This is a genomic window from Streptomyces sp. NPDC002640 (genome assembly GCF_053592575.1).
Genome location: NZ_JBSFVZ010000029.1, coordinates 1 through 97,661, shown reverse-complemented (window position 1 = coordinate 97,661; position 97,661 = coordinate 1). Strand labels below are relative to the sequence as shown.

The 97,661-nt window shown below is 73.7% G+C and carries 90 protein-coding genes and 1 tRNA gene; 37 read left to right on the top strand and 54 right to left on the bottom strand.

The window, feature by feature from the left end; translation table 11 throughout:
- Window positions 1–248 (bottom strand): homocysteine S-methyltransferase family protein (locus ACWD3O_RS29875; protein ID WP_451418055.1); only part of this gene is annotated, 248 nt, incomplete at its 3' end.
- A 218-nt stretch (window positions 249–466) separates the two neighbouring features.
- On the opposite strand from ACWD3O_RS29875, the gene ACWD3O_RS29870 reads away from it, so the two are divergent.
- The 3 genes from ACWD3O_RS29870 to ACWD3O_RS29860 all read left to right on the top strand — a co-directional run bounded on the left by ACWD3O_RS29870 (window position 467) and on the right by ACWD3O_RS29860 (window position 3,956).
- Window positions 467–1,273, top strand: a complete 807-nt coding sequence (locus ACWD3O_RS29870; protein ID WP_451413990.1) for an MIP/aquaporin family protein — start codon at window positions 467–469, stop codon at window positions 1,271–1,273.
- A 71-nt stretch (window positions 1,274–1,344) separates the two neighbouring features.
- Window positions 1,345–2,895, top strand: a complete 1,551-nt coding sequence (gene glpK, locus ACWD3O_RS29865) for a glycerol kinase GlpK (protein WP_451413991.1) — start codon at window positions 1,345–1,347, stop codon at window positions 2,893–2,895.
- Between the two features lie 155 nt (window positions 2,896–3,050).
- On the top strand, window positions 3,051–3,956 hold the full coding sequence (locus tag ACWD3O_RS29860) for a PAC2 family protein (RefSeq protein ID WP_451418054.1): 906 nt from the start codon (window positions 3,051–3,053) through the stop codon (window positions 3,954–3,956).
- A 30-nt stretch (window positions 3,957–3,986) separates the two neighbouring features.
- On the opposite strand, the gene ACWD3O_RS29855 is transcribed toward ACWD3O_RS29860, so the two are convergent.
- From ACWD3O_RS29855 to ACWD3O_RS29835, 5 genes are all read right to left on the bottom strand, one after another.
- A complete protein-coding gene (locus tag ACWD3O_RS29855; protein WP_451418053.1) occupies window positions 3,987–4,961 on the bottom strand; it encodes an SMP-30/gluconolactonase/LRE family protein in 975 nt (324 codons plus the stop codon).
- Window positions 4,962–5,103: 142 nt separating this feature from the next.
- Complete coding sequence (gene mshC, locus ACWD3O_RS29850; protein ID WP_451418052.1) at window positions 5,104–6,333, bottom strand: cysteine--1-D-myo-inosityl 2-amino-2-deoxy-alpha-D-glucopyranoside ligase; 1,230 nt, start codon at window positions 6,331–6,333, stop codon at window positions 5,104–5,106.
- A gap of 383 nt (window positions 6,334–6,716) precedes the next feature.
- On the bottom strand, window positions 6,717–7,562 hold the full coding sequence (locus tag ACWD3O_RS29845; protein ID WP_451418051.1) for an SCO1664 family protein: 846 nt from the start codon (window positions 7,560–7,562) through the stop codon (window positions 6,717–6,719).
- On the bottom strand, window positions 7,532–8,116 hold the full coding sequence (locus tag ACWD3O_RS29840; RefSeq protein WP_451413996.1) for a DUF3090 domain-containing protein: 585 nt from the start codon (window positions 8,114–8,116) through the stop codon (window positions 7,532–7,534). Before ACWD3O_RS29840 ends, ACWD3O_RS29845 begins: the two co-directional genes overlap by 31 nt.
- A gap of 64 nt (window positions 8,117–8,180) precedes the next feature.
- A complete protein-coding gene (locus ACWD3O_RS29835; protein WP_451413997.1) occupies window positions 8,181–8,879 on the bottom strand; it encodes a histidine phosphatase family protein in 699 nt (232 codons plus the stop codon).
- Window positions 8,880–8,989: 110 nt separating this feature from the next.
- Here ACWD3O_RS29835 and corA point away from each other — a divergent pair, with 110 nt between their 5' ends.
- Complete coding sequence (gene corA, locus ACWD3O_RS29830) at window positions 8,990–9,991, top strand: magnesium/cobalt transporter CorA (protein WP_451418058.1); 1,002 nt, start codon at window positions 8,990–8,992, stop codon at window positions 9,989–9,991.
- 97 nt (window positions 9,992–10,088) lie between these two features.
- Here corA and ACWD3O_RS29825 read toward each other — a convergent pair.
- Window positions 10,089–10,176 (bottom strand) — tRNA-Leu (locus ACWD3O_RS29825).
- Window positions 10,177–10,347: 171 nt separating this feature from the next.
- Between ACWD3O_RS29825 and ACWD3O_RS29820 the strand changes: the two genes are divergently transcribed.
- The 3 genes from ACWD3O_RS29820 (at window position 10,348) to ACWD3O_RS29810 (ending at window position 12,914) form a co-directional block, all read left to right on the top strand.
- Window positions 10,348–11,658, top strand: a complete 1,311-nt coding sequence (locus ACWD3O_RS29820; RefSeq protein WP_356138669.1) for a M20/M25/M40 family metallo-hydrolase — start codon at window positions 10,348–10,350, stop codon at window positions 11,656–11,658.
- 136 nt (window positions 11,659–11,794) lie between these two features.
- Window positions 11,795–12,028 carry a chaplin gene (locus ACWD3O_RS29815; RefSeq protein ID WP_356138671.1) on the top strand — a complete coding sequence of 78 codons (234 nt, stop codon included), beginning with the start codon at window positions 11,795–11,797 and terminating at the stop codon, window positions 12,026–12,028.
- 115 nt (window positions 12,029–12,143) lie between these two features.
- Complete coding sequence (locus ACWD3O_RS29810; protein ID WP_451418050.1) at window positions 12,144–12,914, top strand: chaplin family protein; 771 nt, start codon at window positions 12,144–12,146, stop codon at window positions 12,912–12,914.
- Between the two features lie 64 nt (window positions 12,915–12,978).
- On the opposite strand, the gene ACWD3O_RS29805 is transcribed toward ACWD3O_RS29810, so the two are convergent.
- On the bottom strand, window positions 12,979–13,167 hold the full coding sequence (locus ACWD3O_RS29805) for a DUF5703 family protein (RefSeq protein WP_356138675.1): 189 nt from the start codon (window positions 13,165–13,167) through the stop codon (window positions 12,979–12,981).
- 47 nt (window positions 13,168–13,214) lie between these two features.
- On the opposite strand from ACWD3O_RS29805, the gene ACWD3O_RS29800 reads away from it, so the two are divergent.
- On the top strand, window positions 13,215–13,847 hold the full coding sequence (locus ACWD3O_RS29800) for a hypothetical protein (protein ID WP_451414000.1): 633 nt from the start codon (window positions 13,215–13,217) through the stop codon (window positions 13,845–13,847).
- Between the two features lie 188 nt (window positions 13,848–14,035).
- On the opposite strand, the gene ACWD3O_RS29795 is transcribed toward ACWD3O_RS29800, so the two are convergent.
- Both ACWD3O_RS29795 and ACWD3O_RS29790 read right to left on the bottom strand, forming a co-directional pair.
- Entirely contained in the window at window positions 14,036–16,420 is a 2,385-nt protein-coding gene (locus ACWD3O_RS29795; protein WP_451418049.1) for a helix-hairpin-helix domain-containing protein, read from the bottom strand.
- Window positions 16,417–17,400 (bottom strand): aldo/keto reductase, encoded by a 984-nt coding sequence (locus tag ACWD3O_RS29790; protein WP_451418048.1) that lies wholly within the window; start codon window positions 17,398–17,400, stop codon window positions 16,417–16,419. Before ACWD3O_RS29790 ends, ACWD3O_RS29795 begins: the two co-directional genes overlap by 4 nt.
- 183 nt (window positions 17,401–17,583) lie before the next feature.
- Between ACWD3O_RS29790 and ACWD3O_RS29785 the strand changes: the two genes are divergently transcribed.
- The 3 genes from ACWD3O_RS29785 (at window position 17,584) to ACWD3O_RS29775 (ending at window position 20,205) form a co-directional block, all read left to right on the top strand.
- A complete protein-coding gene (locus ACWD3O_RS29785; protein WP_451418047.1) occupies window positions 17,584–18,639 on the top strand; it encodes an LLM class F420-dependent oxidoreductase in 1,056 nt (351 codons plus the stop codon).
- 293 nt (window positions 18,640–18,932) lie between these two features.
- Window positions 18,933–19,727 (top strand): ferritin-like domain-containing protein, encoded by a 795-nt coding sequence (locus tag ACWD3O_RS29780; protein ID WP_451418046.1) that lies wholly within the window; start codon window positions 18,933–18,935, stop codon window positions 19,725–19,727.
- A 94-nt stretch (window positions 19,728–19,821) separates the two neighbouring features.
- Window positions 19,822–20,205 carry a YchJ family protein gene (locus ACWD3O_RS29775; RefSeq protein WP_451414005.1) on the top strand — a complete coding sequence of 128 codons (384 nt, stop codon included), beginning with the start codon at window positions 19,822–19,824 and terminating at the stop codon, window positions 20,203–20,205.
- Between the two features lie 43 nt (window positions 20,206–20,248).
- Here ACWD3O_RS29775 and ACWD3O_RS29770 read toward each other — a convergent pair whose 3' ends face one another.
- From ACWD3O_RS29770 to ACWD3O_RS29760, 3 genes are all read right to left on the bottom strand, one after another.
- On the bottom strand, window positions 20,249–20,800 hold the full coding sequence (locus ACWD3O_RS29770; RefSeq protein ID WP_451414006.1) for an NUDIX hydrolase: 552 nt from the start codon (window positions 20,798–20,800) through the stop codon (window positions 20,249–20,251).
- A gap of 118 nt (window positions 20,801–20,918) precedes the next feature.
- On the bottom strand, window positions 20,919–22,319 hold the full coding sequence (locus ACWD3O_RS29765) for a GntP family permease (RefSeq protein WP_451418045.1): 1,401 nt from the start codon (window positions 22,317–22,319) through the stop codon (window positions 20,919–20,921).
- A gap of 103 nt (window positions 22,320–22,422) precedes the next feature.
- Window positions 22,423–22,947, bottom strand: coding sequence for a gluconokinase (locus tag ACWD3O_RS29760; RefSeq protein ID WP_451418044.1), 525 nt, complete (start codon window positions 22,945–22,947; stop codon window positions 22,423–22,425).
- Between the two features lie 130 nt (window positions 22,948–23,077).
- On the opposite strand from ACWD3O_RS29760, the gene ACWD3O_RS29755 reads away from it, so the two are divergent.
- From ACWD3O_RS29755 to ACWD3O_RS29745, 3 genes are all read left to right on the top strand, one after another.
- Window positions 23,078–23,779, top strand: coding sequence for a FadR/GntR family transcriptional regulator (locus ACWD3O_RS29755; protein WP_451414009.1), 702 nt, complete (start codon window positions 23,078–23,080; stop codon window positions 23,777–23,779).
- A 121-nt stretch (window positions 23,780–23,900) separates the two neighbouring features.
- Window positions 23,901–24,926, top strand: a complete 1,026-nt coding sequence (locus ACWD3O_RS29750; RefSeq protein ID WP_451414010.1) for a phosphotransferase family protein — start codon at window positions 23,901–23,903, stop codon at window positions 24,924–24,926.
- A 2-nt stretch (window positions 24,927–24,928) separates the two neighbouring features.
- Entirely contained in the window at window positions 24,929–26,143 is a 1,215-nt protein-coding gene (locus tag ACWD3O_RS29745; RefSeq protein WP_451418043.1) for an acyl-CoA dehydrogenase family protein, read from the top strand.
- 61 nt (window positions 26,144–26,204) lie between these two features.
- Here the strand turns inward: ACWD3O_RS29745 and ACWD3O_RS29740 are convergent, their stop codons facing one another.
- The 3 genes from ACWD3O_RS29740 to ACWD3O_RS29730 are packed head-to-tail and all read right to left on the bottom strand — an operon-like array spanning window position 26,205 to window position 29,271.
- Complete coding sequence (locus tag ACWD3O_RS29740; RefSeq protein WP_451414012.1) at window positions 26,205–26,798, bottom strand: TetR/AcrR family transcriptional regulator; 594 nt, start codon at window positions 26,796–26,798, stop codon at window positions 26,205–26,207.
- Between the two features lie 50 nt (window positions 26,799–26,848).
- On the bottom strand, window positions 26,849–28,507 hold the full coding sequence (locus tag ACWD3O_RS29735) for an AMP-binding protein (protein WP_451418042.1): 1,659 nt from the start codon (window positions 28,505–28,507) through the stop codon (window positions 26,849–26,851).
- Window positions 28,504–29,271: an SDR family oxidoreductase gene (locus ACWD3O_RS29730; protein WP_451418041.1), complete on the bottom strand. Its 768-nt coding sequence runs from the start codon at window positions 29,269–29,271 to the stop codon at window positions 28,504–28,506. The genes ACWD3O_RS29735 and ACWD3O_RS29730 overlap by 4 nt, the downstream gene beginning before the upstream one ends.
- Before the next feature lie 249 nt (window positions 29,272–29,520).
- Here ACWD3O_RS29730 and ACWD3O_RS29725 point away from each other — a divergent pair, with 249 nt between their 5' ends.
- On the top strand, window positions 29,521–30,795 hold the full coding sequence (locus ACWD3O_RS29725; protein WP_451418040.1) for an exo-beta-N-acetylmuramidase NamZ family protein: 1,275 nt from the start codon (window positions 29,521–29,523) through the stop codon (window positions 30,793–30,795).
- Between the two features lie 410 nt (window positions 30,796–31,205).
- A complete protein-coding gene (locus ACWD3O_RS29720) occupies window positions 31,206–31,811 on the top strand; it encodes a hypothetical protein (protein WP_451418039.1) in 606 nt (201 codons plus the stop codon).
- Between the two features lie 455 nt (window positions 31,812–32,266).
- On the opposite strand, the gene soxR is transcribed toward ACWD3O_RS29720, so the two are convergent.
- A complete protein-coding gene (gene soxR, locus ACWD3O_RS29715) occupies window positions 32,267–32,728 on the bottom strand; it encodes a redox-sensitive transcriptional activator SoxR (RefSeq protein ID WP_451413193.1) in 462 nt (153 codons plus the stop codon).
- 121 nt (window positions 32,729–32,849) lie between these two features.
- On the opposite strand from soxR, the gene ACWD3O_RS29710 reads away from it, so the two are divergent.
- On the top strand, window positions 32,850–33,311 hold the full coding sequence (locus ACWD3O_RS29710; RefSeq protein ID WP_451413194.1) for a MaoC family dehydratase: 462 nt from the start codon (window positions 32,850–32,852) through the stop codon (window positions 33,309–33,311).
- An 18-nt stretch (window positions 33,312–33,329) separates the two neighbouring features.
- Here the strand turns inward: ACWD3O_RS29710 and ACWD3O_RS29705 are convergent, their stop codons facing one another.
- From ACWD3O_RS29705 to ACWD3O_RS29695, 3 genes are all read right to left on the bottom strand, one after another.
- Window positions 33,330–33,959, bottom strand: coding sequence for a TetR/AcrR family transcriptional regulator (locus ACWD3O_RS29705; RefSeq protein WP_451413195.1), 630 nt, complete (start codon window positions 33,957–33,959; stop codon window positions 33,330–33,332).
- Window positions 33,960–34,084: 125 nt separating this feature from the next.
- Window positions 34,085–34,372 carry a YiaA/YiaB family inner membrane protein gene (locus ACWD3O_RS29700; protein ID WP_451413196.1) on the bottom strand — a complete coding sequence of 96 codons (288 nt, stop codon included), beginning with the start codon at window positions 34,370–34,372 and terminating at the stop codon, window positions 34,085–34,087.
- Between the two features lie 111 nt (window positions 34,373–34,483).
- Window positions 34,484–35,635, bottom strand: a complete 1,152-nt coding sequence (locus ACWD3O_RS29695; RefSeq protein WP_451418038.1) for an acyl-CoA dehydrogenase family protein — start codon at window positions 35,633–35,635, stop codon at window positions 34,484–34,486.
- Between the two features lie 106 nt (window positions 35,636–35,741).
- Here ACWD3O_RS29695 and ACWD3O_RS29690 point away from each other — a divergent pair, with 106 nt between their 5' ends.
- Together ACWD3O_RS29690 and ACWD3O_RS29685 are read left to right on the top strand one after the other, a co-directional pair.
- The gene (locus ACWD3O_RS29690; protein ID WP_451418037.1) at window positions 35,742–36,386 is read left to right on the top strand and encodes a TetR/AcrR family transcriptional regulator; all 645 of its coding nucleotides are present in this window, start codon (window positions 35,742–35,744) and stop codon (window positions 36,384–36,386) included.
- Between the two features lie 81 nt (window positions 36,387–36,467).
- Window positions 36,468–37,367, top strand: coding sequence for a DMT family transporter (locus ACWD3O_RS29685; protein ID WP_451418036.1), 900 nt, complete (start codon window positions 36,468–36,470; stop codon window positions 37,365–37,367).
- A 244-nt stretch (window positions 37,368–37,611) separates the two neighbouring features.
- Here ACWD3O_RS29685 and ACWD3O_RS29680 read toward each other — a convergent pair whose 3' ends face one another.
- The 3 genes from ACWD3O_RS29680 to ACWD3O_RS29670 all read right to left on the bottom strand — a co-directional run bounded on the left by ACWD3O_RS29680 (window position 37,612) and on the right by ACWD3O_RS29670 (window position 40,650).
- On the bottom strand, window positions 37,612–38,694 hold the full coding sequence (locus ACWD3O_RS29680) for a zinc-binding dehydrogenase (RefSeq protein ID WP_451413200.1): 1,083 nt from the start codon (window positions 38,692–38,694) through the stop codon (window positions 37,612–37,614).
- Window positions 38,695–38,707: 13 nt separating this feature from the next.
- Window positions 38,708–40,102 carry an aldehyde dehydrogenase family protein gene (locus ACWD3O_RS29675; RefSeq protein ID WP_451418035.1) on the bottom strand — a complete coding sequence of 465 codons (1,395 nt, stop codon included), beginning with the start codon at window positions 40,100–40,102 and terminating at the stop codon, window positions 38,708–38,710.
- Window positions 40,103–40,383: 281 nt separating this feature from the next.
- On the bottom strand, window positions 40,384–40,650 hold the full coding sequence (locus ACWD3O_RS29670) for a hypothetical protein (RefSeq protein ID WP_451413202.1): 267 nt from the start codon (window positions 40,648–40,650) through the stop codon (window positions 40,384–40,386).
- Between the two features lie 363 nt (window positions 40,651–41,013).
- On the opposite strand from ACWD3O_RS29670, the gene ACWD3O_RS29665 reads away from it, so the two are divergent.
- A complete protein-coding gene (locus ACWD3O_RS29665) occupies window positions 41,014–42,633 on the top strand; it encodes a serine/threonine-protein kinase (RefSeq protein ID WP_451418034.1) in 1,620 nt (539 codons plus the stop codon).
- 125 nt (window positions 42,634–42,758) lie between these two features.
- Here the strand turns inward: ACWD3O_RS29665 and ACWD3O_RS29660 are convergent, their stop codons facing one another.
- Both ACWD3O_RS29660 and ACWD3O_RS29655 read right to left on the bottom strand, forming a co-directional pair.
- Window positions 42,759–43,562 (bottom strand): SGNH/GDSL hydrolase family protein, encoded by an 804-nt coding sequence (locus ACWD3O_RS29660; protein ID WP_451418033.1) that lies wholly within the window; start codon window positions 43,560–43,562, stop codon window positions 42,759–42,761.
- Between the two features lie 212 nt (window positions 43,563–43,774).
- Entirely contained in the window at window positions 43,775–44,578 is an 804-nt protein-coding gene (locus ACWD3O_RS29655; protein ID WP_451418032.1) for an SGNH/GDSL hydrolase family protein, read from the bottom strand.
- A 605-nt stretch (window positions 44,579–45,183) separates the two neighbouring features.
- Between ACWD3O_RS29655 and ACWD3O_RS29650 the strand changes: the two genes are divergently transcribed.
- From ACWD3O_RS29650 to ACWD3O_RS29625, 6 genes are read left to right on the top strand one after another with little or no spacing between them, the layout of a single operon-like run.
- Entirely contained in the window at window positions 45,184–46,008 is an 825-nt protein-coding gene (locus ACWD3O_RS29650; protein WP_451418031.1) for a glycosyltransferase family 2 protein, read from the top strand.
- Complete coding sequence (locus ACWD3O_RS29645; RefSeq protein ID WP_451418030.1) at window positions 46,005–47,078, top strand: glycosyltransferase; 1,074 nt, start codon at window positions 46,005–46,007, stop codon at window positions 47,076–47,078. Before ACWD3O_RS29650 ends, ACWD3O_RS29645 begins: the two co-directional genes overlap by 4 nt.
- Entirely contained in the window at window positions 47,071–47,880 is an 810-nt protein-coding gene (locus ACWD3O_RS29640) for a polysaccharide deacetylase family protein (RefSeq protein ID WP_451418029.1), read from the top strand. The genes ACWD3O_RS29645 and ACWD3O_RS29640 overlap by 8 nt, the downstream gene beginning before the upstream one ends.
- Window positions 47,881–47,937: 57 nt before the next feature.
- Window positions 47,938–49,047 carry a DUF5925 domain-containing protein gene (locus ACWD3O_RS29635; protein ID WP_451413209.1) on the top strand — a complete coding sequence of 370 codons (1,110 nt, stop codon included), beginning with the start codon at window positions 47,938–47,940 and terminating at the stop codon, window positions 49,045–49,047.
- Between the two features lie 15 nt (window positions 49,048–49,062).
- Entirely contained in the window at window positions 49,063–49,824 is a 762-nt protein-coding gene (locus tag ACWD3O_RS29630) for a DUF72 domain-containing protein (RefSeq protein WP_451413210.1), read from the top strand.
- 53 nt (window positions 49,825–49,877) lie between these two features.
- Complete coding sequence (locus tag ACWD3O_RS29625) at window positions 49,878–50,258, top strand: antibiotic biosynthesis monooxygenase family protein (RefSeq protein WP_451418028.1); 381 nt, start codon at window positions 49,878–49,880, stop codon at window positions 50,256–50,258.
- Between the two features lie 54 nt (window positions 50,259–50,312).
- On the opposite strand, the gene ACWD3O_RS29620 is transcribed toward ACWD3O_RS29625, so the two are convergent.
- Window positions 50,313–50,702, bottom strand: a complete 390-nt coding sequence (locus ACWD3O_RS29620) for a GntR family transcriptional regulator (protein WP_451418027.1) — start codon at window positions 50,700–50,702, stop codon at window positions 50,313–50,315.
- A gap of 76 nt (window positions 50,703–50,778) precedes the next feature.
- On the opposite strand from ACWD3O_RS29620, the gene ACWD3O_RS29615 reads away from it, so the two are divergent.
- Both ACWD3O_RS29615 and ACWD3O_RS29610 read left to right on the top strand, forming a co-directional pair.
- A complete protein-coding gene (locus tag ACWD3O_RS29615; RefSeq protein ID WP_451418026.1) occupies window positions 50,779–51,714 on the top strand; it encodes a GNAT family N-acetyltransferase in 936 nt (311 codons plus the stop codon).
- Window positions 51,695–52,192 carry a DUF402 domain-containing protein gene (locus tag ACWD3O_RS29610; RefSeq protein ID WP_451418025.1) on the top strand — a complete coding sequence of 166 codons (498 nt, stop codon included), beginning with the start codon at window positions 51,695–51,697 and terminating at the stop codon, window positions 52,190–52,192. Before ACWD3O_RS29615 ends, ACWD3O_RS29610 begins: the two co-directional genes overlap by 20 nt.
- Window positions 52,193–52,229: 37 nt before the next feature.
- On the opposite strand, the gene ACWD3O_RS29605 is transcribed toward ACWD3O_RS29610, so the two are convergent.
- Window positions 52,230–52,862 (bottom strand): Tat pathway signal sequence domain protein, encoded by a 633-nt coding sequence (locus tag ACWD3O_RS29605; RefSeq protein ID WP_451418024.1) that lies wholly within the window; start codon window positions 52,860–52,862, stop codon window positions 52,230–52,232.
- Between the two features lie 130 nt (window positions 52,863–52,992).
- Complete coding sequence (locus tag ACWD3O_RS29600; RefSeq protein WP_451413216.1) at window positions 52,993–53,907, bottom strand: hypothetical protein; 915 nt, start codon at window positions 53,905–53,907, stop codon at window positions 52,993–52,995.
- A gap of 492 nt (window positions 53,908–54,399) precedes the next feature.
- Here ACWD3O_RS29600 and ACWD3O_RS29595 point away from each other — a divergent pair, with 492 nt between their 5' ends.
- Together ACWD3O_RS29595 and ACWD3O_RS29590 are read left to right on the top strand one after the other, a co-directional pair.
- Window positions 54,400–55,023 (top strand): DUF6230 family protein, encoded by a 624-nt coding sequence (locus tag ACWD3O_RS29595; RefSeq protein ID WP_356137956.1) that lies wholly within the window; start codon window positions 54,400–54,402, stop codon window positions 55,021–55,023.
- 106 nt (window positions 55,024–55,129) lie between these two features.
- Window positions 55,130–55,636 carry a DUF6114 domain-containing protein gene (locus ACWD3O_RS29590; RefSeq protein WP_451418023.1) on the top strand — a complete coding sequence of 169 codons (507 nt, stop codon included), beginning with the start codon at window positions 55,130–55,132 and terminating at the stop codon, window positions 55,634–55,636.
- A gap of 142 nt (window positions 55,637–55,778) precedes the next feature.
- On the opposite strand, the gene ACWD3O_RS29585 is transcribed toward ACWD3O_RS29590, so the two are convergent.
- The 8 genes from ACWD3O_RS29585 to ACWD3O_RS29550 all read right to left on the bottom strand — a co-directional run bounded on the left by ACWD3O_RS29585 (window position 55,779) and on the right by ACWD3O_RS29550 (window position 67,705).
- Window positions 55,779–59,249: a DNA polymerase III subunit alpha gene (locus tag ACWD3O_RS29585; RefSeq protein ID WP_451418022.1), complete on the bottom strand. Its 3,471-nt coding sequence runs from the start codon at window positions 59,247–59,249 to the stop codon at window positions 55,779–55,781.
- Between the two features lie 213 nt (window positions 59,250–59,462).
- Window positions 59,463–60,542 carry a S1 family peptidase gene (locus tag ACWD3O_RS29580; RefSeq protein ID WP_451418021.1) on the bottom strand — a complete coding sequence of 360 codons (1,080 nt, stop codon included), beginning with the start codon at window positions 60,540–60,542 and terminating at the stop codon, window positions 59,463–59,465.
- A 415-nt stretch (window positions 60,543–60,957) separates the two neighbouring features.
- A complete protein-coding gene (locus ACWD3O_RS29575) occupies window positions 60,958–61,863 on the bottom strand; it encodes a S1 family peptidase (RefSeq protein ID WP_451413219.1) in 906 nt (301 codons plus the stop codon).
- Window positions 61,864–62,411: 548 nt separating this feature from the next.
- The gene (locus ACWD3O_RS29570; RefSeq protein WP_451418020.1) at window positions 62,412–63,008 is read right to left on the bottom strand and encodes a GTP-binding protein; all 597 of its coding nucleotides are present in this window, start codon (window positions 63,006–63,008) and stop codon (window positions 62,412–62,414) included.
- Complete coding sequence (locus ACWD3O_RS29565) at window positions 62,992–63,318, bottom strand: DUF742 domain-containing protein (protein WP_451413220.1); 327 nt, start codon at window positions 63,316–63,318, stop codon at window positions 62,992–62,994. Before ACWD3O_RS29565 ends, ACWD3O_RS29570 begins: the two co-directional genes overlap by 17 nt.
- 14 nt (window positions 63,319–63,332) lie before the next feature.
- Complete coding sequence (locus ACWD3O_RS29560; RefSeq protein ID WP_356137969.1) at window positions 63,333–63,779, bottom strand: roadblock/LC7 domain-containing protein; 447 nt, start codon at window positions 63,777–63,779, stop codon at window positions 63,333–63,335.
- The gene (locus ACWD3O_RS29555) at window positions 63,776–66,247 is read right to left on the bottom strand and encodes a sensor histidine kinase (protein ID WP_451413221.1); all 2,472 of its coding nucleotides are present in this window, start codon (window positions 66,245–66,247) and stop codon (window positions 63,776–63,778) included. The genes ACWD3O_RS29560 and ACWD3O_RS29555 overlap by 4 nt, the downstream gene beginning before the upstream one ends.
- Before the next feature lie 213 nt (window positions 66,248–66,460).
- Window positions 66,461–67,705 carry a DUF5685 family protein gene (locus tag ACWD3O_RS29550; RefSeq protein ID WP_451413222.1) on the bottom strand — a complete coding sequence of 415 codons (1,245 nt, stop codon included), beginning with the start codon at window positions 67,703–67,705 and terminating at the stop codon, window positions 66,461–66,463.
- A gap of 329 nt (window positions 67,706–68,034) precedes the next feature.
- On the opposite strand from ACWD3O_RS29550, the gene ACWD3O_RS29545 reads away from it, so the two are divergent.
- Window positions 68,035–68,475: a cell division protein SepF gene (locus ACWD3O_RS29545; protein WP_356137974.1), complete on the top strand. Its 441-nt coding sequence runs from the start codon at window positions 68,035–68,037 to the stop codon at window positions 68,473–68,475.
- Window positions 68,476–68,625: 150 nt separating this feature from the next.
- On the opposite strand, the gene ACWD3O_RS29540 is transcribed toward ACWD3O_RS29545, so the two are convergent.
- Window positions 68,626–70,443: an MFS transporter gene (locus ACWD3O_RS29540; protein WP_451413223.1), complete on the bottom strand. Its 1,818-nt coding sequence runs from the start codon at window positions 70,441–70,443 to the stop codon at window positions 68,626–68,628.
- 221 nt (window positions 70,444–70,664) lie between these two features.
- Between ACWD3O_RS29540 and ACWD3O_RS29535 the strand changes: the two genes are divergently transcribed.
- Both ACWD3O_RS29535 and ACWD3O_RS29530 read left to right on the top strand, forming a co-directional pair.
- Window positions 70,665–71,921 carry a hypothetical protein gene (locus ACWD3O_RS29535; RefSeq protein WP_451418019.1) on the top strand — a complete coding sequence of 419 codons (1,257 nt, stop codon included), beginning with the start codon at window positions 70,665–70,667 and terminating at the stop codon, window positions 71,919–71,921.
- Between the two features lie 235 nt (window positions 71,922–72,156).
- Window positions 72,157–73,176, top strand: a complete 1,020-nt coding sequence (locus ACWD3O_RS29530) for a phosphatase PAP2 family protein (protein WP_451413225.1) — start codon at window positions 72,157–72,159, stop codon at window positions 73,174–73,176.
- Between the two features lie 61 nt (window positions 73,177–73,237).
- Here ACWD3O_RS29530 and ACWD3O_RS29525 read toward each other — a convergent pair whose 3' ends face one another.
- Together ACWD3O_RS29525 and ACWD3O_RS29520 are read right to left on the bottom strand one after the other, a co-directional pair.
- Window positions 73,238–73,453 carry an I78 family peptidase inhibitor gene (locus tag ACWD3O_RS29525; protein ID WP_451413226.1) on the bottom strand — a complete coding sequence of 72 codons (216 nt, stop codon included), beginning with the start codon at window positions 73,451–73,453 and terminating at the stop codon, window positions 73,238–73,240.
- A 290-nt stretch (window positions 73,454–73,743) separates the two neighbouring features.
- On the bottom strand, window positions 73,744–74,364 hold the full coding sequence (locus tag ACWD3O_RS29520) for a LysM peptidoglycan-binding domain-containing protein (protein ID WP_451418018.1): 621 nt from the start codon (window positions 74,362–74,364) through the stop codon (window positions 73,744–73,746).
- 281 nt (window positions 74,365–74,645) lie between these two features.
- Between ACWD3O_RS29520 and ACWD3O_RS29515 the strand changes: the two genes are divergently transcribed.
- The gene (locus ACWD3O_RS29515; RefSeq protein WP_451418017.1) at window positions 74,646–75,455 is read left to right on the top strand and encodes a hypothetical protein; all 810 of its coding nucleotides are present in this window, start codon (window positions 74,646–74,648) and stop codon (window positions 75,453–75,455) included.
- Between the two features lie 166 nt (window positions 75,456–75,621).
- Entirely contained in the window at window positions 75,622–76,107 is a 486-nt protein-coding gene (locus ACWD3O_RS29510) for a hypothetical protein (protein ID WP_451418016.1), read from the top strand.
- Between the two features lie 121 nt (window positions 76,108–76,228).
- Here ACWD3O_RS29510 and der read toward each other — a convergent pair whose 3' ends face one another.
- The 14 genes from der to ACWD3O_RS29440 all read right to left on the bottom strand — a co-directional run bounded on the left by der (window position 76,229) and on the right by ACWD3O_RS29440 (window position 92,652).
- A complete protein-coding gene (gene der / locus ACWD3O_RS29505; protein WP_451418015.1) occupies window positions 76,229–77,701 on the bottom strand; it encodes a ribosome biogenesis GTPase Der in 1,473 nt (490 codons plus the stop codon).
- A 62-nt stretch (window positions 77,702–77,763) separates the two neighbouring features.
- Entirely contained in the window at window positions 77,764–78,492 is a 729-nt protein-coding gene (locus tag ACWD3O_RS29500; protein WP_451418014.1) for a lysophospholipid acyltransferase family protein, read from the bottom strand.
- The gene (cmk, locus tag ACWD3O_RS29495) at window positions 78,450–79,154 is read right to left on the bottom strand and encodes a (d)CMP kinase (protein ID WP_451413232.1); all 705 of its coding nucleotides are present in this window, start codon (window positions 79,152–79,154) and stop codon (window positions 78,450–78,452) included. Before cmk ends, ACWD3O_RS29500 begins: the two co-directional genes overlap by 43 nt.
- A 117-nt stretch (window positions 79,155–79,271) precedes the next feature.
- Complete coding sequence (locus tag ACWD3O_RS29490) at window positions 79,272–80,369, bottom strand: prephenate dehydrogenase (protein WP_451418013.1); 1,098 nt, start codon at window positions 80,367–80,369, stop codon at window positions 79,272–79,274.
- Window positions 80,370–80,488: 119 nt separating this feature from the next.
- Complete coding sequence (locus ACWD3O_RS29485) at window positions 80,489–81,526, bottom strand: ADP-ribosylglycohydrolase family protein (RefSeq protein ID WP_451418012.1); 1,038 nt, start codon at window positions 81,524–81,526, stop codon at window positions 80,489–80,491.
- A 62-nt stretch (window positions 81,527–81,588) separates the two neighbouring features.
- Window positions 81,589–82,653, bottom strand: coding sequence for a pseudouridine synthase (locus ACWD3O_RS29480; RefSeq protein WP_451413234.1), 1,065 nt, complete (start codon window positions 82,651–82,653; stop codon window positions 81,589–81,591).
- Window positions 82,653–83,327 carry an SMC-Scp complex subunit ScpB gene (gene scpB / locus ACWD3O_RS29475; protein WP_451413235.1) on the bottom strand — a complete coding sequence of 225 codons (675 nt, stop codon included), beginning with the start codon at window positions 83,325–83,327 and terminating at the stop codon, window positions 82,653–82,655. Before scpB ends, ACWD3O_RS29480 begins: the two co-directional genes overlap by 1 nt.
- The gene (locus ACWD3O_RS29470; RefSeq protein WP_451418011.1) at window positions 83,324–84,361 is read right to left on the bottom strand and encodes a segregation and condensation protein A; all 1,038 of its coding nucleotides are present in this window, start codon (window positions 84,359–84,361) and stop codon (window positions 83,324–83,326) included. The genes scpB and ACWD3O_RS29470 overlap by 4 nt, the downstream gene beginning before the upstream one ends.
- Before the next feature lie 18 nt (window positions 84,362–84,379).
- On the bottom strand, window positions 84,380–84,940 hold the full coding sequence (locus ACWD3O_RS29465; RefSeq protein ID WP_451418010.1) for a hypothetical protein: 561 nt from the start codon (window positions 84,938–84,940) through the stop codon (window positions 84,380–84,382).
- The gene (locus ACWD3O_RS29460) at window positions 84,925–86,097 is read right to left on the bottom strand and encodes a ParA family protein (protein ID WP_451413238.1); all 1,173 of its coding nucleotides are present in this window, start codon (window positions 86,095–86,097) and stop codon (window positions 84,925–84,927) included. The genes ACWD3O_RS29465 and ACWD3O_RS29460 overlap by 16 nt, the downstream gene beginning before the upstream one ends.
- Window positions 86,098–86,485: 388 nt before the next feature.
- The gene (ald, locus tag ACWD3O_RS29455; protein ID WP_451418057.1) at window positions 86,486–87,598 is read right to left on the bottom strand and encodes an alanine dehydrogenase; all 1,113 of its coding nucleotides are present in this window, start codon (window positions 87,596–87,598) and stop codon (window positions 86,486–86,488) included.
- A gap of 300 nt (window positions 87,599–87,898) precedes the next feature.
- Window positions 87,899–89,947, bottom strand: a complete 2,049-nt coding sequence (locus ACWD3O_RS29450) for a tetratricopeptide repeat protein (RefSeq protein WP_451418009.1) — start codon at window positions 89,945–89,947, stop codon at window positions 87,899–87,901.
- Between the two features lie 265 nt (window positions 89,948–90,212).
- The gene (locus tag ACWD3O_RS29445) at window positions 90,213–90,848 is read right to left on the bottom strand and encodes an NUDIX domain-containing protein (RefSeq protein WP_451418008.1); all 636 of its coding nucleotides are present in this window, start codon (window positions 90,846–90,848) and stop codon (window positions 90,213–90,215) included.
- Between the two features lie 124 nt (window positions 90,849–90,972).
- Window positions 90,973–92,652: a CTP synthase gene (locus tag ACWD3O_RS29440; protein WP_451413241.1), complete on the bottom strand. Its 1,680-nt coding sequence runs from the start codon at window positions 92,650–92,652 to the stop codon at window positions 90,973–90,975.
- A 489-nt stretch (window positions 92,653–93,141) separates the two neighbouring features.
- Between ACWD3O_RS29440 and ACWD3O_RS29435 the strand changes: the two genes are divergently transcribed.
- Both ACWD3O_RS29435 and ACWD3O_RS29430 read left to right on the top strand, forming a co-directional pair.
- Window positions 93,142–94,965, top strand: a complete 1,824-nt coding sequence (locus ACWD3O_RS29435) for a glycoside hydrolase family 15 protein (RefSeq protein ID WP_451418007.1) — start codon at window positions 93,142–93,144, stop codon at window positions 94,963–94,965.
- Between the two features lie 213 nt (window positions 94,966–95,178).
- Complete coding sequence (locus tag ACWD3O_RS29430; RefSeq protein WP_451418056.1) at window positions 95,179–96,303, top strand: MFS transporter; 1,125 nt, start codon at window positions 95,179–95,181, stop codon at window positions 96,301–96,303.
- 32 nt (window positions 96,304–96,335) lie between these two features.
- Here ACWD3O_RS29430 and ACWD3O_RS29425 read toward each other — a convergent pair whose 3' ends face one another.
- Window positions 96,336–97,484, bottom strand: coding sequence for a glycosyltransferase family 4 protein (locus tag ACWD3O_RS29425; RefSeq protein WP_451418006.1), 1,149 nt, complete (start codon window positions 97,482–97,484; stop codon window positions 96,336–96,338).
- Window positions 97,485–97,661: the final 177 nt, after the last annotated feature.

The following is a 97,661-nucleotide window of genomic DNA, read 5'->3' as shown; positions in this document are numbered from 1 at the left end:
GTCTCCACACAGTCGACGCCCACCTCGAGATACGCCTCGTGCACCGAACGGACGATGTCCGGACGCGTCACGTTCAAGATCTCGTTGCAGCCCTCGAGGTCCTGGAAATCCTCCAGCGAGGGGTCCTGGGCCTGGAGCATCGTGCCCATCGCCCCATCGGCGACCACCACACGGGAAGCCAGGGCCTCCCGGAGGGCGGACACGCGGGCGCGGGCGTCGGCTGCGGACGGGGACGGCGACGAGGCCATGGAGAGACTCCCTGGGATGCGACGGCTGTCGGCTTTGCGCGGATCGCGGACCGGTTCCGCGGGGTGCGCACCGGATCAGCCTAACCGGGCTGTCCACACCGTGGCGGCCGGGTCCACTGTGCGGACGCCGAACGGCGCACAGGGCGGCTCGATCTTGGCGTAATCACGCCATCACACTCCGGTATCGCCCTGATGATCCGCTCGTTACCATCCGGAGGATGACGAGCTCCCAGATCCTCATCGGCGAGACAGTAGGGACGGCTCTTCTCATCCTCCTCGGCGGGGGCGTGTGCGCCGCCGTCACGCTCAAGGCGTCCAAGGCCCGCAACGCCGGATGGCTCTCCATCGCCTTCGGCTGGGGCCTGGCCGTGATGGTCGCGGTCTACGCCACCGGCCCCGTGTCCGGGGCCCACCTCAACCCGGCGGTCACCCTGGCCCTCGCCCTGGACGGCGGGACGTCCTGGGCGGACCTGCCCCTGTACTGGGCCGGGCAGATGGTCGGCGCGATGATCGGCGCGGCTCTGGTCTGGGTCGCCTACCACGGCCAGTTCCACGCCCACCTGACCGACCACGAGATCGTCGGCGGCCCCGGCGCGCAGAAGACGCCGACCGCGGAGGGCAAGGCGGTGGAGGCCCGGGAACCGGCCGCCGGACCGGTGCTGGGCATCTTCTCCACGGGCCCCGAGATCCGCAAACCGCTGCTGAACCTGCTCACGGAGATCATCGGCACCGTGGTCCTGCTGCTGGGCGTGCTCACCCAGGGCCTGAACGCCGACGGCGACGGCCTCGGCCCGCTCGGTGGCCTGATCACCGGCCTGCTGGTGGTTTCGATCGGCCTGTCGCTGGGCGGTCCCACCGGCTACGCCATCAACCCGGCGCGTGACCTGGGCCCGCGCGTCGTGCACGCCCTGCTGCCGCTGCCGAACAAGGGCGGCTCCGACTGGGGGTACGCCTGGGTGCCGGTGGCCGGTCCGCTGATCGGAGCCGTGATCGCGGCGGGTCTCTACCGGGCGCTCTTCGCCTGAGGGACCATGCGCCCGGCGCCATCCGCTCCGCCACCCGCACGTACCGTCCGCAGAACCTCGGGGAGTGACCAGTGACCGACCAGCAGCAGACGACCGGCCGGCAGGGCTCCGGCCCGTACATCGCCGCCATCGACCAGGGCACCACGTCCAGCCGCTGCATCGTCTTCGACCGCGACGGCCGGATCGTCGCGGTCGACCAGAAGGAGCACGAACAGATCCTCCCGAAACCGGGCTGGGTCGAGCACGACGCCCTGGAGATCTGGGCGAACGTCCAGGAGGTGGTCGCCGGGGCGCTCCGCGCCGCGGGCGTCACCCGCGACGACATCGTGGCCATCGGCATCACCAACCAGCGCGAGACCACCGTGCTGTGGGACCGGCACACCGGGCAGCCGGTGCACAACGCGATCGTCTGGCAGGACACCCGCACCGACGCCCTCTGCCGCGAGCTGGGGCGCAACGTCGGCCAGGACCGGTTCCGCCGGGAGACCGGTCTGCCGCTCGCCTCCTACTTCGCCGGCCCCAAGACGCGCTGGCTGCTGGACCGGGTGGACGGCCTGCGGGAGCGGGCCGAGGCCGGGGACGTCCTCTTCGGCACGATGGACAGCTGGGTGATCTGGAACCTCACCGGCGGGGTGGACGGCGGCCGGCACGTCACCGACGTCACCAACGCCTCCCGGACCCTGCTGATGAACCTGCGCACGCTGGACTGGGACGAGCGGATCTGCGAGTCCATCGGCGTGCCGACGGCGATGCTCCCGGAGATCCGCTCCTCCGCCGAGGTCTACGGGGAGATCAGGGGCGGGGACCTCGGCGACCTCCTGGGCGGCATCCCGGTGGCGTCGGCGCTGGGCGACCAGCAGGCGGCGCTGTTCGGGCAGACCTGCTTCGCCGAGGGCGAGGGCAAGTCGACCTACGGCACCGGAACGTTTCTGCTGATGAACACCGGCGAGAAGATCATCAACTCCTACAGCGGCCTGATCACCACGGTGGGCTACCGGATCGGCGAGCAGAAGCCGGTCTACGCGCTGGAGGGGTCCATCGCTGTCACCGGTTCGCTGGTGCAGTGGATGCGCGACCAGATGGGGCTGATCTCCAGCGCCGCCGAGATCGAGCCGCTGGCGGCCTCGGTGGAGGACAACGGCGGCGCGTACTTCGTGCCCGCGTTCTCCGGGCTGTTCGCGCCGTACTGGCGGTCCGACGCCCGCGGGGTGATCGCCGGGCTGACCCGCTACGTCACCAAGGGGCACCTGGCCCGGGCGGTGCTGGAGGCGACGGCCTGGCAGACCCGGGAGATCACCGACGCCATGGCCAAGGACTCCGGCGTCCAGCTCGCCACCCTCAGGGTGGACGGCGGCATGACCGGCAACGACCTGCTGATGCGGATCCTCTCCGACTGCCTGGACGTGCCGGTGGTGCGCCCGGAGGTGTCCGAGACGACCTGCCTCGGCGCGGCCTACGCGGCCGGTCTGGCGGTCGGCTTCTGGAAGAGCGTCGACGAACTGCGCGCCAACTGGCGGCAGGACGCCGAGTGGACGCCGCGGATGGACGCGGAGGAGCGCGACCGCGAGTACCGGAACTGGCTCAAGGCGGTGCAGCGGACCATGGACTGGGTCGAGGACTGACGAATCCCCCGCCCCGGTGGGTGCGTGCGGCGGGTGTGCGCCCGCCGCACGCGGGGCAGTGATCGCTCACCGGCCGTGCGAGGGGGCTGCGGACAGCCCCCTCGCACGCCGTAAGGTTGGGGCGTACGTGAGTGCTCGTCGGAAGGAGGCGCTGGGTGATCGAGCTCGAGGGGGTTCCCGAGCTGATCGACCCGGTCATGGTGGCCGCGTTCGAGGGCTGGAACGATGCCGGCGACGCCGCCTCCGCCGCGGTCGCGCATCTCGAGAAGGAGTGGAAGGGCGAGGTGTTCGCGGCGCTGGACGCCGAGGACTACTACGACTTCCAGGTCAACCGGCCCACGGTGTGGCTGGACAACGGGGTGCGGAAGATCACCTGGCCCACGACCCGGCTCTCGGTGGTGCGGGTCGGCGGCGACAAGCCGCGCGACCTGGTGCTGGTCCGGGGCATCGAGCCCTCCATGCGCTGGCGCACCTTCTGCAACGAGCTGCTCGGCTTCGCCCACGAGCTGGGCGTGGAGCTGGTGGTGATCCTCGGCGCGCTCCTCGGCGACACCCCGCACACCCGGCCGGTTCCCATCAGCGGCACCACCTCCGACGCCGACCTGGCACGGCGGATGGACCTGGAGGAGACCAAGTACGAGGGGCCCACCGGCATCGTGGGCGTCCTCCAGGAGGCGTGCACGCACGCCGGGGTGCCGGCGGTGAGCCTGTGGGCCGCGGTGCCCCACTACGTGTCGCAGCCGCCGAACCCGAAGGCCACGCTGGCGCTGCTGAACCGGCTGGAGGACCTGATCGACATCCGCGTCCCGCTGGGCGAGCTCCCGGAGGACGCGCGGGCCTGGCAGGTCGGGGTCGACCAGTTGGCCGCCGAGGACAGCGAGGTCGCCGAGTACGTGCAGACGCTGGAGGAGGCCCGGGACACCGCTGACCTCCCCGAGGCGTCCGGTGAGGCGATCGCCCGCGAGTTCGAGCGCTTCCTGCGCCGCCGCGACAACCCGGGCGGCGGGCGCACCCGGCCCCCCAGGCCGCCGCGGGAGGACGAACCCCCCTCCGACGACTGAGGGGCCGCGCGGGCCACCGGACCGCGGGCGTCAGGCCGGCACGGCCACCAGCGTGTAGGGCGTGGTGGGCGTCGGTGTCGTGGTGAAGCGCGCGTTGGGCAGGTACAGCCGGCCCCGGAACGCCGCCACCGTGGTCGGCACGTCGAAGGCCGGGTCGGTGATCCGCCGGCGCCGGACGCCGGAGGAACCGTCGGCCGACAGTTCGAGCACGTCCACCGCGTTCTGCCGGTTCTGCACCACGTACAGCGTGCGGCCCCGCAGGAGCAGGCCGTCGCCGTTGGTGAGCGGCGGCGCGTCGCCGAGGTCGACCCGCCGGGTGACGCCGGTCCGCGGGTCCACCCGGTGCAGCACGCCGGCCCCCGACTGGACGACCAGCAGGGCCTTGCCGTCCGGGGTGCGGGTGATGCCGTTGGCGTTGACCACCTCGCCGGGCGCCTGGTTCCAGTCGCCGCCGAGCGGGAGCCGCACCACCGCGTCGGCGGCGGGCAGCGCGCCGCCGCGCCCGAGCGGGAGGGCGTACAGGACGGGCTGGTAGGAGTCGGTGAACCAGGCGGCCCGCGGCGTCAGGTACACGTCGTTGACGAAGGTGGGGGTGGCGGTGGCCGGGCGGTAGGCGGCGAGGACGCGTCCGCTCCCGGCGTCCACCACGCGGATGCCCTCACCGCGTCCGGCGACGAACAGCCGCCCTCGGCCGTCCAGCTTCAGGCCGACCGACGGGGTGCCCGGGCCCTCGGAGACGATGCGTCCCGTGCCCGTCCGCAGGTCGGCCCGGTAGACGGAGCCGTCCCCCAGCGAGCCGAGGTAGGCGTAGGGGCCGCCGCCGATGGTGATGCCCTCCGGCCGGAAGCCGTCGGGCAGCCGGATCACGGTGGGCCAGGCGGCGGCGGGCGCGGCGTGGGCCGGGCCGCCGACGCCGAGCAGCGCGGCGCCTGCGGCTGCCGCCCCTCCGGCGAGGAGGGCGCGGCGGCCGACGGCAGGTGCGGGAGAGCCGTGCGTGGGAGTCACTGGGGTGGTCGTCCTTCCGCTCGGGGGACCGGCCGGGACCGGCCCCGTGTGGGGGCAACGGGCCCACCCCACCACACGCCGCCCGCCCCGCGCAGCCCCCTCGGGGAACCGGCGGGCCGGGCGGGACGGCTGCGGCCGGCGGCTAGAGCGCGACGCCGAGGAGGGCGTCGACGGCGCGGGAGACCACGCCGGGAGCGCCGATGTCCTGACCGCCGGTGCTCTCCTGGACGGCGACCCAGCGGTCCACCGCGGCCAGCGCGGCGGGGGCGTCGAGGTCGTCGGCGAGGGCGTCGCGGATCTCCTCGACCAGCGCCTCGGCGGGCGGGCCGTCGGGGCGGGAGACGGCGGCGCGCCAGCGGCCGAGGCGGTCGACGGCGTCCTGGAGGACCTGGTCGGTCCACTCCCAGTCGCTGCGGTAGTGGCGGGAGTGGAGCGCCAGCCGGATGGCGGCCGGGTCGACGCCGTCCTGGCGCAGCTTGGAGACGAAGACCAGGTTGCCCTTGGACTTCGACATCTTCTCGCCGTCCAGGCCGACCATGCCGGCGTGCACGTAGGCCCGGGCCATCGGGAACTCGCCGGTCAGCACCTGGGCGTGCGAGGCGCCCATCTCGTGGTGCGGGAAGGCGAGGTCCGAGCCGCCGCCCTGGACGTCGAAGCCCATGCCCAGGTGGTCCAGGGCGATCGCCACGCACTCGATGTGCCAGCCCGGGCGGCCGCGGCCGAGGCTGCCGCCGTCCCAGCTCGGCTCACCCTCGCGGGCGGCCATCCACAGCATCGGGTCGAGTGGGTTCTTCTTGCCCGCACGGTCCGGGTCACCGCCGCGCTCGGCGGACAGGACGCGCATCGCGGCGGCGTCGAGACGGGAGACCTTGCCGAAGTTCGGGTCGGCCTCGACGGAGAAGTAGACGTCGCCCTCGAGCTCGTAGGCCGCGCCGGCCGCGAGCAGGCGCTCCACCAGCGGGACGATGCCGGGGATGGCCTCCACGGCGCCGACGTAGTGCTTCGGCGGCAGCATCCGCAGGGCGGTCATGTCCTCGCGGAAGAGGGCGGTCTCCCGCTCGGCGAGGGCCACCCAGTCGACGTCGTCGCGCTGCGCGCGCTCGAGCAGCGGGTCGTCGACGTCGGTGACGTTCTGGACGTAGTGGACCTGGCGCTTGGTGTCCAGCCAGACGCGCTGGACGAGGTCGAACGCGTTGTAGGTCGCCGCGTGACCCATATGGGTGGCGTCGTACGGCGTGATGCCGCAGACGTAGATGCGGGCGACGGGGCCGGGAGTGAGGGTGACGCGGCCGTCGGTGGCGGTGTCGTGGATCCTCAGGTCGCGGCCCTGACCGGGCAGGGCGGGGACGTCGGAAGCGGGCCAGGCATGCATGTCATGAGCGTAACCGGACAGGTGTTCCGGCCACGAACCGGTCCGCGCCACCGGCCCCACACTGGCCGAACGGACGCCCTTGCGCGGGACCGCGGTCCTGTGCGCCGGGCCGCCGCGGCGGTCGGCCCCCCCGTCCGGTGGTCCGGCGGCGGTCCGACGCTCCGGCGGCGACCCGGCGGTAGCCCGACGGCCCGGCGGCGGCCTGGCGGCGGTCTGGCGGCTGTCCGACGCTCCGGCGGTGGTCCGGCGGTAGCCCGGCGGCCCGGCGGCGGCCTGGCGGCGGTCTGGCGGCTGTCCGACCCTCCGGCGGCGGCCCGGCAGCGGCCCGGCGGCTCGGCGTCAGCCCGGCGGCGTTCCGGCGCCCCGGCGGCGGGCCGGGAGGGTCAGACGGGTGGCCAGGGCAGGGCGGGCCAGGTTTCGCCCGGGCGGGGGTGGGTGCCCGTGGCGAGGAGGGCGGCGACCCGGGCGCGGGTGGCGTCCAGTTCGGCGGCGGTGATCAGGGGGCGGAGGCGGGCGGCCAGGGCGCCGTCCTCGGCCAGGGCCTCGGCGAGGCGGCCGAGCACCTCCACCGCCTCGTCGGGGAGCGGTTCGCCCGCCCATCCCCACAGCAGGGTCCGCAGCTTGTCCTCGGTGTGGAAGGTGACCCCGTGGTCGATGCCGTACAGCCGCCCCTCGGCCCCGGGCAGCAGGTGGCCGCCCTTGCGGTCGGCGTTGTTGATCACCGCGTCCAGCACGGCGAGCCTCCGCAGCCGCGGGTCGTCGGCGTGGACCAGCAGGGCCGTCCGGCCCTCCCCCACCTCGGCGAGCCCGATCTCCTTCCATCCCGGGCCGGGGTCCTCGGGGTCGACCAGGGCGAGCAGTTCACCGCCCTCCGCGCCGTCACCGGTGACCGGCTCGATCCACAGCTGGCACATCCCCTCGCCGTGGGGCCCGTCCCGCAGCACGGTGGGCGGCACCAGCCCCCACCCGGTGGCCCGGGACACCTCGTAGGCGGCGACCTCGCGCCGCGCCAGGTTGCCGTCGGGGAAGTCCCACAGCGGGCGCTCCCCCGCCACCGGCTTGTAGACGCACGCCGCCTCCCGCCCGTCCAGTTCGACCGTGCAGTAGAGCACGGCGTTGGACGCCTGCGGGATCCGTCCGCGCACGGTGATCCCGCCGCGGGCGAGGAGTTCCTCGTCGGGTCCGTCGGCGGGCAGGCTCAGCGCCGGTATCCGTTCTGGCGCGGACATACGTGTCCCTCCGGGTCGAGCGGCAGGCTGCACAGTGGGCACGGCGGGCGCCCGGCGTCGACGACCTCCATGGCGCGCTTGGCGAAGGATCTCGCCTGCGCACCGGTCAGCCGGACCCGCAGCACGGGCGGGCCGTTCTCCTCGTCCTGGAGCAGCTGTTCCTCCGCCGCGGCCAGGTCCTCCTCGGTCTCCGCCTCCAGCTCGACCAGGGCCTGCGCCTCGACGATCATCCGCTGGTCGGACCCGTCCCAGGCCAGGGCCATGGTGCCGACCCGGAACTCCTCGTCGACCGGCGTCTGCAGCGGCGCCGTGTCCACGACGTCGGCGGGGGCGACCGCGGGGACGGAGGCGCTGCCGCCGCTGCGGCGCACCACCTCGTCCAGCAGCTCGTCCATCCGCTCGGCGAGCGCGGCGACCTGGGTCTTCTCCAGCGCGACACTGGTCACCCGGGTCCCGGCGCTGGCCTGGAGGTAGAACGTCCGTCGCCCGGGCAGTCCGACCGTGCCGGCCACGAAGCGGTCCGGCGGGTCGTAGAGGAACACCTGACGTGACACGTCCTGTCTCCTGGGTGTCGACTTCGGGTACGGGCTGACGCGGTTCACCCTACTGCGGCGACGATCACGGTGCTCCGGCGCCGCCCCCGACCGTGGCATCGCCCCCGGACCCCTCGGGTTCCCGGTCCGGGCGGGGGATCAGCGAGGCGAAGTCGCCGGTGTCGCCGAGGCGCACGAGGAAGGGCCGGGTCCGCGTGTAGCGGACCACGGTGACCGAGCAGGGCTCCACGGAGATCCGCTGGAACTGGTCGAGGTGCAGCCCCAGGGCGTCGGCGGCCAGCGACTTGATGATGTCGCCGTGCGAGCACATCAGGTAGACCGCGTCGGCCCCGTGCTCCCGCTCGATCCGCGCGTTCCACTCGCGGACCGCCTCGGCCGCGCGGTGCTGCATGGCCCGCATCGACTCGCCGCCGGGGAAGGCCGCGGCGGTGGGGTGGGCCTGCACGATCTCCATCAGCGGCTCGCCGGCCAGCTCGTCGAGCTTGCGGCCGGTCCAGTCGCCGTAGTCGCACTCGTTGATCCCGTCCTCGGTGTGGGCGCGCAGCCCGGGCCGGGCCTCGAGGAGCGGCTGGACGGTCTCCCGGCACCGCTGGAGCGGGCTGGTGACGACCTCGGCCAGCGGCACCCCCTCCAGCCGGGCCGGGAGGGCGGCGGCCTGCGCGGCGCCGCGCTCGTCGAGCGTGACACCGGGCATGCGTCCGGCGAGCAGTCCCGCGGTGTTGGCGGTGGAGCGTCCGTGCCGGACCAGGATGAGCGTGGGCATGCCGCCCAGAGTAGGGGTATGAGGGGTGGCGGGGCCCGGCACCGGGCCCGCTCATCCGGCCGCCGCCCAGGCGGTGGGGACGACCGACCGTGAGGAGAGTGCGCACCACCGTGATCGTCGACTGCGCCGTGTACCGGGACGGCCACAGGACCGCGGGTCCGGACGACTACTCCGACGCCCTGGCGGAGGCACGCGCCGCCGGGGACCGGGCATTCGTCTGGATAGGGCTGCATCGCCCGACCGAGGAGGAGTTCGATCTGGTCACGGAGGAGTTCGGGCTCCATCCGCTGGCGGTGGAGGACGCGCTCAAGGCCCACCAGCGGCCGAAGCTGGAGGTGTACGACGACTCGCTGTTCATGGTCCTCAAGCCCGTCCTCTACGAGCCGCACAGCGACACCGTGTCCACCGGCGAGATCATGGTCTTCCTGGGTGACTCCTTCATCGTGACCGTGCGGCACGGCACCGCCTCGCCGCTGGCCTCCGTGCGGGACAGGCTGGAGAGCACGCCGGAGACGCTGGCCACCGGCCCGACCGCCGTCCTCTACGCGGTGGCGGACGCGACGGTCGACCACTACTTGGACGTGGCCGGCGAGCTCCAGACGGACCTGGAGGAGCTGGAGGCGGAGGTCTTCTCCCCCACCTCGGAGGGCTCGCAGAACACCGCCTCCCGCATCTACAACTTCAAGCGGCAGATCCTGGAGTTCCGGCGGGCGACGGGGCCGCTGGTCGGCCCCATGACCCGGCTGGCGGAAACCGGCTCCGGGTTCACCCGGGTGCCGTTCGTCGACGACGAGGCGCGCCCGTTCTTCCGCGACGTCGGCGACCACCTGACCCGGGTCAACGAATCCGTGGAGGCCCTGGACCGGCTGGTGTCGGACATCCTCTCGGCGCACCTCGCCCAGATGAGCGTGCGGCAGAACGACGACATGCGGAAGATCTCGGCGTGGGCCGCGATGGCGGCCGTGCCGACCATGATCGCGGGCGTCTACGGCATGAACTTCGAGCACATGCCGGAGCTGACCTGGACCTGGTCGTACCCGGCGGTGATCGCGGTGATGGCGGTGCTGGAGGTGCTGCTGTACCGGATGTTCAAGCGACGCGACTGGTTGTAACGCAGCCGTGGGGGCGGGCCGGGGACGGTGCCGCCGGGCCGCGGGGGGGGGCGCGGCAACGCCGAAGGGCCGCGGTCGTCGACCGCGGCCCTTCGTGTGGTGTCCGAGGGGGGACTTGAACCCCCACGCCCGATAAAGGGCACTAGCACCTCAAGCTAGCGCGTCTGCCATTCCGCCACCCGGACAAGGTGTCTGTCGCTGCTGAGGGGTTTCTCTGTTCCCCTCGCGGCGACAGGAGAAACATTACCAGGCTTTCCGGGGTGCCCGATCACGCCCCCTCTCGTCCGGCTGCTCCGGGAGGGGGAGGATGGGGGCCGAGAGTACGACGGCAACCGGACGACAGCGGGAGGAAGCGCGTGAGCGAGAAGGTCACCGGGGAGGACGAGGTCGTCGACCTCTGCCGGGAGCTGATCCGTTTCGACACCAGCAACTACGGCGATCACTCCGGCCCCGGCGAGCGGAAGGCCGCCGAGTACGTGGCGGAGAAGCTCGCCGAGGTGGGGCTCGAGCCGAAGATCATCGAGTCGCACCCGGGGCGCGCCTCCACCGTGGCGCGGATCGAGGGCGAGGACCCGTCCCGGCCCGCGCTGCTCATCCACGGCCACACCGACGTCGTCCCGGCCGACGCGGACGACTGGACCCACCACCCCTTCGCGGGCGAGATCGCCGACGGCTGCGTCTGGGGCCGTGGCGCGGTCGACATGCAGGACATGAACGCGATGACGCTGGCCGTGGTCCGCGACCGCCTGCGCAGCGGCCGCAAGCCGCCGCGCGACGTCGTGCTGGCGTTCCTGGCCGACGAGGAGGCCGGCGGCACGTACGGCGCGCGGCACCTGGTCGACCACCACCGGGACCTCTTCGAGGGCGTCACCGAGGCGATCGGCGAGGTCGGCGGCTTCTCCTTCACCGTCAACGAGAAGCTGCGGCTCTATCTCGTCGAGACGGCCCAGAAGGGCATGCACTGGATGCGGCTCACCGTGGAGGGCACGGCCGGCCACGGCTCGATGACCAACCACGACAACGCGGTCACCGAGCTCTGCGAGGCGGTCGGGCGCCTGGGCCGGCACACCTGGCCGGTGCGGGTGACCAAGACGGTCCGGTCCTTCCTGGACGAGCTCTCCGACGCCCTCGGCACCGAGCTGGACCCGGAGAACATGGAGGAGACGCTGGCCAAGCTGGGCGGCATCGCCAAGATGGTCGGCGCCACGCTGCGCAACTCGGCCGCGCCCACCATGCTCGGCGCGGGCTACAAGGTGAACGTCATCCCCGGCCAGGCCACCGCGCACGTCGACGGCCGCTTCCTGCCCGGGTACGAGGAGGAGTTCCTCGCCGACCTGGACCGGATCCTGGGCCCGCGGGTGCGCCGTGAGGACGTGCACGCGGACAAGGCGCTGGAGACGGACTTCGACGGCCGGCTGGTCGACGCCATGCAGAGCTCGCTGGTGGCCGAGGACCCGATCGCGCGGGCCGTGCCGTACATGCTCTCCGGCGGCACCGACGCCAAGTCCTTCGACGACCTCGGGATCCGCTGCTTCGGCTTCGCCCCGCTGAAGCTGCCGCCGGAGCTGGACTTCGCCGGCATGTTCCACGGCGTGGACGAGCGGGTGCCGGTGGACGGACTCAAGTTCGGGGTGCGGGTTCTGGACCGCTTCCTCGACGCCTGCTGAGCGGGATATTCGCTCAGGCGTCCAGCAGCCTCCCGGGACGGGTGAATGCGCTCATAGGCTCGTAGCCCTATTAGCCCTTCCTCGTTACAGGTGATGCGACCGCACTTGGGTCGCATTGCCATTCCAGGGAGGAATCATGATCAAGAAGATCGTCGCCGCCACCGCCGCCACCGGTGGTCTGCTGCTGGCCGGTGCGGGCATGGCCGCGGCCGACTCGGAGGCCACGGGTGCCGCGGTGGGCTCCCCCGGCGTCGTTTCCGGCAACGTCATCCAGGTCCCCGTGCACGTGCCGGTGAACGTCTGCGGCAACAGCATCAACGTCATCGGCCTGCTGAACCCGGCCTTCGGCAACGTCTGCGTCAACGGCTGACACGCGCCCCATCCCACGCGGCGCTGAGACGGCCGGTCCCGGGAACCGCCCGGGGCCGGCCGGTCCGCCGTCCCTCTCAGGTTCCACAGACAAGGTCGAAGGCAGGAATTCCAGAATGCGACACGTCACCCGCAAGGGCCTGATGACCGTGGCGGCGGCGACCGGTGTCATCGCCGCGGCCGGCGGTCAGGCACACGCCGACGCGAACGCGGGCGGCTCCGCGGCCAACTCCCCCGGCGTGCTGTCCGGGAACACCGTCCAGGTCCCGGTCAACATCGCCGTCAACGTCTGCGGCAACACCGTGGACGTGATCGGGCTGCTCAACCCGGCGGCCGGCAACCGCTGCGTGATCGACGGCGGCAAGGACGACCGCGGCCGGGGCGGACACGGCTCCGGCAAGCAGACATCGGGGAAGCAGGGCGGGGGGAAGCACCGCGCCGGTGACGGCGGCGGAGCGCAGGCCGACGGCCGGACCTCCGGATCGCCCGGCGTCATCTCCGGCAACACCGTCCAGGTGCCGGTGGACGTCCCGGTCAACCTGTGCGGCAACAGCGTGAACGTGGTCGGCCTCGGCAACGCCGCCGTGGGCAACGACTGCGTCAACGAGGGCACCGGACGCCACCGCAAGCCCCCGGCCCAGCCGGAGCGGCCCGAGCAGCCGGGGAAGCCCGGCAAGCCGGAGCGGCCGGACGTCCCCGACACCCCGGACACCCCCGGCACGCCCGAGACCCCGAGCACGCCCGAGGGCCCGGCTCCGCACGGCGGGACCCCGCCGCAGCTCGCCGAGACCGGAGCGGGCGTCCCCGTGGGCGCCGCCCTGCCGATCGGCGCGGGCGCCCTGCTGGCGGGCGCGCTGCTCTTCCGCCGCGCGCGGGCGGCGGCGTGAGATAGATCTCCTCGCGACGAGCGACGACAGCGGGCTCCGCCGAGGCGGAGCCCGCTGTCGTCGTTCACCATGTGGCGCGCACCTGGCGGATGATCCGCCTGCGCAACCGCACTCTGCGGCTGCCGTCGCGCATGAGCGTGAGGCGGCACAACTCCCAGTGTCCGTACTCGGCGTGGTCCGTCAGCAGGCGTGTCGCGTCCTTGCGGGAGACCCCGCGGGGTACGTACACGTCGACAAATTCGTATTCGGCCATCGCATCCATTGTGCGGGCACCGGCCCGGTACGGATAGCGTCTGCACCATGTCTGATGCTGCGCAGCCCACCGCTGCCGAGGTCCGCACCGCCGTCGAGGCGGTCAAGGTCGCGCTCGACCGTCACCTTGCGGCGGTCGAACAGCGGTCGGGGGAGGACGACCCCGCCGTCCACGAGGCGTTCAACCAGTTGGCCGCGGCGGCCGAGGTGTACGACGAGCTGCTGTACACGGTGCACGACGAGGTCACGCCCTTCGAGATTCCCGGGATCGAGGAGTCGCTTCCGCCGTACGAGGGGCCGGCCGATCCGCACGCGGTGAGCGTGCTGATCCGGCGCGACTACACGGTGACGGAGCCGCAGCGGCTGCTGGCCGCGGCGCGGCGGATCGAGGAGGCCGACGAGGACGAGGCGGAGGACCTCGGCGAGGACGCGTTCTCCCGTACCTCGCACGGGGCGCTGGGGCTGTTGTTCGGCGAGTACGAGCCGGACGAGATCGCCTCCCGGCACCGGGAGTTCGGGCTGGAGGAGGGGGACTCCACGGTGTGGGTGACGGCGGTGGAGGAGGCGGCGGAGCCGGGTGAGTGGCTCGCGGCTCCGTTCGAGGGGGCGGATCCCGGGCGGGTCGTGTGCCGCTTCGACGTCTCCGCCGTCTTCGACGACCCCGACGACGACCTCACCTGACCCCCACCCCCGCGGCCCCCGCCCTCCGGCGGGGGCCGCGGGGCCACCACCCCTCCGCCGCCCTGCGCGGCTGCCCCTCACGGTTTGCCGCGCGGGCGTTGCCCGGCCTCCTGCGGACGGCTCGTCACGCCTCCCTTCACCCCTGCGGGCGGCTGGGGAGGCGGGACCGGTCCGGCGCGGGGGGCTGGTTAGGCCTGGGGGGTGTTGAGGAGGGTGGGGAGGCGTGTGGTGCGAGGGGATTGGGGGGTGGAGGCCACGGACCGGGTGAGGGTGGGGCCTACGCCCTGGACCACGGAGAGGTGACGGTCCGCGCGGCTGAACGCCGTGTAGACCCACGCCCGGTTGAGCGCCGCCTCCGCGTCCCCGGGGAGCACCACCACGACCGCCGGCCACCGCTGCCCCACCGCCTGGTGGGCCGTCACCGCCCACCCGTGCCGCAGCGTCCGCTCGACGCCCTCCGGCGCGACGACCACCCTCGCCCCGCCGAGGTCGAGGTGGAGCCCCTCCGCGTCCCCCTGGAGGACGCGCCCCAGCACCGTGCGCCCGGGCTCGGGCGAGTAGGCCACCCGGTCCCCGGGGTCGAAGCCGGCGAACCGCCCCGGCCCGGGGTTGAACCGCTCCTTGAGCGCCGCGTTCAGCACCCGCGTGCCGACCGCCCCGCCGTGCCCCGGCGTGACGACCTGGGTCTGCTCCGGCGGCACGCCGAAGGCCCGCGGTACCGAGTCCGCGACCAGCTGCACCGTGCGGTGCACCGCCTCCCGCGCGTCCCCGACGGGCACGATCGCGACCTCGTGGCCGGGCGCGTCGACGGCGATCAGTTCCCCGACGCCGACACCGGAGACGAGTTCACCGACCGGTCCGGGGTCGGGCGTCCGGGAGACGACCCGCGGGCAGACCTCGGCGGCGAGCAGGTCGGCGAAGACCCGCCCGGGACCGGCCGACCACAGCACGGACGGATCGCCGGCGAGCACCAGCCGCGCCCCGTCCGGCAGCGACTCGACGACCATCGCGGCCTGCTCGACGCCGAGCTGGGGCGCGTCCAGCACCACCAGCAGGTCGACGGCGAGCGCCCCGTCGGCGTCCCGGCCGGGCCCCTGCGCGCCGGACAGCAGTCCGGCCGCGGTGACCACGGCCCGTTCGTCGACCGGGCCTCCGGCGAGCGCGGCACGCAGGCGTCGCCGCCCGTCCGCGGTGTGGGTGACGGCGCAGACCCGCAGCCCCAGCGAGGCCGCCGCGGCGAGCAGGGCGGCCGGTTCGGCGCGGGCGGCCTCCCCGCCGGTGTGCAGCACCAGGGCGTGGCGGGCGACGGCGCGGACCAGCTCCGCGGCGGAGCCGCCGAGGCGGGCGGCCGCGGCTTCCCAGTCGGCCTCGGTACCGCCGGGCGTGGTGTTGGCGAGGCGGGCCAGGCCGTCGGCCAGGCTCTCCTCGGCCAGTGCCAGGCGCTCCAGTCCGACCAGCACCCGCACCGGGCGCTCGGACCCGCCGCCGTCCTCGGCGTCCTCGGCGTCCTCCCCGGGGGCGGGCGCGGGAGCGGGCGCGGGGGCGTCGTCCAGGGCGTCCTGGAAGACCAGGACGTCGCCCTCGGCGACCGCGCTCTGCACGGCGGCGTCGGGGTCGGGCACGCCCTGGGCGCCGAGGGCGGCGGCGAGGGCCGGCGCCTCGAGCGCGGTGTGGCCGGAGAGGGCGGCGCGCTCCAGTACGCGCACCGTCAGGGCACGACCGCGTCGTTCGTCGTCGGGGCGCACGTCGGGGCCCAGCAGGGCGCGGGCGAAGGCGTCGGCGTGCTCCGGCCGGACGCCCTCCACGCGCAGCAGCTGCCAGGGGTCCTCGCGGAGCAGCGCGTCGGCGCCCTCGCCGAGGACGGTCGCGGCGGCGGGGGCGAGGGCCTCCGGGGCGCCGCCGGCGGCCAGCACCGCGCGGACGGACTCGACGGACGCCGGGTCCGGGGCCGCGGGGGCCGTGGCGGCGGGCGGCGGGGGCGCCACCGGACGCCGCGCGGGCTCCGGCACGGCGGCGCGGCGCGGGGCCGGCGGCTCGCTGAAGACGCCGGAGACGGGCTTCTCGCCCTTCTCCACGGCGCGCACGGCGGCGAGCAGCTCGGCGGCGGTGCCGGACAGCTTGGTGCCGGCCTCCACGGGCCCCTGCTTGGCCGCCTTGCGGCGCTCGATCCGCTCCCGCTCCAGCTTCTGGGCGAGCAGCTCGGCCTCCGCCTCGGACAGCTCCCGCGTCTCCGCGGTGGCGGTGTCCGCGGTCTCCCCGGTCTCCGCCGTCCCCGTGGCCTCGCCCTCGCCCTCGCCCTCTGCGTCGTCACCGTCACCGTCACCGTCGGGACGGTCACCGTCGGGACCGTCCGCATCCTCGGCCCCGTTCTCGGCACCGTCGCCGTCCGGGGCAGCGTCCGGGGCGGCGTCCCCGCTCTCGGCACCGTCCCCGTCCGGGGCGGCGTCCGGTGCGGCGTCCGCGCCCGCGCCGTCGCGGCCCGTGGCGTCGCCGCCCGGGTCCTCCGCCCCCGCGGTGGTCTCCTCCCGCGGCCCCGGCTCGGGTTGCTCCGTGGTCTCGGGGTCCGTCGTCACAGCGTGCTCCAGTCGTGATCGGGATAGCGGTGCACGGGCGCCGACACGTCGTCGAGGGCCCTGCAGATCTCGTCCGGTAGCGTAAGCGTCTCCACCGACAGAGCCGCCTCCAGCTGCTGCGACGTGCGCGCCCCGACGATCGGCGCGGTCACTCCGGGCCGGTCCCGGATCCACGCCAGGGAGACCTGGAGCGGCGTCACGGCGAGGCCGTCGGCGGCGGTGGCCACGGCGTCCACGATGCGCGCGGCGTCGTCGTCCAGGTAGGGCGCGACGAAGGGCGCGAGGTGTTCCGAGGCGCCGCGCGAGTCGGCGGGGGTGCCGGTGCGGTACTTGCCGGTCAGCACGCCCCGGCCGAGCGGCGAGGAGGGCAGCAGGCCGATGCCCAGCTCCCGGGCTGCGGGCAGCACCTCGCGCTCGATGCCGCGCTGGAGCAGCGAGTACTCCATCTGGGTGCCCGCCAGCGCCGTCCGCGCGCCGGGCGCGGCGAGCTGCCAGGTGGCGGCCCGGGCGAGCTGCCAGCCGCAGAAGGTGGACACGCCGACGTAGCGGGCCCGCCCGCTGGTGACCGCGATGTCCAGGGCCTGGAGGGTCTCCTCGAGCGGCGTGCAGTCGTCGTACGCGTGGACCTGCCAGAGGTCGACGTGGTCGGTGCCGAGGCGGGCCAGGGAGGCGTCCAGGGCGGCGAGCAGGTGACCGCGGGAGCCGTCGACCCGGCGGTCCGGGTCGGGCACGCTGCCCGCCTTGGTCGAGACGACCAGGTCCTCCCGCGGCACCAGGTCGGCCATCAGCCGCCCCAGCAGGTACTCGGCCTCCCCGCCGCCGTATATGTCGGCGGTGTCGACGAGGGTGCCGCCGGCCTCCCAGAAGGTCTTCAACAGCTCGGCGGCGTCGTGCTCGTCGGTGTCCCGGCCCCAGGTGAGGGTGCCGAGTCCGATGCGGGACACGCGCAGGCCGGTGCGGCCGAGATGCCTCTGCTTCATGAACGCGCACATTACTGGCCGGATTCGCGTGCCGGGGAACCCTGTGGACAACTGATCCGCGGGCGGCCACGCAGGTCACCCGTGGACGTGACCCGTGTCGCTCCCTCCCCCGCTCCTCACCGGGCGTTCCGCGCGCTAGGGTCCTGCTGGACAGGGACGTTACTGATCAGTAAGGGGAGCGGCATGCGGCTCGGGATCAACCTCGGCTACTGGGGTGCCGGAATGGACTCGGACAACCTGGAGGTGGCCAAGGAGGCCGACCGCCTGGGCTACTCCGTCTGCTGGGCCGCGGAGGCCTACGGCTCCGACGCCGCGACGGTGCTCAGCTGGGTGGCGGCCCAGACCGAGCGGATCGACGTGGGTTCGGCGATCTTCCAGATCCCGGCCCGCCAGCCGGCGATGACGGCGATGACCGCCGCCACCCTGGACTCGCTCTCCGGTGGCCGGTTCCGGCTGGGTCTGGGCGTCTCCGGGCCGCAGGTCTCCGAGGGCTGGTACGGCGTCAAGTTCGACAAGCCGCTCGCCCGCACGCGGGAGTACGTGGAGATCGTCCGCAAGGCGATGACCCGCGAGAGGCTGTCGTACGAGGGTCAGCACTGGACGCTGCCGCTGCCGGGCGGCCCGGGCAAGCCGCTCAAGCTGACCGTGCACCCGGAGCGGGAGCACATCCCGGTCTACATCGCGGCGATCGGCCCGAAGAACCTGGAGCAGACCGGCGAGATCGCCGACGGCGCCCTGCTGATCTTCCCGTCGGCCGACCACCTCGAGGAGACGGCGGTCCGGCACATCCGCGCCGGCCGCGAGAAGGCGGGCAAGACCCTCGACGGCTTCGACATCGTCCCGACCGTGCCGCTGGCCGTCGGCGAGGACAAGGACGTCTCCACGCTGGCCGACGCCTTCCGCCCCTACACGGCGCTGTACGTGGGCGGCATGGGCAGCCGGAAGCAGAACTTCTACAACCAGCTGGCCCAGCGCATGGGCTACGAGCAGGCCGCCGCCGAGATCCAGGACAAGTACCTGGCCGGCGACAAGGACGGGGCCGCCGCGGCGGTGCCGCAGGACCTGATCGACAGCACGACGCTGCTGGGGTCCGTGGACCGGATCGCGGACCGGATGCAGGCGTACGCGGCGGCGGGCGTGACCACGCTGACGCTCTCTCCCGCCGGGTTCACCCTGGAGGAGCGGATCACCGCGCTGCGGGCCGGCATGGAGGCGCTGGAGCGGGCCGACCTGGCCTGAGCGGGAGCGCGGGGCGGCCGGCGCCGCCCCGCACCTGCCGTGGGGGACCGGCCGCGGAAGGGGCCGGGCCCACCGGAAGCTCTGCGGCCGTGGTGGGGGCTCGGGGGTCCTCCCCGCCACGGCCGTCACGGGGAACAACGCGCCCGCCGGCCGCGGGTTACGTGCGGCGCCGGTCCGGTCCGGTCGTCCGTCGATCGGCCCAGCGGCCGGCCTGAGCTGTTGCGGGGCCCTCCGCACGGCCGTTGACTCGTCTCCGGGGGGCCGCGTCCGTGTCCCCGAAGGGGTGGTGCCCGATGCTGACGGCCGGCAGGCTGTTCCAGGAGATCTTCGACAACGACGAGGCGTTCCGGCTGTTCTGCTCCGTCGCCGCGGGCGGCGAGGCGCAGGGCGGCTGGGAGAACGCCAGGATCGCGGCGCTGGTACCGGACGAGGAACGGGCCATGGCGCCGCGGATCGCCCGGCACGGCGCGGACGAGGACAAGCACGGGCGGATCTTCGACGCCCTGATGCGCAAGCGCGGCCTGGAACCGGTGGAGGTCCCGCCGGAGATCGACTACACGATGCTCCTGGAGCGCAACGGCATCGGCCTGCCGCACGACAGGCTGCGCCGCGAGGAGCGTCTGACGGTGCGGGACGTCGTGACCTACCTCGCCCACAGCCGGGTCACCGAGCAGCGGGCATCGGAGCAGATGCGGATGCTGTGCTCGTACTTCGGGGACCACCCGGACATCGGGCGGGCGGTGCGGATGATCTCCGCGGACGAGGACAACCACCTGGCCTACTGCCACGAGGAGCTGCTGCGGCTGGCGGCGGCCGGGTACGGGCCGCTGATCCGGCGGACGCTGCGCGAATGCGCCCTCGCCGAGATCGCCGTCCACCGGGACGTGAGCGTGGCGGTGATGGCGCGCATGGGCCGGATCCTCGGCTGGTCCCGCGCCCGGTCGGCGGCGCTGACCGCCGGGATCCGGGCCGTGTACGCCGTCGAGCGGGCCGGAGGCTGGCGGCGCATGGTCAGCCTGCGGATGCCCGAGCCGGAGATGCGCGACGCCCTGGGCGGCCCGGCGGCGCCCACGCCCGAGTTCGCCTGACGACGGACGGGGCGGGGGCGGTGGACGGGGCGCGGGCCTGGGCGCGGCCGGGGCGGGGGACGGCGGCCACCCGGCGGCGGGGCACAATGGCCGCATGGTCACCGCGCGTTCCTGCCCCTGCGGGCTGCCCCAGCCGTACGACGCCTGCTGCGGGCGGTTCCACTCGGGTTCCTCCCGCGCCGCCACGGCGGAGCAGCTGATGCGCTCCCGGTACAGCGCCTTCGTGAAGCTGGACGCCGGGTACCTGCTGCGGACCTGGCATCCGCGGACCCGCCCCGCGGAGCTCGACCTGGACCCCCGGACCCGCTGGACGGGGTTGGAGGTGCTGGCCACGGAGGGCGGCTCGGCCTTCCACACCACCGGCACGGTGACCTTCCGCGCCTCCTACCGGGGCGGCGCCATGACGGAGCGGAGCCGCTTCGAGCGCGAGCCCGGCTCGGGGGCGTGGCTGTACGTCGACGGCGACGTCTCGGACTGAGCGCCCCCGCGACCACCCGCCCGGCCGCGGCCACCTACGTGCCTCAGCGACGCTCCCCAAGGCGGCGGTGCTCGCGCAGGCGGTGCAGGGCGGCCAGACCGTCCGGCACCCACTCCCAGCTGTCCAGCCGGGCGTCGATCTCCTCGTCCGTGAGGAACCCGTGCCAGGCGACCTCCTCCGGCTGGGGCCGCACCGGCGGCTCGCAGCGCACCTGGTAGACGGCCGACCACCAGCTGCGGCCCGCGCCGTCGTCGTAGAGGAACGTGAACAGGAACTCGGGACGCGGCAGCCCGGTCACGCCCAGCTCCTCCTCCGCCTCGCGGAGGGCCGCCGCGTCGTAGGACTCCCCCGCGCCGACCACGCCGCCGACGAAGGTGTCGTACAGGGAGGGGAAGACCAGCTTGGTCGCGGTCCTGCGGTGGACGAAGACCCGGCCGGAGGCGTCCCGCGCCTCCACGAAAACGCACCGGTGCCGCAGGCCCCGCCGGTAGACCTCCCCGCGCGGGAGCTGCCCGACGACCCGGTCGTGCTCGTCGACGATGTCCAGGATCTCCTCGGCGGAGCGCGCGGCGTGCGAGGACTCGGATGCGGTCATGCGTCCATCCAACCGCAGCCGGGCACGCGGAAGCCCGCGGCCCCGGGGCGTTGAGTACCCGGGACCGCGGGCGGTCGGGAGGAGCGCCGCGTCACCGCGCCGCAGCGTCACCGCGTCGCTAGACGAACAACGACAGCAGCAGGACGGTGGCGCCGCCGACCACGGAGATCAACGTCTCCATCACCGACCAGGTCTTGATGGTCTGGCCGACGGAGAGACCGAAGTACTCCTTGACCAGCCAGAATCCGGCGTCGTTGACGTGGCTGAAGAAGACCGAGCCCGCGCCGATCGCCAGCACCAGCAGGGCCGTCTCCGCCGGGGACATGCCGGCCGCCAGCGGGGCGACCAGGCCGGCCGCGGAGATGGTGGCGACCGTCGCCGAGCCGGTGGCCAGACGGATCACCACGGCGATGAGCCAGGCCAGCAGCAGCGCCGGGATCGACCAGTTCTCGGAGATCTCGAGGATCATCTGGCCGACGCCGGAGTCGATCAGCGTCTGCTTGAAGCCGCCGCCGGCGCCGACGATCAGCAGGATGCCGGCGATCGGGGCGAGGGACTTCTCCACCGTGGCGGACAGGCGCTCCTTGGTGAACCCGGCCGCGCGGCCCAGCGTGAACAGGCCGACGATGACGGCGGCCAGGAGGGCGATCATCGGCGAGCCGATGACGTCGGAGACCCGCTGGACGGAGTTCTCCGGGTCGTCGATCACGATGTCGACCAGCGCCTTGGCGAGCATCAGCACGACCGGCAGCAGCATGGTGGCCAGCGTCGGGACGAAGCCCGGGCGCTTCGCCGGGTCCTGGTCCTCGTCCACGGCGGGGATCATCCGCTCGGGGGCGGGGACGTCCACCCAGCGGGCGGCGTAGCGGGCGAAGAGCGGGCCGGCGACGATCACCGTGGGGATCGCGACGACGAGGCCGAGGGCCAGGGTGAGGCCGAGGTCGGCGTCGACGGCGTCGATGGCGGCCAGCGGGCCGGGGTGCGGCGGGATCAGGCCGTGCATCACGGAGAGACCGGCGAGGGCGGGGATGCCGATCCGCATCAGCGAGTAGTTGCCGCGGCGGGCCACCATCAGCACCACCGGGATCAGCAGCACGACGCCGACCTCGAAGAACAGCGGCAGACCGATCACCGAGGCGATCAGCACCATCGCCCAGGGCATGGCGCGGCCCTTGGCCTTGGCCAGGATGGTGTCCACGATGCGGTCGGCGCCGCCGGAGTCGGCGAGCAGCTTGCCGAGGATGGCGCCCAGCGCGATCAGCACGCCGACGCCGGAGACGGTGGAGCCCAGACCCGTGGTGAAGCTGGCGATGGTCTTGTCCAGCGGCGCGCCCGCGAAGGCGCCGAGGGCCAGCGAGCCGACGGTCAGCGCCAGGAAGGCGTGCAGCTTGAACTTGGTGATGAGCACGACGATGACGGCGATGCCCGCGAGCACGGCGAGGCCCAGGTGGGCATGGCCGGCCGAGGTGATCGGCGCGACGGTGTCCGCCGCCAGGGTCTCGACGCTGAGTCTGGTCACGGTGGTTCCTTGCGGGGGTGCGTGGGGGTTCGGGGAGGGGCGGAGGTGGGGGGTGAGGGGTGGGGGTGGGTGGAAGTGGGGGGAATCCAGGGGCAGGGGTGGGTCAGAGGCGTTCGCGCAGCGCGGTCTCGGCCGTCGCCGCGATCTCGTCCGGGGTCCCGGAGAGGTCGACGACGACACCGGTCTCGTCCGCCGCGAGCGGCTCGAGGGTGGCGAACTGCGAGTCCAGCAGCGAGCGGGGCATGAAGTGGCCCTGGCGGGCGGTCATGCGTCGCTCGATCAGGTCACGCTCGCCGCTGAGGTGGACGAAGAACAGCCCGGGCGCGGCCGCCCGCAGGCGGTCGCGGTAGACGCGCTTGAGCGCCGAGCAGCTGACCACGCCGCCGGTCTCCCGGCGCTCGTGCGCCCAGGCGCCGATGAGGTCGAGCCAGGGGGCGCGGTCCTCGTCGTCCAGGGGCGTGCCGGCCGACATCTTGGCGATGTTGGCGGGCGGGTGGAACTCGTCGCCCTCGGCGTAGGTGACCTCGAGACGCTCGGCGAGGAGGCGGCCGACCGTGGTCTTGCCGGTCCCCGCGACCCCCATGACCACCACGACCGGTGGGGCGGACTGGATGGGTGTGGGGGCCATGGCGTTCTCGCAGTCTTCGTCGACTTCTGGTTGTCGGGGGACACTGAAACCCAAGTGATGTGACAAATTCAAGCCCTGGACCATAAAAAGTCTGACTTTTGACATGTGTGGCATCCCATACCCTGATCTCATGACCGACCAGGCCCGAGGGCTGCACGCACAGGTCCTCCTCCGCCTGGGGCCTGCCATCACCGCCGGCGAATACCCGCCCGGCAGCGTTCTGCGCACCGACGAGCTCGCCCAGGGCTTCGGTGTCTCCCGGTCGGTGATGCGCGAGGCGGTGCGGGTTCTGGAGTCCATGCGGCTGGTCGCCTCCCGCCGCCGGGTCGGCGTCACGGTGCTGCCGATCGAGGAGTGGAACGTCTACGACCCGCAGGTCATCCGCTGGCGGCTGGCCGGCGCCGACCGTGCGCGCCAGCTGCGCTCTCTCACGGTGCTGCGGTCGGCGGTGGAGCCGGTCGCGGCCGGGCTGGCCGCGACCCACGCCTCGCCGGAGGCGTGCGCGGAGCTGACCCGGTGCGCGCTCGGCATGGTGGCCACCTCGCGCGGCCGCCGGCTGGAGGAGTACCTGGTGCACGACGTGGCCTTCCACCGGGTGATCCTGACCGCCTCGGGCAACGAGATGTTCGCCCGGCTCGGGGACGTGGTGGCCGAGGTGCTGGCCGGCCGGACCCGTCACGAGGTGATGTTCGAGGACCCCGACCCGGCCGCCGTGACCCTGCACGTGAAGGTGGCGGAGGCGGTCCGCGAGGGCGACCCCGCGGAGGCGGAGCGGCTCACCCGCGAGATCACCGAGGGCGCCCTCCGCGAGCTGGACGTGCTCGCGCCCTAGCCGTGGGGCGTGCGGAGGGCCAAGGTTGTTCCCGTCACGTTGGGTTCTGGCTCTGGACTGCATACCGACCGGTCGGCATCATGATCTGGTGTCTTCGTCGTCACCCGAAGGAGCTGGAGAAATGAGCCGCCCCGACCATCCGCCAGGCCTCGACCTGGACCGGCTGCGTGAACTGCTGGAGCGTGAGCGGCCCGGCCTGCTGCGGGGCGAGCTGTCCGCGCGCCTGATCGAGGGCGGCCGGTCCAACCTCACCTACCAGGTCACCGACGGCACCGGCCGCTGGGTGGTCCGCCGCCCGCCGCTGGGCCACGTGCTGGCCACCGCGCACGACATGCGCCGCGAGCACCGGGTGATCAGCGCCCTGCACCCGACGCCGGTGCCGGTGCCCACGCCGGTGCTGCTCTGCGAGGACGAGGAGGTGCTGGGCGCGCCGTTCTACGTGATGGAGTTCGTGGCCGGCACGCCCTACCGGACCGCCGGGCAGCTCGCGCCGCTCGGCCCGGAGCGGACCCGCGAGGCGGTACTGGGGCTGGTCGACACCCTCGTGGAACTGCACTCCCTGGAGCCCGCGGCGATCGGCCTGGACGACTTCGGCCGCCCCGAGGGCTTCCTGGAGCGCCAGCTGCGCCGCTGGTCCAAGCAGCTGGCGGCCTCCCGCAGCCGCGACCTGGCCGGCATCGACGAGCTGCACGCCGGTCTCGGCCGCAAGCTGCCGGACTCCCCCGCGCCCGCGGTCGTGCACGGCGACTACCGCCTGGACAACGTGCTCATCGGCGACGACGACCGGATCAAGGCCGTCCTGGACTGGGAGATGTCCACCCTCGGCGACCCGCTCACCGACCTCGGCCTGCTGGTCATGTACAGCACCCCGCACGGCCTGCCGGGCTCCCCCGTCTCCACCACCGCCGAGGCCGTGGGCCACCCCGCGCCGGCCGAGCTGATCGAGCGGTACGCCGCCCGCTCCGGCCGTGACGTCTCGGCCGTCTCCTGGTACACCGCCTTCGCCTGGTTCAAGCTCGCGGTGATCCTCGAGGGCATCCACTACCGGTACACGCTCGGCCAGACCGTCGGCGGGGGTTTCGACCGCATCGGTGACCTGGTCCCGGTCTTCATCGAGCACGGCCTCACCACTCTGCAGGAAGGCTGATCATGGATTTCGCGTTCGACGCGCGCACCGAGGAACTGCGCGCCAACCTCCTCGAGTTCATGGAGGAGTTCGTGTACCCGGCGGAGCCGGTGGCCCGTGAGCAGCGCGCCGCGCTGGCCGACCCGTGGGAGCACGTGCCGGTGCTCCACGACCTGCAGGCCGAGGCGCGCCGCCGCGGCCTGTGGAACGTGTTCCTGCCGGACGCCGAGTACGGCGCCGGTCTGACCAACCTCCAGTACGCGCCGCTGGCCGAGATCACCGGCCGCTCCCCGCAGATCGCCCCGGACGCGCTGAACTGCGCCGCGCCCGACACCGGCAACATGGAGCTGCTGACCCAGTTCGCCACCGAGGAGCAGAAGAAGCAGTGGCTGGAGCCGCTGCTGACCGGTGAGATCCGGTCCGCCTTCGCGATGACCGAGCCGGAGGTGGCCTCCTCCGACGCCACCAACATCACCACCCGGATCGAGCGGGTCGGCGACGAGTACGTGATCAACGGCCGCAAGTGGTACATCTCCGGGGCGATGAACCCGGCCTGCCAGATCTTCATCGTGATGGGCAAGACCGACCCGGACGGCGCCGACATCCGCCGCCAGCAGTCGATGGTGCTGGTCCCGCGGGACACCCCGGGGCTGCGGGTCGAGCGGGCCATGACGGTGTTCGGCTACGGCGACGAGTACCACGGCGGCCACGCCGAGGTCGCCTTCGAGGACGTCCGGGTGCCGGTGGCGAACCTGGTCGGCGAGGAGGGCGGCGGTTTCGCCATCGCCCAGGCGCGGCTGGGTCCGGGCCGGATCCACCACTGCATGCGGCTGATCGGCATGGCCGAGCGGGCCATCGAGCTGATGTGCCGCCGCGCGGTGGAGCGGACCGCCTTCGGCAAGCCGCTGGCGCAGCAGGGCGTGGTGCAGAACTGGATCGCCGACGCCCGGGTGGCGGTGGAGCAGCTGCGGCTGCTGGTCCTGAAGACGGCCTGGATGATGGACACGGTGGGCAACAAGGGGGCCCACACCGAGATCCAGGCCATCAAGATCGCCACCCCGCGGACGGTGTGCGGCATCCTCGACCAGGCCATCCAGCTGTACGGCGCGGGCGGCGTCTCGCAGGACTTCCCGCTGGCCGAGCTGTACGCCGGGGCGCGCACGCTCCGGCTGGCCGACGGCCCGGACGAGGTCCACCAGCGGTCGCTGGCGCGGCGTGAGCTGAAGAAGTACCTGTAGCTGCACGACGGCGGGGCGGGACGAGCCTGGCTCGTCCCGCCCCGCCGTCGTGGGGTGTCCGTCAGGGCCGCAGGGCCCGCAGCAGCAGGTCGGCCAGGTGGTCGGCGACCTGGCGGGGGCTGAGCGGGCCGTTGGGGCGGTACCAGGTCGACAGGTGGTGGATCGAGCCGAAGTGGTAGTCGACCACCAGGCTGGCCGGCGTGGCGCTCGAGAAGACGCCCGACTCCTGGCCCTCCTCGATGAGCCCCTTGAACTGCTCGTGGTAGCGGCGCCGCTCGGCCCGCACCTGCTTGTTCTTCTCGGGGCTGAGGTGGTGGATCGACTGGAAGAAGATCGACGCGTCGTCGAGGTTCTCGATGGTGGTGACCACCACGTCCGCGGCCGCGCCCCGCAGCCGCTCGTCCACCGGCGCGTCGAGCCGGGCGAAGTGGTCGAGCCGCTCCTGCTGGAGTCTCAGCACCCGGGCGTAGACCTCGTGGAGGAGGTCCTCCTTGGAGCCGAAGTAGTGGTACAGCGCGCCCTTGGTGACCCCGGCGGCCTCCACGATCTCCTGCACGGAGGTGCGGTCGTAGCCGCGCTCCGCGAAGAGACGGGTGGCGGCGGCCAGCAGCCGCTGGGGAACGGGCGTGCCCTCTCCGTCCGTCGTCCTGGCCATCGTGCCGCCACCTGTCCTTCCGGTTCTTCCTGTCATTCCGATGCCGGGAACTACTTGGTCGCGCGCAGTTCCCTGCGGAGGATCTTGCCAGTCGCCGTCTTGGGCAGGTCGGGCAGGATCTCCACCAGCCGCGGATACTTGTACGCGGCCAGCCGCTCCTTGCAGTATGCGGCGAGTTCCTCGCCGGTGGCCTCCGCGCCCGGGCGCAGCGAGATGTAGGCCTTGACCGTCTCGCCCCGGTAGCCGTCGGGCACGCCGACCACGGCGGCCTCGCGGACCGCGGGGTGGGTGTAGAGGACGTCCTCGACCTCGCGCGGCCACACCTTGAAGCCGGAGGCGTTGATCATGTCCTTCTTGCGGTCGACGACGTAGAGCCAGCCCTGCTCGTCCATGAAGCCGATGTCGCCGGTGCGCAGTTCCCCGTCGGGGAAGGTCTCGGCGGTGGCCTCGGGGCGGCGCCAGTAGCCGGGGACCACCTGGGGGCCCTTGACCACGATCTCGCCGAGCTCGCCGAAGGGCACCTCCTCGCCCTTGTCGTCGAGGATGCGCACGACGGTGTCGGGGCCGGGGATGCCGACCGCGAGGGTGCCGGAGGCCTCGTCGACGGGGGCGCGCAGGTCGCCGATGACCGAGGCGCAGGGGGCGCTGCACTCGGTGAGGCCGTAGCCGTTCTGGATGTAGATCCCGAAGGCGGCCTCGATCTTGTCCACCAGGGCGGGCGGCAGCGGGGCGCCGCCGGAGGATATCTGCGCGAAGGAGGAGAAGTGGTCGCGGCCGACGGCCGGGTGGGCGGCCAGCGCCATGTAGGCGGTGGACGGGCCGACGGTGTAGGCCGGGCGGTGCTCGGCGAAGGCGTCCAGGACCACGCCGGCGTCGAAGCGGTAGGCGAGGACCAGGCTGCCGGCGCTGTTCAGGGAGGCGAGGAACTGGCAGACCATGCCGGTGATGTGGAACAGCGGGGCCAGGGCGAAGTAGGCCGCGTTGTCCGGGAGGCCCAGGCCGGTGGCCTGGCGCTCGGCGTTGAACATCAGGTTGCCGTGCGTGTTGGTGGCGCCCTTGGGCGCGCCGCTGGTGCCCGAGGTGTAGCTGATGAGGGCGATGTCCTCGGGGGCGAGCTCGCGGTCCTCGGGGGCGGCGTGGCCGGCCCGGGCGGCCTCGGTGAGGTCCTCGGCGTCGTCGGCGACGGGGAGGCGCTCGAAGTTCAGCACGCGCTCGTCGCCGCGGCTCTGGAAGTCCAGCTCGCAGGCGGTGAGGGCGAAGGCGACGGGCGTGCCGTCGGCGGCGTCCCGCAGGTAGGTCTCCCAGGCCCGGTCGGAGCAGATCAGCGCCTTGACCTCGCCGTCGGTGAGGACGTGCTTGACCTCGCCGGTCTTGTACATCGGGTTCACCGGCAGCACGATCGCGCCGGCCTTCCAGGCGCCGAGCACGGCGAGCACGAAGGCCGGGGAGTTCTGCAGCATCACGGCGATCCGGTCGCCCTTGGCGACGCCGCGGGCGGCCAGGCGGCCTGCCACCGAGTCGCTGAGGGCGTCGACCTCGCGGTAGGTGAGCCGGCCGTCGAAGTACGCCAGGTAGGTCTCGTCCGCGCGGGAGGCCAGGGCCCGGTCCAGGGCGTGCACGGCGCTGGCCGGAGGCGTGATGGGCGCCTTCTGCGCGTCGGTCAGCAGGGCCAGCCAGGGCTTGGCGGCGTACCGGGATTCGGTGCTCATCGGGTGCTCTCCCACTTCTGGTGCAGACGGTTCATGTGCGTCAGCCAGCGCTCCGGGTCGGCCGCCCTGGCCGCGTAGTACCCGGCGACCTCGGGGTGCGGGAGGATCAGGAAGCGGTCCTCCGCGATGCCCTTGAAGAGGGCGTCGGCGACGTCCTCGGGCTCGATCGCGGTGGGGGCGAGGACCAGGTCGCCCGCGCTGCCGGAGCCGGCCAGCATGTCGGTGCGCACGCCCTGGGGGCAGATCGCGTGCACCTTGACCCCGTGGTGGCGGTAGGTGAGCGAGAGCCATTCCGCGTGGGCGTAGGCGGCGTGCTTGGTGGCGCTGTAGGGCGCGGCGCCGATCATGGTGAGCAGCCCGGCCGCGGAGACGGTGGCCACGAAGCGGCCCTCGCCGCGTTCCAGCCACTCCGGGACCAGGGCGCGGGCGGCGCGTACGTGCGCCATCACGTTGACGTCCCAGGCGCGTTCCCAGGCGTGGTCGTCGGGGGTGAGGCTGCCGTCGCTGCCCGCGATGCCGGCGTTGGCGCAGAAGACGTCGATGCGCCCGCCGAGGGCCTCGCGCGCCGGGTCGACGACCGCCGAGGCGTCCCCGGGAACGGCGGTGGCGCCGATCTCCCGGGCCACGGCCTCGGCCTTCCCGGCGTCCAGGTCGTTGACCACGACCTGCGCCCCCTCGGCGACGAAACGCCTGGCCATCGCGGCTCCGATGCCGCCTCCCGCCCCGGTCACGACGACACGGGCACCTTGTACGGCTTCCACCATCGGTCTCCTTCGACACGACGTGACACGGATCTGTCACCGCTGACTGCGGCGCCAGACTAACCGGTCGGTATGTCGCACGGAAGGGGTGTGCACGGAGCCGTTCGGGGATCACCCGGGGACCCCGGGGGTGGATCGCCTCTCGCGTGGGCATGACACACGGCACCGGCCGCCCCACAGGGACACCGGAGCACCACCCGAAGCGAGGGAAACCCGCCAGGCACCACCCCCGACCACCGGAGGTCACGCACCATGAGACTGTCCAGACGAGGCCTGCTCACCGCCGCCACCGGCGCCCTCTCCGCCACCGCGGCCGGCGCCGCGCAGGCGGCCGAGCCGTCGGGCCCGCCGGTTCCCGCCACCCCGCCGTCGGGCGGGCGTCCGCTGCGGACCGGTTTCGAGCGCCTCGCCGCGGACGGTTACGCGCTGCTGGACGGCGAGAAGGTCGGCGTGGTCACCAACCCGACCGGTATCACCCGCGACGCCCGGCACATCGTCGACGTGATGCACGCCGACGACCGGGTCGACCTGACGGCGGTCTTCGGCCCCGAGCACGGCTTCCGGGGCACCGCGCAGGCGGGCGGCTCGGAGGGCTTCTACGAGGACCCCGCCACCGGGCTGCCCGTCTACGACACGTACCTGAAGAGCGGGCAGCCGCTGGCGGACATCTTCACCGCCTCGGGCGTGGACACCGTCGTCTTCGACATCCAGGACGCGGGCGCCCGCTTCTACACCTATATCTGGACGCTGTACGACTGCATGGAGGCCGCCCGGCTGGCCGGCAAGCGGTTCGTGGTGCTGGACCGCCCCAACCCCGTCTCCGGGCGCTCGGCCGAAGGCCCGGTGATGCACCCGCAGTTCGCGACCTTCGTGGGCCGCAAGCCGATCTCCCAGCAGCACGGCATGACCGTGGCGGAGCTGGCGCTGCTCTTCAACGGGGAGTTCCTCGCCTCCCCGGTGGAGCTGGAGACCGTGCGGATGACCGGCTGGCGGCGGGACGAGTTCTACGACGCCTCCGGCCTGCCCTGGGTGCCGCCGAGCCCCAACATGCCGACGCCCGAGACCGCCCTGGTCTATCCCGGCACCTGTCTCTTCGAGGGCACCAACCTCTCCGAGGGCCGGGGCACCACCCGCCCCTTCGAACTCCTGGGCGCGCCCGGCGTCGACAGGCGCTGGGCCGAGGCCGCCAACGAACTCGGCCTGCCCGGCGTGCGGTTCAGGGAGGCCTACTTCACCCCCACCTTCAGCAAGTTCTCCGGACAGACGGCGGGCGGCGTCCAGGTGCACGTCCACGACCGCGAGTCCTTCGACCCGGTGCGCACCGGCATCGGCCTGCTGATCACCGCCCGGGCGGCCTGGAGCGGTTTCGCCTGGCGCTCGGACAACTGGATCGACAAGCTCACCGGCTCCACCGGGGTGCGCACCCGCATCGACGCGGACGCCCCGCTGGACGAGGTGGTCGGCGGCTGGGAGGAGGAACTCGCCGCCTTCCGGGCCACGCGCGCGCAGTACCTGCTGTACCGCTGACCTGAGTTGGGACGCCCGGGCGGGGGGGGGGGGGGGGGGGGGCGCCCCCGCTGGTTGCCGGTTGGCGCGGAGTAGCCCCCGCCACAGGAAGCCCCCACTTGGGGGGCGGGGGGGGGGTGGCGCCCCCCGCCGCCGCCGGCGCCCGGCGGGCGCTGCCCGGGCTGCCCGGCGCCGTGGTGGGGGCCGGGGGGGGGGGGGGCCGCCGCGCCCCCCCCCGCCCGTTCTGTTCCCCTTGTCGCGCATAGTCCCGCCGTCAACAGGAACCCGCATAGGTGTGTCGTCCGGCTTATGGCAGACCTCGGCCGATCCGATGGAGCCGGTTGGGCGGACGGCACGTCTATTCGGCGACGTCCTTACGACGACGCCGAGTTGGTCAGGGTTCAGGTGCACGTGCGACGGAGGTACGGTCGATGGCGGGATTCCGGAGTCTGGCGAGACAAGTACGGGACCAGCGGTGCGACCTGGCGCTGCGGCGGTACTCGCTGCGGAAGTGCCTGGAGCGGTTCGCGCCCTACGGGCACCGGGCGACCTGGGACCACCTCTGCGTCACCTGGGGGTTCGGACCCGAGGACCGCTCCCCCGACCCGCGCCGACTGGTGGGCGCGGTGGCCGAGTTGGAGCGGGCCCGGGAGGTGTGGCTGGCCTACGAGGTGGCGTTCGCGGAGCGCCGGCGGCGGGAGAAGCACGACGGGCTGCGCCGGCCGGGATCCGTGGACGACTGGCACCGGATGACCTGGGGCGGGTTCGGCATCGCCTGGTGCGACGACCCGCGGGTCCACCCCTCGGACCCGCTGCCCGAGGTGCTGCGCCGGCTGATCGGAGCCCTGGAACGGGAGCCGGGGAGGAGCTGCCCGGTCTGCGGCGACGAGGAGCTGGCCTGGCGGCACGGGATGAACCACGAACCGTCCTCCGGCCCGGTGTGCGTGGGGTGCGGGATCCTCGTCCCGCTGCCGGTGCTCACCCAGGAGGCGGTGGAGGCGGCACGGCGGGGCAGGCGGCAGCTGGTCCCGGCGTGAGGCGCGGACCGCCTCCGGCCGGCCCGGCCGGAGGCGGTCCGGCCCTGAGCGGCCCGGCCCGGTAGCGGTCCGGCCCTGAGCGGTCCAGCCCGGTAGCGGCCCAGCCCTGGGCGGTCCAGCCCGGTAGCGGTCCGGCCCTGGACGGTCCGGCCTTGGGCGGTCCGGCCCGAGAGCGGCCCGGCCCGGTAGCGGTCCGGCCCTGAGCGGTCCAGCCCGGGAGCAGCCCAGTCCTGGACGGCCCGGCCGGAGGCGGTCCAGCCCTGAGCGGCCCGGCCCGGTAGCGGTCCGGCCCTGAGCGGTCCAGCCCGGTAGCGGCCCAGCCCTGGGCGGTCCAGCCCGGTAGCGGTCCAGCCCGGTAGCGGTCCGGCCCTGGACGGTCCGGCCGGGAGCGGTTCACCCCTGGGCGGCCCGACCCGGCCCGGGGGGCGGGAGGCAGCCCCGGCGGCGGGGCACCGTCAGGCGCGCGGCTCCGGAGCCAGCCGGGAGCCGGTGAGGCTCGCTCCGACGGTGTCGTCGGGGTTGGACAGCCCGCACGTGGTCATGGACAGGCAGCCGCACCCGATGCAGTCGGTGAGGTGGTCCCGCAGCCGCTCCAGGCGGCGGATGCGCTCGTCGAGTTCGGCACGCCACTTCTCGGACAGCCGCGCCCAGTCCTCCCGCGTCGGCGTCCGCCCGTCCGGCAGTTCCGCCAGCGCGTCCCGGATCGCGGCCAGCGGCATGCCCACCCGTTGCGAGGCGCGGACGAACGCCACCCTCCGCAGGGTGTCCCGGCTGTAGCGACGCTGGTTGCCCGGGGTGCGCCGGCTGCTGATGAGCCCCTTGGACTCGTAGAAGTGCAGCGCGGAGACGGCCACCCCGCTGCGCGCCGCGAGCTGGCCGACGGTGAGTTCCTGGACCTTCACGGGAATCTGGGGCACGTCCGGACCCTAACCGGAGGCCCCCCGCCCCGGCACGCGCATTGACACCTTCCCCGGCCACGACCATGCTAAGCAGTTGCTTAGAGAAAGCGACCGACAGCGAGAGGCCAGGGACAGCGACATGGCAGAGCCGAGGATCTTCACCTCCCCCGACGAGCTGAAGGCCGCCGTGGGCGAGCAGCTCGGGTACACCGACTGGGTCGAGGTCGACCAGAAGCGCATCGACCTGTTCGCCGAGGCCACCGGCGACCACCAGTGGATCCACGTCGACCCGGAGAAGGCCGCGCGGGGCCCGTTCGGCACCACGATCGCGCACGGCTACCTGACCCTGTCGCTGCTGCCCCTGTTCGGCCCGCAGCTGGTCTCGGTCGAGGGCGTGACGATGGGCGTGAACTACGGCACCAACAAGGTCCGCTTCCCCTCCCCCGTGCCGGTGGGCTCGCGGCTGCGCGCCACCGGGAGGATCACCGGCGTCGAGGACGTGCAGGGCGGTGTGCAGGTGACACTGGCGTTCACCGTGGAGCGCGAGGGCGGCGACAAGCCGGTCTGCGTCGCCGAGTCCGTCTCCCGGTACTACCTCTGAGCCCCGCGGGCGCCCGCCCTACCGCTTGGCGCCCACCATGCTGAGCACGAGGTCGGCGTAGAGCGCGCCGACCTCGTCGGGCGTCCAGCGGCCGTCCACCCGGAACCACCGGGCCACGTCGATGCAGAGCGACATGATCGCCAGCGTGGCACCCTGGGCGTCCGGCACCTCGAACTCGCCGGAGGCCACGCCCTCCTGAACGATCCGGCGGACCTGGCCGTCGACCTGCTTGCGCAGGGCCACGATCTCGGCGCGCGAGTCCTCGCCGAGCGCCTCGAGCTCGTACTGCACCACGCGCGCGGTGGTGTGCTGGGCGGCGTGCCAGCGCACGAAGGAGCCGACCGCCTCGGCGAGCCGCTCGGCCGCGGTCCCCTCGCCGTCCGCGGCGTCGCGCAGGATGGCGAGGGCCTTCTCGTGGCCGATCCGGCTGATCCGGGCGAGCAGCTCCTCCTTGGTCTTGTAGTGGATGTAGAGCGCGGCCGGGCTCATGCCCGCGCGGCCCGCGATGTCGCGGGTCGTGGTGGCGTGGTAGCCCCGCTCGGCGAACGCGTCCACCGCGGCCACCAGCAGGCGCCGGGCGGCCTCGGGTGTGACCTCGGCCCAGGGCTGCTCGCCGCTCCCGGACGTCGTCTCCTCCGCCGTACTCATCGCTCGCCTCGCCTCTCTCGCTCTCCGCCCCTACCCACCCTGGACGGAGACCCTCCGGACCGCACGCCGTACGTGCGGGGCACCACCATACCGCCGGAGTCTGAGCGACCGCTTAGAGCGGCGGATCACAGTTTCTGGAAGGGGTCGTGCTCGGCGAGGATCTTCTCCAGCCGGGCCTGGTCGACCCGGCTGACGATGGTGCCGGCCTCCTGGCGGTCCCGGATCACCTTGGCCAGCGTGAAGCTGGAGGTCACGAGGTAGAGGACGGCGACGGCGAAGAAGCCGCGCACCCAGGCGCTCGCCTCCATCCGCACGATGCCGGCACAGGTCGCCCCCAGGGCGACCACGAAGGACGCCACCGCCTGGCCGTAGAAGGCCGCGGTGCTCTGCTGCTTGACAGGCGTTTCGCTCATGGCAGCAGCATCGGGCGGACCCGGCGCGCGCCGCATCCGCCCGGATACTCAGTCCCCGCGGGTGCGGCGTACTCACCGCCGCGCCGCCGCGCCCGCGCGGGGGCCGAGGGCTCAGAACGCCGAGACCCCCGTGAGGGCACGGCCGATGAGCAGCTTCTGGATCTGGCTGGTGCCCTCGTAGAGGGTCATCACGCGGGCGTCGCGGAGCAGCTTGCCGGCCGGGTACTCGTCGATGAACCCGTAGCCGCCGAAGACCTGGAGCGCGTTGTTGGCGCAGCGCACGGCCGCCTCGGAGGCGAACAGCTTGGCCTTGGACGCCTCCACGGCGAACGGCTGCCCGCGGTCGATGAGGTCGGCCACCCGCCAGACCAGCAGCCGGGCGGCGTCCACGTCCAGCGCAATGTCGGCGAGGAGTTCCTGCACGAGCTGGTGGTGGGCGATGGTCTTCCCGAACTGCTCGCGCTGGCCCGCGTACTCGACCGCGCAGTCCAGGGCGGCCTGGGCGATGCCCACGCAGCCGGCGGCGACCGACATCCGGCCCTTCGCCAGGGTCGACATGGCGATGGTGAAGCCCTTGCCCTCGGGGCCCAGCAGGGCGGAGGCGGGCACCCGCACGTCCTCCAGCACCAGTTCGGCGGTGGCCTGGCCGCGCAGGCCCAGCTTGCCGTGGACGGTGTTGCGGGTCAGCCCGGGGGTGTCGGTGGGCACCAGGAAGGCCGAGACGCCCTTGTGGCCCGGGGCGTCGGTGGAGCGGGCGAAGACGATCGCGACGTCGGCCCAGGTGCCGTTGGTGATGAACATCTTGGTGCCGTTGATGACGTAGTCGTCGCCGTCGCGCACCGCGCGGGTGACGAGGTTCCCGGCGTCCGACCCGGTGCCGGGCTCGGTGAGGCCGAAGCAGCCGAGCGCCTCGCCGGAGGTCAGCCGGGGCAGCCACGCACGCTTCTGCTCCTCGGTGCCCCAGCTCTGCACGGTCTTGGTGACCAGACCCAGCGAGACCGAGACGATGCCGCGCACCGAGGAGTCGCCGCGGCCCAGCTCCTCGGTGACCAGGCAGTACGCCAGGTGGTCGCCGCCGGAGCCGCCGTACTCCTCGTCGATGGTCAGGCCGAGGAAGCCGACCTCGCCGAGCTTCTTCACGAGGGAGCGGTCCACCTGCTCGGCGCGGTCCCAGGCGACCACGTTCGGCGTGATCTCGCGTGCCACGAAGTCCCGGGCGAGCTCCTGTACGGCCGCCTGCTCCTCGCTGAGCCCCAGATTCACGGTGCGCCACCCCACGGTCGGTCGATGTCTGCGTCGTTGCCTGTGTCGTCGTCGGGGTTAAATTAGCACTGCTAGTTTAATTGGTCGAGGCTCTACCATGTGGGCCATGCCACGCCCGCGCACGCCCCTGCTCTCCACCGGACGGATCGTCGAGGCGGCCCTGTCCCTGATCGACGCCGAGGGCCTGGCCGCGCTCTCCACCCGGCGGCTCGCCGCGGAGCTGGGCGTCAGCGGGCCGTCCCTGTACAACCACTTCCGCAGCCGGGACCAGCTCCTCGAGGCGGTCGCCGACTCGGTGAGCGCGCAGGTCGACCTGTCGATGTTCGAGGACGGCACCCCCTGGCGGACGGCGCTGCACGACTGGGCCCTCTCCTACCGCGCCGCGCTGCGCCGGCACCCGAACATCGTCCCGGTGCTGGCCCACGGGCCCGGTCGCCGTCCGGCGGCGCTGCGGCTGGCCGACGCGGTGTACGGGGCGATGGTCGCGGCGGGCTGGCCGCCGGCCCAGGCGACCTCGATCGGCGCGCTGATGCGGTACTTCGTCATGGGCTCGGCGCTGGGTTCCTTCGCCGGCGGCTTCGTGGGCGACGAGACCGCCTACGACCCGGCGGACTACCCGCATCTCGGCCAGGCCCACCTGCTGGCCGGGCGGCAGGAACGCATCGACGAGCGGGCCTTCGAAACGGGACTGCGGGCCCTGCTGGACGGGCTGGAGCGGCAGTTCACGGAGCTGCCCGCCGCCGGGTCCTGACTCCGCGCGCCGGGTGCGAGGGCGGCGTGCCGGGACATGATGCCGGGCGGCGGCCCGCGACCGCCGCCTAGGCTCGCGCGCATGACAACTGTTTCCGTGCCCGCCCGGCGCACCGAGCTCCTGGCCGCCGGAGCGGCCGCGGTGACCGTGGTGCTGTGGGCCTCCGCCTTCGTCTCCATCCGCGCCGCCGGCGAGGAGTACTCCCCCGGCGCGCTGGCGCTGGGACGGCTCCTGTCCGGGGCCCTGACGCTGGGCGTGATCCTGCTGATACGCCGGGAGGGCCTGCCGCCGCGGGAGGCGTGGCGCGGCATCGTCGTCTCGGGGCTGCTGTGGTTCGGCTTCTACATGGTCGTCCTCAACTGGGGCGAGCAGCTGGTGGACGCGGGCACGGCGGCGCTGGTCGTCAACACGGGACCGCTGCTGATCGCGCTGCTGGGCGTGCGGCTGCTGGGTGACGCGATGCCGCCGCGGCTGCTGGCGGGCATGGCGGTGTCGTTCGCGGGCGCGGTGACGGTGGGGCTGTCCATGTCCGACGGCGGCGGGGCGTCGGTGCTGGGAGTGGTGCTGTGCCTGCTCGCCGCGGTGGCGTACGCGGGCGGGGTGATCGCGCAGAAGCCGGCGCTGGCGCACGGGAGCGCGCTGCAGGTGACGACGTTCGGGTGCGCGATCGGGGCGGTGGCGTGCCTGCCCTTCGCGGGGCAGCTGGTGTCCCAGGCGGCGTCCGCGCCGGTGCCGGCGACGCTGAACATGGTGTACCTGGGGGTCTTCCCGACGGCGCTCGCCTTCACGACGTGGGCGTACGCGTTGGCGCGGACGACGGCGAGCCGGATGGGGGCGACGACGTACGCGGTCCCCGCCCTGGTGGTGGCGATGTCCTGGGTGTTCCTCGGCGAGGTACCGGGGGCCCTCACGCTGGTGGGCGGCGCGCTGTGCCTCGCCGGCGTGGCCGTCTCCCGCCGCAGCGGGCGCCGCCGCGCCTGACCCCTTCGGCAGGGGGCTCGGCCCCTGCGGGCGCACCGCGGCGCGCGTACGTGCCGCTCGGCCCCTGTGGAGCGAGCGGCGGCGTGCCTACTCACCGGCCCGCGCCCACCCTCCCCGGACGTCATCCGGGGTACCCCCAGCCGCGCAGCGGCACGGGGTACCCGCAAGGGGTACGGCTGCTCCGGGCCGCCCGCAGGGCGGGGCCCGGGGCGCCGAGTGGTGCGGGCGCCCCGGGCGGGGTGGGTCAGAAGACGACCAGCGCGCGGCCGCCCTTGCCGGCGGTCATGTTGTCGAACGCGGTGGGGATGTCCGCGAGACCGATGCGGTCGGTGACGAGCATGCCGAGGTCGAGGCGGCCCTCGCGGACGTGCGACGCCAGCACCGGCAGGTCCCGCGCCGGGTCGGAGTTCCCGTACACGCACCCGGACAGCGTCCGCCCCCAGTGGAAGATCTCCAGCGCGTTGAAGGAGACCTGCTGGTCCTTCCCTCCGATGCCGACCACCGTCGTGCGACCGCCCCGCCGCGTGGACTCCCACGCCGTGCGGATGGTGACCGCGCGCCCCACGCACTCGACGGCGACGTCGACCCCCTGCTTGCCGGTGAGGCCGCGGATCTCGCGCGCGGTCTGCTCGGAGGCGACCACGTAGTCCGTCGCGCCCGCCGCCCGCGCCAGTTCCTCCTTGGCCGGGGAGACGTCCACGGCGACGATCTTCGACGCCCCGGCGATCCGCGCCGCCTGGACCGTGGCGAGGCCGACCCCGCCCACGCCGTAGACCGCGACCGTCTCGCCCTCCCGGACCCGTGCCGCGTGGTGCACGGCGCCGTACCCGGTGAGCACCGCGCAGCCCAGCAGGGCCGCGTCGGTCAGCGGGATGCCCTCGGGCAGCGGCAGCACCGTGTTGGCGGCCACCACCGCCTCCTCGGCGAACGCGGCCACGTTCAGGCCGGGGTACAGCTCCAGCCCGTCGGACGCCCGCCGTGCGTACGGGGCGGACGCGCCGTCCAGCGAGCGGGCGCAGAGCCAGACCTCGCCCAGCTCGCAGGACGGGCAGCCGCCGCAGGACGGCGACCAGTTGAGCACCACCTGGTCGCCGACCGCGACGTGGGTGACGCCCTCCCCCACCTCCGTGACGGTGCCCGCGCCCTCGTGCCCGAGGACGGCCGGCAGGGGCACCCGCATGGTGCCGTTGGCGATGGACAGGTCGGAGTGGCACACTCCGGCGGCGGCGAGCCGGATCCGGACCCGGCCGGGGCCGGTCGCGGGCAGCTCGATCTCGGTGACTTCCAGCGGCGCGCCGATCGCGGGCGCCACGGCTGCGAGGACCATGGGACGAACGCTCCTAGAACTGGAGGGACTTGGTCTGGAGGAACTCGGTCAGCCCGTGCGCGCCGAGCTCGCGGCCCACGCCGGAGTGCTTGTAGCCGCCGAAGGGGGCCAGCGGGTTGAACCGGCCGCCGTTGATGTCGACCTGCCCGGTGTCCAGGCGGCGGGCGAAGGCGACCGCCTCGGCCTCGTCGCCCGCCCAGACCGCTCCGGACAGGCCGTAGACGGTGCCGTTGGCGATGCGCACGGCCTCGTCCTCGTCCTCGTACTTCAGGACGGCCAGGACCGGGCCGAAGATCTCCTCCTGGGCGATGGTCATGTCCGGGGTGACGTCCGCGAAGACGGTGGGGCTGACGTGGAAGCCCTTGTCCTTGCCCTCGGGCGCCTCGGCGCCGCCGGCCACCAGGCGCGCGCCCTCGGCGACGCCCTTCTCGATGTAGCCGCGCACCCGCGCCTGCTGCTTGGCGTTGACCAGCGGACCGATCCGGTCGCCGTACTTGGCGGCGGCCTCCGCGGCCAGCTCGACGGCCTCGTCGTACCGGCCGGCGGGGACCAGCATCCGGGTCCAGGCGCTGCAGGTCTGGCCGGAGTTGGCCATCACGTTGGCGACGCCCACCGCGACCGCCTTGGCGAGGTCGGCGCTGGGCAGGATCACGTTGGCGGACTTGCCGCCCAGCTCCAGGGCGACCTTCTTCAGCCCGGCCCCGGCGGTGGCGGCGATGGAGCGGCCGACGGCGGTGGAGCCGGTGAACGAGACCATGTCGACGCCGTCGTGCTCGGCCAGCGCCTGTCCGGCCACCGGCCCCAGACCGGTGACCAGGTTGAACACACCGGCCGGCAGGCCGGCCTCGTGGACCGCCTCGGCGAACAGCTGGGCGGTCAGCGGGGTGTCCTCGGCGGGCTTCAGGACGACCGTGCAGCCCGCGGCCAGCGCCGGGGCCACCTTGGCGACGATCTGGTGCAGCGGGTAGTTCCAGGGCGTGATCGCGGCGACCACGCCGATCGGCTCCTGGTACACGGTGGAGTTGCCGACCTTCTCCTCGAAGGGGAAGGTCGCCGCCAGCTCGGCGTAGGAGCCGCAGACCGCGATCGGGGAGGCGGCGTGCACCTTCTGGGAGAACGGCAGCGGGGCGCCCAGTTCGGCGGTGACGGTCTCGGCCACCTCGTCCTTGCGGGCGACCAGCACGTCCCGCAGGGCGGTCAGGCGGGCGGCACGCTCGGCGGGCGGCGTCGCGGCCCAGCCCGGCAGGGCGGCGCGGGCCGCGCGGACCGCGGCGTCCACGTCCTCGGCGGAACCGGCCTGCACCTGGGCGATGACCTGTTCGTCCGCGGGGTTGAGGACGGCGATGGTGTCCGGTCCGACGGCCGCCCTCCAGGCCCCGTCGATGTACATGCCGTCGTGTGCCTTCATCAGTGCGTCCTCCCGGGCGGGATGGGGCCCTCGAGCCAAGCCGGGAGCTCGGGGGCGTCGTCCGCCGCTCAAGCTAGCGAGCGCTTGCTTGGGCGCGCCAGAGCAAGCGGGGCCGCTCTGGGAGGAGAGACAAGGTTCACACGGGGATCGGCGGCGTCGGCACAGCGTCGCGGGAACGTCAGCACAGCGTCGCGGGAACGACGACGCCGGCCCTCCGCTGCGCGTCGTGGGGAGTGCCGTAGGGCGCAGCGGGAGGACCGGCGGCGTGAACCTGTCGCTGCTCAGCGCCCGCCGAAGAGCGAGCGGGACAGCCGGCGCAGCGGCGCGAACAGCGACACGCGCTGTACGCGGTGCCGCTTGCTCCGCTCACGCGGTACGTCGCGAGCCGTGAGCTCGCGCATCAGCGATGTGGCCTCGACCGTCTCGCGCTGCGGTATGGCGGGGCCGGACAGCACCGAGAGATGGCGGTCGAGGCGCGAACTGCTCGCGCTGCTTCCGCAGGTGATCGCAGGGACTCGCGCCCTGCTACGCATCGTTATCTGATCCATGACACTCCCCACCCGTACGAGTCCACCCGACCCGGGCAGGGCAACCCTATCGTCCTTGGTGGGGGATGGCGCATCTCGATCACAGAATTCACCTTTTCCGCAAGACGGTTGACAACTCCTCACCCCAGGCATGAAGTTTCAGGGCGAGTTGGACAACCGGCACAACGGCCGTCCGGTCCTCGGCACCAGGATCGCAGGTCACCGCGGGTGACGCCCGTCGCGCATCGCCCGCCCCGTCGGCGGGCAGAACACCGGGGAGGCCGCGCCCCGGCACAGTCCCCGTACCCCCGTGGAGCGTTCCGAAAAGCGTCCCCCTCATGAACGGGTGAACCGGTGACGGGTTCCCGGAGGAAGAGGTGAGCCATGACCGATGCACCGGATCCGGACCGCGTCGTCGCCGGCCGTTACCGCCTGCTGTCGCCGCTGGGCAGCGGGGGCATGGGAACGGTGTGGCGGGGCCGGGACGAGGTGCTGCGCCGCGAGGTGGCCGTCAAGGAGGTGCGCGCCCCGGCCGGTCTGCCGGACGACGAGGTGGCGCGGATGTACGCCCGGCTGGAGCGCGAGGCCTGGGCCGCCGCCCGGGTCGCGCACCGCTCCGTGGTCACCGTGTACGACGTGGTCACCGACGGCGGGCGCCCCTGGATCGTGATGGAGCTGGTCCGCGGCCTGTCGCTCTCCGACGTGCTGGAGGCGGAGGGCGCGCTGACGCCGGCCCGGGCGGCGGCGATCGGCGCGGACGTGCTGGCGGCGCTGCGGGCGGCCGACGAGGCCGGGGTGCTGCACCGGGACGTCAAGCCGGCCAACGTGCTGATCGCCAACGACGGCCGGGTGGTGCTCACCGACTTCGGCATCGCCACGCTGGCCGGGGACACGGCGCTGACCCGGACCGGCGAGGTGATCGGCTCCCCCGAGTACCTGGCGCCGGAACGCGCGCTGGGGCGGCCGTCGGGCCTCGCCTCCGACCTGTGGTCCTTGGGCGTGCTGCTCTACGCGGCCGTGGAGGGCGCCTCCCCGTTCCGTCAGGACACCCCGCTGAGCACGCTGCGCGCCGTGGTCGACGAGCCGCAGGCTCCGCCGCGCTGGGCGGGGCCGCTGGCCGGGGTGATCGAGGGGCTGCTGCGCAAGGACCCTGCCGAGCGGACGACGGCGGAGGAGGCCGAGCGCGATCTGCGCCTGGTGGCCGCCGGCGGCACTCCCGGGCCGGGAGCGCCCGCCGGTGCCACCGCTCCCACGGTTCCCCTCCCTCCGGGCGACGGTTCCTCGCGCCACGGGTCCGGGTACGGCGCCCTGCCGCCGCCCCCGCCTCCCCCTCGCCACCACGACGAGGTCCGGCGGGCGGACGACGACCGCCGCGACGGCGGGGACCGGGCGGGCACCGCGCTGGTGATCGGGGTGCTGGTGCTGGCGCTGCTGGTCGCGGGGCTGGCCTGGAGACTGGCGGACCCGGGCGGCGACGGCTCTGGGGGCTCCGGCGCCACGGCGTCCCCGACCACCGCCGGTCCGGGCGCGGAGCCGTCCGAGGAGGAGAGCGGGTCGCCCACCCCCTCCGCCACCGAGACCTCGGCGAGTCCGAGCCCCTCGCCGTCCACCGGGCCGGAGCAGTCGGTCCGGGTCGCCCTGACCGGCGCGCACACCCGGTACAGCGGGGCGTGCCCACCGCCCGAGGACCGGCACCCCGCCGTGCGCGCCTCGTTCACCGTGGGCCGGCTGCCGGCCGAGATCCGCTACCGGTGGGTGTCGGACCAGCTCGACGGCGTGGTGGACGACGGCTGGCGGACGCTGACCCTGACCGAGGGCGGGGGCGCCACCCGGGAGGAGCAGGTGCGGCTCTCGCTGGAGGACGTGGAGGGGGCTCTGGAGGGCGCCGTCCACGTCGAGGTCGACAAGCCGGTGGAGGTCACCTCCGACCCGGTGCCGTTCACGGTGATGTGCGAGGCGCCGTCCGGGTCCGGGGAGCCGTCCCCGGACCCGGAGGACGACTGAGCCCGGCGACGACCGAGCCCGGCACCGGGCCGGCCGGACACTGGCGCGGTAGGGCGCCGGGGCGGCCGTGCGCCGGGCCGCGCGGACGCCCGGTCGGCCGGGCGCCGGGCCGCGCGGACGCCGGGTCAGTCGTGCGCGTTCAGCACGGGCAGGTAGCCGCGCGACTGGCCGACCGCCCTCGGGTGGTAGGACGCGCCGACGTCGGCGAGGTTGACGCTGTGCAGCCAGGAGGCGCCGGAGCAGATCTCGTGCCCGGTGAACGGGGGGCGGACGTCGCCGAACCGGAAGCCGTGGGCCGCCGCGCGCCGGGAGATCACCGAGTTCAGCTGGTCGGCGGCCGCGTTGACGGCCGACCGCTTGGCGTCGGAGAGCCCGGCGCAGGCCGCGGCCACGTCGTAGAACCGCGGGTAGCCCAGGACGACGACCCGGGCCTCGGGGGCACGCCGGCGGATGGCCGTGTACAGGGAGTCGAGGTTCCCGGGCAGGGTGGCCCGGATGTAGCCGCGCGCCGTGGCGATCCGGTCGAGGCACCTCGCGTCACTGCCGACCACGCACGTCGACATGACGTCCGCGAACCCGGCGTCGTTGCCCCCGGCGGTGACCGAGACGAGCGCGGTGGAGGAGGTGAGCGGCCCGAGCTGGCCGCTGCGCACCGAACGCGTGGTCGCCCCCGAGCAGGCCATGAAGGAGAAGGCGGACGGCCGGTGGGCGTCGGCCCACAGCCGCGGGTACGCCAGGACGCTGCGCCGGCAGGCGCCGCTCTCCGCGGTGTACCGGCCGGCGCCGACGCCGGAGGAGTACGAGTCGCCCAGGGCGACGTAGGAGCCGGGCGCCCGGGCGGGCGCCTGCGCGGCGGCGGTGCCGCCGCAGGCCAGGGCCAGGGCGAGGAAGAGGGAACTCACGACGGCGGAAGTGCGGGCACGTCTCATGGCAGAGCCTCCGTGGTCGGCGGACCCGCGGAGGGCGCCCGCCGGGAAGATGATCCCGCGTCACCTCTCCCCCGATGCGCGAAGAGCGCGCGATGCACCCGAATCGGCGTCCCTGGCGCGAACGGACGAGCGAGGACCGAACAGAAACGGCGCCCCTCGCCCCGGCAGGGGCACAGGGACGCCGCTCCCGACGCGCGCGTCGGTCGTTGGCCTCAGTCGTTGGCGTTCAGCACGGGGAGGTATCCGCCCGACTGGCCGGCCGCCTTCGGGTGGTAGGACTCGCCGATGTTCGCCCAGTTCACGCTGTGCAGCCAGGAGCTGCCCGAGCAGATCTCGTGCCCGGTGAAGGTGGGCCGCACGTCGCCGAAGCGGAACCCGTAGGCCGCGGCGCGCTGGGAGATCACCGAGTTGAGGTGGTCGGCGGCGGCGTTGATCGCCGACCGCTTGGTGTCGGAGAGGCCGACGCAGACCGCGGCCACGTCGTAGAACTTCGGGTAGCCGAGGACGACGACCCGGGCGTTGGGGGCGCGGTTCTTGATGTCCGCGTACAGGGCGTTGAGGTTCCCCGGCAGCGTGTTGGTGATGTACGAGCGCGCCGTGTTGATCCGGTCGGTGCACACCGAGTTCGAGCTGATGACGCAGGTCGTCATGACGTCGGCGAACCCGGCGTCGTTGCCGCCGGCGGTCACCGAGACCAGGCTGGTCGAGGAGTTGAGGGAACCCAGCTGGCCGCTGCGGACCGAGCTGGTGGTGGCTCCGCCGCAGGCCACGAAGGCGAAGGAGGAGGGCGAGTTGGCGTTGGCCCACAGCTGCGGGTAGGCGTTGGTGCTGCGCTTGCAGCTGCCGCTCTCGCTGGTGTAGCTGCCGGCCCCGACCCCGGAGGAGTACGAGTCCCCGAGGGCGACGTAGGCGCCGGCGGCCTCGGCCGACGCCTGCGCCGCGGCCGCCCCGGTGAAGGCTAGGCCGACGGAGAGGAGGAACGAGCTCACGACGGCGGACGTGCGGAAACGTCTCATGGTGGAGCCTCCCTGTTCTGCAGTTGTCTCTGCATCAACTGTGGTACCAGCTACACGCGTTGACAGGAAGTGCTCATGTCAATAAATCCACGGGACGACCCGCCGTCCGCCCGGTGCCTCCGCACCCAACCACCGGTGAACCGTCGGCAAACCGGCCCGTCAGGCGAATTCGGCATCTTGACCGGCGACCCCCATTGCGCCAGATTGGGCCGGTCATCCGGCGCATGGCGCGAGAAGCGGACGGAACGCCTCAACCAGGCAAACCATCTCATGACCTTTCAGCCCTTGCGATAGCCGCCCAAAAGCTAATATCGTCGTACATCTCATACGCATCGGTCCGTCGTTGTGCGGTTCAGGGGGAGGGACTCGGAGCCGGGACGGAACGGGGCGGACGCGCGGTAGGGGGGTGCTCGATGACACGACCGGTCGTCGAGTCGTGCCGCGCGCCCGGGCTCCGGACAACGGGGCCCGGACAGTTCTGCCGGCTCACCCGGTACGCGTGGAGACGTCCTTCCGCGTTCCTCGGGTGAGGACCCCCCTTTCGAACCGGACTCACAGCGGCCGCCCGGGGGTGGGCGGTCCGCCGGACGAGAGGGACCAGACCCATGAGCGCAGTGCTGCCCCCGGTCACGCCGGGGCCCGACACGTTCGCGGCCGCGGACCGTTACCGGCCGATCACCTCGCACCTGGCCATCGCTCCACCGGTCAGCGTGGTGATCCCCGCCATGAACGAGGCGGAGAACCTTCCGTACGTCTTCAAGACCCTGCCGGACTGGATCCACGAGGTGGTCCTGGTCGACGGCGACTCCACCGACGACACCGTGGCCGTGGCCCGCGAACTGTGGCCCGGCGTCAAGGTGGTGCGGCAGACCGGCAAGGGCAAGGGGGACGCCCTGATCGCCGGGTTCGCCGCCTGCACCGGCGAGATCATCGTCATGATCGACGCGGACGGCTCCGCCGACGGCAACGAGATCGTCAGCTACGTCTCCGCCCTGGTCTCCGGGGCCGACTTCGCCAAGGGCTCGCGCTTCGCCAACGGCGGGGGCACCGACGACATGACCTTCATCCGCAAGCTGGGCAACCGCGCCCTGTGCGCCGCCGTCAACCGGAAGTTCGGCGCCCGCTACACCGACCTCTGCTACGGCTACAACGCGTTCTGGCGCCACTGCCTGGACCGCATCGAACTGGACTGCACCGGCTTCGAGGTCGAGACGCTGATGAACATCCGCGTCGTCAAGGCCGGGCTCAAGGTGCAGGAGATCCCCAGCCACGAGTACCTGCGCATCCACGGCGTCAGCAACCTGCGGGCGGTCCGGGACGGGCTGCGCGTGCTGCGGGTGATCCTCGCGGAGCGCTCCAACCGGCGTGCCCTGCGCGGCCGTTCGCGCACCTCGCCGATGCTGGGCGCGACTCCCGGCGAGGTGTCGTGACGGGGCCCGCCGCGCACGACCGGAGCGGGCTGCCGGCCGGCCCGGCGCTGCCGGACGTCTCGGTGGTGGTCTGCGTCTACACCGAGGAGCGCTGGGAGGACATCCTCGCCGCGGTGGCCTCGGTGCGGGCGCAGTCCCGGCCCGCCCTGGAGACGCTCCTGGTGGTGGACCACAACCCCGTCCTGCGGGAACGGCTGGAGCGGGAGTACAAGGACGAGCCCTCGGTGCGGGTGCTGGCCAACGCCGGCCCCCGCGGGCTGTCCGCCGGGCGCAACACCGGCATCGCCGAGGCCCGGGCGGAGGTCGTCGCCTTCCTGGACGACGACGCGGTGGCCGACCGCGAGTGGCTGCGGTGGTTCACCGAGGCGTACGACGACCCGCGGGTGATGGCGGTGGGGGGCCGCACGGAACCCGCGTGGGCGTCGGGCCGCCGCCCGTCCTGGTTCCCGGAGGAGTTCGACTGGGTGGTGGGCTGCACCTACCGCGGCCTGCCGCCCGGCCGGGTCCGGGTCCGCAACGTGCTGGGAGGGAACGCCTCCTTCCGGCGCACCGCCTTCGAGGCGGCCGGCGGCTTCGCCACGGGCATCGGGCGCGACGGCGACAAGCGGCCGCTGGGCTGCGAGGAGACCGAGCTGTGCATCCGTCTCTCCCGGGCGCTGCCTGCGGCCGTGCTGCTGATCGACGACCGGGCGGTCATCCACCACCGGGTGCCCGCCGCCCGGGAGCGGTTCGGCTACTTCCGCACCCGCGCCTACGCCGAGGGGCTGTCCAAGGCGCTGGTGGCCCGCAGCGTCGGCGCGGACAAGGGGCTGGAGTCGGAACGCCGGTACGCCACCCGGGTGCTGCCCGCAGGGGTGGCCCGCGGGCTGGCGGACGCGGTGCGCGGGCGGCCGGGCGGGGCGGGACGGGCCGGGGCGATCGTGGCCGGCGCGCTGGTCACGGCGGCCGGTTACGCCGTCGGCACCGCACGGACCCGGCGGAACGGCGGGGGCTTCGTGATCCCGCCCTCCCCCGCGGCCCGGACGGCGGGCCGGAACGCGGCCGGGGAGGGGACGGCCGGGCATGCCTGAGCGCGACGGACGGGAGACGGACGGGGCCGTCCCGGTGCTGATGTACCACGCGGTCGCGCAGCGGCCGGCGGCGGCCACGCTGGGCCTGTCGGTGACCCCGGCGGCCTTCGCGGGGCACCTGGCGGTGATCGCCGCGGAGGGCTTCACCCCCGTGGACACCGCCACCCTGGCCGCCGCCTGGCGCAACGGCAAGCCACTGCCCGAGCGGCCGGTGCTGATCACCTTCGACGACGGCTACGAGGGCGTCCACCGCCACGCCCTGCCGGAGCTGGTCCGGCACGGCTTCCCGGCCACCGTGTTCGTCACCACCGGCTGGCTGCGCGGCGAGTACGACGCCGGGGGCGCCCTGGACACCATGCTGGACTGGGAGCAGGTGCGCGAACTCGCCGCCCACGGCGTGGAGATCGGGGGGCACAGCCACACCCATCCCGCGCTCGACATGGTCGGCGAGGACGCGCTGCGCCGGGAGCTGGGGCTGTGCCGGGAGATCGTCGCCGGTGAACTGGGCTCCGCACCGGCCTCGTTCGCCTACCCGTACGGCCACTCCACCCGGCGGGTCCGCCGGGCGGTCCGCGAGGCGGGCTTCGCCCAGGCGCTCGCCGTCGGCAACGGCCTGGCCCGGCGCCGGCAGGGCCCGTACGCCCTGCGCCGGGTCACGGTCCGCCGGCGCACCGGGGCGGAGGAGTTCCTGCGCCTGCTCCACGGGCGCGCGCTGGGGCGGAACTTCGCCGTGGACCGGTGCCTCACCAAGGGGTACGCGACGGTCCGGGCGGCCCGGCGCCTCCTCCCCGGCACCGGCTGACGGGCCAATACGACAATTGCCGTGCGCCGGAGGGCCCACGCACGGATCATGGAACCCATGGCCGAGAACCCTCACGCCCCCGTCCCCATCCGGCTCACCCTGGACGACGGCGACTCGCCGATCGACGTCATCGACGCCCTCTTCCTCCAGCGCTTCACCACCGGCGAGCAGCCGTACTCCCGGACGGTGAGCATCGACCGTGTCCGGCCCGGCGCCCAGCTGGTGCCCTCCGAGGCCCGCGTCGTGCGGCAGGCCAGCAGTGACAAGCAGCGCTCCACCCTGGCCGAGGGCGACGGCTGGACGCTGCGCGTCTCCACCGCCCAGTGGGGCAGCGGCACCCATGTCTCGGTGACCGCGACCACCGAGGAACTGGCGCAGTCCGTGCTGCACCGCGCCACCGACGGCGTGGAGATGGAGCCGGAGCCGGTCCCCGAGGAGGTGACCATGGGCTTCTGGCACCTGTCCCCGCGCCGGGGGCCGCTGCGCATCACCCGGCAGATCTCCGCCGCCACCTGGGACGAGGTCCGCGCCAACTACACGGCCCCGGTGGCCGAGGCGATGGACTCGCTGATGAAGACCACCCCGGAGGACATCTCCGGCCGTCTCCTCCTGCTGCACGGGCCGCCCGGCACCGGCAAGACCACCGCGCTGCGCACCCTGGCCCGCTCCTGGCGGGACTGGTGCCAGGTGGACTGCGTGCTCGACCCGGAGCTGCTGTTCTCGGACGCCGGCTACCTGATGAACATCGCCATCGGCGACGACGACGATGACGAGGACGGCGAGGGCCGCTGGCGCCTGCTCCTCCTGGAGGACTGCGACGAACTGGTCCGCGGCGAGGCCAAGCACGTGGCCGGGCAGGCGCTGTCCCGGCTGCTCAACCTGACCGACGGCCTGCTCGGCCAGGGCCGCAAGGTCCTGGTCGGCATCACCACCAACGAGGACCTGGAACGGCTCCACCCGGCCGTGGTGCGCCCCGGCCGGTGCATGGCCCGGATCGAGGTCGGTCCGCTCACCCGCCGCGAGTCGGTGGAGTGGCTCGGCACGGAGGAGGGGGTGGGCCGCGAGGGCGCCACGCTGGCCGAGCTGTTCGCGCTGCGGCGCGGCACCTCGCCCACCTCGCTCCCGGAACCGCGGGCCGGCGAGCAGGACGCGGGGCTGTACCTGTAGTGCTTTGATGGTGGTATGACCGTCTTCGTCGGCACCTCGGGGTGGCAGTACAAGGACTGGCGCGGCGTGCTCTACCCCGAGGGCACGCCGATGCGCCGGTGGCTGGAGGAGTACGCCGCCGGCTTCGCCACGGTCGAGAGCAACAACGCGTTCTACCGGCTGCCCTCCCGGGAGACCTTCGCCGGCTGGCGGGAGCGGACCCCGGAGGACTTCACGGTCGCGGTGAAGGCGAGCCGGTTCCTGACCCACGTGAAGCGGCTGAAGGACCCCGAGGAGCCGGTCGGGCGGCTGCTGGCGCACGCGGGCGGCCTCGGCGACCGGCTCGGCCCGGTGCTCCTCCAGCTCCCCCCGACGCTGCGGGCCGACGCCGGTCTCCTCGACGCGTGCCTCGCCTGCTTCCCCTCCGGCGTGCGGGTGGCGGTGGAGCCGCGGCACGAGTCCTGGTGGACCGACCGGGTGCGCGCGGTTTTGGAGGCCCGCCGCGCCGCCCTGTGCTGGGCCGACCGGGGCTCCCGTCCGGTGACCCCGCTGTGGCGGACCGCCGACTGGGGCTACCTCCGCCTCCACGAGGGCCGCGCCCGTCCCTGGCCGCGGTACGGGGCCCGCGCCCTGCGGACCTGGGCGGAACGCGCGGCGGCCACCTGGCCCTCGGGCGACCTCTACGTCTACTTCAACAACGACCCCGGCGCCGCAGCCGTCCACGACGCCGTCCGCTTCGCCCGCGCGGCCGGGGCGGCGGGCCTCGAGGTGACCCGGACGCCGCGCCGAGCCCGGTAGCCACGGCGCGGAAACCACTGGAACGGAACCCTCGAGGGTCCTACCGTGACCTCATGAGCGATCACCGCGATGTGCCCGCCGCGCCCGTCCCGGCCCACGAACCCCCGTACTACGCCGTGGTGTTCACCTCCGTGCGCACCGAGGACGAGGACGGCTACCCGGAGACGGCGGCCCGCATGGAGGAACTGGTGCGGGACGTCCCCGGGTTCCTCGGCATGGACCACGCGCGGACGCCCGGCGGGACGGCCATCACCGTCGGGTACTTCCGCGACGCCGACGCCCTCGCCCGGTGGCGGTCCGACGCCGAGCACCGCGCGGCGCAGCGGCGCGGGCGGGACCAGTGGTACGCCGGCTACACGCTGCACGTGGCGAAGGTGGAACGCAGCCACACGTTCACCCGCACACAGGCCCCGCGGAGCCCGGCCGCGGACTGACCCCACCGCACGCTCCACCGCACGGCACCCCCCGCGACCTGCCGCCTGCGGCCGTCACCCCGGCGTCTCCGCGTACACGGCGCGCACCGCCTCGTCCGCCGCCCGCAGCGCGGCCTCCGCGTTCAGCCCGAGCCGCCGCGCCCGCTCCGCGAACTCCCGCGCCGCCGCTGCCGCCGCCCGTTCCGCCGCCGCCCCGGCCGCGGCCACGAAGGTCCCGTTGCGCCCCCGCGTCTCGATCACCCCGTCCGCCTCCAGCGCCCGGTACGCCTTGGCGACCGTGTTCGCCGCCAGGCCCAGCGTCTCGGCCAGACCCCGCACGGTCGGCAACCGGTGCCCCACCGGCAGCGCGCCGGAGCGCGCCTGTTCGGAGATCTGCGCCCGCACCTGCTCGTAGGGCGGAAGACTGCCGGCACGTTCGTCGATGCGGATCCTGAGGCTGCTCACACCCGGATTCTGCCCCACCCGCGCGGGCGCGGAAAATGAGGAGCGGCCCCCGGCCGCCTCGCGTAGCGTCCGTGCCATGACCGTCTCCGTACGCGCCGTCGGCCCGGACGACCGCGAGGGCGCCGAGGCCTTCGCCCGGATCCGGATGCGGGCGCTCCCCCAGGTCTTCTTCACCGCCGACTCGGTCCGGCACCTGCTGACCCGCCTGCCCGCGGACGTCCACTGGACGGCCCTGCTCGCCGAGGAGGACGGCGAGCCGGTCGGCACCGCGCAGCTGCTCCTCGTCGCCGACTCGGAGGAACCCGGTCAGGCGCTGCTCAACGTCCACGTGCGTCCCGGCCGCACCGGCCGCGGCGTGGGCACCGCCCTGGTGAACGACGGCGAGCGGAGGCTGGCGGAGCTCGGCGCGCGCAAGGTGTTCTCCTGGGTCCTGGACGAGCCCTCGAACCGGGTCTTCGCCGAGCGCCGCGGCTACCGTCCGGGCAGCACCGCCCAGTTCCTGCGCCTGGACCTGCTGAAGGCCGGACTCCCGCCGGTGCCCGCCCCTCCGCCGGGCGTCGAGCTGCGTACCGGCGCCGACTTCGCGGACGACCCGCGGCCGCTGTACCTGCTGGACGCCGAGTGCTGCGAGGACGAGCCCGGCGACGTCGACGCCGGTTTCCCCTCCTACGAGGCCTGGCTCGACGAGACCTGGCGCCACCCGCTCCAGCGCCACGACCTGACCACGGTGGCCGTCGACCTGACCGAGGGCCGGCCGGTGGCGTTCACCGCGGTCCGCTGGGACGGCGGCACCCGCTACGGCACCGGTATGACGGGCACCGTCCGCTCCCACCGCGGCCGCGGCCTGGCCAAGCTGGTGAAGACGGACTCCCTGCGCCGCGCCCGCGCGGCCGGGTTCACCGAGGCCCACACCGGCAACGACGCGACCAACACCCCCATGCGGGCCGTCAACCGATGGCTCGGCTACGAGACCGGCGCTCAGGAGGTCCACCATGTCCGCGAACTCGGGTGACCACACGGTCCTGGAGGTGGTCCTGCTCAAGGCGGGCCGCACCAAGATCCGCTACCCCGCCCGGCTGCTCGCCGACGACGGCACCCGCGTAACCGTCCACGCCGAGTGGGCCGGCGAGGGCGCCCGCGACTACGGCTTCGTCCGGTTCGGGCCGGGCGACGTGTTCACCGAGTGGTACTGGCGCGACCGCTGGTACGCGGTGAAGGAGGTCCGCGGCCCGTCCGGCGTCCTCAAGGGCTGGTACTGCGACGTGACCCGCCCGGCCGGGTTCTCCGGCGGCGAACTGGTCGTCGAGGACCTCGACCTGGACCTGTGGGTGTCGGCCGACGGGCGGCAGATCCTCCGCCTGGACGAGGACGAGTTCGCGGCGAGCGGCCTGCGGGAGCGCGACCCTCATGCGGCGCGGAACGCCGAGGCCGCCCTCGACGAGCTGGAACGGCTCGCTCGCGAGGACGGCCTCGGGTCTCTCCTGGCCTGATGCACGGTCAGGCCGACGGGCCGGTGGGCCGGGCGGGTCAGTTGACGAAGACGTTCCCGCCGGAGCCCGACACCGGCTTGTACTGGGCGCTGAAGTTGGTGACCGACGGGCAGGTGATCTCCCCGTTGGTCAGGTTCAGCGGCTGGTTGGTGAACCTGATGGAGTTGTCGGTGTTGCTGGCCGTGCCGGTGATCGACGCGGCCTCGTAGATGCAGGTCACCGGACCGAACCAGCTGTCCAGCACGCCGACCGCCCGGATCGGGGTGACCTTCACCGTGCCGTTGGAGGCGACGGTGGCGTTGGTCAGGTCGACGTCGATGCTGTTGACGCCGGTGGCGCCGACCAGGCTGATCGTGCATGAGCTGGCGTTGACGGCGACGTCGACGTTGCTCTCGTTGGCGGTGCCCGGGGCGGTGGGGTTGCTCGCCACGGTCGCGCCGAAGGTGGAGGACGAGCAGTTGACCGAGCCGGCCGGCGAGGTGCTGGTCAGCGAGATCGACCCGGCGGCGGCCAGCTGGGCGCCGACCGGAACGGCGGTGCCGCCCGCGCTGCCGTAGGTGAGGACGTTGCCCGCGGCGGCCGGGGCGGCGGTCGCCGAGGGCATCCCGCCGAGGGAGGCCGCACCGGCCAGGACGGCGGCGGCCAGCAGCGATGAGTGCCTGTTGCGCATGAGGGGGCCCTTTCGTCTGAGGGTGTGTGGGAGAAGGGCATGGTGCAGTCGTGCTGTGGTGCTGTGGTGCCGTGGTGATGTGGTGCCGTGCGGTGGTACCCGGGCGGGCGCCCGCGGGCGCCCGCCCCACTCAGCCGCGGGCGGCGTTCAGGGCCGCGGTGAGAGACCCGATGGTGGGATCGATCGCGATGGCGACGTCCACGTCCTGGAAGGAGATCGAGTTCCCGGAGGCCGACGGGAGGTCGAACAGCGAGTTGACGATCCAGTTGGACTCGCCGAGGGTCAGCAGACCGCACCGGCTGGCGCCCGGGATCGCGAAGTCCTCGTCGACGAACTCGCCGTCGAGCATCTTGAGCGTCACGGTGCGGTTGCCGTTGGGGTCGAGCACCTGGCTCAGCTGCGGCCGGTTGGGGGCGACGGCCTGCAGGACGATCGGCTTGCTGTCGGTGCCGATGTAGCACTTGGAGCCGAGCAGCGGGTGCTCGATCTTCAGCTTGATCGGCAGTTCGAAGATCGGGAACTGGCTGCCGACGGCGAGCGGCGTGAAGTTCTTGATGTCACCGGCCGGTTCGACCTTCACGTTGGCGCTGGTGACCCCGGGCCAGAAGTTCGACAGACCGGGCAGCGGGGCCTCGGTGGAGGGGGCCTCCAGGAGGCCGTCGGTGGCCGCGGTGGTGTCGTAGATGTTCGGCTGGCTGGTCCCGGTGTCGCCGCGCGGCCCCTCGGCCGACCAGCGGAAACCGAAGTCGATCTCCATCGGTGCGCCCACCGGGACGGTGTAGTCCCCGATGGAGAAGGAGCCCGAGCCGATCGTGGTGTGGACGCAGCCGACCTGACGGTTGTCGGCCTGGGTGAGCAGCGGGGACCCGACGGGGCAGGTCTCCATGCCCGTGTAGGGCTCGGCCAGGGGGGCCTCGGCCGCTCCGGCGGGAGTGGTCTGGAGGGCCAGCAGGGCGGTGAGACCCACGGCCGCGGTCCCCAGGCTGCGCAGTGTTCTGCGGCCGGGGCGGCGGGATCTGCCGGAGGTCAGGGCGGTTCCGGTCATGTGCACGAGCTCCTCGACTAGGTGGCGAAGGTGGTGCGACAGAGCGGTGCGAGGGCCGGCCCGCACACCGGCGCCACGGTGCGCGGGACCGGCCGTCGCCGGGAAACCCAATTGCGGTTGTATACCTGCCAGTTGGGGCGGTCAAGGCGAGGAACCGGATTTTGTTACCCGAGGTAATTGCACGTCGGGGGCGTTTTCCGGCCGCCACCTGGCCGGAAGCACGCGCTCCGCCGCCCGGCCCCGCCGCCCCTCGCGAGCGGGCCTCCGGCGTCGCTCCGGTCACCTTTCGCGACAGTCACCAGGGGATGAACACCCTTTCTCCGCAAGCCGATTGACCGCGTTCGACACTCGCGGGTAACTTGCGGAGATCCCCCCACATCTCCACACATCGCCAGCCACCACGGGAGACCCGGCGATGTTCGACAGGGGGAGTCCGCGCCAGGATCTGCCCACCCGGTTCGCACCTTCCGCTTTGATCAAGGAGAGCCGTTCATGACAGAGTCCACAACGCCCGTCAAGGGCAGAGTCCGGCTGCGCCGATGGGCCGTGCTCGGCGTGCCGGGGGTGGTGGCCACGGCCGCGCTGACCGTCCTCACCGCCCAGGGGGCGCTCGCCGTCTCCTTCAACATCTCGTCGATGGCGCACACCATCAACGCCGACAAGCTGAGCGGCACGGGCCTCGCCCAGTACGGCGGCCGGGACCGCACGAGCCCGAACAACCCGATCGAGAAGGGCGTCTACAAGAACGTCTTCATCACCACCATCAAGGACGCCGAGATCACCAACCTGTGCCAGGGGGTGCAGATCGGTGCGGCGTTCCTGAAGATCACGGCCGGCGCCAAGGGAACACCCGCCAAGGCCACCAACCTGGCCACCGACTCGGACGTGCTGACCGGCAAGAGCGCCTCCTTCAGCGGTCTCGAGATGGGCCGGGACGCCTCGGAACTCAACAAGAGCTTCTCCACCGGCCCGGCCGGCTCCTTCGGCCTCCAGGCCGACACCATCGAGGTCAAGAACGTGTACCAGCACAACTGGGCCACCACGGCCGGGGCGATGACCCTGCCGGACCTCCGGATCGAGATCACCCGCGACGGCTGCCCGGGCGAGGGCAGCTGACGGAGCGTCCCGTGGGCCCCGGCCGGGCGGAGCTCCGCCCGGCCGGGGCCCTCACCCGTCCCATCGGCGTTTCCCCTCGAGGAACAGGCAGAAGGAGCCACCGGCCGTGGCCAGCAACAGCACTCCCGACAGCACTCCCCCGACCGCGCCGGCGACCGCGACCGGCGCGCCCCCGGCCACCGGGGCCGCCCCCGCCCGGCCGCCGCGCCGCGTCTCCCGCTTCGCGGCCTGGCGCTGGCGCCGCCCGTTCTGGGGCGGCCTGCTGCTCACGATCGCCGGGGCACTGGTCATGGTGACGATGGTGCAGGGCTCGCTCGAGGTCGCCCTCGCCTCGGGCGCCCGGGGCGTGGCGGGCTACATCCTGCCCGCCTTCATGATCGTCTGCGGCGTGCTGATCCTGTTCAACCCCGCCCAGCGGATCTTCTACTCGGTGATCGGCCTGCTCGCCTCCCTGGGCTCCTGGGCCACCTCCAACATGGGCGCGTTCATGATCGGCACCATCCTCGGCGTCGCCGGTTCCACCATGGCCTTCGGCTGGCTGCCGGAGCAGGGGCACCGCAGGCGGCCGGTGCGGGACGCCCTGAGCGGCCGGCGCGAGAAGACGGCGGGCTGACCCGAGGCGGACGGATCCACGACGGCGGCGGGGCCGGACGCCCCGCCGCCGTCACACGCGCATACCCCTCACCCGCGGAGCACCGGGCCGACCACCGCCGCCCGACCCGCGCGGCGGAGGCCCGCCCGGGGGGCCGACGGCCTCACCCGGCGCTGCCCGGGCTGCTGTGCCACAGCTTGCGCCCGCCGGGCGGCCCGCCGCCGCCCCCCGCGGGCCGGAGGTCCGCCCACGGGTGCATCCGGTACCCCGTGGGCATCCGGATCGTCCGGCCGCCCTCGTCCCGCCCGCCGTTCTCCCGCAGCGCGCTCTGCTCGGCGAGCGTCTCGGAGAGCCGGGCCGCCACCCGCTCCAGCCCTCCCTCGGCCCGCAGCTCGGCCAGCTCGGCCAGGTTCCAGGCGGCCGTGCCCACCACGCTGAAGCTGCGCGCCCCGCGCCGCTGCACCGTGCCGCGCACCAGCAGCAGCCAGGAGTGGAAGACGGTGTGGGCGCAGGCGTCGTGGGAGTCGTCGAAGAAGGCCAGGTCGACCAGGCCGGTGCCGTCGTCCAGCGTCGTGAAGATCACCCGCTTCCCGGACCGGATCGGCGGGGTCTGGGTGGCCACCTTGGAACCGGCCACCAGCACCGTCTCCCCGTGCCGCGCGGCGCGCAGCCGCTTGGCCGAGGTGACGCCCAGCTCGGCGAGGAACTCCGCGTGGTCGTCCATCAGGTTGCGCGAGGCGTCCATGGAGAGCACGCCCAGCTCGGCGCTGAGCCGCTCCCCGTCGGTCAGGTCGGGCAGGCCCGCCGGGGCGGTGCGCTCCCCGCCGGTCAGCGGGAGCTGTTCGGCGCCGGCCGCGCGGGCGGCGCCCCGGTGCAGCTCGCTGATGTGCAGCCTGAGGTCGCGCCGGTTGGCGCCGAACGCGTCCAGCGCCCCCACCTGGGCCAGCCGGTCGGCCACCGGGCGGCTGGGGCGGGCCCGCTGCCAGAAGTCCAGCAGCGAGGCGTAGGGCTGCGCCTCGGCGATCCGCGCCGCCTCGGCCTCGCTGATGCCGTGCACGTCGCTCAGGGCGAGCCGCAGTCCCCAGACGTCCGGCTCGCCCCGCTTTCCGCCGGACACCAGTTCGGTGCGGTGGGTGGCGCCGGACCGGTTCACGTCCAGCGGCAGCACCGGGACGCCCCGCCGGCGCGCGTCCGCCAGCAGCAGCCGCTTGGGGTACATCCCGGGATCGTGGGTGAGCAGCCCGGCGTAGAACGCGGCCGGATGGTGCGCCTTCAGCCAGGCGGACTGGTACGTCGGCACCGCGAAGGCCACCGCGTGCGCCTTGCAGAAGCCGTACGAGCCGAAGGCCTCGATGATCTCCCAGGTGCGCGCGACGGTCTCCGCGTCGTACCCGCGGGCCGTCGCGTGCTGGGCGAACCAGGTCCGGATCCGTCCCTGCGACTCGGGGTCGGACAGCCCGCGCCGCACCCGGTCGGCCTCGCCCCGGCCGCAGCCGGTCATGACGTTCACGATCTCGATCAGCTGCTCGTGGAAGACCACCACGCCGTAGGTGTCCCGCAGCGCCGGTTCCAGGTCCGGGTGCGGGTAGCGGGCGGGGCTGCGCCCGTGCCGGGCCTCGATGAACGGCCGCACCATGTCGGCGGCGACCGGCCCCGGCCGGAACAGCGAGATGTCCACCACCAGGTCGTGGAAGGTCTCCGGCTGGAGCCGCCCCACCAGGTCGCGCTGGCCGGGCGACTCGATCTGGAAGCAGCCCAGCGTCTCGGTCGACTTGATCAGCCGGTACGTCTCCGGGTCGCCCTCCGGCACCGCGTCCAGGTCGACGCGCTCGCCGGAGGCCCGTTCCACCTCGGCCACCGCGTGCGCCATCGCCGACTGCATCCGCACGCCGAGCACGTCCAGCTTGAGCAGGCCGAGGTCCTCGACGTCGTCCTTGTCGAACTGGGCCATCGGGAAGCCCTCGCCGCTGGTGGGCACCACCGGGGTGCGGCCCAGCAGCGTGGCGTCGGAGAGCAGGACGCCGCACGGGTGCATGGCGACGCCGCGGGGCAGCCCGTCCAGCGCCTCGACCAGCTCCCACATCCTGCCGTACCGCTCCTTCTCGCCCGCCAGTTCCCGCAGCTCCGGCAGCTCCTCCAGCGCGGCGCGGGCGTCCCGGGCCCGGATGTGCGGGAAGGACTTGGCGATCCGGTCGATCTCCGCCGGATCCATGGCGAGCGCCGCCCCGACGTCACGGACGGCGTGCCGCACCCGGTAGGTCTCGGGCATGGCGACGGTGGCCACCCGCTCGCCGCCGAACCGGTCGAAGATCCTCCGGTAGACCTCGAGCCGGCGGGCGGACTCGACGTCGACGTCGATGTCCGGCAGCACCGCGCGCCGCTTGGACAGGAACCGCTCCATCAGCAGCCCGTGCTCGACCGGGTCGGCGTGTGCGATGCCCAGCAGGTGGTTGACCAGGGATCCGGCGCCGGAGCCGCGCGCGGTGACCCGGATGCCCATCTCGCGCACGTCGTCGACGACCTGGGCGACGGTGAGGAAGTAGGTGGCGAAGCCGTGGTGGGCGATGATGTCCAGCTCGTGGTGCATCCGCTCCCAGTAGTCACGGCGGCGGTCGTAGCCGCGCAGCACCATCCCGGCCGCCGCGCGGGAGGCCAGCACCCGCTGCGCGGTGCGCCGCTCGGCGCCGACCAGGTGCGGCTCGGGGAAGTGGACGGTGCCGATGCCCAGGTCCTCCTCCGGGTCGACCCGGCATTCCTCGGCGGTGGCACGGGTGTGCTCGAGCAGCCGCTCGGCGGAGCGCGGACCGAGCCCGGCGGCCTCGGCGATCCGCCCGGCGGCCTCCCGCATGGTCTCGGCGTCCTTGAGCCAGGCCTCGCCCGAGTCCAGGCCCTCGGCCGGGTCGACGGGGACCAGGCGGCGGGCGGAGTCCAGCACGTCGGCGACCGGGCCCATGCCGGGGTCGGCGTAGCGGACGGCGTTGGTCAGCACCGGGCGGACCCCCTGCTCGGCGGCGAGCAGGAGGGTGCGGGCGGCCAGCCGCAGCGAGCCGGGGCCGGTGCCCTGACGGCCGTGCCAGACGGTCTCCAGCCGCAGCGCGTCCCCGTGGCGCTCGCGCCAGGCGGCGAGCAGCCGCGCGGCCCGGTCGGGGCGTCCGGCGGTCAGGGCCCGGCCCACGTCGGAGTCCGGGCCCAGCAGCACGGTCACCCCGTCGGCGGACGGCGCGTCGGCGGGCAGCAGGGGGTCACCGCCGCCCGCGTGGGCGGCGGTGATCAGGGCGCACACGCCGGCCCAGCCGCGGGCGCCGTCGCGGGCCAGGAAGGTCACCCGGGGGGCGGACTCGTCGACGAAGGCGCCGCCGCGCACCGGCGTCCGGCGCCGCCGCGCGGACCGGTCCCCGGGGGTGTCACCGGTCGCGGGCGGCGCCACCGCGAGATCCACGCCGAACAGCGGGCGCACGCCCTCCCGCGCGCAGGCCTTGGCGAACCGGACCGCTCCGGCGACGGTGTCCCGGTCGGTGAGGGCCAGCGCGTCCAGGCCGCGCCGCGCGGCCCGCTCCGCCAGCCGCTCGGGGTGCGAGGCGCCGTGGCGCACCGAGAAGCCCGAGACGGTGTGCAGGTGCGGAAAACCCGGCATGCACACCTCCCGCACCGTGGACTCGACGAGCCACATCGAACATCAGTTCCAAGCTACTCCCTCTCCACCATAGACCACGTTCGAATACATGTGCGACACCCGCCTCACCCGCCCCGACGTGCGCGGACGTCACCCCGGGAGCCGCCATGGACACGGCGAGGGCCCGCCCTCCGGATCGCTCCGGAGGGCGGGCCCTCGATCACCGGCGGGGCGTCAGCCGATCGACGCGCCGTAGGCGGAGAGCGCCTCGGTGACCGGCTGGAAGAAGGTCGTGCCGCCCGAGGCGCAGTCACCGCTGCCGCCGGAGGTCAGACCGAGCGCGGTGCTGCCCGAGAAGAGCGAGCCGCCGCTGTCGCCCGGCTCGGCGCAGACGTTCGTCTGGATGAGGCCGGAGACGATGTCGCCGCCGCCGTAGTTCACCGTGGCGTTCAGGCCGGTCACCGAGCCGGAGTGGAGGCCGGTGGTCGAGCCGCTGCGGGTGACCGACTGGCCGACGGTGGCGTCGCCGGCCCGGGTGATCGCCTGGGTGGAGCCGTTGTACAGGTTGACGGAGCTCGGCTGGGCGACGGAGGCGGTGTACTTCACCAGGCCGTAGTCGTTGCCCGGGAAGCTGGAGCCGGCCGTGGAGCCGATCACCGTGCCGCCCGCCGACCAGGCGGCGACGGACTCGGTGCAGTGCCCGGCGGTGAGGAAGTGCGCCGCACCGCCCACGGTCACGTTGAACCCCAGCGAGCAGCGGCCGCCACCGCCGGTGATGGCGTCGCCGCCCGCCACGAAGCGGGTGAACTCGCCCTTGGTGCGCCGGATTTCGGCCGTGCCGCCGAGGTCCGCGACGACCGCCGACAGTGCGTCCCACTCGGCCGCGGAAACCGTGCGGTCCGCGGTCACGACCAGCTTGTTGGTCCTGGGGTCGGCCACCCAGGAGGTCCCGGCGATGTCCGCGTCGCTCTTCAGCGTCGCCGCGGCCCGCTCCAGTTCGGCGACGGAGTTCTCCACGATCCGGGCGCTCGCCCCGGCCGCCCGGGCGGTGCCGGCGGCCGCCTCGTCGACCACGTTGACGACCAGGCGCTTCGCCGCGGCGTCGTAGTACATCCCGGCGTCCTCGGCGCCCAGCTTCCGGTCGAGCGTCGAGGCGAGGTTTCCGGCCGCCGCGGCGGTCAGCGTCCGAGGGTCCGGTGCGGCCTCGGTCTCACCGGCATTCGCAGTCTGGAAGCCGGCGGTCGCCGCGATCAGTGCGGCGATACCCGCACCGGCAACGGCGGAACGGCGCATGGGTGTGCGTCGGTGCTTCAACTGACGTCCTCCTGTGGGGGGTCGGCGCGAAGGGATCGTGAAGATCCCCAAGTGCCGGAAGGCGTGCGGAAATCCGGGGTCACCGACAGAAGCGGCAGCCGTCCTTCCGGTTGAACGGAGTCCAGTGTTCCGACGCCGGGAGGTCACGCACAAGGTCGACTTCCGGACGCGGACACGTCAATTTCGCGGTGTCCCAATTGCCTCGGAGCGCCCCCGGACGCCCCCTCCGTTCACAGTGCGAACGGCGAAGAACCCCGCCCCGCCCTTCCTGGACCGCACCAGGCCATGGCCGGAAATCGCCCCTGCCCGGCGGGGGGTGCGACACGCCGCCGGCTCCTCGGCGCACACGGCAGGAGCCCCCGCACGCCATGCGTGCGGGGGCTCCCGTGAGGAGAGGTGCGAGAGGACCGGCCGATCAGAAGACGCGGACCCCGTAGGCGTTCAGGGCCTCGACGACCGGCTGGAAGAACGTGGTGCCGCCGGTGGTGCAGTTGCCGCTGCCGCCCGAGGTGAGGCCGTAGGCCACACCGCCGGTCGAGTACAGCGGGCCGCCGGAGTCGCCGGGCTCGGCGCAGACCGTGGTCTGGATCATGCCGTAGACGACGTCCCCGCCGCCGTAGTTCACCGTGGCGTTCAGCGCGGTGACACGGCCGCTGCGGGTGCCGGTGGTCGAGCCGGTCCGCGTGACGGTGGTGCCGACGCTGGGCGTGGCCGCGCTCCGGATGTCCACGCTGCCCGCGGTGCCCGACTTGGTCACCGAGGTGTTCGTGTACCGGACGAGACCGTAGTCGTTGTTCGGGAAGCTGGTGCCCGCGGTGGAGCCCAGGACCGTGGTGCGGCCCGAGTTCGAGTACCAGGTACCGGCGCCCTCGGTGCAGTGACCGGCGGTCAGGAAGAAGTAGTTGCCGGCGCTGTCCTGGACGTTGAAGCCGAGCGAACAGCGGCCCGACCCCGAGTAGATGGCGGCGCCTCCGGCGATGTATTTCTGGAACTTGCCCTCGGTGCGCTTGATGGTCAACGCGTCGGCCCGGTCGCCGGCCTCCGCCTTGATCTTCGCGATCTCCGCCTGGGACACCGTGCTGTCGACGGTGACCACCACCCGGTTGGTCTTGGCGTCGACGGCCCAGGCGGTGCCCGCGACGTCCGCGTCCAGGACGGCGTCGCTCGCCGCGGTGAGTTCACCGGAGCTGAAGGTCGTCACTTCGTCGGCGCTGGCGGTGGGCACCGCGATCGCGGCGGCGGCCACCAGGCCGGTGGCCACGGCGAGCAGACGGGTTCGTCTCGTCACGCCGTTGCTGGGGGTGGTGCGCTTGATCCTCACTGGTCGTTCCTCCACTTGGGAAGTCGGGGGCCCGCGCTTGGGGGGTACGGGCCCGTGAGGCGCAGCCGGGGACATGGGCGACCGGGATTGCCGGACACGCCGTGCCCCTGACAAGCGCTGCAGGGAGTATTCGGCCGCGCGACCGAGCGGCGCAAGGGTGCCTTTCGGCCGCCCGGTGAGGACCACGTCGCCAAGCGCATTCCCCGCCCGCCGCCGCCGCAGACACCCAGCTCAGCTAAACCCCGCGTATGCAGCAACAGGTGCTCGCCTGTTCCCCCTCATCACCTGAGGTGTCCCATTCGCCCGTGGCCGGTACCCGACACTCCGCTTCCCGCGGACCTCCCGCCGGGGCCTCTCCCGGAGGCCTCTCCGGCGCACGGAACGGCCGCCGCCCCGCACTTCGGGAGCGGCGGCCGCCCGGTCCGCGCACGGCCGACACCCGGACCGCGGGCCGACACCGAACCGCGGCCCACACCCACGGACCACGGCCGACACCCGGACCGCGGGCCGACACCGGGGCCCGCGGGCTCACATCGGGGCCCTCGAGCTCACACCAGGGCCGCGGAACGCTCCCGTCCACCGGTGCGCTCCCGGATGACCCGGTCCATCAGCACCACCAGGGCGTCCCGCACCGACCGGCGGTCCCGGGCGTCGCAGTCGACCACCGGCACGTCGTCGTCCAGCCCCAACGCCTCCCGCACCTCGTCCAGTTCGAACCGGCGGGCACCCGGGAAGTGGTTCACGGCGAGGACGAACGGGGCACGCTGGGCCTCGAAGTAGTCCAGCGCCGGGAAGCAGTCCTCGATCCGCCGGGTGTCGACCAGCACCACCGTTCCGAGCGCGCCCTCCACCAGGTCGTCCCAGAGGAAGGAGAACCGGTCCTGTCCGGGCGTCCCGAACAGGTAGAGCGAAATAGCCGGATTGAGCGTGATCCGCCCGAAATCGAGCGCCACGGTGGTGGTGGTCTTGGACTCCACCCCGTCCAGCGAGTCGACCCCCACCGACACCTGGGTGATCGCCGCCTCGGTGTCCAGCGGCTCGATCTCGGAGATGGCCCCGATGAACGTGGTCTTGCCGACGCCGAGTCCTCCGCTCACCACGATCTTGACGGCCAGCGGAACCATCTTCTCAGAGCGCCCGGACATGGTCCCTGATCCTTTCCAGCGTGTGGAGCGAGAGCTCCGCGGGTTGGCGGCAGGCGAGATGCCCGGTGGCGACGAGGTCGGAGATCAGCACCCTGGCGACCCCCAGCGGAACGCCCACCCGGTGGGCCACCTCGGCGACCGTCGTCGGGCTCTCGCACACCGCGGCCACCCTCTTCCGTTCGAACGTCAGCGTCTCGTCCGGCGGGCGGACCGCCACCACCAGGGTTTCCAGCCTCAGATCACTCTGCGGCGGTGCCACCCGGCCGCCGGTGATGATGAACGGCCTGACGAAGCTGTTGTCCTCTTCCATCGTCCGACCACCGCTCACCGGGGCAGCGACTGGCGCAGGTCGGCGATCAGGGCCGGCGTGAGCAGGTCGCCCGCGCGTTCCGCGAGCACCGCCATCTCGTAGCCGACCAGGCCGAGTTCACCGCTGCTGTCGGCGAGCACCCCGAGACAGCTGCCGTCCCGGATCGCCGAGACCAGCAGGAAGCCCCGCCCCATCTCGATCATGATCAGCTTCACTCCGTCGAACCCGTACCGGCGCGAGGCGCTACGGGCCAGGCTGGACAGTCCGGACACGATGGCCGCCAGGTGGTCGGCCTCGGTCCGCCCGAGCCCGTCGGAGACCGCGATCAGCAGCCCGTCCGAGGAGACCGCGACCGCGTCCCGCACCCCGTCGGTGTTGCGGACGAAGCCGGCGAGCAGCCAGTTGAAGGTCTGCGAGTCCTTCTCGGCCGGTGCGGCGTTCTGGGTGGGAACCGTGGTCACTTCTTCTCACCCCTGTCCGTCACGGCATCCTGCGGCGCCCGGACGTCGGCACCTGTGCCGCGCTCCATGTCCCTCTCCCTCTCCTTCTCCATCTGCACGCTGATCCCGCCCCGCAGATGCGCGCTGCGCAGGGAGGAGAGCATCCCGGAGACCTGCTCCGGGGTGCGCTCCCGCTCCGGCGCCGGGGGCAGCGGCCGGGCCCCGGCGCGGGCCGTCTCGTCGACCGCCGCTCCGATGGCGCTGCGCCGGGGGCGCTTCACCAGGCCGTTGCGGGTGCGGGCGGCGTCGGCGCCACGGGCCGGTTCGGCCCGCCGTTCGCCCTGGCCGCCGACCGGTGGCGCCGCGATCTGCGGACGCGCGTGCCGGGGCGTGCGGGCCGGGGCGGGGGGCACCGGCCGTCCGTCGGCGGTCACCGGCACCAGGCCGGGACCGGTCGGGGCCGCCGCGGCGCGGGGCGCCGGGAGCACCGCCTTCTGGTCGAGCCGGCCGTTGACCAGCACGTCCTCGTCCGGCGTTCCGGCGAGCGACTTGGGGTCGGCCAGCAGGGTGGCGGGCAGCAGCACCCGGGCCACCACCCCGGCGGTCGGCGCCTCGCCCACCCGCACCTCGATCCCGCACTTGCGGGCCAGCGCGCCGACCACGAAGTGGCCGAGGAACCGGCCCGGATCGGCCATGAAGCTGGCCCGCCCGGAGAGCCGGACGTTGGCTTCGGCGAGCGCCTGGGCGTCCATGCCGAGCCCGTGGTCGACGATGGCGATCAGGTAACCGGCGCTGGTGCGCCGCCCCTCGACCTCGACCTCCGAATCCGGCGGCGAGAAGTTCAGCGCGTTCTCGACCAGTTCGGCGAGCAGGTGGGCGATCTCGGCCACCACCGAGCCGGACACCCCGACCGGCTCGATCCGGCGCAGCACCACCCGCCGGTACTCCTCGACCTCGGAGAGCGCGGCGCGCAGCACGTCGGTGACGGGCAGCGGTGTGGACCAGGGGCGCGGGCTGGACTCGCCGGCCAGCACCAGCAGGCTCTCCGCGTTGCGGCGCATGCGGGTGGCCAGGTGGTCGAGCTCGAAGAGGTTGGCCAGGGTCGCCGGGTCGGCGTCCTCGTGCTCCAGCTTGTTGATGAAGCTCAGCTGGCGGCGGACCAGGTTCTGGTTGCGGCGGCCCAGGCTGACCAGCGACTCGGTGGCGTTGCGGCGCAGCACGGCCTGCTCGGTGGCGAGGTCGAAGGCGGCGCGCTGGACCCGGTCGAAGGCCTCGGCCATCTCCAGCACCTCGGCGCCGGCCTTCTCCGGCACGCGGAGCGGCTCGGGCGGTTCGGGTGCCTCCCGCAGCGGGCTGTTCTGGATGGCGGCGACCGCCAGCGGCAGCCGCTTCCCGGCCACCTCACGGACCTGCTGGGCGAGGTCGGCGAGCGGGCCGGAGACCGTGCGGACGCAGTCCAGGGCCAGGGCGCCGAGCGCGGCGACGGTGGCGAGGGCCAGCAGTCCGAAGAGGATCAGGTCCTCACCGGCGTCGCTCTCCAGTTCGGAGGCCCGGCTCTCCACGTCGCGGCCCAGCGAGATCTGCACCTCCCGCAGTCCGTCGATGGTGGAGGTGGCGCTGCTCCACCAGGCGGCCGGCGGGATCTGCGCGGCGTCGAGCAGCCCGCCTCCCCGGACCGCCTTCCGCTCGTACCACTGGGTGCGCCGGGCGTCGGGGGTGCTCATCGCGGTGTCCAGCCGGCGCTGCTGGGCGGAGGTGGCCACCGTGGGGAAGGCGGACAGCGAGGCGAGCCGGCCGGCCCGGATCTCCAGGAAGCGTCCGTGGTCGTCGCCGCGGAACTGCCCGGCGGTCACCGCCCCGAGCAGCAGCGCCCGTTCCTGTCCGGTGAACTCCTTGGCCTCGCCCAGGAATCCCAGGGCCCGGCCGGCGTCGTAGAGGGTGGGGTCGCGGACCTCGTCGAGGCCGAGGTCCAGCCCGTCGAGGGTGGCGATGGTGGCGGTGAAGTAGTCGAACGCCTCCGTCACCTGGACGCTCCGGCGGTCGGCCTTCGCCCGCACGCCGCCGAGCGCGTCGAGGCGGCCCAGTGCCTCCCGGACCGAGGCGGCGCGTCCTTCGTCCGTGTGCCCCCTCAGCGCCCGGTCGAGGACGGCCCGCGCCGTGTCGGTGGCCTCGCGCTGCGCGGGCAGCCGGGCCTGGAACTGCCGGACGCCGCCCAGGTGCCCGGCGGTGAGGCTGCGCTCCTTCTGCAGTTCGTGGACCAGCCCCTGCAGGGTGATCTCCAGGCGGGCGTTGTCCGCCGTGGCGGAGGCGGTGCGGAAGGTCGCGATCTGCTCGGCCGCGGCGGCGCCGAGCAGGGCCAGCAGGACGGCGAGGGCCAGGGTCAGGACCCGGAGGAGCCTGGTGCGAAGGGAGCGGGGGGCCTTCCGGCCCGTCCCGCCACGGGCGGCGCGCAGGCGCGCGGCGGCCGATGTCGGTGTGACTGCGTCCACTGAGGTGCCTTAAGGGGGAGGCGAGTTGGTCGGAGGAAGAGAAATGGTTCTGCCTCCGACCCAACGAAACCAGTGGCCCTGGGTTACCGGACGGACCGGGTTTTTATCCCATGGTGGACGGCGCTCCCGCGAAACCCCAGGTCGCCGTGGTACCCCCGTCGTCACGGGGATGACGCAGCGTCATCCCGGCGCCGCACGCCCGCCGAGGGGCGGTCAGCAGTCGCAGCCGCAGTCGCAGCAGCCGCCGTCCCCGCCGCCCTCTCCCCCGCCGCAGTTGCAGCAGTTGCAGCAGTCGCAGCAGCCGCAGTCGCACTGGCTGCACCAGCCCTCGCGCCGCTGCCGCGACCACGGGCCCTCGAACTCGTCGGCGCAGCAGAGCTGACAGGTGCAGAAGAGCCCGAGGGCCGCGGCGCAGCCCGTCAGGAAGCCGCGCCCCTGGCGGTGCGGCGGTTCCCCGCCGGCCGGGCCGCCGGGGCCGTGGGGGCCCTGCGGGCCGGGCGGCCCGTACGGACCCTGCGGCGCCCCGGGGGTGCGGGTCGGACCGTACGGCCCCTGGGGCGGCCCGTACGCCTCGGCCGGCCCGCCCGTGGTGTGCCCGCAGGAGGCCGACCCGAAGGCGCGGTCGACGGAACGTTCCAGCTCGTGCGCCAGCAGGCGGTGGACCAGGCGGCCGTCGGTGAACTCGGCGTCCTTCAGCGCGAGCCGCACGCCGTGGACCGCGTCGTCGGCGAGGCGGCGGGCGTCCTCGCGCGGGGTTCCGGTGGCGGTGAGGGGGTTCCAGGCGCCGGAGGCGGCGTCGGCGGCCTGGTCCTCGACGGCGTCCAGCAGGTGGGCCAGGCGGCCGAAGAGCCGACCGGCCTCGGCCAGCGGAGCCGCGTTGGCGGGGCGGCCGGCCAGCACGGCGGTGTGCGCGAACGCGGCGGCGGTGGCCGTCTCGGTGGGTTCGGTGACGGCGAGGATCGGGGTGCCCGGCCCGGCGAGGCGCTCCAGCCCGGCCTGCCGGTCCACGGCGTCCAGCAGCACGGCGGCGTCGAAGCCCACCGTGGAGGCGGTGCGGGTGCCGGCGGCGCTCCAGCCGGCGGCGACCCGGCGTGCGGCGAGGGCGACCGGGCGGCGGGCCAGCAGCCCGTCGCCGTCGGCCATGTGGTCCCGCACCTTGGCCGAGGCGAGCACCAGCGAGACCGCGGCGGCGAGCCGGGCGCCCTCCCCGCGGGCCACGGACGCCGTGCGCATCCCGCGCAGCGGGCAGGGTCCGGCGGTGCGGCGGCCCTGGGCGGCGCGCGGTGCCTGAGCCTCCGTCAGCACGGATATCAGCAGGCCGTCGTAGTTGGTCACGATCCGGGCGAACTGGCCGTGGTCCCCCCTCAGGGCCAGGCAAAGCCCGCACAGGTGGGCCATCCACTCCGCGGCGAGCCGCTCGCCGAGCCGGTGACGGCACGGCCTGACCATTCCGAACATCGTGACTCCCCCTCAGACGTCCGCGCCCCGGGGCACGGTGCTCCCGCCCGCACCTGTATCTACGGGCGACTTCGGAGATCGTAATGGGGTAGGTGGTTCACCCGGAGGCACCACAACTCACTCGTTCGCCGCGAAGAATATTATTTCACTCCCAATCAGCAATCGTGTAGGACAAGTCCCTTGGGATACACGGAGTCTGTACGTATCCACCGCGCACCGGTACCGTCACAAACCCCCTGCGCGGTGTCCGTCCACTTGGCACGATGTCCGACTCATGGACGACCATAGGGAAGCGGAAGCGAGAGAGACCGCAGCGAGAGGAGGCGTCCATGGGATCGGTGCGCAAGGCGAGTGCCTGGCTTGGCCTCGTCGACGACAGCGATGACGAGCGCTACTACGAAGACGACGACTACGCCGAGGGCCCGGAGTCCGAGGACGCCTGGGTCACCGACCCGCGGGTGAAGATCGCCGCCGAGCCGGCCGTCGACAAGGCCCGCAGAATCGGCACCGTCACCCCCGACAGCTTCCGGGACGCCCGCGCCATCGGCGAACTCTTCCGGGACGGCGTGCCGGTGGTCATGAACCTCACGGCGATGGACGCCGCCGACGCCAAGCGCGTGGTGGACTTCGCGGCCGGCCTGATCTTCGGCCTCCGCGGCTCCATCGAGCGCGTCGCCAACCGCGTCTTCCTGCTCACCCCGGCCAACACCGAGATCGTCAGCGGCGAGGCCGCCCCCGGCGCCCGCGACGCCTTCTTCAACCAGAGCTGAGGCAGGGCCGCTCACCGGCGCCGACGGCCGGTGGGCGCCCTGCCCGCAGCGCCCCTCCCCGGCGTCCCGCCGGGAACCGCGGCACCTCCGGCCCCCGTCCCCCGTCGCCCCACGGCGCCCGGCCCGTGCGGTCGTGCCCGGCCCGTGCCGTCAGGCGGAGACCCGTGACCTGCGCGTCGACGACGACTTCTTGTCCCGGGGCGCCGGCACCGAGTCCGCCTTCCTCCCCGGACCGTCCTCCGAGTCCGCCCCCGGATCGGCCTCCGGCCTCTCCCCCGCCTCCGCGACGGCCCGGCCATGGGCGGACCTCGTCGCCCGCCCGTCGTCCCCGGCCCTCTCGGTCTCCGCGGCACCGGTCGCGGCCTCCCCCGTCACGCCGGGCTTCCGGCCGTGGGGGTCGTCCTGGCCGAGCGGCTCCTCGCGCATGTCCCGCGGCAGACGCAGCGCCGCCACCGCGCCCAGCAGCAGCAGCCCGGCGCTGACCACCAGGGTCACGTGCAGTCCGTGCACGAAGGCGTCCCGCGCGGCGAGGCGGAGGGTCTCCCCCACGGCGCCACCGAGTCCTTCGGCCACCTCGTATGCCTCGCCCAGGGAGTGCCCGGCCGCCGACGTGGCGTCTCCCGGGACGCCCGGCACCGAGGCGACGCCCGGTCCGTAGGCCGCGTTCATCACGCTGCCCAGCAGCGCGATCCCGAGGCCCGCGCCGAGCTGGTAGGAGGTCTCGCCGATGGCCGCCGCCCCTCCGGCCTCACGCTCCGGTGCCTCGCTCAGCATCGACTCGTAGGCCCCGAAGAGCGTGGTCTCCAGCCCGAGCCCCAGCAGCACGAATCCGCAGAGCAGCAGGGCGGGGTTGTCGTGCGAGCCCATCGGCAGCAGGGTCAGCACCGCCGCGGCGGTGAGCGCGAACCCCGAGGCCACCATGACCCGCGGCCCCAGCGCCCGCAGGAGCCGTGCCCCGGCGAGGCCCGCGGCCATGGCGGCCACGGTGAGCGGCAGCATCCGCAGACCGGTCTCGAGCGGGGACAGCCCCAGGACCAGCTGGAGGTACTGCGCCGCGATCAGCTGCAGGCCCACCAGCGCCAGCATGGCCAGCACGATGCAGCCGATGGAGGTGCCGAAGGCGGGCCGCGCGAACAGCCGCATGTCGATCAGCGGGTGCGCGCGCCGCTTCTGCCGCCGGACGAAGAGCGCCAGCAGCAGCACGCCCACCGCGAACGGGCCCCAGCTCAGCGGCGATTGCGGGGCGACTCCGCCGCCCAGCTGCTTGAGTCCGTAGACGGCGCCGAAGAGCCCGGCCGCCGCGGTGAGGGCGCCGACCACGTCCCAGGGGCCCTCGCGCTCGCCGCGCGACTCGGGCAGCAGCATCCGTCCGACCGGCAGCGCGACCAGCATCAGGGGGATGTTGATGAGGAAGACCGCGCCCCACCAGTACCGCTCGAGCAGGAACCCCCCGAGCAGCGGTCCGATCGCCGCGCCCACCGCGGCGACCGCGCTCCAGACGCCGATGGCCAGCGCGCGCTCCCGCCGGTCGGGGAAGACCTGGCGGAGCACCGACAGGGTGGCCGGCATGATCATCGCGCCGCCCACGCCGAGCAGTGCCCGCGCCGCGATCAGTACCTGGGCGCTGTCCGCGCAGGCCGCGACGGCGGAGGCCACGCCGAAGAGGGCGTACCCGAGCAGCAGGACGCGGCGGCGGCCCACCCGGTCGCCGAGGGTGCCGAAGAGGATCAGCAGCGAGGCGCAGACCAGCGGATAGACGTCGACGGTCCACAGCAGTTCGGTGGCGCTCGGCCTCAGGTCCTCGGTGACGGCGGGCACCGCCACGTGCAGCACGGTGGCGTCCACGGCGACCAGCAGCAGGCTGACGCAGAGGACCACGAGGACGACCCAGCGGTTGGCGCCGGCCCCGGTCTCCCGGCGGACGCGGCGCCCCGTGGCGTCCGCGCCGGACGCGGTCGTCCCGGACATGTGCGTACCTCCCAGAATTGCTCGCGTCCGGCGGCCCCGAGGGCCGCTCGACCGGCCCGCTCGACGAAGACGAGTGGTTCGCCAGCGTACGCGAGTTCGCGCCGGTGACACGTGGTGGAGCTCTCACCCCGGGGCAGGCCCGATGTGGCGTACGCCACTGCCGTGGGCACGACAGGGCGAAGGCTCGGAAGACGTCGCCGCCGCGGCCGATAATCGGGCCCGTGACCCATCTCGACACGCGCGCCGCGCGTCGGCCGACCGCGCCGGGCCGTGCCGGACGCCTCGCCACCGCCCTCCGCCGGGCCTGGCCCGCCCTGGCCGGGTACGCCGCCGTCCGCCTGCTGGGTCTGATCGGACTGGCCGTCTGGGCCGCCGCACGGGACACCGACCCCCTGGTGCGGCTCACCGCCCGCTGGGACTCGCTCTGGTACGCGCGGATCGCGGAGTCGGGCTACGGGTACACCGTGCGTCTGCCGGACGGGGACGTTCACTCCGATCTCGCCTTCTTCCCGCTGCTGCCCTGGCTCGAACGGGGCGTGGCCGCCGTCTCGCCGCTGTCCTACGGCGAGGCCGGCTTCCTGGTCGCCCTGGTCGCGTCGGTGGCCGCCGCCTGGGGGATCTTCGCCGTCACGGATCTGGTGCTGGGCCGCCGGGCCGGGGTGTGCGCGGCGGTGCTGTGGGGCGCGCTGCCGGTGGGGATCGTCCAGTCGATGGCGTACAGCGAGTCGCTGTTCACCGCGCTCGCCGCCTGGTCGCTGTACGCGGTGCTGACCGGGCGCTGGCCGCTCGCGGGGGCGCTGGCGCTGTGCGCGGGGCTGACCAGGCCGGTCGGGCTGGCGGTGGCAGCGGCGGTCTGGGCCGGGGCGATTGCCTCCTTCGTGCGGCAGCGGAGCGCGGCCGCCGCGGACGGCGCACCGGACGGGCCGCACGACCTTCACGCCGCGCACGCCGGGCTCGCGTCACCCCCCGGGGGCGTGGACGTCTGGCCGCGCGCCCTCGGGATGCTGCTGGCGCCCCTCGGGGCGGCCGGCTACGTCCTCTGGGTCGGCCACCGCACCGGGCAGGGCCTCTTCGGCTATCTGGACGTCCAGGCCGGCTGGCGCAACGGCTTCGACGGCGGGGTCGCCTTCGCCCGCTTCGTGGCCGGGCTGTTCGACTCCCTCCCCGGAGCGCTGGCGGGCACGGCGCTGATCGTGGGGGTGGCACTGGTCGTCCTGCTGTTCGCCTCCGGCGTGCGCGCCCGGCTGCCGCTGCCGCTGCTCGTGTACGGCGGCCTGGTGACGCTGCTGGCGCTCTGCGCGTCCAGCTACTTCGGTTCCAAGCCCCGCCTGCTGCTGCCGGCCTTCCCGCTGCTGCTCCCGCTCGCCGCGGCCGCCGCGCGGGCCCGTCCGGCGGTCGTGTCCGGGCTCCTGGCGCTCGCGGCGGCCGGCTCGGCGGTCTACGGCGGGCTGTGGCTGACCGGCACCGGTCCGCCGTGAATCACGGGCGTTCCCGTCCGCCTCGTGCGGCACGGTGGACGCCGGACGCATTCACCGGGTGAACCCGCTCTCTTTCCCCGGAAATGACGCCCAATTCCCCGGACGATGAGCGGAAAACAACCGGCCGGTGAATTCCCGGGCAAGAGGTCGTGTGAGAGGAAGCCCACATCACATGGTCATCACAAAGCCCTTGATCCGTTCGGGTCGCGCCCTCACTCGCTGTAACGTCGATTAGGTGCGTACCGAACGAAGCCTCACCCGTCTGGACCGGGTGTTCGCGCGGCTGGACCGGGAGCCCGAGCGGCCGGTCCAACTCGGCATGCCCCGAATGAGCCGCCACCGGGCCGCACTCGTCGTCGCCTGCCTGGCCGGCTACGCGGCCATCGTCTGGGCGGTGATCACCACCTCGTGGCTGGTCCGCCTCGACTGGCAGGTCATGTTCTTCCGCCCGTACCAGCAGTGGCCGGAGATCCACGCCTGGCTGGACTACTACGTCGTCCTCGGCCAGCGCGGTCCCACGGCGGTGATGGTGGCGGCCTGGCTGGGCTGGCGCTCCTGGCGCCAGCACACGCTCAGACCGCTGATCACCCTCGCCATCTCCCTGCTGCTCCTGAACGTCACCGTCGGCGCCGCCAAGATCGGCATGGGCCGCCTGGGCCCGCACTACGCGACCACCATCGGCTCCAACGAGATGTGGCTCGGCGGGGACATATTCCCGAGCGGTCACACCGCCAACGCGGTCGTGACCTGGGGCATACTCGCCTACCTCGCCTCCAGCCCCCGCGCCCGGCGCTGGCTGTCGGCGCTCTCCGCGGTGATGTCCCTCGGCGTCGGCCTGACCACCGTCTACCTGGGCACCCACTGGCTGAGCGACGTGCTGCTGGGCTGGGTGGCCGGTGTGCTGATCCTGCTGGCACTGCCCTGGTTCGAGCCGCTGGGCGCCCGCGCCGAGCGGTGGCTCCTGGACCTGCGCGACACCGTGCAGACCCGCCTGGTCCGCCGCTTCGGCAAGGAGGAGGCGTCCACCGCCCCGGTGACCGGCCCGTCCGGCGGTCTGACCACGCTGGTCCGCCGCCCCGCCGCGGTCGGCGGGGACCCCGGGCACACGGCCCGCGGACCGGTGCTGATGCCCTCCGGCCCGCACGGGACCCGCGCGGAACGGGGCCCCGGCAGCGCGCCGTCCGGCAGCCGCCGCCCCCCGCAGTCCGACGCCCCGGGCCGCTCCAAGCCCTCCTCCAGCCGCCCGGTGGCCTGACGGCACGCCCCCGGACGCGCGTGAGGCCCCGCTCCCTCCGGAGCGGGGCCTCGGCCGTTCCTCATCCCTTCCAGCAGCGGACCACCCGCCCCCCGTCGACCTCGAAGTTCAACCGGCCGACGCGGTACTCGAGCGTGACGATCGCGCCCGGCGGCAGCCGGCGGACCGTGGTCCAGCCGCGCTCGCCGGCCAGCCGTTCCGCCTCGTCGGCGTCCATGCCGACATAGGCGTCGGGGGCGTCCTGGGGCTCCTCGCCCGGAGCGGGAATCGATGACATGTACGTCACGCTAGGCGCTCGGAGCCCCACGGGAAAGCCCGCCGCGGACATCCCCCGCGGGTCTCTCCTGTCACACTTCTGTCACGGATCGGGCATCGGCCGTCGGCCTCAGCGGGTCACCCGATCGAGGGATCCCGGAGAGTTTCCCGATCGGCGCCGAAAGATTTCCGCCGAGATCCCGCCGGAGATCCCACCGCGGCTCGCGCATTGATTTCCGGACACCCGGCGGAATTGCCCCGGCGAATTCCGCCCCCGCTGCCTGAATTCGGCCGGAAAATTCCGGGGCCGGTTCACGCCTCTTCCAGCGGGGGGCCGAAGAGCTCCCCGGCGTCCTTGCGCGCCGCGCCCGCCGGAAGCCTCAGGAACGTCCCCGCGATCAGCCTGCCGGGCTCGTCGCCGAGCAGCGAGCGGTTGAGCCGGTACAGCGTCCGCCAGCCGCCGGAGACCTGGTACCTGCGGGCCACGGCCGCCAGCGTGTCGCCGCGGGCGACCACGTGCCACCGGCCCTCGAGGCCGTACCGGGCGGAGCAGACCGGCCAGGCGCCCCAGCCCTGCGAGGCGAGCACCTTCTGGGCGACGAGGATCTGCTCGCGCTTGGTCGCCAGGTCGGCCCGGGCCGCGTAGGCGCGGCCGCCGAAGGCCACCCAGGTGGACTGCTTGAACTGGAGGCCGCCGTAGAAGCCGTTGCCGGTGTTGATGTTCCACCTGCCGCTGCTCTCGCACTCGGCGACGCATTCCCAGGGCCAGCGGTCCGGCGGGCAGGGGCGGGGAGCACGGGCCGGCGGGCCGGGCGCCGTCTCGGGGCCGGAGGGCGACGTACACGAGGCGAGGAGGGCCAGGACGGCCAGACAGGCCGCCGAGACGGCCGTTCCGGCGGTCCGCGACCGCCTCTTGATCGACACACGGGGCACCGGCCCAGGCTAGGGGGGCTCCCGGCGCCGCCGCCCGCGCCGCGCCCCGGCCGCGCGCGCCCCTCACCCGACCGGCGCACCCACCGCCGCGTCGGCCGTGGTCCCGGCCGCACACGGCCCGGCACGCCGTGCCGGGCGGCCCGGCGCGGCGTGCGGGGTGGCCCGGATTCGGATTCCCGTTCGCCGTCGGCCGTTACCCGCACCCCGCGCGGCCCGTTGTCCAGATCGGGCCGTCCGGCCCGTTGTCCGTCCACCCATGTCCTTCCCGAGGGAGCCCCCCCGTGCCGCGCATGCTCGATGTCAGCGACGACGTACGCGCCGAGATCGGTGACGAAGAGGCCGACCGGCTGCTTGCCGGAGACAACGCCCCCGGCAGTTACGACTGCACCTCCTGCCGTACCCCCGGCGACACGCACCAGGAGCACACCAGTACCGTCCTGTTCGTCGGGGACGAGACGGCGGTCCTCGCCTTCGCCCACGCCGGCTGCCTGCCCTCCCAGGTGGTGCGCGTGACCGACGAGCAGCTCCAGGGCGCCGTCCGCCAGGCCGGCGGCGAGCAGCAGCCCCAGCAGGCCGCCCCCGGCGGGTCCGACGCCGGGGTCCAGCGGTCCGCGCCCGAGCAGGCCGTGCTGGGCGTCACCAGCGGCCTGGTGCTGATCAACGGCGAGCTGCACGCCGCGATCGTCGTCGAGCCCACCTCGGCCATCGCCCGCCCCGGGAACACCGGCCCCGGCGACGAGTTCCTGCCGCTCCTGGTCGAGCAGGGCTTCCAGCCGGTGGCCGACCTGAACCAGCCCCCGCCGGTGCTGCACGGCTGGTCGGTGCTGCTCGCCATGGGCCAGCTGCACGCCGTGCTCCAGCCGGGCGCCGGCGGCGGCGCCCCGGTCGCCTGGTGGCAGGCGCACCGCCCGCTGCAGGCCACCGACGGCTGGCGCACCGCGGCCAACAAGAACCAGCAGGTCCTGATGTTCGCCGCCCCGGTCGGCTCGATCGGCCGTCAGCCCCGCGAGGACCTGCTGCGCGGTGCCCTGGACCGCGCCGCGGCCAACGGCGTCCTGGTCGGCGCGGCGCTGCCTCTCGCCGGCATCTGAGGCCTTCCGCGGCGCCGTCGTACGCCCGGGCGTGGCCCCGCCCGGCGTGCGCGGAGCGCACGGAGCGCGGGCGCGCACGCGCTCGCTCCCACTTCACTCCCCCGGGTGACCTGCGAATTCCCGGCGCAGCCCGCATCCGTTGGGCTCCGGGGTCGTTTGTGGTTATGTGCACGCTTACGAGGTATCCCGCCGTCAGCCCTTTCCGTCCATCCCGTCCGCCCGCCCGGCCCATGCCGCGCACAGCCCGTCGTCGACGCCGATCTACGACGCCCTGTACGCGGAGTACGTGAGGTCCTTCCGTACTCTCCCGGGCGACCGCAGCGGCGAGGAGCGCCTCGCGTTCGGCGGCCCGTGGCGGTACGGACACGGGCCGAGCGGCGGTTTCACCGTCGGCTGGCAGTCCGGCTCGCACGGCGCGCGGCACACCACGGAACCGTCGGCCCCCTCGCCCTGGCAGCGGGTCGGCAGGCTGGCGCCCGGCGGCGCGCGTCCCGAGCCGCTGCCGTCCCGGGAGGAGGAGTCGGCCCGGAACGCGGCGGATCCCGCCGCCCCCTCCACGGAGGTGTGGCAGGCCGCCCCGCACGGCGGGCGGACCGGTCGCCACGGAGCTCCCCAGGCCGCCCTGCCCCCGGCCCCCCGCGCGGCCGAGTGAGCGCCGGACCGGCTCCCGCGGACGCGAGAAGGGCGGCTCCCCCTGGAGGGGAGCCGCCCTTCCGGCGTTCAGGACGCCGTGCCGGTTCACGGCGCCGTGCCGGTTCGCGGCGCCGTGCCGGTTACTTCTTCGTGCCGCGCTTCTCGCGGACCCGGACGGAGATGTGGATGGGCGTGCCCTCGAAGCCGAACTCCTCGCGCAGCCGGCGCTCGATGAAGCGGCGGTAGCCGGCCTCGATGAAGCCGGAGGCGAAGAGCACGAACCGCGGCGGCTTGGTGCCCGCCTGGGTGCCGAAGAGGATGCGCGGCTGCTTGCCGCCCCGGACCGGGTGCGGGTGGGAGGCGACCAGTTCGCCGAGGAAGGCGTTGAGGCGCCCGGTGGGGACCCGGGTCTCCCAGCCGGCCAGCGCGGTCTCGACGGCCGGGACCAGCTTCTCCATGTGGCGGCCGGTGCGGGCGGAGACGTTGACCCGCGGGGCCCAGGCGACCTGGGCGAGCTCGGTCTCGATCTCGCGCTCGAGGTAGTAGCGGCGCTCCTCGTCGAGGGTGTCCCACTTGTTGAAGGCGAGCACCAGGGCGCGGCCGGCCTCGACGGCCATGGTGACGATGCGCTGGTCCTGCACGGAGATGTTCTCGGAGGCGTCGATCAGCACGACCGCGACCTCCGCCTTCTCGACGGCGGCGGCGGTGCGCAGCGAGGCGTAGTAGTCGGCGCCCTGCTGGAGGTGGACGCGCTTGCGGATGCCCGCCGTGTCGACGAACTTCCAGGTCTTGCCGCCGAGCTCGATGATCTCGTCGACCGGGTCGCGGGTGGTGCCGGCCAGTTCGTTGACGACGACGCGCTCCTCGCCGGCCACCTTGTTGAGCAGGGAGGACTTGCCGACGTTGGGGCGGCCGATGAGGGCGATCCGGCGGGGGCCGCCGACGGCGAGGCCGAAGGACTGCTCGGGTGCCTCGGGGAGGGCCTCGAGGACGGCGTCGAGCATGTCGCCGGTGCCGCGGCCGTGCAGCGCGGAGACCGGGTGGGGCTCGCCCAGGCCCAGGCTCCACAGGTAGGCGGCGTCGGCCTCGGCGCTGGGGCCGTCGACCTTGTTGGCGCAGAGCACCACGGGCTTGCCGGCCTTGCGGAGCAGGCGGACCACGGCCTCGTCGGTGTCGGTGGCGCCGACCTTGGCGTCGACCACGAAGACCACCGCGTCGGCGGCCTCGATGGCGTACTCGGCCTGGGCGGCGACGGAGGCGTCGATGCCGAGGACGTCCTGCTCCCAGCCGCCGGTGTCGACGACCTTGAAGCGGCGCCCGGCCCACTCGGCCTCGTAGGTGACACGGTCACGGGTGACGCCGGGCTTGTCCTCGACGACCGCTTCGCGGCGGCCGATGATGCGGTTCACCAGGGTGGACTTGCCGACGTTGGGGCGGCCGACGACGGCGAGGACGGGGAGCGGGCCGTGTCCGGCCGCGTCGATCGCGCCCTCGACCTCCTCGGCGTCGAAGCCCTCCTCGGCGGCGAGCTCCATGAACGCCGCGTACTCGGCGTCGCCAAGCGCTCCGTGCTCGTGCTCGGCCGAGCCGTCGGGCTGGATCTGGTCGTTCATGAAGTCGGTACCTCGTTGCTCATCGAATGGTCGGTGGCGCCCCCTGGGGGGGGTCGGCGCCACTACTCAAGTGTGACCCGGCGTCCGGTGAGACGCCTGGACTTTTCCAGGTGCGCGGCGAGCCGTTCCTGGATGCGTGCGGTCGCCTGGTCGAGTGCGGTGCGGGTGCGCCGCCCCGTGCCGTCGCCCGCTTCGAACGGGTCGCCGAAGACGACGTCGATGCGGTGGCGCAGCGGGGGCAGCCCGGATATGAGCCGCCCGCGCTTCTCGGCGCTGCCCAGCACGGCGACCGGCACGATCGGGGCGCCGCTGCGGACCGCGAAGTAGGCGAGGCCGGCCCGCAGCGAGGCGAAGTCGCCCTGCCCGCGGGTGCCCTCGGGGAAGATGCCCAGCACGCCGCCGTCGGCCAGGACGCCCAGCGCGTCGGTGACCGCGGCGCGGTCGGTGCTGTGCCGGTCCACCGCCAGCTGTCCGATGCCCCGCAGGAAGGGGTCCAGCGGGCCGACGAACGCCTCCTTCTTGATCAGGAAGTGCGTCGGCCGCGGTGAGACGCCCATGACCATGGGGCCGTCGAGGAGGTGACTGTGGTTGACCGCCAGGATGGCCGGCCCGGTGGGCGGCACCTTGCCGGCGCCCAGCACGCGCGGGCGCCACAGGCCGTTCATCAGGCCGACGCCGATGCGGCGGCCGACCTCGGCGCCGCGGGCCGACGGCCCGCCGCTCGGGCCGGCCTTGCCGGCGGCCTGGGTCACTTCGCCGCCCGCTTCTCCTCGACCAGGGTGACCACGCACTCCACGACCTGGGTGAGGGTGAGTTCGGTGGTGTCCACCTCGACCGCGTCGTCGGCCTTGGCCAGCGGGGAGGTCTTGCGGCCGGAGTCGGCGGCGTCCCGCTTGAGCAGGGCCTCGCGGGTGGCGGCGACGTCGGAGCCCTTGATCTCGCCGCTGCGGCGGGCCGCGCGGGCCTCCGGGGAGGCGGTCAGGAAGATCTTCAGGTCGGCGTCGGGCAGCACGGTGGTGCCGATGTCGCGGCCCTCGACGACGATGCCCCGCTCGGCCGAGGCGGCGATGGAGCGCTGCAGCTCGGTGATCCGGGTGCGCACCTCGGGCACGGCGGAGACCGCCGACACCTTGGAGGTGACCTCCTGGGTGCGGATCGGGCCGGCGACGTCGGTGCCGTCGACGTGGATGGTCGGGTTCAGCGGGTCGGTGCCCGACACGATCTCCGGCTTGGACGCCGCGGCGGCGATCGCGGCCGGGTCGTCGACGTCGATGTCGTTGGTCACCATCCACCAGGTGATCGCCCGGTACTGGGCGCCGGTGTCCAGGTAGCTGAGGCCGAGCTGGGCGGCGACGGCCTTGGACGTGCTCGACTTGCCCGTGCCGGAGGGGCCGTCGATGGCGACGATCACTGCCGGTGCGGTCCGGGCGGCGCTTTCCACGGTGGAGGACACCTTCCTGATGGCTGCTGGGGCGGGACGCGAACGCGCCCCGGACAAGGTTACTGGCTTATCGGGCTCACCCTTACGGGTGACCGGCCCCGTGGCCGTCCGCGGGTTCCCCCCGGGGGCCTAGGACCGGACGGCCCAACCGCGCTCGCGGAGCGCCTGGGCGAGCGGGGAGGCCCCCTGGGGCTCCACCATCAGCTGTACGTGGCCCGCCTGCTGGCCGGTGGCGTGCTCGATCCGGACGTCCTCGATGTTGACGCCGGCCCGCTCGGCGTCGGCGAAGATCCGGGCGAGCTGGCCGGGCTGGTCGGTGATGAGGACCACGACGGCCTCGTAGGCACGCGGGGCGCTGCCGTGCTTGCCGGGGACCCGGACGCGGCCGGCGTTGCCGCGCCGGAGCAGGTCCTCGACGCCTTCGGCGCCGTCCTTGCGGGCCGTCTCGTCCTCGGACTGCAGGGCGCGCAGGGCGCGGACGGTGGCGTCGAGGTCCGCGGAGAACTCGGCAAGCAGGTCGGCGACCGGGCCGGGGTTGGCGGAGAGGATGTCGATCCACATCCGCGGGTCCGAGCCGGCGATCCGGGTCACGTCCCGGATGCCGGGCCCGCACAGCCGTACGGCGGCCTCGTCGGCGTGCTCGAGGCGGGCGGCGACCATGCCGGCCACCAGGTGCGGCATGTGGGAGACGAGCGCGACGGCCCGGTCGTGGGCGTCGGCGTCCATCACGATCGGCACGGCGCGGCAGAACGACACGAGTTCCAGGGCGAGGTTCAGCGCCTCGGTGTCGGTGTCGCGGGTGGGGGTGAGCACCCAGGGGCGGCCCTCGAAGAGGTCGCCGGTGGCGGCGAGCGGGCCGGACTTCTCCTTGCCGGACATCGGGTGGGTGCCGAGGTAGGCGGCGAGGTCGACGTCGGTGCCCCGCAGCGACGCCTCCAGTGCGCGGCGGGGTCCGCCCTTGACGCTGGCGACGTCGACGTAGGCGCGTCCGAGGCCGCGGCGCATGGCGTCGGCGAGGGCGCCGGCCACGTGGGCGGGCGGCACGGCGACGACGACCAGGTCGACGGGTCCCTCGGGCGGGGCGTCGGTGCCCGCGCCCAGGGAGGCGGCGGTGCGGGCGCGGTCGGGGTCGTGGTCGTCCAGGTGGACGGTGACGCCGCGGGAGGTCAGCGAGAGTGCCGCGGACGTTCCGATCAGGCCTGCGCCGATCACCAGGGCGGTCCTCACGGTGGTGCTCCTCGCGCTGTGCCGGTTGCTTCGCGTTGCTTCGCGACCACCCTATCCAGCCGCCGCGCGTCCCCGCCCCACCGCCCGCTGCGCGAGACGCCCCGCCGCCGGGCGGACCGTCAGGCGTCCCAGAGGGCGCCGAGGGCGAGGAGTTCGTCGCGGTACTCGATCCGCTCCGCCCACCGCGCGGGCCACGCGTCCGCCCCGAGGTGCGCCCCCGCGAACGCCCCCGCCAGGCAGGCGATGGAGTCGGAGTCCCCCGCCGTGCACGCGGCCCGCCGCAGCGCGGTGACCGGCTCGTCGGGGAAGAGCAGGAAGCACAGCAGCGCCGTGGCGAGCGCCTCCTCCGCGATCCACCCCTCCCCCGTGGCCAGGCACGGGTCGGCCTCCGGCGAGACGGTGCGCACGGCCTCCTGGAGCCTCTCCAGGATCGCCAGGCACTCGTCCCAGCCGCGCCGGACGAAGTGCACGGGGTCGGGGTCCTGCGACCGCGTCCACAGGTCTCCGAGCCACCGCTCGTGGTAGACGTCGCGGTTGTCCAGCGCGTAGGACCGCAGCAGTCCCACCAGCGCCGTGGGGTCCGCCCCCTGGGCCAGCAGCCGCACGGCGTGCGCCGTGAGGTCGGAGGCGGCGAGCGCGGTGGGGTGGCCGTGGGTGAGGGCGGACTGGAGCTGTGCGGCGCCGGCCCGCTCCTCGTCCGTGAGCCCGGGGACCAGCCCCAGCGGCGCCACCCGCATGTTGGCCCCGCACCCCTTGGAGCCGACCTGGCTGGCGTCCTGCCAGGCGCGATCCTCGACCGAGAGCAGGTGGCAGGCGGTGACGCAGGTCCGGCCGGGCGCCCGGTTGTTCTCCGGCGAGCGGTTCCACTCGACGAACTCCTCGCGGACCGGCCGCTCCATCCGCCGCGGCCCGAGCCGCCCGCGCTCCATGGCCGTCCGCAGTCCCCGCCCGAGGGCCAGGGTCATCTGGGTGTCGTCGGTGACGAGCGCCCGCTGCGGGAGTTCCATCTCCCGCCACGGTCCGTGGTTCTCCAGGATCCGCGGCACGCTGCTGAACTCGGTCGGGAAGCCGAGCGCGTCACCGAGCGCCAGGCCGATCAGCGATCCGGTGGCGGCCCTCTTGGTCGTAGGCGTGAACGTGGTCGCGGTCGTGGTCATGAACGAACCCCCTTATTGCGTCAACTTGACGATAAGGGGGTTCGCCGCGGGGCACAACCTCTTTAGAGGTCGACCTCCTTCATCAGCATGCCGACCTCGGTGTTGGAGAGCCTCCGCAGCCAGCCGGACTTCTGGTCGCCCAGCTTGATCGGGCCGAAGGCGGTCCGCACCAGGCTCTCGACGGGGAAGCCGGCCTCGGCCAGCATCCGCCGCACGATGTGCTTGCGGCCCTCGTGCAGGGTGACCTCGACCATGTAGTGCTTGCCGGTCTGCTCGACCACGCGGAAGTGGTCGGCGCGGGCGTAACCGTCCTCGAGCTGGATGCCGTCCTTGAGCTGCTTGCCCAGGTCGCGCGGGATGGGCCCGATGATGTGCGCGAGGTAGACCTTCTTCACGCCGTACTTCGGGTGGGTCAGCCGGTGGGCCAGCTCGCCGTGGTTGGTGAGCAGGATGACGCCCTCGGTCTCGGTGTCCAGCCGCCCGACGTGGAAGAGCCGGGTGTCGCGGTTGGTCACGTAGTCGCCCAGGCACTGGCGGCCCTCGGGGTCCTCCATGGTGGAGACCACGCCGGCCGGCTTGTTGAGCGAGAAGAACTGGTAGGACTGCGTGGCCACGGTCAGGCCGTCGACCTTGATCTCGTCCTTCTCGGGGTCGACCCGCTGACCCTGCTCGAGGACGATCTCGCCGTTGACCTCGACCCGCGCCTGCTCGATCAGCTCCTCGCAGGCGCGCCGCGAGCCGTAGCCGGCCCGGGCCAGCACCTTCTGCAGGCGCTCGCCCTCCTGCTCGGCGCCGGGGAAGGTTTTGGGGAGCTTGACCTCCTTCTTCCCGGCGTACCGCTCCCGGTTGCGCTCCTCGATCCGGGTCTCGTACTCGCGCGAGCGCGCGGGCGCCGGGCGTCCGCCGCGGCCGCCGGCGCCGCCGCCCTGCTTGGCGCCGCGGGCGCCGGAGGCGCCGCCGCGTCCGGCCTTGGGTCCGTCCTTGGTCGCCCCGGGACCCACGTCGTAGCGGCGCTCCTCGGGGCGGGGCTTGCGGGGGCGGCCCTGCCCCTGCTTCTGGTCCCTGTCGTTGCCGGCGCCGCGGTAGTTCCCGCGCCCGCCGCTCTTGCCGCTGCCGCTGCTTCGCATCAAAATTCCGTCTGGTCGTCTGCGTCGTCTGCTCCCGGCGCATCGGGTGCGTCGGGGTCGAACGACGGAACCCCCTCCTGGCTCTCGGCCTCGATCGCCTCCGCCTCCGGGACGAAGGGCGCGAGCTCGGGGAGCTCGTCCAGACCGCGCAGGCCCATCCGCTCCAGGAAGTAGTTCGTCGTCCTGTACAGGATCGCACCTGTTTCGGGTTCCGTGCCCGCCTCCTCGACCAGACCCCGCTGGAGGAGGGTGCGCATCACGCCGTCGCAGTTCACCCCGCGCACCGCGGAGACCCGGGAACGGCTGACCGGCTGGCGGTAGGCGACGACGGCGAGGGTCTCCAGCGCGGCCTGGGTGAGCCGGGCGGTGCGGCCCTCCAGGACGAGCGCCTCCACGGCGGCGGAGTACTCGGGCCGGGTGTAGAAGCGCCAGCCCCCGGCGATCTTCCGCAGCTCGAAGCCGCGGCCCTGCACGGCGTACTCGTCGGCCAGCTCGCGCAGGGCGTCGGCGATCGCGCGGCGGGGGCGCCGGAGCACCTTGGCGAGGTGTTCCTCGGCCGCGGGCTCGTCGACGACCATCAGCACGGCCTCCAGGGCGGGCTTGAGGTCGAGCGCCGCGAGGGCGTCGTCCTGCGGGCCGGCGGCCGCCTCCTCGGGGGTTCCCACGGTGGTCATGCGCGCTCCTCCTCGGTGGTGTCGGCGGCCGGGCGGTCGAACTCGTCGGTGACGACCGGCCGGGGGCCGTCCTCGTCGCCGGTCCAGCGGACCAGCAGCTCGCCCAGGGCGGTCTCCTGCTCCAGGGCGACCGCCTTCTCCCGGTAGAGCTCCAGCAGGGCCAGGAACCGGGCGACGACGGTGAGGGTGTCGTCGGTGTCCTCCACCAGCGTGCGGAAGGTGGCCTCGCCCAGCTCGCGGAGCCGGCCCATCACCACGGCCGCCTGTTCGCGGACGCTGACCAGCGGGGCGTGGATGTGGTCGACGTACACCTGCGGCGGGGGCTTCGGCTGCATGGCCTTCACCGCCAGCCTGGCGAAGCCCTCGGGGCCGATGCTCAGGACCACGTCCGGCAGCAGCTCGGCGTGGTGCGGCTCGAGGCCCACGGTACGGGGGTGGCGCCGGGCCTCGTCCTCCAGGCGGGCGCTGAAGATGTCGGCGACCTGCTTGTACGCGCGGTACTGGAGCAGGCGGGCGAAGAGCAGGTCCCGGGCCTCGAGCAGGGCGAGGTCGGCCTCGTCCTCCACCTCGGCGGCGGGCAGCAGCCGGGCCGCCTTGAGGTCGAGCAGGGTGGCGGCGACGACCAGGAACTCGGTCGTCCGGTCCAGGTCCCAGTCGTCGCCGCGGGCCCGGATGTGCGCCATGAACTCGTCGGTCACCCGGGAGAGGGCAACCTCGGTGACGTCCAGCTTGTGCCGGGAGATCAGCTGGAGCAGCAGGTCGAACGGTCCCTCGAAGTTGGTCAGGTGCACGGTGAACGTGTCCAGGTCCGCGTCCGGCGCGGCCTCGGGCTGGGGCTCGTGCTCCTCGCGGGGCGTACCGGCGGGCCTCTGCGGCGCCTCCGCCGGAGCCGAAGTCGGCGCGGGGGCGGGCTCGGGAATGGCCGGCGCGGGCTCGGGCGCGTCCTCCCGGGCAGGCTCCGGGGCGGCCGGGGCCTGCGGCAGGCCGGGGCCGCGGCCGAGGGGGCGCCTGCGGGAGGGAACGTTCGAGGTCATGGCCGTGGCAGGCTACCTCTACCGCCCGCGCAGCCGCCGCACCAGGATGCTCGCGTCCCCCCGGGACTCCAGATCGGCCAGGACGACCGCGACCGCCTCGCGGACGATGCGTCCGCGGTCCACGGCGAGGCCGTGCTCCCCGCGCAGGACCAGCCGGGCGTGCTCGAGGTCCATGAGTTCCTCGGCCGACACGTACACGGTGATCTTCTCGTCGTGCCGCTCGCGACCGCTGGGCCGCCGGGCGGGACGCCCGCGGCGCCGGGGGGTGACCCCCGTGGCCGCGGCGGCGGCGCCCTCCGCGCCGCCGGCCCGGCTGTGGGTCTCGCCCTGGTCCCCGGTCGCCGCGTCCGCCACGGCATGCTCCGCGGCCTGCGCGTCACCGGCCTGGGCGGGGACGGAGGGCGGCAGCCCCTCCGCCCCGTCCCGCGGGGCGAGGTCGTCCTCGACGGCCGGCGCGGGGACCCGCGCCTCCGCGCGCTCGGCGGTGGCCTGGCGGCGCGGGGAGGAGGACTGGAGGCCGGAGCCCCCGGTGGTGCGGAACAGCTCGTCGGCTCCGGGCAGACTCACTCGGCGTGACACCGGGCGAGCACCTCCCTGGCGAGCTGGCGGTAGGCGGCGGCACCGACGGAGTTGGACGCGTACGTGGTGATGGGCTCACCGGCCACGGTGGTCTCCGGGAAGCGGACGGTCCGTCCGATCACCGTGTGGTACACGTGGTCGTCGAACGCCTCGACCACCCGCGCCAGCACCTCGCGGCTGTGCACCGTGCGGGAGTCGTACATCGTGGCGAGGATGCCGTCGAGCTCCAGCTCCGGGTTGAGCCGCTCCTGGACCTTCTCGATGGTCTCGGTCAGCAGCGCCACACCGCGCAGCGCGAAGAACTCGCACTCCAGCGGCACGATCACCTTGTGGGCGGCCGTCAGCGCGTTCACCGTCAGCAGGCCCAGCGAGGGCTGGCAGTCGATCACGATGTAGTCGTAGTCCGACATCAGCGGCTTGAGCGCGCGCTGCAGGGTCGACTCGCGGGCGACCTCGGAGACCAGCTGCACCTCGGCGGCGGAGAGGTCGATGTTGCTCGGCAGCAGGTCCATGTTGGGGACCGCCGTCTTGAGCAGCACCTCGTCGGCCGCCATGCCCCGCTCCATGAGCAGGTTGTAGACCGTGAGGTCGAGCTCCATCGGGTTGACGCCCAGACCGACCGAGAGCGCGCCCTGCGGGTCGAAGTCGACCAGCAGGACCCGCCGGCCGTACTCGGCCAGCGCGGCACCCAGGTTGATGGTCGACGTCGTCTTGCCGACGCCGCCCTTCTGGTTGCACATCGCGATGATCTTCGCGGGGCCGTGGTCGGTCAGCGGCCCGGGGATCGGGAAGTAGGGCAGCGGACGCCCGGTCGGGCCGATGCGCTCGCGCCGCTGCCGCGCGGCGTCAGGCGCGAGGGTGGCCGCGTACTCGGGGTCCGGCTCGTATTCGGCGTCGGGGTCGTAGAAGTGACCGTCGGGCAGTTCGTCGTATTCGGCGAAGTGGTGGGGCGCGCCACTTGCGTCGCCGGACATGGCGTTCACGTGATGGGCATCCATGCTCTGGTGTGCTGTCGGAGCCAGGTGGGGGTGCTGGCTCTGGTGGGCTGCGAAGGTACGGACCGCGACGGAGCCGACAGCCTCGATTCCGGCGGGTCCGGTGTCCCCCGCAGGCGTTCCTGGTTGACCACCCCCGGGAGTAAATGTCGACTCATTCACAAGTCGTCTTACCTCCTTGGTGACCAGGAAACTTCTAGACAGGTCAGCGTGGCACCATGCCGACGATGGGCGACTCTATGGCGTGTCGACCGTTCGCAGCAACACAATCCGCCGGACCCGGCCTGCCGTGTCCCTTCCGGACACGCCTGTTGTCAAGGGCGTACGCGCGTCGCACCGTGCGATTCACCCGGGCGCACAACGACCGAAATCCGACGTCGAGTTGACAAGTGGACCCGCTCAGCGGCCGGTGGGCGGAGGCCGGATGCGCGAACGGCCGGACCTGGTAGCCCAAGGTCCGGCCGGTTTCGCGGCGTTGACGCCCGAGTTGACGGTCGTGGTGACCGTCTCGTCATGTCGGAATGTCGACTCGGCCGTGTTTACGGCCCGTTCAGCCGAGCACGCTCTCCAGAGCGACGTGCTCCATGCCGTGCGCCTCCGCGACCTCGCGGTACACGACCTGGCCGTCGTGGACGTTGAGGCCCTTGGCGAGCGCCGCATCGCGGCGCAGCGCCTCGACCCAGCCGCGGTTGGCGAGCTGGACGACGTACGGGAGCGTGGCGTTGGTCAGCGCGTAGGTGGAGGTGTTCGGCACCGCGCCGGGCATGTTGGCGACGCAGTAGAAGACCGACTCGTGGACCGGGAAGGTCGGCTCGGCGTGGGTGGTGGGACGGGAGTCCTCGAAGCAGCCGCCCTGGTCGATGGCGATGTCGACAAGGACACTTCCCGGCTTCATCCGGGAGACCAGCTCGTTGGTGACCAGCTTCGGGGCCTTGGCGCCCGGGATCAGCACCGCGCCGACGACCAGGTCGGCCTCGAGCAGCGCCTTCTCGATCTCGAAGGAGTTGGAGACGACGGTCGTCACCTTGGTCCCGAAGACCTTGTCCGCCTCGCGGAGCTTGTCGATGTTCAGGTCGAGCAGCGTGACCTGGAAGCCCATGCCGACGGCGATCTGGGTGGCGTTCCAGCCGGAGACGCCGCCGCCGAGCACGACGGCCTTGGCGGGGGCGACGCCCGGGACGCCGCCCGGCAGGACGCCGCGGCCGCCGTTGGCGCGCATCAGCTGGTAGGCGCCGACCTGCGGGGCCAGCCGGCCGGCCACCTCGGACATCGGGGCGAGCAGCGGCAGCGTGCGGTTCACCTCGACGGTCTCGTAGGCGATGGCGGTGGTGCCGGAGGCGACCAGCGCCTCGGTGCCCGGGCGGTCGGCGGCCAGGTGCAGGTAGGTGAAGAGGACCTGGTCCTTGCGGAGGCGGTGGTACTCCTCCGCGATCGGCTCCTTGACCTTGAGGATCATGTCCGCGGCGGCCCAGACCTCGTCGGCGGTCCCGAGGATCCTGGCGCCGGCCGCGACGTACTCCTCGTCGACGATCGACGAGCCGAGGCCCGCGTTCCGCTCGACGACGACCTCGTGGCCGTTGCGCACCAGCTCGTGGACACCCGCGGGGGTGATGGCCACGCGGAACTCGTTGTTCTTGACCTCGCGGGGGATGCCGACCTTCACGTCGATCACGGTCCTTGCAGTCGGGGGGCGGGGAAACACACGCGGCGGCGTGGTGACGCCGGGGCATGCGGGGATATACCGGTCGCTTGTGGGCGCACCGGGACACACGCCGGAGAACCGGCGACATCGCCAGTCTAATGAAGGATTTCCCGCTGTCTAGCCTTGTAAAGCAAGTGATACCCGAGGGATACGCCCCGGATTTCTTAGGAGCGGGGTGACGTTCCGGGACGATCCGCTCCGTAGGGTCACCGGCCCCGCCGCCGGGCGGCGGGAGAGGCGGCCCGGGCGGGATCCCGGGTGTCACCCACGGTCTTCGGGTACCCCCGTGAGCTCGTCACCCAGCATCCGTTCGGCGGTCTCCCGGTGGAGCCGGGCCGCCGTCGGGTCGCCGAGGCGTTCGAGGGTGTCGGCGAGCCTGAGGTGCAGGCCCGCCTCCAGCCGCTCGTCCCCGGCCCGGCGGGCCCAGGCGACGGCGTCCCGACAGGTGCGCAGCGACTCCTCGAACCGCCCGGTGTACTCCTGGGCGCGGGCGAGCTCGCCGAGTGCCCGGGCGCAGGCGGGGACGTCGCCGCCGCGCCGGTGCTCGGTGACGGCGGCGCGCCAGTGGCGCAGCGCCTCCTCGTGGCGGCCGGCGCAGGCGTGGGCGGAGGCGATCCGGCCGTAGAGCCGGGCGGCGTCGGCACGCTGGTCGCGGGCGAGGCGTTCGGCGAGGGCCCGGCCGTACCAGTCGGCGGCGCGGTCCAGGTCGCCGAGTTCCTGGTGGGCGCCGCCCAGGGATTCCATGGCCCGGCCCACGGCGTACGGGTCGCGGCCCTCACGGCCGGCGTCCAGGGCGGCCCGGTAGCGGGTCAGCGCCTCGGCGGTGCGTCCGGTGCGGGCGTCGAGGTCGGCGAGGTTGAGCAGGGCGGCGGCCTTCTCCCGGGGCAGGGAGCGCCGCTCCGCGACGTCCAGCACGAGCCGGTGGACGGCGTACAGGTCGCAGGCCGCGTCCTCGGTGCCGACGTGGGCGACCAGGGCCCGCACGAGCTGGGACATCAGCCGCCGGGCCAGGGTGTCCAGCTCCCCGTCGGCGACGGCGAGCCCGGCGGCCGTCAGGAGGGCCTCGCGGCGCTCCTCGAGCCAGGTGGCGGCCTCCTCGGGCCCGGCGAAGCGCAGGGCGCGCGGCAGCGCGTGCAGACGGGCCCGGGCGGCCTCGCCGGTCTCGGTGGCGAGCCGGCAGGCGTGGAGCATCCGTACCGTGCGCTCCAGCGCCCGGGCCCTGGCCAGCCGCAGTTCGGCGGGGCGGTCGAGCCGGGCGGCGAGCTCGGAGAGCAGGGGGTGCAGGCAGCCGGGGACCTCGTAGAGCAGTCCGGAGGCGGGGACCTGGTGCAGCAGGGCCAGCCGGTGGAAGGTGTCCAGGGTCTCGGTCGCGGCCTGCGGCGAGCAGCCGGCCAGGGCGGAGGCGGTGTGCGGGTCGACCAGTCCGGCGGGGGCGAGGGAGAGCAGGCGCAGCATGCGGGCGGCGGCCGCGGGGAGGCCGTCGTGGACCAGGCCGAGCATGCGGTCCAGCGGTCCGGCGGCCGGGTCGGCGCGCAGCTGGGCGACCAGGTCGGCGACGGCGACCTTGGGCCGGTCGGCGAGCCAGCCGCCGGCCAGCAGCAGGGTGGCCGGCTCCCCGTGGCACTCCTCGGCGAGCTGCTGGGCGGCGCAGGGGTCGACGGTGACCCGGACGGGGCCGGTGCGGCGGGTCAGCAGGTCGACGGCGGAGCGGGTGTCCAGTCCGCCGAGGACGCAGGGACGCACGTCGGGGATGCCGGTCAGGGGTCCGCGGGAGACCGCGACGACCAGGCAGTCGGGGGTGTCGGGGACGAGTTCGTCGACCTGCTCGGCGTCGGCGGCGTCGTCGAGGAACAGCACGACCCGGCGGGAGGCGAGGGCGGCGCGCAGCGTGGCGGTGAGTTCGTCCTCGTCGGCGCCGGGCGCGGCCGGTGCGGGGAGCTGGCCCAGCAGGCCGCGGGCGGCGCGGCCGGCGGGCACCGGCGTTCCGCCGGGTTCGGTGAGCCGGGCGCGCAGCACGCCGTCGGGGTAGCGGTCGGCGACCTGCCGGACGAGTTCCTCGGCGAGCGCGGTACGGCCGGAGCCGGGGCGTCCGGCGATCAGCAGGACCCGGGCGCGGGGGGCCTTGCGTCCGGCGATGGTGTTGAGTCCGGCGCGTTCGATGTCGGCGAGCAGTTCCTTGAGCTCGCGGGTCCGCCCCAGGAAGCGTGAGGGCGGGGCGGCCGGTGGGCGGGGCGCGGGCGCGGAGGTCTCGCCGGAGGGCCTTCGCGCCGCGTCCGGCGTCCGGCCGGTGTCCACCGCCTGGTCCGTCACGGGCCACACTCCCGTCCTGCACGCACGCGCCACCCCGTCCGCGGGGCCTTGCACGAGCGTAGTTCACAGGACGGCGGCGGAACGGGGGACCACACCCCCACGGTCCCCCGACCGGACGCGACGGGCGCCCCCTTTCGGCCCCGGCCGCAAACCGTGGAGCGAGCCGCACGGGGCCGGGTGCGCGCCGGTCAGGGCCTGGTGTGCGCCGGACCGGTCCCCTGCGGCTGCCGGGCGGTGCACGCGTCGCGCGGCCGGGCCCGGCGGGTCACGCCTCGAAGGGCCGCGCGGGCCAGGGCGCCTCGGCGGGCCGCAGCGCGTCCGTTCCGTCGCCGGCCCGGGCCGCGACCAGCGACAGCACGCCGACGACCAGGCAGTTGTTGTGCAGCTCGCCCGCCAGCACGCCGCGCACCAGGTCCGCTACCGGCACCCGGGCCAGCTCCATGTCGGACTCCTCGTCCTCGACCTCGAAGCGGTCGCCCTCGGCGTCGGATAGTCCGCGGGCGAGGAAGATCCGCACCGCCTCGTCGCAGCCGCCCGGCGTGGTGTAGACGTCCGCGAGGACCCGCCACTCCTCGGCCTTGACGTGCGCCTCCTCGTACAGCTCGCGCTGTGCGGCGTGCAGCGGGTTCTCGCCGGGGACGTCCAGCAGGCCGGCGGGGATCTCCCACAGCTTCTGGCGGACGGGGTGCCGGTACTGGCGCAGCACCACCACGCGATCCTGGTCGTCCAGGGCGAGGACGGCCACCGAGCCGGGGTGCACCTGGTAGTCGCGGCTCACGACCGTCCCGCCGGGCATCACCACGTCGTCGGTCCGCACGGAGGTCTTCTTGCCCGTGAACGGGGTGCTCGACGAGCGGATCTCCCACTCCTCGGGTGCGTCCTTGATCACCGGGTCGGTCATCGGGGCGGTCCTCTCCACAACTGCTGGCACGGGGAACTCTTCACGGGAACGACGGAGCCGGGGCACGCGTCCCGGAGGATGCGCGTACCCCGGCCACCGTATCGTCACGCGGTCACCGCGACGATCACCGGGCGTAGGCGCCGGTGCCCTGCTGGCGGTCGACCGCGGCCTTCACCAGCCCGGCGAACAGCGGGTGCGGGCGGGTCGGGCGGGAGCGCAGCTCCGGGTGGGCCTGGGTGGCCACCAGGTAGGGGTGGACCTCCCGCGGGTACTCCACGTACTCGACCAGCTTGCCGTCCGGGGAGGTGCCGGAGAAGACGATGCCCGCCTTCTTCTCGAGCTCCGCGCGGTAGGCGTTGTTCACCTCGTAGCGGTGACGGTGGCGCTCCTCGACGTACTCCTTCTCGTCGTACACCTCGCGCACCACGGAGCCCTCGGCCAGCTTGGCGGGGTACATGCCGAGCCGCATGGTGCCGCCCATGTCGCCCTCGCCGGAGACGATGTCCATCTGCTCGGCCATGGTGGAGATCACCGGGTGGCCGGTCGCCGGGTCGAACTCGGTGGAGTTGGCGTCGGGGATGCCGGCCAGGTTGCGGGCCGCCTCGATCACGATGCACTGCAGGCCCAGGCAGAGGCCGAGCAGCGGGATGCGGTTCTCGCGGGCGTACTGGATGGCGCCGACCTTGCCGGAGACGCCGCGGTCGCCGAAACCGCCGGGGATGCAGATGCCGTCGACGTCGCCGAGCTGCTGGGCGGCGCCGGCCGGGGTCTTGCAGTCGTCGGAGGTGACCCACTTGATCTTGACGCGGGCCTTGTTGGCGAAGCCGCCGGCGCGCAGCGCCTCGGTCACCGACAGGTAGGCGTCGGGCAGGTCGATGTACTTGCCGACCAGGGCCAGGGTGATCTCGTGGTCGGGGTTGTGGACGCGGTCCAGCAGGTCGTCCCAGGTGGTCCAGTCGACGTCGCGGAACGGCAGGTCCAGCTTGCGGACCGCGTAGGCGTCCAGGCCCTCGCCGTGGATCGTCTTCGGGATGTCGTAGATCGACCGGGCGTCCGGGCAGGCCACCACGGCGTCCTCGTCCACGTCGCACATCAGCGAGATCTTGCGCTTGATGGCGGTGGGGACCTCGCGGTCGCAGCGCAGCACGATGGCGTCCGGCTGGAGGCCGATGTTGCGCAGGGCGGCCACCGAGTGCTGGGTGGGCTTGGTCTTCAGCTCGCCGGAGGGGCCGATGTAGGGCAGCAGCGAGATGTGCACCACGAAGACGTTGTCGCGGCCGACCTCGTGGCGGACCTGGCGGACCGTCTCCAGGAAGGGCAGCGACTCGATGTCGCCGACCGTGCCGCCGACCTCGGTGATCACGACGTCGACCTCGTCCGTCGCCATGCGGCGGATGCGGTGCTTGATCTCGTTGGTGATGTGCGGGATGACCTGGACGGTGTCGCCCAGGTACTCGCCCCGGCGCTCCTTGGCGATGACCGTGGAGTAGACCTGGCCGGTGGTGACGTTGGCCGAGCCGTCGAGGTCGCGGTCGAGGAAGCGCTCGTAGTGGCCGATGTCCAGGTCGGTCTCGGCGCCGTCGTTGGTGACGAACACCTCACCGTGCTGGAACGGGTTCATCGTGCCCGGGTCGACGTTCAGGTACGGGTCGAGCTTCTGCATGACGACACGCAGGCCACGGGCCTTGAGCAGCATGCCGAGGCTGGAAGCCGTCAGACCCTTCCCGAGCGAGGAGGCGACACCCCCGGTGACGAAGATGTGCTTGGTCGTCGTGGCGTTGCTGTTTCGGAAAGCAGCGGGCATGGCCAAAGGGGGGCTCCCGTGGTGGCGGTGTCTGGGGTTGCGGGGCGGCGTGCCGACCCGGTTTCGCCGGGGGTGCCGTCGCTGCGGTGCCGGGGTTTTTCTCCCACCGGTCCACGGGCTACCAGGGTATCAGCGCGTGGGAGCTAAGGCGTCCGCGCACCGGGCCCGCCGCTGTGACCTGCGTCTTTCTCCGGTCACCGGGCGCCCACCCGTTCGGTTCACTCTTGTTGCCGTGAGCATCGCGCGCATCATCATCCCGCGTCGTATCCTGCTCGGACACTCGCTGAGCGCCCGGCCGGGCAGGACGGCACACCCAAGCCGGTGTCACAGGCCGTGTCCCGGTTACCCCGAACTACACAACCGTGGGCATACGGGAGCGTCAGCCCATACCGAGCGAACAACCGTCTTTTCCGCTTCACCCCCTTTGACTTGACCGCAAGAGAGCGACCGTCCCGCTGGGACGATGTGGCCGTTCGACTGGAGTTGCACGTGGCCGGGCGTATCGAGGACTACGCACTCATCGGAGACATGCAGACCGCCGCACTGGTCTGCCGGGACGGCACGGTGGACTGGCTGTGCCTTCCCCGCTTCGACTCTCAGGCCATCTTCGCCGGCCTGCTGGGCACCGAGGATCACGGCTTCTGGCGCGTCGGGCCCGCCCACGCGCCGGACGCCGAAGCGCCCGACGCCACCCGCCGACGCTACCGGGGCGACTCCCTCGTCCTGGAGTCGGAGTGGGACACCCCGGACGGCACGGTCCGGGTGACCGATTTCATGCCGCCACGTGACGGCGCCCCGCAGGTGATCCGGATCGTGGAGGGCGTCTCGGGCGAGGTGCGGATGCGTTCCGCGCTGCGGATGCGGTTCTCCTACGGCCGGATCGTCCCGTGGGTGCACCGCCGCAACGGCCGGCTGGTCGGCATCGCCGGCCCGGACTCCGTCTGGTACGACACCGACGTGCTGAGCGGCGACGACGAGCTCACCACGTACGGCAAGGACCTGACGACCTACACCGACTTCACCGTCTCCGCGGGCGAGCGGATGGCGTTCACGCTGTCCTGGCAGCCCTCGCACAAGGAGCCGCCGCCGCTGCCGGAGCCGGAGCAGTCGCTGGCGGCGACGGACGACTTCTGGCGGGAATGGGTGGCCGTGTGCACGTACCACGGCCCGTACCGGGAGGCCGTGATCCGTTCGCTGATCACGCTCAAGGCGCTCACCTACGCGCCGACCGGCGGCATCGTCGCCGCGCCGACCACCTCGCTGCCGGAGGAGATCGGCGGTGTCCGCAACTGGGACTACCGCTACACCTGGCTGCGGGACGCGGCGATCACCCTGTCCTCGCTGCTGCGCACCGGGTACCGCGAGGAGGCCCGGGCCTGGCGCGAGTGGCTGCTGCGGGCGGTCGCGGGCGACCCGGAGAACCTGCAGATCATGTACGGCATCGCCGGTGAGCGCGAGCTCGGCGAGGCGGAGCTGGACTGGCTGCCCGGCTACGAGAACTCGGCCCCGGTCCGGGTCGGCAACGGCGCGGCCCACCAGCTGCAGCTCGACGTCTACGGCGAGACCATCGAGGCGCTCCACCTGGCGCACATGACGGGCCTGTCCCGCAACGACTACGCCTCCCAGCTCCAGCTGAAGCTGATCTCCTACCTGGAGAACCACTGGAACCAGCCGGACGAGGGCATCTGGGAGGTGCGCGGCCCGCGCCGCCACTTCGTGCACTCCAAGGTCATGGCGTGGGTGGCCGTGGACCGCACCATCAAGCTGGTCGAGTCCGGCGACGCCGAGGGCCCGCTGGAGCGGTGGCGGGAGCTGCGGGACGACATCCACCGGGACGTCTGCGAGAAGGGCTACGACCCCGAGCGGAACACCTTCACCCAGTCCTACGGCTCGCAGGAGCTGGACGCGTCGCTGCTGCTGATCCCGCAGGTCGGGTTCCTGCCGCCGGACGACAAGCGGGTCATCGGCACCATCGAGGCGATCCAGCGGGAGCTGTCCACCCCGGACGGCTTCATCCTGCGGTACCCGACGCACCCGGGTGACGAGAACGTCGACGGCCTCGCCGGCGACGAGGGGGCGTTCCTCGCCTGCTCGTTCTGGATGGCGGACGACCTGGCGATGATCGGCCGGGTCGACGAGGCGCGGCGGCTCTTCGAGCGGCTGCTCTCGCTCCGCAACGACCTCGGGCTGCTGGCCGAGGAGTGGGACTCCAAGCGGCAGCGCCAGGTCGGCAACTTCCCGCAGGCCTTCAGCCACGTTCCCCTGATCGACACCGCCCTGCGCCTCACCGCCTCGGGGGCGTACGGGGGCTGAGCCCCGCGATCCCCGCCGTCCCGCCGTCGGCCCCTGCGGGACGGCGGGACGGCGGGACGGCGCGGAATCAGGTTGCGGCGGTCCCGCCGCGCCCGATGGGGTACCGCCATGGACGGTGCCGCGGAGCAGGACCGCACGAGCAGCCCGAAGGACGACCGGTACCCCTCCGGGCCGCCGCCCGCCTGGCGGCGGCGGGCGGTGCTCGCGGCGCTGATGCTGGCGGCGTTCACCTTCAACACGGCGGAGAGCCTGCCGATCGGCCTCCTGGACCGCATCTCCGCGAGCCTCGGGGTGTCCCTGTCGGCCGTCGGCCTGCTGGTCACCGGCTACGGCCTGACCGTGGCCGTCGCCTCCGTGCCGCTCGCCCACGCCGTACGGGCGGTCCCCCGGCGTCACGTCCTGACCGGGCTGCTGGCCGCGCTGGTCGTCTCCAGCCTGGCCGCCGCGCTGGCGGCCTCCTACGTGCCGCTGCTCCTGGCACGCCTGCTGACGGCGCTCGCCCAGGCCCTGTTCTGGGCCGTGATGGGGCCGGTCGCGGTGGGCCTGTTCAGGCCCGAGGTGCGCGGCCGCGTCGTCGGCGCGCTGTCGGTCGCCGGCTCGCTCGCCCTCGTGCTCGGCGTCCCCGCCGGCACCTGGCTGGGCCGGTGGAGCGACTGGCAGGCGCCCGTCGCCGTGCTGGCGGTCCTCGGGCTCCTGTGCCTCGTCACGATCGCCACCCTGCTGCCCACCTCGCGCCCCGAAGAGGAAAGGGCCGCCTACGGAACCGAGCCCGACGTCCGCCGGTTCGCCACCGTGCTGGCCGCCGGAGCGCTGTCCTCCGCCGGGGCGTTCACCGGCTTCACCTACGTCGTGGAGTTCCTCGGCCAGGTGAGCGGGTTCCCGCCCGGCACGGTCGCCACCCTGTTCGTGGCCTTCGGCGTCGCCTGCCTGGCCGGGGTGAGCGTCACCGGGCTGTTCCTGGACCGCTTCCCCCGGGCCACGCTGGTCGCCGCCGTCACCACGCAGGCCGCCGGCATGCTCGGCCTGTACGCGGCCGGGGCCCACCCGGTCGCGGCGGTTATGTTCCTGGTCCTGATGGGCGGTGCGGTCGGTCCGGTGTTCATGACGACGCAGAACGCGATGCTGCGCTGCGCACCGGGCCGGACGGACATCGCCCTCGCCGCGAACTCCGGCGCCTACAACGTCGGCATCGCCGCGGGCGCCGCGCTGGGCGGCCTGATCCTGCCGCTCGCGGGGGTGCGGGGCACCTTCCTGGCGGGCGGACTGCTGACGGCCGGGGCCTGCGCGGTGCTCCTCACCGAGCGACTGCCGCGCCACGGACCTCGGACCACCGGGTGAAGCGGCTCCGGCGACCGAAGTGCGGGCGCCGGTCAGGCGAACGGCAGGGGCTGGGTGAGTTCGTCGTAGACGCTGAGCACCTGGGCGACCGTCTCGTCCTCGGTCGGCCACGTGCCGGCCTGCCGGAGCCCGCGCCGCAGCAGGGCCTCCCGCCGCCCCGGATCGGCGAGCAGCGCGGAGACCGTGCGGGCGAGGCCCGCGGCGTCGCCCGCGGGAGCCAGTTCCGCGCCGTCGCCGACGAGTTCGGCCATGCCGGGGACGTCCGACGCCACCAGCGGCACCCCGGCGTGCAGTGCCTCCTGGGCGAACAGCGAGCGCCCTTCCGCGCAGTCCGGCACCACCGCCACGTCCGCCGCGGTGAGCAGCGCGCCGACGTCGTCGCGCCGCCCCAACAGGGTGACCGGCAGCCCCTCGTGCTCCGTGCGCCGCTGCAACTCGCCCCGCAGCGCGCCCTCTCCGGCGACGACCACCAGCGGCGGGTTCTCCTCGCCGCGCCACCGCCGCGCGGCGTCCAGCAGCAGCCGGTGCCCGCGCCCTTCCTCCAGCGCGGCCACCGTCAGGATCAACGGCCGTCCCAGCGCCCCGAGTTCGGCCCGCAGCTTGGCCCGCCGGTCGCGCTCCGCGTCGGTGTCCGCGCGGGCCCCGGCGACCGGCAGCAGCCTCGGCAGGCCCACCGCCGAGAGCCGCGCGTCCCGCGCCCCGCGGCGCCGGGCCCGGTCGACCAGGTCGGAGGAGACCCCCAGCACCACGGCGGCGGCCCGCCCCACCCGGCGTTCCAGCGCCTTCTGCAGCCGTGCCCGCGCCGCCCCTTCGGCCCGCGGCGTGTTGTGCCAGGTGACCACCAGCGGGGTGCGCCGCCCGCCCAGCGCCAGCACCGCGCGGAACGAGGCGTGCAGTCCGTGCGCGTGCACCACGTCGGCGTCGGCGCAGGCGACCCGCAGGGCCGCCACGGTCGCCGGGTCGCTGCTGCGCGGCACCGGGACGTGCCGGGCGCCGACCGCCGCGAAGCCGTAGGTGTGTTCCGTGTCGCCGGGGGCGCAGACCGTCACCCGCACGCCCCGGTCGACCAGACCGGCGGTCAGCGACCGCACATGGGTGCTCCCGGCCGCGCTGCCGCCGGTCACCTGGACGGCGCGCAGCGGCCTGAGGCCGGTCGGGGCGGGGTTTCTGGCGAAGGTCACGGGCGCCTGGGCTCCTGGTCGGGCGGCGTGCGGGGCGGGGCGTGGGGAGGGCGGAAGCGGTGCGGGCACGGGGCGGTCGCCGTCGGGAGCGGCGGGCGGCGGCGGTCCCGTGAGGGTCCGCCGACATAGGAACAGCGTGGTGTATGGGAAGAGGGTGATTTTAATATTGTAGAACTA

Coding starts and splice junctions, on each gene's coding strand:
- ACWD3O_RS29870 (WP_451413990.1), top strand. CDS start 467: ATGACGAGCTCCCAGATCCTCATCGGCGAGACAGTAGGGACGGCTCTT.
- mshC (WP_451418052.1), bottom strand. CDS start 6,333: ATGCATGCCTGGCCCGCTTCCGACGTCCCCGCCCTGCCCGGTCAGGGC.
- ACWD3O_RS29845 (WP_451418051.1), bottom strand. CDS start 7,562: ATGTCCGCGCCAGAACGGATACCGGCGCTGAGCCTGCCCGCCGACGGA.
- ACWD3O_RS29835 (WP_451413997.1), bottom strand. CDS start 8,879: ATGCCCACGCTCATCCTGGTCCGGCACGGACGCTCCACCGCCAACACC.
- ACWD3O_RS29815 (WP_356138671.1), top strand. CDS start 11,795: ATGATCAAGAAGATCGTCGCCGCCACCGCCGCCACCGGTGGTCTGCTG.
- ACWD3O_RS29810 (WP_451418050.1), top strand. CDS start 12,144: ATGCGACACGTCACCCGCAAGGGCCTGATGACCGTGGCGGCGGCGACC.
- ACWD3O_RS29805 (WP_356138675.1), bottom strand. CDS start 13,167: ATGGCCGAATACGAATTTGTCGACGTGTACGTACCCCGCGGGGTCTCC.
- ACWD3O_RS29800 (WP_451414000.1), top strand. CDS start 13,215: ATGTCTGATGCTGCGCAGCCCACCGCTGCCGAGGTCCGCACCGCCGTC.
- ACWD3O_RS29790 (WP_451418048.1), bottom strand. CDS start 17,400: ATGAAGCAGAGGCATCTCGGCCGCACCGGCCTGCGCGTGTCCCGCATC.
- ACWD3O_RS29785 (WP_451418047.1), top strand. CDS start 17,584: ATGCGGCTCGGGATCAACCTCGGCTACTGGGGTGCCGGAATGGACTCG.
- ACWD3O_RS29780 (WP_451418046.1), top strand. CDS start 18,933: ATGCTGACGGCCGGCAGGCTGTTCCAGGAGATCTTCGACAACGACGAG.
- ACWD3O_RS29775 (WP_451414005.1), top strand. CDS start 19,822: ATGGTCACCGCGCGTTCCTGCCCCTGCGGGCTGCCCCAGCCGTACGAC.
- ACWD3O_RS29770 (WP_451414006.1), bottom strand. CDS start 20,800: ATGACCGCATCCGAGTCCTCGCACGCCGCGCGCTCCGCCGAGGAGATC.
- ACWD3O_RS29760 (WP_451418044.1), bottom strand. CDS start 22,947: ATGGCCCCCACACCCATCCAGTCCGCCCCACCGGTCGTGGTGGTCATG.
- ACWD3O_RS29755 (WP_451414009.1), top strand. CDS start 23,078: ATGACCGACCAGGCCCGAGGGCTGCACGCACAGGTCCTCCTCCGCCTG.
- ACWD3O_RS29750 (WP_451414010.1), top strand. CDS start 23,901: ATGAGCCGCCCCGACCATCCGCCAGGCCTCGACCTGGACCGGCTGCGT.
- ACWD3O_RS29745 (WP_451418043.1), top strand. CDS start 24,929: ATGGATTTCGCGTTCGACGCGCGCACCGAGGAACTGCGCGCCAACCTC.
- ACWD3O_RS29740 (WP_451414012.1), bottom strand. CDS start 26,798: ATGGCCAGGACGACGGACGGAGAGGGCACGCCCGTTCCCCAGCGGCTG.
- ACWD3O_RS29735 (WP_451418042.1), bottom strand. CDS start 28,507: ATGAGCACCGAATCCCGGTACGCCGCCAAGCCCTGGCTGGCCCTGCTG.
- ACWD3O_RS29730 (WP_451418041.1), bottom strand. CDS start 29,271: ATGGTGGAAGCCGTACAAGGTGCCCGTGTCGTCGTGACCGGGGCGGGA.
- ACWD3O_RS29725 (WP_451418040.1), top strand. CDS start 29,521: ATGAGACTGTCCAGACGAGGCCTGCTCACCGCCGCCACCGGCGCCCTC.
- ACWD3O_RS29720 (WP_451418039.1), top strand. CDS start 31,206: ATGGCGGGATTCCGGAGTCTGGCGAGACAAGTACGGGACCAGCGGTGC.
- ACWD3O_RS29710 (WP_451413194.1), top strand. CDS start 32,850: ATGGCAGAGCCGAGGATCTTCACCTCCCCCGACGAGCTGAAGGCCGCC.
- ACWD3O_RS29705 (WP_451413195.1), bottom strand. CDS start 33,959: ATGAGTACGGCGGAGGAGACGACGTCCGGGAGCGGCGAGCAGCCCTGG.
- ACWD3O_RS29700 (WP_451413196.1), bottom strand. CDS start 34,372: ATGAGCGAAACGCCTGTCAAGCAGCAGAGCACCGCGGCCTTCTACGGC.
- ACWD3O_RS29690 (WP_451418037.1), top strand. CDS start 35,742: ATGCCACGCCCGCGCACGCCCCTGCTCTCCACCGGACGGATCGTCGAG.
- ACWD3O_RS29685 (WP_451418036.1), top strand. CDS start 36,468: ATGACAACTGTTTCCGTGCCCGCCCGGCGCACCGAGCTCCTGGCCGCC.
- ACWD3O_RS29680 (WP_451413200.1), bottom strand. CDS start 38,694: ATGGTCCTCGCAGCCGTGGCGCCCGCGATCGGCGCGCCGCTGGAAGTC.
- ACWD3O_RS29675 (WP_451418035.1), bottom strand. CDS start 40,102: ATGAAGGCACACGACGGCATGTACATCGACGGGGCCTGGAGGGCGGCC.
- ACWD3O_RS29670 (WP_451413202.1), bottom strand. CDS start 40,650: ATGGATCAGATAACGATGCGTAGCAGGGCGCGAGTCCCTGCGATCACC.
- ACWD3O_RS29665 (WP_451418034.1), top strand. CDS start 41,014: ATGACCGATGCACCGGATCCGGACCGCGTCGTCGCCGGCCGTTACCGC.
- ACWD3O_RS29660 (WP_451418033.1), bottom strand. CDS start 43,562: ATGAGACGTGCCCGCACTTCCGCCGTCGTGAGTTCCCTCTTCCTCGCC.
- ACWD3O_RS29655 (WP_451418032.1), bottom strand. CDS start 44,578: ATGAGACGTTTCCGCACGTCCGCCGTCGTGAGCTCGTTCCTCCTCTCC.
- ACWD3O_RS29650 (WP_451418031.1), top strand. CDS start 45,184: ATGAGCGCAGTGCTGCCCCCGGTCACGCCGGGGCCCGACACGTTCGCG.
- ACWD3O_RS29640 (WP_451418029.1), top strand. CDS start 47,071: ATGCCTGAGCGCGACGGACGGGAGACGGACGGGGCCGTCCCGGTGCTG.
- ACWD3O_RS29635 (WP_451413209.1), top strand. CDS start 47,938: ATGGCCGAGAACCCTCACGCCCCCGTCCCCATCCGGCTCACCCTGGAC.
- ACWD3O_RS29630 (WP_451413210.1), top strand. CDS start 49,063: ATGACCGTCTTCGTCGGCACCTCGGGGTGGCAGTACAAGGACTGGCGC.
- ACWD3O_RS29625 (WP_451418028.1), top strand. CDS start 49,878: ATGAGCGATCACCGCGATGTGCCCGCCGCGCCCGTCCCGGCCCACGAA.
- ACWD3O_RS29615 (WP_451418026.1), top strand. CDS start 50,779: ATGACCGTCTCCGTACGCGCCGTCGGCCCGGACGACCGCGAGGGCGCC.
- ACWD3O_RS29610 (WP_451418025.1), top strand. CDS start 51,695: ATGTCCGCGAACTCGGGTGACCACACGGTCCTGGAGGTGGTCCTGCTC.
- ACWD3O_RS29605 (WP_451418024.1), bottom strand. CDS start 52,862: ATGCGCAACAGGCACTCATCGCTGCTGGCCGCCGCCGTCCTGGCCGGT.
- ACWD3O_RS29600 (WP_451413216.1), bottom strand. CDS start 53,907: ATGACCGGAACCGCCCTGACCTCCGGCAGATCCCGCCGCCCCGGCCGC.
- ACWD3O_RS29595 (WP_356137956.1), top strand. CDS start 54,400: ATGACAGAGTCCACAACGCCCGTCAAGGGCAGAGTCCGGCTGCGCCGA.
- ACWD3O_RS29585 (WP_451418022.1), bottom strand. CDS start 59,249: ATGCCGGGTTTTCCGCACCTGCACACCGTCTCGGGCTTCTCGGTGCGC.
- ACWD3O_RS29570 (WP_451418020.1), bottom strand. CDS start 63,008: ATGTCCGGGCGCTCTGAGAAGATGGTTCCGCTGGCCGTCAAGATCGTG.
- ACWD3O_RS29565 (WP_451413220.1), bottom strand. CDS start 63,318: ATGGAAGAGGACAACAGCTTCGTCAGGCCGTTCATCATCACCGGCGGC.
- ACWD3O_RS29550 (WP_451413222.1), bottom strand. CDS start 67,705: ATGTTCGGAATGGTCAGGCCGTGCCGTCACCGGCTCGGCGAGCGGCTC.
- ACWD3O_RS29545 (WP_356137974.1), top strand. CDS start 68,035: ATGGGATCGGTGCGCAAGGCGAGTGCCTGGCTTGGCCTCGTCGACGAC.
- ACWD3O_RS29540 (WP_451413223.1), bottom strand. CDS start 70,443: ATGTCCGGGACGACCGCGTCCGGCGCGGACGCCACGGGGCGCCGCGTC.
- ACWD3O_RS29525 (WP_451413226.1), bottom strand. CDS start 73,453: ATGTCATCGATTCCCGCTCCGGGCGAGGAGCCCCAGGACGCCCCCGAC.
- der (WP_451418015.1), bottom strand. CDS start 77,701: ATGAACGACCAGATCCAGCCCGACGGCTCGGCCGAGCACGAGCACGGA.
- ACWD3O_RS29485 (WP_451418012.1), bottom strand. CDS start 81,526: ATGACCACGACCGCGACCACGTTCACGCCTACGACCAAGAGGGCCGCC.
- ACWD3O_RS29480 (WP_451413234.1), bottom strand. CDS start 82,653: ATGCGAAGCAGCGGCAGCGGCAAGAGCGGCGGGCGCGGGAACTACCGC.
- scpB (WP_451413235.1), bottom strand. CDS start 83,327: ATGACCACCGTGGGAACCCCCGAGGAGGCGGCCGCCGGCCCGCAGGAC.
- ACWD3O_RS29470 (WP_451418011.1), bottom strand. CDS start 84,361: ATGACCTCGAACGTTCCCTCCCGCAGGCGCCCCCTCGGCCGCGGCCCC.
- ACWD3O_RS29445 (WP_451418008.1), bottom strand. CDS start 90,848: ATGACCGACCCGGTGATCAAGGACGCACCCGAGGAGTGGGAGATCCGC.
- ACWD3O_RS29440 (WP_451413241.1), bottom strand. CDS start 92,652: ATGCCCGCTGCTTTCCGAAACAGCAACGCCACGACGACCAAGCACATC.
- ACWD3O_RS29430 (WP_451418056.1), top strand. CDS start 95,179: ATGCTGGCGGCGTTCACCTTCAACACGGCGGAGAGCCTGCCGATCGGC.